The following is a 115,343-nucleotide window of genomic DNA, read 5'->3' as shown; positions in this document are numbered from 1 at the left end:
TGACGTTAATTGAAACCCTAGAAGCATTAACTGAACTGGTTAAGATGGGTAAAGTGCGTTACATCGGCGTATCTAACGAAACACCTTGGGGGGTGATGTCTTTGCTTCGTTTAGCGGAGAAGCATGATTTACCGCGTATCGTTTCAATTCAAAACCCATACAATCTACTCAACCGCAGCTTCGAAGTGGGTTTGTCTGAAATCAGCCATTATGAAGGTGTCCAACTGTTAGCGTATTCACCTCTGGCGTTTGGTTGTTTGAGTGGTAAATACTTACATGGCGCAAAACCAGAAGGTGCACGCTGTACTAAGTGGGAGCGTTTCGCTCGTTACTTCACGCCTCAAGGCGTCAAAGCGACAGAAGCATACGTGAACTTGGCGCGTGAGCATGGCCTAGATCCTGCGAAAATGGCATTGGCGTTCGTCAATCAACGTCCATTTGTCGCTTCCAATATTATCGGTGCGACCAACCTTGATCAACTTAAAGCCAACATTGACAGCATCGATATCAAGCTTAGTGATGAGCTGTTAACAGACATTCAAGCGATCGGTACTACCTACTCTAACCCATGTCCATAAAAGCAAACAGGCTGACCACATAGGTCAGCCTGTTAATAGCAGTTAGAACAAATCTATTTCGATATGCGTTTACAGCGTGTTGAGCTTTTAGGGTTAACTTAAAGCGTAATGTTGGAAGCTCAACACGCTATAGATTACGTCGGTATTCGCGCAGTTAGCACTCGACGAAGATGACGAACTCGACGTTCAACTTTAACCGCTTCAGGCACGCTGGTTTGCGTAACTCGCCCTTCACGATCTAAACCAATATCCCTTAATAAATGAACATTGGTCCATGGAACATCATGAGAACTGCGGCGCACGGTACGTTGCCATTCTCTCTCTTCACGTTTTAAATCCGCTTTAATAAGCAAAGTAGCCAATGTTAAGTAAATTGAGTGACGCATAATTTTTCTCCAATTAAACGATAAATTATCGACTGGGAAAAATAGTACGCAGAGACACAGAGAGATCTGTTGAAACTAAGCCGCTACTTTTCCGCAGCCTAGTAAACATAAATTAGGTTACGGATTAATTTTTATCTTGTGAGCCAGTGGTATCGTTAATATCCGATTTAAAAGCTATCGGAGATTTAGACATACGATCAGCGCAAGCAGTGGTGTTAACAACGTAATGTTTCATCTTGCGCCTCCTAGCTAAAAAAATAATCCGTGTGTGAAGTGATATAACTCAACGAGTTATGGCTAAATTGTAAGCGTTGATGAATATATATCAAACAATTTCTATGCTTTCGATAAAAAACAAATCAATACCCTGAAGATAAGTTGCATATGTTTTTTCATATAACATATTCATCTAGGGAATATATAAAACTTCGAGTTTTATAAATCAGAACGTATACAACGAAAAAGAGCGACCAGCAAGGTCGCTCTTTCAATTCGATTCACTCATTGAATTACATCGCTTGATCGGAAATCAAGTTGTGCTTATTCAGTAGTCGATACATGGTTGCACGCGACACACCAAGTTCTTTCGCCGCATTGGAAACTTGACCTGAGTGCGATTCCAACACGACCAATAACGCATCACGCTCACTCTTTTCGCGAATTGATTTCAAACTGCGTTTTGAATCATTACGTTGCGGCAAATCGAGATGATGCTCTTCAATCATCACGCTGTCAGACATCAACACCGCACGCTTAACTTGGTTCATCAACTCGCGAACATTACCAGGCCAGAAGTAACGAGTCAGAGCTTTCAAAGCGTCCTCTGAGAAACTTTTTGCTTGAGAGTTGTACTCTTTAGAGAACTCTTGCAGATAGAAGCGAGCTAGTAGTGCAATGTCACTCGCGCGCTCTTTCAAGCTTGGTACGTTGATACGAAGTACATTGATGTAATGGTACAACTCTTCGTTGAAATCGCCATCAATCAAGGCTTTTTCTACGTCTGACGAGTTAGCAGCAAGAATACGCACATTCACATTCTTCACACCTTCGCGCGTTTCAATCGTGCCCTCTTGCAAAAACCTTAACAGGTTCATTTGCTGGTCTTTCGAAATGGTCAGAATGTCATTAAACAACACAGTACCGCCATCTGCTTGTTCCAACAGACTTGGGCCCATCTCAGCATCCGCAGCAATACCAAAGACTTCCGCTTGGAAACGTTGCTCATTCAAAGCGCGGCAGTTAATCGACATAAAGGGCTTATGAGAACGGGAAGATACTTTGTGAATTGCACGAGCAACCGCTTCTTTACCAGTACCACTCTCACCAGAGATCAGAATACTCACGTCCGTAGGACCAATTCGCTTAACTTGATCGCGTAAGCGCTTCATCGGGATAGATTCGCCAATCAGCCCCATATCGAGGCTATTGCCAAAACTTGGCCAAACTTTTTTCTCTAGCTTGAGCATACCAAGTTGGTGGCCGATGGTACTCAACAGTTGGGCATCTGGGATTGGGGCAGTAAAAAAGTCGATACAGAAGTTAACGATGAACTGGCAGATGGTGTCTGTGCCGAGCTGAGACTCACGAATAAACGCCAACCAACGCACGTGCTTATGAGAACTCACTAAGTTTGCCAGACCATTCAAGCTAAACTCGTCATGGCTCAGGTCAACGATACCGATACAAGGCCCAATATCTTCCAATAACGTGTTAGCTTTGCGTAAGTCGCCTACTTGGTGACACTTCCAGCCAACTTGTTCCAGTACTGATAACCAAGGCTCATAAGTACCGCCAACTACCACAAGCGATCCCGGGATGGAATCCATCTTAAACTGCCCAGCCATTCTCTAACCCTTATTCTTTTGTTGATAGAAATTTCGCGCCACAAACCCATCTTTGCGAACGGGTAACATTATCGAGACTACGACGCTCGAAGTCTGTCTCAATATTAAGACTATGCAATAGATTGAGATTTGGCGAATACTTATTTGCATATGCCATCAAAATCAAAATGCAACCTATTGAATTTTAGGAAATTAAAGATACAAAAAAACCACCCGAAGGTGGTTTTTTTGTCATTGTTCAGCAAAGAATTACGCTTGTGGGCGCATTGCAGGGAACAAGATCACGTCACGGATGGTGTGCGTGTTAGTTAGCAGCATAACTAGGCGGTCGATACCGATACCTTGACCTGCTGTTGGTGGTAGACCGTGTTCTAGTGCAGTGATGTAGTCTGCATCGTAGAACATCGCTTCGTCATCACCAGATTCTTTTGCTTCAACCTGTGCTTTAAAGCGCGCGTCTTGGTCTTCTGCATCGTTAAGCTCTGAGAAGCCGTTTGCTACTTCACGGCCACCGATGAAGAACTCAAAGCGGTCTGTGAAGAATGGGTTGTCATCGCTACGACGTGCCAGTGGAGAAATATCCGCTGGGTAGCCAGTGATGAACGTAGGCTGCATTAGTTTAGGTTCTGCAGTTTCACCGAAGATCTCTTCAAGAAGCTGACCACAAGTCCAGAAAGGTTCTACTTCAACGTGAACAGATTTCGCGATAGAAACCATTAGTTCGCGGTTTTGTAGATCTTCTTCCGTTAGCGCTTGGATTTGAGCGTGGTCTGGGTTGTAGTGTTTGATTGCTTCAAACATGCTCATGCGAGCGTACTTACCGCCAAACTCAACAGTATCTTCACCGTAAGGCATTGATGTTGAACCTAGAACTTCTAGTGCTACAGAGCTTAGTAGTTCTTCAGTGAAGTCCATTAGATCTTTGTAATCCGCGTACGCCATGTAGAATTCCATCATTGTGAATTCTGGGTTGTGACGTGGAGAAAGACCTTCGTTACGGAAGTTACGGTTGATTTCGAATACGCGATCAAAGCCACCAACAACTAGACGCTTCAGGTATAGCTCAGGCGCAATACGCAGGTACATTGGCATGTCTAGCGCGTTGTGATGCGTAATGAATGGGCGAGCACTTGCACCACCAGGGATCACGTGCATCATTGGCGTTTCAACTTCCATGAACTGTTTAGAGATCATGAAGTTACGAATTGCAGACATAACTTTAGAACGTACAACGAATGCATTACGAGAATCTTCGTTAACGATTAGGTCTACGTAACGCTGACGGTAACGCATTTCTTGGTCAGTCAGACCGTGGAACTTCTCAGGAAGTGGACGAAGTGCTTTTGTTAGCAACTCGTACTCTTCCATGTTCACGTATAGGTCGCCTTTACCAGATTTGTGTAGCGCACCTTTAACACCGATGATGTCGCCGATATCAAGACCTTGGTATTTCTCTTTCAGTTCTTTTTGAACTTCTTTGTCTGCGTAAGCTTGGATACGGCCAGATGTTTCTTGAATTACTAGGAATGGACCACGTTTTGCCATAATACGACCAGCGATCGCTACTACGTGGTTAAGCTCTTCTAGCTCTTCCTTAGTCTTTTCACCGAACTCTTTTTGAAGGTCGCCCGCTAGTGCGTCACGACGGAAGTCGTTTGGGTGGCCGTTTGCTTTGCAGCTCTTTCGGATTTCGTCCAGTTTAGCGCGGCGCTCAGCAATCAGCTTGTTTTCTTCTTGTACAGTTTCGTTTTGAACAGCATCAGTCATTTTCGATGTATCCTGTTTTTGTCGGTGAAAAGCTTTATAGGCCTGATTTCAGGCTAGCTTCAATAAATTTGTCCAGATCGCCATCAAGAACCGCTTGAGTATTACGGTTTTCAACGCCCGTACGGAGGTCTTTAATGCGTGAATCATCCAATACGTAAGAACGGATCTGGCTACCCCAGCCAATGTCAGACTTAGCGTCTTCATTAGCTTGTTTTTCCGCGTTTTGCTTTTGCAATTCAAGCTCAAATAGCTTCGCTCGAAGCTGTTTCATTGCCTGATCTTTGTTCTTATGTTGAGAACGGTCGTTTTGACACTGCACCACAGTATTCGTTGGTACGTGCGTAATACGTACCGCAGATTCAGTGGTGTTGACGTGCTGACCACCCGCACCTGACGCACGGTAAACGTCGATACGCAGATCAGCAGGGTTAATGTCGATAGCAATGTTTTCATCAATCTCTGGGTAGATGAACGCAGACGCAAAAGACGTATGACGACGGCCGCCTGAATCGAATGGCGATTTACGTACTAAACGGTGAACACCAGTTTCTGTACGTAGCCAACCGTAAGCGTAATCACCAGAGATACGAACCGTTGCAGATTTAAGACCCGCAACCTCACCTTCAGATACTTCGATTACTTCCGCCTTGAAGCCTTTCGCTTCTGCCCAGCGTAAGTACATGCGTAACATCATGTTGGTCCAGTCTTGCGCCTCAGTACCACCTGAACCTGCTTGCAAGTCAATGTAGCAATCAGAGCTATCGTGGTCACCAGAGAACATGCGGCGGAATTCTAGCTGCGCAAGCTTCTCTTCCAACTCTGCAAGTTCTGGTTCGATTTCATCAAACGTTTCTTGGTCTTGTTCTTCAACAGCCAGTTCAAGAAGACCATCAACATCTTCTACACCTTGCTCTAGTTGATCAATAGTTTCAACTACGGCTTCAAGTGATGCACGTTCTTTACCTAGTGCTTGTGCACGTTCAGGCTCGTTCCATACATCTGGCTGTTCAAGTTCTGCGTTGACTTCTTCTAGACGCTCTTTCTTCGCGTCATAGTCAAAGATACCCCCTCAGGACATTCGTGCGCTCAGACACGTCCTGAAGACGGTTTTTAATGGGATTGATTTCAAACATGTTTGCTCAACATTTTAGAATAGAATTTAACCGAGAAATTCTACTGAAAAATGTGACGGAGATACAGGAAAATTTCGGCTGAGAAATCAGATTACGATTAGAGAGAGCACGGTCATAAAATTTTACCCCCGCTTAAGGGCAACCGTACTCTATAGAGGGGCTGGAACCTTATTTTTACTAGTCACAACTTTTTAATAAAATGAGCAGTGAAGCGTTTACCTAAACAACATGCAAACGCTGGACAATAGGAAAAACACCTTAAAGAGCCCCATCGATCACGGCATCAAACATTACATTTACACGTGAAAAACTCATTTAACCTTAGTCATTAAAGTGAATGTATGCTTTAAAAATGCTAGCGCCTAGTCTACTTTACATTCAATTACGCAAAATTTTGCTAATAGTGTCGTTTTGTAAAACTAACGGAATCTTTACAAATCGAACCATCTTTAAGGTTAATACCTGCATAATTAACGGTATAAATTCCTGCTGGATACCACTCTGGAATTGTTAGAGTCCAACCTAACTCTTTTATAGGAATATCTGAAAGCTTAAACTCCTGTGGTGTATCAATTGTTAAAACTTCACCTGTTGGGAAGTTTAAGTATTTATACAGTTCATTAGACGTTACTAAGTTTAATGAACTAGCAGAAGTATCAAAATATAGTTTACCCCCATCCTTATTAATCTCATTCGATTGCGATGTGATCTTAACTTCACAGCGTTCTAAACTAACATCATTATCACCAACTAATAAGATTTCAAACTCTAGAATATCACCCCGACTGAATGGTCCCCCCAAATTAATATGAATACCATCATCGTCAAACCAAGAGTTTTTATAAATCCCAGCATCGTCTCGTAGTAGAGTTACACTTTCAACTTCACCTTGATAGCCTCGCAAAATGTAGCCATTAAAAGTTTTTTCTTCAATACCAAACTGATTATTATTGATGTATCTGATAGCAATTTTGTTGTTATCGATATTTATTTTTTCGTGATGCTGAACATTAAAGATATCTGAGTCCCCATCGACAACGGTAATAGTCTTAGGTTGACCAAAATTCTTTCCAGCATAATCTCGGTGGAACGTTACCGTTTGCCCCTCAAGGCCACCTATAGCATCGTAACTTAGAACACTTAATATAAGACTTAAAAAAGCTATGTTATTTTTCATATTCAACTCAAAACAATCAACAAAGTTTTACTATACACACAAAAAATAAGACTTTATTTTTTCATACAAATAAATGAGATCTTTTTTGTAAAATACGAAATTTAAATATAATTTATTAAAAATATGATTAGCTTGGTCGCCTTTAATATTAATTATACTGACTAACCATAAGGCAGAATTGTATCAGCAAAGTAATACCTTCATATCTCCGCAATCTAATTTCGAAAGAGCACGGTCATAAAATTTTACACCCGCTTAAGGGCAACCGTACTCTATATTTAAGAAAAGCTTAGGTATTACTTGGCTTCGATGTGATCAATCATCAGTTGCAATGATTGGTTACCACGAAATTCATTCACATCCAGCTTGTAAGCCAAACGTACAGTTTTGACCGATGCGTCAGGCCAACGGCGTAAATCGACGTTAAATGCAATTCCATCAATCATCACATTGGTCGGATGCCCTTTGTATAAAGGCTCCAACATCAGTTTAAGATGTTTTTCTCCCACCAATTTTTGGTGCAACACCTTAAACTCACCATCAAAGATTGGCTCAGGAAAAGCTTGTCCGAATGGCCCACCAGCGCGCAACTGCTCCGCAATGTGCATAGAAAACTCTTCCGGTTTTAACTCGCCATCAGTAAGAATCACGCCTTTTAGAGCCGCTTCGTCGAGCTCTTTTTTCACCACTTCATCGAATAAACGACTGAAACGCTCAAAATCTTGCTCTTTGATGGTTAAGCCTGCCGCCATCGCGTGACCGCCAAACTTGATGATCAAACCTGGATTTTGCGTATCGATGAAGTCCAACGCATCACGCATGTGTAATCCAGGAATCGAACGACAAGAACCCTTGATCGTCCCTTCACCACCGTCAGCAAAGGCAATGACTGGACGATGGAATTTCTCTTTGATACGCGAAGCGAGAATACCAATCACACCTTGGTGCCAATCGCGTTGGAACAGCGATAAGCCATATGGCAGCTCGCTGTTTTCGCCAAACTGCAAACGTTCACAAAACGCCATCGCTTCTTGCTTCATGCCTTCTTCAATCTCTTTACGAGTCTGATTGAGCCCATCAAGCTCACTGGCCATGCGACGTGCGGCGTGGATGTTGTTACACATCAGTAGCTCAACACCAAAAGACATGTCGTCTAAACGGCCAGCGGCATTAATGCGCGGCCCCAATGCAAAGCCGAAATCCGATGCCACCAAACGTCGCGCATCGCGTTTCGCCACTTCAATCAGTGCCTGAATACCTGGGCGCGCTTTCCCCGCACGAATGCGTTGCAAACCTTGATGCACCAGAATTCGGTTGTTCTCATCAAGCGGCACAACATCAGCGACAGTGCCCAGTGCGACAAGGTCGATCAGCTCCATCAGTTTCGGCTCTTGCATGCCTTGCTGAGCAAACCAGTTGTGTTTGCGCATGTGAACACACAACGCCATCATCAGATAGAACGCCACACCAACGCCAGCCAACGCTTTAGAAGGAAACGCACAACTGTCGAGGTTTGGGTTCACCATCGCATCCACTTCTGGCAGAACTTGTCCTGGCAAATGGTGGTCTGTCACCAATACGGTAATGCCATTCTCTTTGGCGTAGCGCACACCTTCAATCGACGATACGCCATTGTCGACCGTCATGATCATTTCTGCGCCAAGTTCCAATGCTTGATCGACCACCTCTGGGCTCAAACCGTAGCCATCTTCAAAGCGGTTCGGCACCAAGTAATCGACGTTATTGCTGCCAAGCATACGCAATGCCAATACAGAAAGAGCAGAACTCGTTGCGCCATCTGCGTCAAAGTCACCCACCACGATGATGCGTTTTTGCTCTTGAATCGCTTGGAACAACAACTCAACCGCCTGCTCAATGCCGCCAAGCTTTTGGTACGAATGCAATCCACGAGCAGAGGTTTCTAGCTGCGCGATGTCAGTAATACCGCGATTGATGTAAATGCGTTTTAAGATCGGAGGAATGGAATCTGGGAGAAGGGAAAGATCCGGTTCGGGACGTCGTTGAATTTCTATCATGCTTGAAAAGAGCCGACTATTGCGTCGGCTCTGCTCCTTAAAGGATTACAGTTGCTCTAAACGTTTCAGTAGTTCAGCTGGCGGTAAGTAACCACCAACCATCTCACCGTTTGGAAGGAAGATTGCAGGCGTACCTGAAATACCTAACTGACGACCAACGTTGTAGTGCGCTTGAATGGTCTCTTTACATTGCTCAAGATCTTTCGCTGGATTATCGAAAGTGCGGCTCACTTTCGCGTTATGCATCGCCGCTTTTGGATCTTCTGCACACCAAATCGTTGCCATTTGCTCAGCAACAGGCCCTGTCGCACCTTGGCGAGGGTAGGCCATGTAACGCACAGTAATACCTAGATCATTGTAGCCCTGCATTTGGTTATGCAGACGAACACAGTAGCCACAAGTGATGTCAGTAAATACCGTCACCACGTACTTTTCGTTGTCCGCTTTGTATTCGATCATGCTGTCTGCAAACTTGGCAATTTTCTCAGCATTCAAAGGCGCTTGGCGTTCTGCAAGTACGTCTTTGTAACCGCCGTTGTCATCAATCGCGTATAGTGTACCTGCAATAAAGTGATCGCCATTGTTTGACGCAAACAATATGCCGCCGTTGGTTTGAATTTCTAGCAGGCCCGCCACGTCTGAAGGTTGAATATCAATAATAGACAGACCTAGTTTCGAGAACTTTGCTTTTAGCGCCGCTTCATCAAAGTGTTGTTGCGCAGTTGGCGCAGCCTGTTGTGCAGGAGTTTCGGTTTTTGCCTGACTTTCTTCCGCACCACACGCGGTAATAAAGAATGGTAAAGTCAGCAGAGTTAGTCGGCGTAATACGCTCATTAAAGTCACCTTTAAATAAATTCTTTTCATCCAATCAAAGAGGATGAAGCAAGCCATCATTATGCTCTTGGGTGGTGTTGACTGTGGATCTGCTTCAATCGTTCAGTCGCCACGTGAGTATAAATTTGCGTGGTCGATAAGTCACTATGCCCTAGCAGCATCTGTACGACCCTGAGATCTGCGCCATAGTTCAATAAATGCGTTGCAAACGCGTGGCGTAAAACGTGCGGCGACAGCTGGTCGGTATCGATACCAGCAATGACAGCATAGTATTTGATACGATGCCAAAACGTCTGACGAGTCATTTGGCGTGCTCGTTTACTTGGGAATACCACATCGGAAGACGTATCTCCCAATAATGCAGGACGACCTTGCTGGATGAATGTTTCAATCCAATCGATCGCATTCTCCCCCATCGGCACCAAACGCTCCTTGCCACCTTTACCCGTCACACGCACGACGCCCTGACGTAAACTGATGTTTTCCATCGTCAGGCTGACGAGTTCTGTCACACGCAACCCTGTCGCGTACAACAACTCAAGCATGGCTTTATCGCGCAGTTCTACCGGATCATTCGGATCTGGCGCGTCCAAAAGTGCGTCCACTTGCTCTTCGCTGATGTCTTTCGGTAAGCGTTGTGGCAATTTCGGGCTGACCAACAAGGCACTTGGGTCATCGGCACGCACTTTTTCGCGGTGAAGATACTGAAACAAACGGCGAATGGCTGACAGCATACGAGCACGTGACGTCTGCTTGTAATCCAAATCCACCAGATACGTTTGGTATTCTTGAAGTCCAGACAAACTGATGAAATCGAGGCGGTAACGATGATGCTCCATCCAAGTGAGAAGCTTCATTAAGTCATTTCGGTACGAAGCCAGCGTATTCTCTGACAGACCGCGCTCCATCCACATTGTATCTAAGAACTGCTCAACAAGCGCAAAATCTTGTTGATTGACAGGCTGTTGTGCCGTCATTCACGCTTCCTTTTATTGTTCATCTATACCCAGTGAGAGTAAGACAGCGCCAGTGTGAATGCTATAAAAAATTGGCTCAGGTGGGGAATCTCACGATATTCGCTGCATTCCTAGGCAGTTTAAGGTTAAAATCCTCTGCAACAGCAACACAAAAAACGACGAATATAATGAAAATCGGACTCTTTTACGGCTCAACAACCTGCTACACCGAGATGGCAGCAGAGAAAATTCGCAACATTATTGGTGCAGACCTTGTCGATATTCACAATGTGAAAGAGACGCCGCTATCGCTGATGGCTGAATATGATTTATTGCTTCTAGGCATCTCGACTTGGGACTTTGGTGAGATCCAAGAAGATTGGAGCGCTATTTGGCAAGACATCGCGTCTACGCCGTTGAAAGGCAAAGTTGTGGCGCTATTTGGTCTTGGCGACCAAGAAGGCTACGGTGAATGGTACCTTGATGCCATGGGCCTACTGCACGATGAGTTAAAAGCAACCGGCGCCCAGTTTATCGGTTATTGGCCAAACGAAGGCTATGAGTTTGAAGCCTCTAAAGCGCTAACGGAAGATGGCAGCCAATTTGTTGGCTTAGCACTAGATGAAGACTCTCAATACGACTTGAGTGACGAGCGAATTGAAAAGTGGTGTGAACAAGTACTTGTGGAGTTCCACGATACGCTTTAAGCACCGACGCTTACGTTGATGCGAACCTGATACAAAAAAGCCCGATGAATCACTTCATCGGGCTTTTTCATTATTCAATTTCTAGCGTCTTTACGCCGCTTCTTCTCGTAGTTCTGGTTGAACAGATTTAGAGATGAAGAACATGCAGATGATAGCTGCCAGAGTAGGAAGAACCCAACCCATGCCCACTTCAAACAGCGGTAGTACGTTGAACGCAGATACATCCAAACCAGCAACTTTCGCTGCATCAACAAGTGCGAACAATAGTGATACTAGCAGTACCGCACGGTATGCAAAGCGAGGATTTGGCAGTTTGCTACGAACAAAGGTAAGAGCAACCAAAGCAATCGCCACTGGGTAAAGGGCAAACAGTACAGGTACAGAGAGCGAAATCAATTGCGCTAGACCAACGTTAGCAACTAGCGCACATACTGCACCGTTGATTAGAACCCACTGCTTGTATGACAGTGATGTCTTCGAGCTGAAGAAATCAGAACATGCTGAAATCAGACCGATAGCCGTTGTCAGACACGCTAACAATACAATCACAGAAAGAACGATTTGACCGTAAGGGCCAAACAATGCTTGAACGTACTGGCTTAGAATCAGACCACCGTTGTCTGCGCCCGCAGCAACTGTTGCACTGGTAGCGCCTAGGTAGAATAGCGAAATGTAAACAAATGCTAGACCAGCCGCAGCGATACAACCTGCAAAAATCAGGTACTTAGTCGTCGCAGAACGCTCCGTAATACCTTTGCCGCGCAGTGCATCCACCATCAACATACCAAACATCAACGATGCGAAAGTATCCATGGTGTTGTAGCCTTCAAGGAAGCCTTTGGTTAGTGGCTGAGTTAGGTACTCACCGCGTGCACCGATCATATCGCCTTGAGGATCTAGGAATACTGCAACAGCAAGAATGATCAAACCGACAAACAGCGCTGGAGTCAGCACTTTACCGATCAAGTCGATAAGACGGCCTTGGAACCAAGAGAACAGCATTGCAACCGCAAAAAAGATCACAGAGAACGCGGTAAGGTGCGCTTGAGAAGCTTCAACAAAGAATGGCTTCACGGCCATCTCGTAAGCTACTAGACCTGTACGAGGCGCTGCAAACGCAGGACCAATAATGATGAAGATAAGTGCTGCCATCAATACTGCTGCTTTTTTCGGAAGATCTTGAGTCAAGTGATCCCATGATCCACCTGCTACAGCAATAGCAACGATAGTAATAAGAGGTAGACCTACCGCTGTTAGCAAGAAACCGAACATCGCTGGCAATAGGTTTTCACCCGCGAGCTGACCCGCTAGAGGTGGAAAGATGATGTTGCCTGCACCTAAAAAGAACGCAAATAGCATAAAGCCTACTGCGACAATATCTGTTAGTTTTAACGTCTGCTTCACAGATAACCCTTTTCTTTATTTAATGAATGTTGTGTATGCATCGACCACTTTTTTGTATACCCAAAAGTTAATGAGTATCTGTGGTTCAATCTATAAAATTTTCGCCGCATAATGACGAAAGACTCATCATTTGGCAACCTTTAAGAAAAAAACACCATATTAATTTAGTTTTTAAACTTAAAAGCAGTGTATCTAACTAGATCAAAAGAACCGAACAGTTCTTTATCTCGATCAATTAACCATACAATTTAATAACCAACAAAACAACAATCTATACAAATAAGAAACAATAGAGAATTTCACTTAAATATTGAGCAGATAAAAAACAATCATGAAGAGCGGAAAATTTCAAACTAAAGGCTTCAAGTTTAAGCAGTTTTGTATCGAAGGAGGCGAAAGTGGCATGCCAGTGAGTACCGACGGCGTGATGCTAGGCGCGTGGATGGAAAGTCCGAGCCCAGCCCATATTTTGGATATCGGGACAGGAACAGGGTTACTCGCTTTGATGTGCGCTCAACGCTTTCCTGACGCAAAAATTACCGCCGTTGATATCGAAACCACAGCAGTTGAAGCCGCAAGCCACAATTTTTCGCACTCGCCGTGGCACGACCGACTCTCAGTTCAGCATACCGATGTTTTGAGTTTTTCGCCGCCGCAACGCTTTCAACGCATTGTTTGCAACCCACCCTATTTCAACACTGGTGAGCAAGCTAAACAAAGCCAGCGAGCAACCGCTAGGCATACCGACTCCCTACGCCATGATGCGTTGCTTAAGTGTTGTTATCAGTTGCTAGATACAGAAGGAAAAGCCAGCTTTGTGCTGCCAATCACCGAAGGGGAGCTATTTATTGAACTAGCATTAACCCAGGGTTGGTCTCTATCTCGACTGTGCCGCGTGCAACCATCGGAAAAGAAACCCGTGCACCGTTTGCTGTTTGAACTGGCAAAGCAACCTTGCGATACTCAAGAGTCACATTTGATCATTCACTCATCAGACGGTTACAGCAATGATTTTGTCCGCTTAACCCACGAGTTTTATCTTAAGATGTGAAATAACATGTGATCCTTATCACCAATCACTTTATAATGTGCGACCTTTTTATATTCTATGCTGCTTTGGCGAACCATTAACCAAGCTTTGCTTGTGGAGAACTCATTGTGATCAGAACCTTTGCTGAACTTGATCTAGACCAAAACCTACTTGAAGCCATTGAAGAGATGGGCTACGAACGCCCAACTAAAATTCAGGCAGAAGCGATTCCACAAGCGTTGGATGGTCGTGACATTCTAGCGTCAGCGCCAACGGGTACTGGTAAAACGGCAGCCTTCGTTCTGCCAGCATTGCAATACTTGCAAGATTTCCCTCGTCGTAAACCTGGGCCTGCGCGTATTTTGATCCTTACGCCAACTCGCGAACTAGCTATGCAGGTTGCCGACCAAGCTCGTGCTTTGGCAAAGAACACTAAGCTGAACATCTTCACGATCACAGGCGGCGTTCAATACCAAGAACACGCAGACATCCTAGCAACTACGCAAGACATTGTAGTTGCAACACCAGGCCGTCTACGTGAGTACATTGATGCAGAACGTTTTGATTGTCGTGCTATCGAATGGCTGGTTCTCGATGAAGCAGACCGCATGCTGGACATGGGCTTTGCTCCAACAGTTGACCGTCTGTCGAATGAATGTCGCTGGCGTAAGCAAACCCTTCTGTTCTCAGCAACACTAGAAGGTAAAGGCGTAGAAGGCTTCACGGCTGACCTATTGAACGAGCCAGCAGAGATCGACGCAAAATCGCCACTGCGTGAGCGTAAGAAGATTGCTCAATGGTATCACCGTGCTGATAGCGCAGAACACAAACTGGCTCTGCTGAAACATATCATCACAGAGCAAGCTGAGCGCACTATCGTGTTCTTAAAAACTCGTGAACGCTTGGCAGAGCTACGTGCACAACTTGAGAGCGCACAAATCCCGTGTTCGTGGATTCAAGGAGAAATGCCTCAAGATCGTCGTAATAATGCCATTGCACGTTTCCGTGACGGCACTGTGAACGTGCTACTAGCAACTGACGTTGCGGCGCGTGGTATCGACCTTCCTGATGTTTCTCACGTTATCAACTACGACATGCCGCGCACGGCTGACGTATACCTTCACCGTATCGGCCGTACAGCTCGTGCAGGTAAGAAAGGTAACGCAATCTCAATCGTAGAAGCGCACGACCAGCCAATGATGGATCGCGTAGCACGTTACGTGAAAGAAGACATCAAAGAGCGTTTCATTAAAGAGATGCGCCCTAAGCACAAGAAACCTGTGTTTAAGAAGAAAAAGAAAAAAGAAGACAAGAAGAAAACAGCGAAAAAGAAAACCGCTAAGAAGAAGTAATCTTGTTGAGGCTTAATAAGCCCAAATAGAAACAACAAAGGGTTGGCAGTGCCAACCCTTTTTCGTTTGTGTAGCTTTCAATTAATAACGCGTATTGCGCTTCAATCAGTTTTGCTCTTCACGTTTAAATACCAAGTCTGTTGGTGTCGACTCTTCCTCAACGAAGTAGTAGCCAGCGGTATCAAACTTCGTTAAGTCCGCCACGCTCTCAATGCGATTTTCGATGATGTAACGCGCCATCATGCCACGCGCTTTCTTCGCATAAAAACTGATCACCTTGTATTGACCATTCTTACAGTCTTTGAAAATTGGCGTAATCACTTGTGCATCCAAGTTCTTTGGCTTCACCGCTTTAAAATACTCATTCGACGCAAGATTGATCAAAACATTGTCGCCTTGCTCAGCAATCGCTTCATTGAGCTTATCGGTAATCACATTGCCCCAGAACTGGTACAGGTTGCTGCCTTTCTCGTTCGCCAGTTTCGTCCCCATCTCCAGACGGTATGGTTGCATTAAGTCGAGCGGTTTAAGCAGACCGTACAGACCAGATAGCATGCGTAAGTGTTTTTGCGCGTATTCGAAGTCCGCATCTGATAGTGTTTCAGCTTCCAAGCCCGTGTACACATCACCTTTAAACGCAAAAATGGCCTGACGCGAGTTTTCCGTTGTGAACGTTTCGCTCCACTCTTGGAATCGCCCGACGTTCAGATCGGCTATCTTGTCACTCACTTTCATTAAAGAGGCAACATCAGCAGGCGTCAGTTTGCGGCAAACGTCGATCAATTCTTTTGAATATTCAATTAACTCTGGTTGAGTAAATTTTTCTGTCGCTAACGGAGACTCGTAATCGAGGGTCTTCGCTGGAGAAACTACGATAAGCATGACTTTCACTTCCCTAATTTTGTTTTTTATTAGGGTACAAAAAAAGCCATGCATTGTCTGCATGGCTTTACGAATCGTCTTAATAGCTTTTAACGATAGGAGAACACTTAGTCTTTCTTAGTGTTGTCCCAAATACCGTCTTCTAGCTGAGACTTAAGCTCAGGGAAATCGTTCGCATCGAACGTTGGTACTTTACCTTCGCCTAGCTGGCGGTTGTAGTCTTTCGCCAGTTTGATCACGATGCCCGATAGCAACAGAATCGCTACCAAGTTAACAATCGCCATCAGACCCATCGAAACGTCAGCCAACGACCAAACCACAGGAAGAGACGCTAGCGCACCAAACATTACCATGCCCAGAACCACAACGCGGAAGATGCTTAGACCAGCTTTATGGTTGTGCTCCAAGAAGATCAGGTTCGTTTCTGCGTAAGAGTAGTTCGCGATGATTGAAGTAAACGCGAAGAAGAAGATTGCAACTGCAACAAAGATGCCGCCCCAATCACCCACTTGCGAGCTCAATGCACGCTGAGTTAGCTCAATACCAGTAACTTCCGTTGCTTGACCTACATACTCGCCCGACATCAGGATAATCGCTACTGTTGCAGAACAGATAACAATCGTATCCATGAACACGCCTAGCATCTGAACGTAACCTTGAGATGCTGGGTGCGGTGGGTAAGGCGTTGCCGACGCTGCCGCGTTAGGCGCAGAACCCATACCCGCTTCGTTCGAGAATAGACCACGTTTGATACCGTTGATCATTGCTTGTGCAATCGCATAACCAAGACCACCCGCTGCAGCTTCTTGCAGACCGAATGCGCTCTTGAAGATCAGCATCAATACATCTGGTAGTTTCTCTAGGTTTGAGAATACAACGAACAATGCTAGTACTAGGTATAGCAGTGCCATGATAGGAACGATCAGCTCAGCTACTTTCGCGATACGCTTGATACCACCGAAGATAACTACAGCTGAAAGTGCAACAACAGCAATACCAACGTATAGGTCATTCCAACCAAATGCGTTGCTCATTGCGTTTGCAATTGAGTTCGCTTGTACGGCGTTGAATACCAAACCAAAAGCGATGATTAGGAAAACAGAGAACAACACGCCCATCCAACGCATGCCCAAGCCTTTTTCCATGTAGTAAGCAGGACCACCACGGTAGTTGCCATCATCATCTTTGGTTTTGTATAGCTGCGCTAGAGTACTCTCTGCAAACGACGTTGCCATACCAAGCATTGCGATCAGCCACATCCAGAAGATCGCGCCAGGGCCACCCGCAGTCAATGCAACTGCAACACCCGCCATGTTACCAGTACCTACACGTGCAGCAAGACTAGTACAAAGCGCTTGGAAAGAAGAAATACCAGCTTTGTCTGCTTTACGGCTGTTCTTAAGAACAGAGAACATGTGGCCGAAGTGGCGGAATTGGATGAATCCCAATCGAACGGTGAAGTAGATTCCTACACCTACAAGAAGATAAACCAGAATCGAACCCCAAAGGAGGTCGTTCATCAAATTGATTAAGTCTGTCATGTGTACCTCAAAGTGAGTTGCGCCAGTCTGTGCGTCCGAGCCATCCACCAGATTGCCTGCTAAGTGTCAAAGTGTGCTTAGCTTTTTGAGTAATGTTTATGCGCAATCTAGAATCGTAAACGTCGCTTCATGCATCCATTTTACGTACCAGCGTATTTTTTGACGGGCGGATAATGCAACCTAGGAACGCAAAAATCAATATGCAACCATTACAATAACATTGTTATTTTTCACTATAAAGTCACCAAAAAATAACATAAAAAGAGGACTTAACACCCCAAACGCGCAACATTTCAATTACCAACATCCAACATAAATAATTACACCGACATTAATAGAACAGCACTCCATAAAAAACGAACCAAGCTAGTATTCACAAGGTGTTACATAAATTTATCTTTGCCGCCAGAGAGGTAATCGAACACTATTTCATCAAACACATTTTATGCAACTTCAACCTTTGCTTAGTACTCTAATTGAACGCATCAAATTAACATTGAAAATCTCTTCATTTAATCGTTTTCCCTTTCTCGTTTGTACATTTTTTATTCAATAGTTCACGAAGCAAAATGTGATTTTGAGAGAACTTTTGCACGAAACTGTCATGTTACCGACACAAATGCGAAATATATCATGGTTATTCTCACACCTATTGTGGTACTTAAAAAACTCCACAAGGACTGGTTACAACAGTTTAGATAAAGAAGGGTAAAGGTGGCTTATGGAAGGCTTTCAACTAGATGAGATTTTCAATCTGGATACTACCTCAACAACAAGATCTCGCGCTAAACCAGTAAAAAGAAAGTGGCGTGAAATAGAAGAGATGAACGACAGACGTAACTTACTTAAAGAACTACGTGAACTTGATGTTTGCAACGACTACAGCTTAGACGACATCAAACTCTAATTTGAACAAAAGGCACCCTAACGGTGCCTTTTGTTTTTGTATAGAGCAGGGTTACATATTCTGATTCTCTACGTCTAAATGTTTACGTGGACGGAATTCTTACTCAATGAGAATTAGCCGTTCTTTTTATCGAGAATTGGTTATGTTGAATTTCCATTCAATTCTCAAATAATAAGAATTACCACAAATAAACCCGAGCAAGATTTATAGATACTCGGGCTTTGAGTGAGTTAAACAAACTCCATATCGCTTTGACGAACGCGCTCGGCAAGCTGTTTATAGCGATCCGCAATCGTGTCACCAAATACAGGGTCGTCTTCGCTCTCTGTCCATAGACTTTCGACGTGTTGCCAGTCTTCAGTAGTAAAAAGCTCTTCAATTAATGGCAGGATTTTTCTCTCTTCGAGCTCAAGGTGACGCTTTTGCGACTCAATGAAATCTTCTAGCTGAGCAATAAAGATGTCTTGAGGAACAACCGCATCTTGCAAAATCATCTCAATGAGCATCGAAAACTCTTTGGTCTTCTCGGCGAGCTCTTGGTGCTCTTTCTCCAAGTTTTCCATGGTTTGTTGCTTACCGTAATGCTTGAGGAAATGATGGTAGAGAATATCTTCTTTCGGATGATGAATTTTTTCCGAATGGTTTGAGAGGTAATCAACAATCTCGCTTACTAGCGAGTAATTAATGGCGTTTTCTTCTTTTATTTCGTTGAGTTTATGGCGCAATATGGCCAGCAGGCGAACCATGTAGCCGTGTTCGCGTCGAATTCTTTCGATCATCATAGCGTCTCTCCTTAACACCTACTTTCAATAAGTGTACATGAGAAATTCGCCACCAGCTTCGAGCATGCTCAAAAAAACAGCGATCATAGCACCATGATCGCTGTCTCTTCTTTTATACCGTTAACGGTAAATGCCAGTTGATTGGCTCTTTTCCTTGCGAAGCAAGTAATTGGTTTGCTTGGGAGAAATGCTTACAGCCCAAGAACCCTCGATGAGCAGACAATGGCGATGGATGCGGCGCGGCTAATACATGGTGCTTCGAGCGGTCGATGAAACGTCCTTTCTTCTGAGCGTGAGACCCCCATAAAAGGAACACGACCCCATGCTGATGCTGGTTTATCGCTTCAATCACTCGGTCTGTGAATGTTTCCCACCCTGTTTTAGAGTGTGAGTGCGCTTTGCCTTGCTCAACCGTTAAAACCGTATTGAGCAACAATACGCCTTGCTCTGCCCAGCTTTGCAAGAATCCGTGCTGAGGGATCTGGAATCCTTCGATATCTTGAGCCAATTCTTTATACATGTTCACGAGCGACGGTGGCGTTTTGATTCCAGGAAGCACAGAGAAGCACAAACCATGCGCCTGATTTGGACCGTGGTATGGGTCTTGTCCTAAGATCACCACTTTCACATCGTTAAACTCCGTGAAACGAAATGCGTTAAAAACATCTTTTGCTGGCGGGTAAATCGCTTTGCCTGCTGCTCGTTCTGCTTCAACAAAATTCAACGTGTCTACAAAGTAGCTCTGCTTTTTCTCTTCGCCGATCACATCGTGCCAAGTGGGTGACTGATTCATGGAAAGTTCCTGTCCTGAGTTTTGCTTCTATTCTAACGAGCGAAACCCAAACAAACAAAAACTTACCACGAACTTGAGAACAGCAATAAAAGACTAATGCTTCTGCGGCGTTCTAAAATGACCTTGCCCAGTAATATGGCGATTAGGCATCGGCAGACGCAGTACGCGGCGACTGTAAGCATAGGGAGCAAAAGAGAGTGGTCGAGACATAGTGGCATCCTTCTTTCTTAATTCAAATTGACTTAAGCGACTAAGAAAGAAAGGTGCCAACTTTGCGATTACATTATTGGTTGTTAATAGCGGCTAAATGAAACTGGCGCAGTGTGTTGATCTCTTGCTGCCAGATGTCCGGATCAATTGTTTCTAAAATCAGAGGGATACCATCAAAACGAGAGTCTTTCGCAATGTACTCGAAACAATCCCACCCGATCTCTCCTTTACCTAAAGAATGGTGACGATCCACTTTGCTAGCAAACTCTACTTTTGAATCATTTAGATGCATTGCTCGCAAATAGTGCATACCCACAATACGGTCAAATTCAGCAAAAGTGCGTTCGCAATCTTCTTTTGTACGCAAGTCATAACCAGCCGTAAAGGTGTGGCAGGTATCAATACAAACACCAACACGATCTTTATCTTCCACTTGCTCGATGATTTCAGCTAAGTGCTCAAACTTCCAGCCAAGATTTGTGCCCTGTCCAGCAGTATTCTCAATCACCGCTACCACATCCGGTACAGTTTTGTGTGCTAAGTTGATCGACTCAGCAATCGTTGCCAAGCATTCCTGTTCAGAGACTTTCTTTAGGTGACTACCCGGGTGGAAGTTAAGCAAAGTCAGTCCCAACTGATTACAACGCTCCATTTCATCGATGAACGCAGCGCGTGACTTATCCAACTTGTCCGCTTCTGGAGCACCTAAGTTAATCAGGTATGAGTCGTGCGGGAGAATATGTTCTGCGCCGAAACCCAGCATTTTACAGTTCGCTTTAAATGCACTGATGGTTTTTGCTTCTAAAGGCTTCGCCACCCACTGGCGTTGGTTTTTTGTAAATAGTGCGAACGCATTCGCACCAATTTCGCGAGCTCTCAACGGCGCTTGATCGACCCCACCAGCAGCAGAGACATGTGCACCAATGAGTTTATTACCAAACTTGTTTTTCATGTTTGTCATTTAATCACTTTAGACTTTCAGTATCGCTACCCAAATACAGATAGTTGCGTTAATCAGTTTAAATTTTAAGCTCAATTTGTAGTAAATTTACAACAAATTGAGTTATTAAATATTTTTTATATTATCAAATAAATTGTAATTAGTATGTTTTCAAAGGTTTTATTGATTTAACTCAAAAAAATTACCTTAATAAAAATAATGTTTTTGGTTGTTTTTTGACTTAAATCAATATTAAAATAGTGGATATTAGCTATATAATACTCAGCTCAACAAAAATTCGAAAATTAACACCAATAATCACCACGTAAGTGGTCTAGGAGATAGTGATGATCCAAGGTATCCAAATTACTAAAGCAGCAAACGACGAACTACTAAACTCAATCTGGCTACTAGATAGCGAGAAGAATGAAGCACGTTGTGTTGCTGCAGCAACTGGTTACGAAGCAGACCAAGTTATCGCAATCAGCGACCTAGGTGAATACGAAAGCCGCGAAGTAGCTATCGAAACTGCACCTCGCATCGAAGGTGGTCAACACCTAAACGTGAACGTTCTTAAACGTGAAACGCTAGAAGATGCAGTTGCTCACCCAGAAAAATACCCACAGCTAACAATCCGTGTTTCTGGTTACGCAGTACGCTTCAACTCGCTAACGCCAGAACAACAACGTGATGTTATCGCTCGTACATTTACTGAGACTCTATAATAGAGTACGCTCAGGTAAGGTTTAAAAACGGCGCTCAATGAGCGCCGTTTTTTTATGTTCGATTTCTACCCGAGACCAGCCCTATAAAAACAAAAAGGCGGAGACAATGCCCCACCTTTTATCGCATATTCAGTTTTGGTTACTGAACGCGGCGTAAGACTGTTTTTAGTGCATCAAAATCCGCGTCAAGATCTTCAGACAACAACTCCATCGCAGCATGTTTAGCTAGTGGTGCAGGCAATTCGATATCCGTTTGAAGAATATCATCTACAACCTCTTTGAACTTCGCTGGGTGCGCAGTACACAAGAACAGACCCGTTTCACCTTCTTGCAGTTGCTCTTCCAATACGCGGTAAGCAATCGCACCGTGTGGCTCACATAGGTAGCCTAATGCGTACAAGTTTTTTACTGATTGTGCGCTTTGCTCATCAGAAACTGCGCCTTTACCTAGTGTCTCTAGGCCCCACTCTTTCACACGGCATAGCTCTTCGATACGCGGCCAGTTGTTCGGTTGGCTTACGTCCATCGCATTTGAAGTGGTTGCAACCGTTGGTTTTGGCTCCCATTTACCCGTTTCGAGGTAACGAGGCACCGTGTCATTCGCATTGGTAGCAGCAATAAAACGTTTGATAGGTAAACCTAGCGCTTTTGCTAATAGACCTGCTGTTAGGTTACCAAAGTTACCGCTTGGTACAGAAACCACGAGGTTTTCACGCTCTTGCTTGCTCATTTGCGCCGCAGCTTCAAAGTAGTAACAGATTTGTGCCATCAAACGGCTGATGTTGATTGAGTTTGCAGAGTTCAGACCGATCTCTTCACGCAGCTCCGCATCATCAAACGCTTGTTTCACCAATGCTTGACATGCATCGAAATCACCATTGATTGCTACAGTGTGGATGTTTTTACCTAGTGTACAAAACAGCTTCTCTTGCAGCGGGCTGATCTTGCCTTTCGGGTAAAGAATCACAACATTAATGTCTTCCATTCCGTAGAAAGCGTGCGCAACAGCCGCGCCAGTATCGCCTGACGTTGCGGTCAAAATGGTGATCTTGCCGCCATTAGAAACTGCCGCAAGGGATTGCGCCATGAAGCGACCACCGAAATCTTTAAATGCTAGCGTCGGGCCATGGAAAAGTTCTAGCGCGTAAACGCCTTCTTTTACTTGGTTGATTGGTGCTGGGAATTGGAATGCAGCATCAACCATTGCGTTAACTTGCTCTTCCGCCAGTTCATCACCAATCAGTGCTGATAGGATCTTAGTGCTACGAGAAACAAAATCTTCTGCTAGCAACGCATCAACGTCTTCAAATTTTGGTAATTCCGATGGAAAAAATAGGCCTTGATTACGACCTAATCCTTGGCGAACGGCTTGGCCAAAGGAAACTTGTTCATCATTTTCTTTTATATTGTAAAGCTTCATAGCTCACTTCCTGTTACTTTCGAACCCTGCTTATCTAAACGACAAACGTGGACGAATCCTTCTTCGTTTTGTACGTAATTTTGTTCTAGCCAGCGAGCAACTCGCTCAGCGACATCTTTCTGTTTGCAAATACTGAACAGTGTCGGACCACTGCCAGAAATACCAGTTGCTAACGCGCCTGCTGATGCTGCGTACTGACGCGCATTCGCAAAGCCCGGAAGCAGTTTCTCACGATACGGTTCTGCGATCACGTCTTTGATCATTTTTGCAGCAAGCTCTGGTTGACCAGAGTGACAGGCATGAATAAAGCCCGCAAGGTGACGGCCATGAGCAATGATATCTTGTCGACGATATTGAGATGGTAGAATTTCACGCGCTTCAGCCGTCGACACTTTAATGCCCGGATACGCCATCACCCAATACCACTCGTCAAAGCAAGGGACTTCTTGGCTGATGATGCCTAGCTCTTCAAGCATCAACTGGACACCACCAAGGTAACATGGAGCAACATTGTCGTAGTGAATACCACCCGAAATTTTACCTTCCATTTCACCCATTAAAGCCAGCAATTCCGTTTCATTCAAAGGCTGGTCGTGGAATCGGTTTAGCGCGTCCAACGCTGCCACAATAGAACAAGCACTTGAGCCCAAACCAGAACCAATAGGCATGTTTTTCTCTAGCGTCATTTCAAGTGGTTTTAGCTCAATGCCTTTTTTGTCCAGTTCACGAGCAAACACCACCCAACAATCGTAAACGATGTTCTCTTTTGGATCGGTTGGTAACTTCGAAACAAAGTGCCCAGCAGTGTTTAGACTGAACGGCTCAGTCCCTGCTTTTACTTGAACTCGGTCACCTAACAAAGTGCCGTCAACTGGGGACACTGCAGCCCCCAGCACGTCAAAACCTACGCTAACATTACCAATTGAAGCTGGGGCATAAACCACCACGCCCATATCACTTGAACTCATTCTTGTTATACCCCTAGTTTCCAACCTAAAGTACGCATTACATCCGAGAATACGCCTGCTGCCGTCACTTCTGTACCGGCACCGTAACCACGCAGCACTAAAGGAATTGGCTGGTAGTAGCGACTATAAAACGCCAACGCGTTTTCACCGTCTTTAATTTTGAACATTGGATCATTTTCATCGACAGCGGCCATGCTCACAGTGCACTTGCCATCATTAATTTCACCAACATAACGTAGCACTTTGCCTTCTTCTGCCGCTTTCGCTGATAACTCTTTGAAGTACGCGTCCGCTTCTGGCAAACGAGCCATAAATTCATCAACACTGCCTGAATCATCAAAGCCTGGTGGTAGCGCTTGGTCAACGACCACATCTTCAAGCTCTAATGACATACCTGCTTCGCGAGCTAGGATGAGCAGCTTACGCGCAACGTCCATACCAGATAGGTCATCACGAGGATCTGGCTCAGTGAAGCCATTTTCTTTCGCAATATTCGTCGCTTCGCTCAGGCTCATACCCTCGTCAAGTTTACCGAAGATGTAAGACAGTGAACCTGACAAAATGCCACTAAATCGTTCAAGCTCATCGCCTGCTGCAATCAGGTTTTGTAAGTTTTCGATAACCGGTAGGCCTGCCCCTACGGTTGTTTCGTACATCAACTTGCGACGCGAGCTACGAGCGACATCTCGAAGCTGATGGTAGTACGCCATGCTTGCTGTGTTTGCTTTTTTGTTTGGCGTGACCACGTGGAAACCTGCTGCTAGAAAGTCTGCATATTGATTTGCAATGTCTTCACTAGACGTACAATCCACAAGTACAGGGTTGATGATGTGATTGCGCTGAACTAACGCGATTAAACGAGCTAGACTGAATTCTTCTGTTGCCGCAGACATGCGGTCGCGCCAGTGTTCTAGTGGTAAGCCTTCACTATCGAGTAGCAAGCCTTTGCTATTTGCTAAACCACACACTCGAATCACGATACCTTTTTCTGCCAGTTTGGATTGCTGACGTTGGATCTGATCCACCAGCTCACCGCCAACACCACCAACACCAACAACAAACACATCGAGGAAGTATTTGGAGTTAAATAGGTTTTCGTGACACGCTTTGATCGCCTCAGAAATTTTGTCTTCCGGAATCACCGCAGAGATAGCACGCTCTGAAGAACCCTGCGCAATCGCGACGATATTGACGTTCACTTCCGCAAGAGAAGAGAAGAAACGTGAAGCAACACCACGAGATGTACGCATGCCGTCACCAACCAAGGTAACGATAGAAACATCATCGATAAAATCAACCGGTTCCAATAGACCGTCTTTTAGTTCAAGCTCAAACGCATCCGCCAGAACTTGTTGAGCTTTCAGCTTATCATCGGCCTCGATACAGAAGCTGATGCTGTACTCAGACGATGATTGAGTAATCAAAACAATAGATACGCCAGCAGAAGACATCGCACCAAATACTCGGCTCGCCATGCCTACCATCCCCTTCATACCTGGGCCTGATACGTTAACCATGGTTAGGTCGTTAAGCGTTGTAATACCTTTGATCGCAAGATTATCTTCACCAGTATCTTGGCCGATAAGCGTACCCGCGCCTTGAGGGTTAAAGCTGTTTTTGATCAGACATGGAATGTGGAATTGCGCGATAGGAGCAATGGTCTTCGGATGCAGAACGGATGCACCGAAGTAAGAAAGCTCCATTGCTTCTTGATAGCTGAGTGACTTAAGCAGTCGTGCATCTTCAACCAATCGAGGATCGCAGTTGTAAACACCATCCACGTCCGTCCAGATTTCACAACAATCAGCACGTAAACAAGCCGCTAATACTGCCGCTGAATAGTCAGAACCGTTACGACCCAGCGTCACCAATTCGCCTTTTTCATTACCCGCAGTAAAGCCCGGCATGATGTTCACATGATCTTTAGGAAGAGGATTTTGACGGAAGTTCTGTGTCGATACATCAACATCCACCATGGCTTCTAGGTGATCGCCTTTCGCATACAGATATTCAACAGGATCAATGAGGTTCGCTTGTTGCCCTTTAGCTTCCAGTACCGCCTTCATCAATTGAATCGAAACTCGCTCACCTTTACTAATGATGCGAGCATTGACGTTGTTTGGACACATACCAAGTAAGTTAATGCCGTGCACAAACTGACGCAGTTGAGAAAGAGAGGTTTTAACTTGGTTATCGAACGCCGCACCTTCTAGGTTAGGCAATACCGCTTGGATATCAGCAAAAAGCGTTTTAAACGACTCTTCCAACTCATTGATTTGCAGCTCAGCTTCACCATTGCGAAGTGCACCTTCAATGACTGCTACTAACTTATTCGTCGTTTTACCCGGCGCTGAAAGTACAACGGCCACTTCTTCTTGTTGAGCGTTATTGGCAATGATATCTGCCGCTCTTAAAAAGCGATCTGCATCCGCTAGTGATGAACCGCCAAACTTCAATACTCGCATCCCTTCCTCCGATGTATTTTCTTAATTTTTGTCTAAATTCTGTCTAAAAACGCATAAAAAAAGGCCTGTATCTTGTTGGATACAGGCCTTTTTTGTGAATTTCTTTCGCTCAGCAGCCTGCCCCAACATTTGTCGTGTCGGTAATAATAATGGTCGTGGTCATTACTACTAGGCTGTTAGATGGCATAAATAAATATTCAACGTTAATCGTGTTTGCTTATATCTACGTTTACCGAGTTTCCTATTCAGAGTCAACAAAAAATTGTTTATTTTCCAGTCTTCCAGAGGTTTATTCTGCGTAATGTCATTGATATATAAGTGTAATTACTTACGCTTGATTTTAAGAAAAACATCCTTGTTTTCTAACTTCAGGAGTTAATGCCATTAAACGAAGGGTGATTAGGAGCCATAGGTAAGCGGATCTTTCTCATAAAGCGCAAGATCAAACATTTAGACGGTGTTGTTTCTAGTTAACAACAACTTAACTGTGATCAATGTTCCTAGGATCGAATTATTTAGAAAATAGATGTGTTGGCTTTCATATTCTATGCTTTAATAGTGAGAAGCTTTTAGCAGATACTAATAAAAAAGTTAGACACAAGGAGTGGTGGACATGAAAAAATGGCTTTTTCTGTTACTGTTTTCAGTGTCTGGCGTTTCTTTTGCTAACGATCTCCCTCCCCTTCCAGGGAAAACAAGCGCGTCTCCTCACAAACTGTTCATCTCAAGCGAAAGTTACCAAACCGACAGCTTTGATGTATGGAATATTGATGGTGGCTACGCCTATGAACTTTTTGATTCTGTTGACCTTTATGTAGGTGCGCGAGTCAATAACTCTCCGACTCAAAACCAAAGCGGCTTTCTCAGCGGGATCAGCTACCACTTCAATGATCGTGTCACCGTAAAAAGTACCGTAAGATCTTACAAATCTGAGAATAGCAACGGCATTCAAACCGAAGACAGTAGCCTCGCTGCTGAACTTTCTAGCCGCGTGAAAATTACCGATAAGTTAGACATTCACGCGACGTTGGATTACCAAGATTGGCAACAAGGCTTTGAGGTAGGTTTAGGTTTCCGATTCTAAAAATCGAGTGCTTCTTTTGAAATCAACACCCCATTCCAATCGGCATAAACATGATGTTTTGGTTGAACAATTTGGTTCAGCATCGTTAACGTCACGTTGACTTCACCCACACCACGCTTTTCCGTTTTAAACGGACATGTACCCAGCGCTTGCACTCCTATGTCCATTTGCGACATTTGTGCCACATCACGCACCGCTCCGTACACGATGATACCTTCCCAACCATTTTCGATACCGAGTATCGCCAGCTGATCACCAAGCAGCGCTTTTTGGCAGGAACCGTGTCCATCAACAATCAAGACTTTGCCAGTGCCATCCTGTTCTAGAACTTCACGTACTTTAGAATTATCGTGATAGCAACGCACTGTGACAATTTCGCCATGAAAGGCGGTACGTTGACCAAAGTTCTGTAGTGGTAAATTTAGCAACGTCACTTGGTCTTCAAATTGGTCACAAATATCTGGTGTTATGTCTCTCATATTTCCTCCGTGAATTTGCTCGCTCGGGCATAACCCCAACGAGAGATATCCTGTTATACGAGCCTGTCGTTAATTTTTCCTAGCCAATGTTTTTTGCTAGGTACCGCGCACGCAACTAAGTAAAGATCACCATCTATCACATAGTAAATGGCATTTTGTTGAAACGCTTTTGCCAATCGCACAGCCTCTTCTAATGATATATCCGCCGCAAAACTCTCTTCACACCATTCAAAGCTGCGATCACCTACGTTAACGAGCACGTAATTCGCGTGTTTAAGTTGTTTTTCTAACTCTTGATTACTTATGCAGTTCTCTTTCTTTGACCGCAAATTACTGTAGGGGTTCCAAGCAGTTATCACCGCATAACTTGACGTATGCCATTCAGCCTCAAAATGAAAAAAAGATTCTGAATAAGCATTCCATAACGATACATCTATGTTCGTATTACTTTTTTCTATCATAACTCTTAAACGATTAATAACAGTTACATTTCATCAATTGATGTAAATCAACAAACTGAATGGAATTAACATTTGAGCATTGTTAGCATGCTGTTAACAATATAAAATCCGCTCCATATCTTAGGGTGTTTACGTTTCATGCCCTGCAAAGCAAGGAACTGAAAGGTAAACAAGCCCTATAGAATAAACGTCGCCATTGGATACTGGTGAGTTGGCAAAATTCCAAGGAAGGCGGATAGCTGAAAGAAGTGTTTTTTTGATCAACTTGATTTATTATCAAAATCACATTACCTGTATGTTATATTTTTGCCTAGAATTTATTCTATTAGCACAATTTTGTCACAAATTTAGGTACCGCCAATGCAAACCCCGCAGATTCTTATCGTAGAAGATGAGCAAGTAACTCGTAACACTCTTAAGAGTATTTTTGAAGCAGAGGGATACGCTGTTTTTGAAGCCAGTGACGGTGAAGAGATGCACCAAGTGTTGTCTGACAACTCTATCAACTTGGTCATTATGGACATTAATCTTCCAGGCAAGAATGGTCTACTGCTAGCACGTGAACTACGTGAGCAAGCGAACATCGCTCTGATGTTCCTAACAGGCCGCGACAATGAAGTAGACAAGATCCTAGGTCTTGAAATTGGTGCTGATGACTACATCACAAAACCATTCAACCCACGTGAATTGACTATTCGTGCGCGCAACCTGCTAAGCCGCTCAATGAGCACTAACGCAGTTCAAGAAGAAAAGCGCTCAGTAGAAAAATACGAATTCAACGGTTGGGTGCTAGATATTAACAGCCGCTCACTAGTGAGCCCTGCTGGTGATAGCTACAAGCTGCCTCGTTCTGAATTCCGTGCACTTCTGCACTTCTGTGAGAACCCAGGTAAGATCCAAACACGTGCTGATCTTCTTAAAAAGATGACTGGTCGTGAGCTTAAACCACACGACCGTACTGTCGACGTAACGATTCGCCGAATTCGTAAACACTTCGAATCAGTATCTGGTACGCCAGAAATCATCGCGACTATCCACGGTGAAGGCTACCGCTTCTGTGGTGACTTAGAAGACTAATTCAGTCTGCTAGAAATACGAAGGGCTTGCTCATTGGAGCAAGCCCTTTTTCTATGCGGCAAAGAAACTAATAAACCTTGTTTATCTTCACGTGCTTTTCAACAAGCCAACGTTGTTTACCCGCATCATCAAGCAGCAACGCCAAGTCGACGGATTTATCTGTATCGGCTTCAACTTGCCAAGTAAACGTCACTTCCCACTGATTTTCGCTGTGAGTGCGAGTTTCCAAGTCCCCACCATCAATCATCCACTCGGTAGTACCCTGCTTTATAATCAGAGCCTCAGCAGTCAAATTCGCAGGCAGCTGTTTGTCGCCTTCCAGATACAAAGCACCTTGAATACTCAACTCTTGAACGTCTTGCACAGGTTCTTCCTCAATCGCAGGCATTAAGTTCACCCAAAGATTGCTCTTTAGTTCAACATTCACCTGATTCATCGTAATTTGGCTGCCTTGTTGCCAGTTCACTTGAGGAACAGAACTACAACCTACGAGCGATGCAATAAGTAAGGCTACGGGTGCAAGTTTCTTCATGTTATTTCCTTTGATCTAACCAACTTTTGAGTACCTGAATATCGTTTTGGTATTCATTCTTTATCTCTTCGACCCAGTCAGAAATATTTTCCCACCATGCCGGCATATCCGGGGATTGCGCTTTTTGAGCAACGCTTTGGATACGTTTAAGACCAATAGATCCTGCCGCACCTTTGATTTTATGCGCTTCAGAAACAATGCCATCCTGATCTTTTGCGGTCATGTTTGAGTCTAATACCTCAATGTAATCTGGCATCATGTCTTCAAACATCTTGATGCTGTCGTACACGGGTTTAACGCCGACAATATCCACATAAGACTCTAGCATATCCAGATCCAGTAGATGTGTCTCAATCACAGGAGAAGGCGCCGCTTCTTCCTTGACTTCAGGCTTAACAATCACCACGGGTTTATCGACTCGATCAGCAAAGAACTTATCTATCACTGACTGAATAGCATGCACAGCTAATGGTTTACTGATTGCGTCATCCATTCCATTTTCTAAGTACTCTCGACGATCTTTCATCACGTTCGCCGTTAACGCCACCAACGGAGGTAAGTGGTCATAATGCTCACGGTAGTACTTCGCCACATCAAACCCTGTCATGTCTGGCAGTTGAATGTCCAACAGCGCAAGGTCGTATTGATCCGGCACAAAGTTGACTAACGCTTCTTCCCCAGTCATCGCGACCGTCACGGAATGCCCCAAACTTTCTAGCAGCGACTTAGCCACCGTCACGTTAAGTTCAATGTCTTCAACCATAAAGATGTTGAGATGCACATTGTCGCGCTTTGCATCGATTACCGGCTCTTCGAGTTCAACAATAGGAACGTGAATCGACACAGTAAAAGTACTACCAAAGCCTTCTTCACTTGTGACCGTAATGTCCCCATCCATCATATTGATCAGCTGTTTCGAAACCGCTAACCCAATACCTGTACCTACTGCATGCAAGTTGTCTTTGCCCGACTTAACTTGATAATACATAGCAAAAATCTTATCCAGTTCAGCTTCAGGAATACCGATGCCAGTGTCTTCGACTTCCATAATGATAGTCGCGAAGTCTTCTTCGACATCAGCGCTGACTGTCATCACAACGCCACCTTCTTTGGTGAACTTCATCGCGTTGCTGACTAGGTTCCAAATCACCTGACGTAAACGGGTCGCATCCACCTCGATCGCTTTTGGTAGGTCACTCAAACGTTCTAAGTCGAAACGCAGTCCTTTTTGTTCCGCCATGAGCGCCGAAATACTCTCTATCTCGGCGACAAAGTCTTCAAAGTTCAATGGCGCAGGTAACAGCTCAAGCTTGCGACGGTCGAATTTGTCCATATCGATGATGTCATTGAAGATATTCCCCAACGTAATCGCACTCACGTTGATCGTCTGCATGTGCTTACGCTGCTCTTCCGTCAGCGGGCTATCAAGCAACATTCGACTCAAGCCAACAATGCCGTTTAACGGTGTGCGAAGTTCATGGCTAATTGTGGAGATAAACGTCGTTTTATCTCGGCTGGCTTTTTCTAGAGATTCTTCGTGACGCTTACGCTCAGTAATGTCTCGCCCAAAACCAACCAACCCCAAGTGGCGACCGTCTTTGCTATAGAATGGTACTTTGCGCAATTCAAAATAGTGTTTTCGCCCATCAGGGTATTCCAACCATTGCTCGTAAGTGATCGCTTGGTTGTCGCTAAAGACTTTTTGGTCGGTATCTACGATTGGCTGCGCAATTTCTTTACTGTAGACATCCCACGGGCTCAAGCCGACAAGTTGATGCTCTTTCTTGCCCGTTAACTCTTCCATCGCTCGGTTACAACCGGAGAAGACGCCATCAGCATTACGGTAATAAATCAAATCAGGTGACGCATCGATGAATGAACGTAACAAAGCGGTACGCTCTGCTAACTCTAATTGCGTTCGCTCACGCTGGAAAACCTCATTTTCTAAATCCTGCATCGCCTCTTCACGCGCTTCTTCCGCTTTAATCCGCTCTTCAATCTCTAGATTGAGCTTTTCGATGTTCTGCTGTAGTTGGAAGTTCAGTTCTTGGTCGCGTGAACGCATGTCTTTCAATTTAGAAACCAGCTTCGTCAATCGTTGACGAGACTCTTCTAACTGATCTACCACCACAGATAGGAAGTAAACGGCCCAGGGCGTGATTAACAAACCAAAGAAAACGGAACGTACGATGTCGATATCATCGACACGCCCTTTGAGAGCCAAAGTGATACCAACTTGTACGACGACAGCAAGTGCCACCAGCGCTAGGGCTAACAAAATTGAAAAACGGACAATCCCTAGTTTCACCAGTAAGTCTACATAGTACTGGGCGAGATTTTTCATGGGCTTCATTCACTACTCCATGGCACAAGCAAGCTATCAACCCGACATATTGAAAACGGGTAGATGTACAAGGCCTAACGCAATTTAGGTCTGTTTGATTTTGAGGCATTCACCTTGATGAACTGGCGAGAATCATAGGATCACAGACGAGAACACAAGGTATAAGCAGTTTAACGTGTTTAATACGGTGATTTAAACCGCTTGCTATCAACTTAGAGCAAGCGGTCACAAAGCGCTAGAAGGAACTAGGGTGGATGCAGGTGCGATTACGGCCATCGGCTTTGGCCTGGTATAGCGCACTGTCGGCCATAGCGATGCCCATTTCAGGCTCATCACCATGCTGAGGAACGTAAGAAACAAAGCCGATACTCACACTGAGGTGTTCTGAAGCTTCCGAACTACCGTGCTCCATATCAAGCTGTCTAATCTGTTGATGAATGCGTTGAGCGACTTGCTCTGCACCTTCTGTTGTCGTGTTTGGTAAGATAAAACCAAATTCTTCACCACCGTATCGAGCCACACAGTCTGAAGAACGGTTGACCACTTGCTTGAAGACCGCCGCGACACGAATCAACGCCTCGTCGCCTTGTTGGTGTCCGTAACAGTCGTTGTAATCTTTAAAGAAGTCGATGTCGCACAACATAATAGTCAAAGGCAATTTTTCACGAATATGGTGATACCAAAGTACATGAAGACGTTCATCAAATCGGCGTCTATTTGCCACTTGCGTCAAGCTGTCCATAAAGCTCAATTTCTCAAGTTCAAGGTTCGCTTGTTCAAGTTTTTGCTCGGCGAGATAACGCTCTGAAATATCACGCGCCATGATAAGAACGCCATTCGTACCCGATGCCTTGTCTTTAAACGGCGATTTCACCACATCAAACCACGTAATATGGCCATCACTACTCACGACCTTATCGATGTACCTTACCGGTTCCGCTTGTCGTAGAGCGTGTAGGTCGCTCGTTTCCAACCGCGTGTACATTTCAACGGGAATGACATCTTGAAGACGCTTACCAATCAAATCAGAAACTTCCGATATACCTAAAGCGTTTACAAATGGCTTATTGCACGCTTGGTACACCATGTTCTCATTAAAAATACCGATAGAGTCAGGGCTTGCATCTAAGATTGTTTGAAGAATGGTGTCACGCTGAGCCAAGGCGACTTCAGTGTCTTTTCGACGTTCCATTTCATCACGTAAGTTCTGCTGAATCTTATGCCATTCCGTCACATCGTGACTAATAGACAACGTTCCGAGTAGCTCACCACTTGGCGAAACTAATGAGCTTAAATTCACTTCAAGCAAGCAGCTGCGACCTTGCGTGTCCGTCGTCCATTTGCGTTCACTTTTACGGGTAGCGACTCGGCTAGCCGTTGCAGTGATGGCTTCTTCTCGTCGCCCCTCCCAAAACTGGTCAAAGGCACGATTCGTCGTCAATAAGTTACCTTGACAATCTTGCAAGCAGATCAACTCGGACAGCGAATCTAGCGCTGAGCGCGCCATCTCTAACTGCGCCAACTCTTGCTGCTGCTCTTGTAAAGTGACTTGATAAGGTTGCGCGTACATGATCCAAACGCGATGGCCACGTAGCAAACTCTTTCGGCCGGACAATTCAACCTTAATGGATTCGTTTTCAGATAAACGCCAATCAAAGACTTGGTGACGGAAATAGCGACTGGAAAAGCTATCAAGCAACGAAGATAGTTTGTGAAGCTCAAACAAGGCTGGGTACAAAAAGCCTGTACCCAGAGATCGAATGCCAAGCAACTGCATCGCTGCTTGATTCGAAAGTAGGATTTGTCCATGGCTGGCATCTAGCACCAGCACTGGATAAGGCGAATCAGTAATAAGCTGCTTAAGTGCGTTTTGGAAACGAAAGTAGATAAGTGCTATCGCAATCGCACTGACTATCGATAGCAGGACAATATATCCATAACTCTCCTGCCCATTCCAAAGCCAATTAAGTAACTGATCCATTTTTCCACCTATAAAGCAAACTGCTAAAAATATATCAGTTATTTATTGAGCAATCTGCTTTTAATTCCGGCTTAGTGTAGATAAAAGGTTTTCCTATTAAGCTGCCTTGAGCGCCATCTTTATTTAATGCGCGACCAATTTCAGTCATGGCTAACCAACGGTTTTCACACCAAAGCGGGGACAACAACGTTGGACGACGAGCTGCGGAAGAGACACGATGAAACACAACATCAGCGGGCGTCATACGAATCATTTCACTGGCAATCGCAACATATTCTTCCAATCCAGGAGCTTCTAATCTACCAGCTCTCCAAGCTTTCGCCATCGTACTGCCTTCCACAATATGCAGGCCATGTAACTTGATGCCATCAGTGCCCACGGCCAACACTTTTTGCAGCGTTTCAATATTATCGTCGCGGGTTTCTTTCGGTAATCCAACAATCAAATGAGTACAAACTTTGATCCCTAAGGCTCGAGCTCGCTGAGTGATCTCCGCATAACATTCAAAATCATGTCCGCGGTTGATGCGTTTGAGCGTATCGTTATTTGCAGTTTGAAGACCTAGCTCGAGCCAAATTTCATAACCTTGGTTTACATAATTTGACAGCAAATCCAATACCGAGTCAGGCACACAGTCTGGGCGAGTTCCCACACACAAACCCACAATATCAGCAGCTTTGAGCGCTTCTTCATACATATTTTTCAGTACTTGAACTTCTGCATAAGTACTGGTGTAAGCCTGAAAATACGCCAGATATTTCTTCGCTCGATGGATTTCCCCAGCACGATCTTTCAACTGTTCATGAATACTTTTGATTTGTACTTCTTCGTCAGCAAACGAAGCCACATTACAAAATGTACAACCACCTCGGCCAATCGTGCCGTCGCGGTTTGGGCAACTAAAGCCACCATGTAAAGTCAGCTTATGGACTTTTTCGCCGTAACGACGCTGAAGATCTTGGCCTAGTGTATTGACCAACTCATGTAACTGCATAGATTCTCACCAATAGTAAACCGTAATAAATCTCACTACGATTTATGTAACTAAATTACATCCCTGCAAGAAAAAACAAACAATATTACTCAATTCAAACAACGCCCAATCGGTGTGAAATCAATAAACTTGCATAAATACAGACAAAAAAGCGTCATGTTGCGTAAATGTTAAACTAAAAATGCATATTTAAACGAAAAAATTGGGTCACAGAGGCGACTTTTCATTGCAATCCGAAGTAACAAAATTGTAGGATACTTACACAACCCCGCATTTTTTGTGACTTTTATTACAGCACGCACAGCGGGAATTGTCGGTGTTATCCCACTCCCACCTATATAAATCACTAAATAGTGAGAATAAATAAAGGGATATCACCAAGGATTGTTTTTCTCGCAATACTTTTCCTGCGAGATACGGAAAGGAATCAAGACCAGTCAACCTCGACTGGTGGCGATAATAAATATAAAGGACAAGACGCATCATGTGTCACAAGGCAACTTCGGTCTGCCTCGTACCTTTGCGTCGCATTGAACTGGAAGGATGTATCTATGGTAGATAGAGAGCAAAATTCACAGGGTCTATACACTCCGGAATTGGAGCATGACGCTTGTGGTATCGGTTTTGTTGCTCACCTTAAAAACCGTAAATCTCATGAAGTAGTGACTCAAGCATTGGATATGCTGGCTCGCATGGAACACCGTGGCGGTCAAGGTTGTGACCCATGCAGCGGTGACGGTGCGGGTATTTTGTTGCAAAAACCTCATGAATTCCTATTAGAAGAGGCCGTTAAACTAGGCATTAAACTGCCTTCGTTTGAAAAGTATGGCGTTGGTGTCGTTCTTTTCCCGAAAGACGAATACAAACGCGAACAATGCCGTGACATTTTAGAGCGTAATGCCAAACGCTTAGATCTCGAAGTCATCGGCTACCGCGTATTACCAACCGACAACTCCATGATTGGTGCCGACCCTCTAAGCACAGAGCCTCAATTTGAGCACGTGTTTATCTCCGGCGGTCCTGGCATCACACCTGAAGAGCTAGAACGCAAACTTTACGTACTTCGTAATTACACCGTACGCGTTTGCCTAGAAAGCGTTTCGAACATTGGTGACGACTTCTACATTAACTCAATGTCTTACAAGACATTGGTGTACAAAGGTCAGTTAACGACAGAGCAAGTGCCTCAGTACTTCCTCGACCTGCAAAACCCGACCATGGTGACCGCTCTGGCACTGGTACACTCTCGTTTCTCTACCAATACCTTCCCGAAATGGCGTCTTGCACAGCCTTTCCGTTACATCGCTCACAACGGTGAAATCAACACAGTTCGCGGTAACTTGAACTGGATGAAAGCCCGTGAAGCAATCCTAGAATCAGATCTGTTTACTCAGGCTGAAATCGACATGCTTCTTCCTATCTGTCAGGAAGGCAGCTCGGATTCATCAAACTTTGATATGGCACTTGAGCTCCTAGTTCTTTCTGGTCGTAGCCTGCCACATGCCTTAATGATGATGATCCCTGAAGCATGGCAAGAAAATAAAAACATGGATCCTAAGCGTCGCGCGTTTTACCAGTACCACGCAAACATTATGGAGCCGTGGGATGGCCCGGCATCTGTCTGTTTTACCGATGGTGTTCAAGTAGGTGCAACGCTCGACCGCAACGGTCTACGCCCTTCTCGCTACACAGTGACCAAAGATAACTTCCTAGTCATGGCATCAGAATCTGGCGTAGTGGATATTGCACCAGAGAACGTAGAGTTCCGTGGTCGTCTGCAACCAGGTCGTATCTTCGTTGCGGATCTAGAGCAAGGTCGCATCATTTCTGATGAAGAAGTGAAAGACACCATCGCAACGGCACAACCTTACGAGAAGTGGGTAGAAGAAAACCTACTGAGCTTGAAGAAGCTGCCTGATGCGAGCAACCAGTTCAGCCAACCTAAGCCAGAACATCTTCTACACCGTCAACAAGCGTTTGGCGTAAGTACTGAAGAAGTGAACGAAATCATCGTTCCAATGGCAAATGAAGGTAAAGAACCGCTATCTGCAATGGGTGCTGACTGGCCGCTGGCCGTGCTGTCACACCAGTCGCAACATCTTTCAAACTACTTCAAGCAGTTGTTTGCGCAGGTAACCAACCCACCGATCGACCCGATCCGTGAGCGTATGGTTATGTCGCTGAATACTTACTTGGGTAAAGACCAAAACCTTCTGACTGAAACGCCACTTCACTGTCAGAAAGTGGAATTGGAATCGCCAGTTCTGGCTAACTCTGAGCTTGAAAAACTGCGTGCAATCGACAATGAGCACCTGCAAGCCAAAACGCTGGATATCGTATTCCAAGCCAGTGAAGACCAAGGCAAACTTGAGCGCGCGCTAAAACGTATCTGCCAATACGCCGAAGATGCGGTTATCGATGGTTACTCAATCATCCTTCTAACTGACCGTGCAGTGAACTCAAACCACGCAGCGATCCCAGCAATGCTGGCAGTTGGTGCAGTACATCACCATTTGATCCGTAAAGGTCTACGTGCGAAGTGTGACATCGTGGTTGAAACTGGTGACGCGCGTGAAACGCACCACTTTGCAACGCTACTTGGTTACGGTGCGAATGCGGTTAACCCTTACCTAGTGATTGAAACCATCATTGAACTTCAACGTACTAAGAAGTTGGATCCAGAAGCGAATCCTCGCGATCTGTTCAACAACTACCGTAAAGCGATCAATGGCGGTCTTCTCAAGATCTTCTCGAAGATGGGTATCTCAACCCTGCAGTCGTACCATGGCGCGCAAATCTTCGAAGCATTGGGTATCCACAAGTCAGTGGTAGACAAATACTTCACTGGTACGGTTTCTCGCATCCAAGGTTTGACTCTGGATGACATCGCGAAAGAAGTGTTGATTCGCCACCGCATCGGTTACCCACAACGCGAAATCCCAATTCAAATGCTGGATGTGGGCGGTGTTTACCAGTGGAAACAACGTGGTGAGAAACACCTATTCAACCCAGAAACTATCTCTCTACTCCAGCAATCAACTCGCAACAAAGATTACGAGCAGTTCAAGCAGTATGCGAGTGCCGTCGATAAACAAGGCGACAACGCGGTAACGCTACGTAGCCAACTGGAGTTCATCAAGAACCCAGCGGGCTCTATCTCTATCGACGAAGTAGAACCAATCGAAAGCATCGTAAAACGCTTTGCAACAGGCGCAATGTCGTTTGGTTCGATCTCTTATGAAGCGCACTCAACACTGGCTGTTGCGATGAACCGCTTAGGCGCGAAGTCCAACTCAGGTGAAGGTGGTGAAGACCCAATGCGCTTTGAGCGCAAAGAAAATGGTGATTGGGAACGCTCTGCAATCAAACAGGTGGCTTCTGGTCGTTTCGGTGTGACGTCTTACTACCTGACTAACGCTGAAGAACTTCAAATCAAGATGGCTCAAGGTGCGAAACCGGGTGAAGGTGGTCAGCTACCTGGAGACAAAGTGGATGACTGGATCGGTGCCACTCGTCACTCGACTCCAGGCGTCGGTCTGATCTCACCACCGCCACACCACGATATCTACTCAATCGAAGATTTGGCTCAGCTGATCTACGATTTGAAAAACGCCAACCGCGCTGGTCGTGTAAACGTGAAACTGGTATCGGAAGCGGGCGTAGGTACGATCGCTTCTGGTGTAGCGAAAGCGAAAGCGGACGTTGTACTTATCGCAGGTTTCGATGGCGGTACGGGTGCGTCACCAATGTCTTCAATCCGTCATACTGGTCTTCCTTGGGAACTGGGCTTGGCAGAAACCCACCAAACGCTACTGAAGAACGGCCTACGTAACCGTATCGTTGTTCAAGCAGATGGTCAGATGAAGACACCTCGTGACCTTGCAGTCGCAACACTACTAGGTGCAGAAGAATGGGGCGTAGCAACCGCCGCATTGGTGGTTGAAGGCTGTATCATGATGCGTAAGTGTCATAAGAACACCTGTCCTGTTGGTATCGCGACTCAGAACAAAACACTTCGCGAGCGCTTTGATGGTCGCGTAGAAGACGTCGTAACCTTCTTCCAATACATGGCCCAAGGTCTGCGAGAAATCATGGCTGAACTTGGCTTCCGCACTATCGATGAGATGGTAGGGCAAGGCCAAAAACTGAAAGTTCGCCAAGACGTTTCTCATTGGAAATACAAGAACCTGGATCTATCTCCTGTACTTCATGTTGAACAGCCTCGCGAAGCTGATGGCGTATTTAACCAAGCGCAGCAGAACCACAACCTTGAAGCAGTACTAGACCGTAAGCTGATTCAAGCCGCAATTCCAGCTCTAGAAAAAGGTGAAGCAGTAAGTGCTGACTTCCCTATCGTTAACACAGACCGCTCTGTCGGAACCATGCTGTCTAACGAAATTTCGAAAGTGTACAAAGACCAAGGTCTACCTCAACCAATGAATGTCAAATTCAAAGGTTCTGCAGGTCAATCTTTCGGCGCATTCCTCGCTAAGGGCGTGAAGTTCGAAGTGGAAGGTGATGCAAACGACTACTGGGGTAAAGGCTTATCTGGCGGTACTTTAGTGCTCTACCCTGACGCGAAATCCAGTATTGTCGCTGAAGACAACATCGTAGTTGGTAACGTATGTTTCTACGGTGCAACTTCGGGTGAGTCTTTCATTCGCGGTATGGCAGGTGAGCGTTTCTGTGTTCGTAACTCAGGCGCGAAAGTGGTTGTAGAAGGTGTCGGTGACCACGGTTGTGAATACATGACGGGCGGTGCAGCCATCATCCTTGGTTCAACAGGTCGTAACTTTGCTGCAGGTATGAGTGGCGGCGTGGCTTACGTATGGGATAAATCGGATGACTTTGAGTCGAAACTAAACCCAGAGCTGGTTGACCTAGACCCAATCGAGCAAGAAGACAAAGATCTATTACTCGACATGCTAACCAAGCATGTTCAATTCACAGGAAGTGAAGTCGCTCAGTCTTTCCTAGATAACTTTGAAGCAAGCCTAGCCTCTATGGTTAAGGTGATGCCGCGTGACTACAAAGCGGTTCTTCAAAAGCGTAAAGCTGAGGAGGCTCAGTCTCAAGGAAATGAAACTCAAGCGGAGGCAGTGTAATGGGTAAGCCTACTGGATTTTTAGAGCATGGTCGTGAACTACCACAGAAGATCGACCCAGCTGAACGTATCAAGAACAACAAAGAGTTCGTTCTGAACGAGGAGTTTGGTAGCAAAATCAATACTCAGGCTTCTCGTTGTATGGATTGTGGTGTGCCGTTTTGTCATAACGGCTGCCCTATCGGCAACATCATCCCAGAATTTAACGATGCGGTTTATCGTGATAGCTGGGAAGAAGCATGGAACATTCTAAGCTCGACTAATAACTTCCCTGAGTTTACTGGTCGTGTTTGCCCAGCACCATGTGAAAGTGCTTGTGTACTTGGCATCAACCAAGACCCGATCACTATCTGTAATATCGAGAAAACCATCGTGGAAACGGCGTATCGTGAAGGATACGCCAAACCAAAAACTCCGCGTTCTCGCACTGGTAAAACAGTCGCTATTATTGGTTCTGGGCCTGCGGGTCTTGCGGCTGCCGAGCAGCTAAACAGCGCAGGCCATACCGTGACCGTATTCGAGCGTGACGAGAAAGTGGGTGGTCTGCTGCGTTTCGGTATTCCAGATTTCAAACTGAGCATGGAAGTCATTGATCGTAAGATCAATCTAATGGCAGAAGCTGGCGTTGAGTTTAGAGTAAATCAACACGTTGGTGTCGATGTAAACGCGCAACAACTGCGTCAAGAGTACGATGTGGTACTGCTGACTGGTGGCTCAACCGTTCCTCGCGATCTTCCTGTTCCGGGACGCAATCTAAAAGGCGTGTACTTTGCAATGCAGTTCCTCGGACAAAACAATCGCCGAGCAAACAACATGGATCTAAAAGGAGAAGAAATTCACGCAGCAGGAAAACATGTTGTCGTAATCGGGGGTGGTGATACCGGTTCAGACTGTGTGGGTACATCAAACCGTCACGGCGCAGCAAGCATAACTCAAGTTGAAATCATGCCGATTCCACCAGAGAAGCGCCCAGCCAATATGCCTTGGCCTCAATACCCAATGATCCTACGCACTTCGACTTCTCATGAAGAAGGTGTCGATCGTCACTGGAACATCTTGACCAAAGAGTTCATCGGTAACGACAAAGGTGAAGTTACAGGTCTTCGTCTTGCAGATATCGTTTGGGAAGATGCGAAACCAGGCGAGCGCCCAAACTTTAAAGAAGTAGAAGGCAGCGAGCGCGTGATCCCATGTGACATGGCTTTCCTTGCGATGGGCTTCCTGCACCCAGAACCAACTGGCGTGCTTGCTCAACTGGATATCGCACTCGATGATCGCGGCAACGTTGCAACGCAAGGTTTCGCGACGAATCAAGAAGGCGTATTCGCCGCAGGTGATATGCGTACAGGCCAATCTTTGGTGGTTCGTTGTATCAACGAAGGTCGCGAATGTGCTCGTGCTATTGATGAATACCTGATGGGTGGCACTAACCTTGAAGCAAAAGCAAATTCGCTAATGCTTTCAGCATAAAGGGGGCATTCACGCTTCCTTCTTTCAAAGTCATCACTTAGCCATCAGCGATATCGATGGCTAAAGACCAAGAAAGAAAACAATTCCTTCCAATCTTTATCTTTTGACCAGCATTTTATGCTGGTCTTTTTTATTCCTCCCAGCATCAAATGTTACTTTTTTGTAACAATCAATTTTCTATCTCATTGAAATTATTATACTATTTTAGGTAATTAAACGGTAAATCGCATATTCACGTGATTATCCACTAATAACTTGACCTTTTTTACAATAAGCTATAGCTTGTGAAGTTGATGAAAATAAAACACACAAATTTTGTTAAATATTTTTCTAAATTAACTGAATAAATACACACAAAAATATAAAAGTGACGCATAGTTAGTCATCACTATCAACGTAAGCAGTGTTGATGTATCTGTCGGGATGACAGATAAGCAAAGGGAGAATTGCAATGGCTCTTTATGATCCAAGTCTTGAGAAAGACAACTGTGGATTTGGCTTGATCGCACATATGGAAGGCGAGCAAAGCCATAAGCTGGTTCGTACAGCAATTTCTGCACTTGACCGAATGACCCACCGTGGTGGTATTGCCGCCGATGGTAAAACAGGTGATGGTTGTGGTCTTCTTTTACAAAAGCCCGATTCCTATTTACGCCTTATCGCCGAAGAGAATGGTTTCAACCTAGGCAAACAATATGCCGTAGGGATGCTTTTCTTCAGCCAAGATCCGGTTAAAGCTCAATTATCTAAAGACATCGTCAATAAAGAACTCGCTCAAGAAACCTTAACGGTTGCGGGTTGGCGCGAAGTCCCAACAAATTCTGCAGTACTCGGCCCGATTGCGGCCAACTCACTGCCCAATATTCAGCAAGTCTTTATCTCAGCTCCAGCGGGCTGGCGTGAGCGCGACATTGAACGCCGTCTCTATATTGCCCGTCGCCGTATTGAAAAACAGATCACCGAAGATCCTGATTTCTACATCTGTAGCTTATCGACGCAAGTGCTGGTGTACAAAGGTTTGTGCATGCCTGCGGATTTGCCTCGCTTCTACCTTGATCTTGCTGATCTACGCATGGAATCAGCTATCTGTCTGTTCCACCAGCGTTTTTCAACCAACACTCAACCTCGCTGGCCACTGGCGCAGCCGTTCCGTTATCTTGCTCACAACGGTGAGATCAATACCATTGAAGGCAACCGCCAATGGGCCCGAGCGCGTGCTTATAAATTCTCTTCCCCATTGCTGCCCGATTTACAAACCGCAGCTCCGTTTGTAAATGAGACTGGTTCGGATTCTTCAAGTCTGGATAACATGTTGGATCTTTTCTTGGCCGGCGGCATGGATATCTTCCGAGCCATGCGAATGCTTGTTCCACCAGCATGGCAAAATCACCCAGATATGGATCCCGATCTACGAGCCTTCTACGATTTCAACTCCAAACACATGGAGCCTTGGGATGGCCCAGCAGGGATCGTACTTTCCGATGGCCGCTACGCAGCATGTAACCTCGACCGAAACGGTCTGCGCCCAGCTCGCTACGTGATCACAAAAGACAAGTTGATCACGCTGGCTTCTGAAATCGGTATTTGGGATTACGCACCAGACGAAGTTGCGAAAAAAGGTCGTGTTGGCCCTGGTGAGTTGTTAGTTGTCGATACTCGTAAAGGTAAACTGTGGCAATCAAGCGAGATCGATAACGATCTCAAATCTCGTCACCCATACCGCGAATGGATGGAAAACAACGTTCGCAAACTAACGCCATTCTCTCAGTTACCTGAAGATCAAGTGGGTGAGCGAAGCTTCGATGAAGATTTGCTTAAGACCTATCAAAAGCAGTTCGCCATGACCAATGAAGAAGTAGATCAGGTTCTGCGCGTACTTGGCGATATGGGTCAAGAAGCCGTAGGCTCTATGGGCGATGACACGCCAATGGCAGTACTGTCTTCGAAAGAGCGTTTGGTTACCGATTACTTCCGCCAGAAGTTTGCTCAGGTCACCAACCCGCCTATCGATCCACTACGTGAAAAGCATGTTATGTCGTTAGCCACCAGTATAGGTCAGGAGATGAACGTCTTCTGTGAAACCGACGGCCACGCGCATCGAGTGACATTTGATTCTCCAGTGCTACTTTACTCTGACATGCAGCAGTTGCTTGAGCTGGGTGACGATCACTACCGCAATACCATTCTCGACATAAACTACGATCCACAAGAGAAAGATCTCAAACAAGCGATTGATGACTTATGTGATCAAGCTGAACAAGTGGTGCGAGAAGGTACCGTCTTAGTGGTTCTTTCCGACCGCGCATTAGTTAAAGGCAAGTTGCCAATTCCAGCCGCCATGGCTGTCGGCGCCGTGCAAACTCGCTTAGTTACAGCCAACCTTCGCTGTGATGCCAACATCGTCGCGGAAACCGCAACCGCACGTGACCCTCATCAATTTGCCGTATTGCTAGGTTTTGGCGCTACGGCGGTTTATCCGTATCTAGCTTATGAAGCGTTAGGCAAATTGATTGACGATGGTGCCCTAGATAAAGACTACCGTGATGTTATGCAAAACTATCAGTACGGCATCAACAAAGGCTTGTACAAAATCATGTCGAAGATGGGTATTTCGACCATCGCCTCCTACCGTTGCTCACAATTGTTCGAAGCTGTTGGGTTGAGCCGAGAAGTGGTCGACTTGTGCTTTAAAGGCGTAACCACTCGCATCGAAGGCGCAAACTTTGATGATTTCCAACAAGATTTAACCAACTTGTCCCGCAAGGCGTGGGCAAAACGTAAATCGATTGAACATGGTGGATTACTCAAATACGTACATGGCGGTGAGTACCATGCCTACAACCCTGATGTGGTAGGCACACTGCAAAAAGCGGTAAAATCTGGTGAAAGTAACGATTATCAAAGTTTTGCCAAACAAGTAAACGAGCGCCCTGTCGCGATGTTGCGTGACCTAATGGCACTGAAAAAATCTGACTCGCCATTGCCACTTGAACGAATCGAACCTAAAACAGAATTGTTCAAACGTTTTGATTCTGCCGCCATGTCTATCGGAGCGTTGAGCCCAGAAGCACACGAAGCACTTGCAACGGCGATGAACCGTCTTGGTGGTTACTCTAACTCTGGCGAAGGTGGTGAAGATCCTCGTCGTTTTGGCACCGAGCGTAACTCGCGAATCAAGCAGATAGCATCAGGCCGCTTTGGGGTTACGCCTCATTACCTAACCAATGCAGACGTACTGCAAATCAAGGTTGCGCAAGGAGCTAAGCCTGGTGAAGGTGGTCAGCTACCAGGGCACAAAGTCACGGCAGAAATCGCCAAGCTGCGTTACTCGGTGCAAGGGGTGACGTTAATCTCCCCTCCTCCACATCACGATATTTATTCGATTGAGGATTTAGCTCAGCTGATCTTCGACCTAAAACAAGTCAACCCTAATGCCCTGGTTTCGGTGAAACTCGTCTCCGAGCCTGGTGTTGGCACCATAGCCACAGGGGTCGCAAAAGCTTACGCCGACCTCATCACTATCTCAGGTTACGATGGCGGTACGGCCGCAAGTCCACTGACTTCGGTGAAATACGCAGGTAGTCCTTGGGAACTTGGCCTCGCAGAAACCCAACAAGCACTGGTTGCAAATGGCCTTCGCCATAAGATTCGTCTTCAAGTAGATGGCGGGTTAAAAACAGGGCTAGATGTTGTTAAGGCCGCGATTCTTGGTGCGGAAAGCTTCGGATTTGGTACCGCACCAATGGTTGCTATGGGTTGTAAATTCTTACGTATTTGCCACTTGAACAACTGTGCAACGGGTGTAGCAACTCAAGATGAAACCCTTCGTAAAGAGTACTTTAAAGGCTTACCAGAAATGGTAATGAACTATTTTACTGGCCTTGCCGATGAAGTACGTGAGTTACTCGCAGAACTTGGCGTAGAGAAGCTAACAGACTTAATTGGTCGTACTGATTTACTTGAAGCCGTCGAGGGGTTCACAGCGAAGCAAACCAAGTTGGATCTATCAAACATCTTAGAAGCTCCTATTTCAGCCGAAGGTCATCCACTGTTTTGGACGGAGCCAAACAAACCGTTTGATAAAGCCGAACTCAACCAAAAAATCGTTGATGATGCCTTGAATGCTGTCGAAAACAGCCAATCAGCAAGTTTCTTCTACAACGTCATCAACACCGACCGTTCTGTTGGCGCGCGTTTATCTGGTGAGATAGCAAAACGCTATGGCAACCAAGGTTTGGCAGCTTCGCCAATCAAAATCTATCTTGATGGTACGGCTGGCCAGTCGTTTGGTGTTTGGAATGCGGGCGGCGTAGAGCTTTACCTCACTGGTGATGCGAACGACTACGTAGGCAAAGGCATGGCAGGCGGTAAGATCGCGATTAAACCTCACCTAGGCACTGCATTTAAATGTAACGAAGCCACCATTATCGGTAACACATGTTTGTACGGCGCGACAGGAGGCAAACTGTTTGCTGCGGGTAAAGCAGGAGAGCGTTTTGGTGTTCGTAACTCTGGCACCATCGCAGTAATCGAAGGCGCGGGTGATAATGCTTGTGAATACATGACTGGCGGCATTGTGGCTATTCTTGGCGCCACAGGTGTGAACTTCGGCGCTGGTATGACGGGCGGTTTTGCTTACGTGTTGGATGAAAATCAAGACTTCCAAGGTCGTGTAAACAACGAATCGGTGGAAGCCATTTCACTGTCGGATCTATACATCCACCAAGAGCACTTGCGCGGCCTAATTGCGGATCATCTCGAAGAGACTGGCTCTAGCCATGCAGAACATATTTTGGCGAACTTTGACGAATGGATTCCGAAGTTCTACTTGGTGAAACCTCAAGCGGCTGACTTAAACACGCTACTTGGTCACCAAAGCCGCAGCGCTGCTGAACTGCGCGTTCAAGCCCAATAAATCATGGAGGATGTTTGAATCATGAGTCAGAACGTTTACCAATTTATCGATGTTCAACGCGTAGATCCGGCGAAAAAACCAATTAAGATTCGTAAGATTGAGTTTGTTGAAATCTACGAGCCGTTCACGAAACAACAAGCAACAGCGCAGGCCGATCGCTGTTTGGATTGCGGTAACCCATATTGTGAATGGAAGTGCCCCGTCCATAACTACATTCCCCAGTGGCTAAAACTGGCGAATGAAGGCCGAATTTTAGAAGCCGTGGAACTTTCACACCAAACCAACAGCTTGCCTGAAGTGTGTGGCCGTGTGTGTCCGCAAGACCGTTTGTGTGAGGGTTCGTGCACACTAAATGATGATTTTGGTGCTGTCACGATAGGTAACATTGAAAAGTACATCACCGACAAAGCCTTTGAAATGGGCTGGAAACCTGACATGTCCAAAGTGGAGTGGACGGATAAAAAGGTGGCGATCATCGGCGCTGGCCCTGCTGGTTTGGCAGCAGCAGACATCTTAGTTCGCAACGGTGTAAAACCTGTGGTGTTTGACCGTTACCCAGAGATTGGTGGCCTACTTACCTTTGGTATTCCTTCTTTCAAATTGGAAAAAGGGGTCATGGAAAATCGTCGTCGGGTATTTACCGAAATGGGCGTTGAGTTCCGCATGAATGTGGAAGTCGGCCAAGATGTGCAGATGCAAGAACTGCTTGATGAATACGATGCGGTTTTCTTAGGTGTGGGCACATACAAATACATGCGCGCGGGTTTGGAAAATGAAGACGCGCCGGGCGTTTATGACGCCCTACCATTTTTGATTTCCAATACCTATAAGGTTATGGAGCTAGAACATAACCAACCGTTTATCGATATGGCTGGCAAAAAAGTCGTAGTGCTTGGTGGTGGTGATACCGCGATGGACTGCGTGCGAACTTCGATCCGTCAAGGCGCATCTAACGTGATTTGTGCCTACCGTCGTGATGAAGAAAACATGCCTGGCTCCCGTCGAGAAGTGAAAAATGCCAAAGAAGAGGGCGTGAAGTTCATGTTTAACCTTCAGCCTTTAGGTATTGAGGTTGATACGTATGGCAAAGTTTCAGGCGTGAAAGTGGTCAAAACTGCTTTAGGCGAGCCTGATGACGCAGGTCGCCGTCGCCCAGAACCCGTAGAAGGAAGTGAACACGTCCTACCAGCCGATGCTGTCATCATGGCATTTGGTTTCCAACCTCATCAAATGGACTGGCTGACTCCGTTCAATGTTGAACTTGATCAATGGGGGCGAATCAAAGCACCCAACAACCAAGAGTTTCAATATCAAACCAGCAATGAAAAGATCTTCGCTGGGGGAGACGCGGTTCGCGGTTCTGATTTAGTGGTAACCGCCATTGATGAAGGACGAAAAGCAGCAGAAGGTATTCTTGATTACTTAGACGTGTAGCCTCGTCCCAACACTCAAAAAGGATCCAAAGATTGGATCCTTTTTTCTTTTATTACATATAATTAAATTCCTCTGTTAAGGAATAGAACTCATGAAAAAAGCCGCTCTGATGCTCATCACTTTTCTCGGCTTAACCGCATGCAGCCAAGGAGTCACTTCGATGCCAGATAGAACTCAAACCCCATGTGGAAACAAACCTAACTGCGTTTCAACACAAGACCAACGAGAAGAACACCACCTCGAACCTTTTACTCTCACCGAATCCGCCACATTGGATGCAATTGAGCAAGCAGCACTGCAACTATCGGGGGCTAAAACAGCAGAGAAAGATGGCAATTATCTGCGCATTGAATGCACATCTAAAATCATGCGCTTCGTGGATGATCTCGAATTAAAGATCGACGGGAATACTCTGATCGTGCGTTCAGAATCACGCGTAGGGTATTCCGACTTTGGCGTCAATCGAAAACGGGCCGAGCAATTACGAACCGAACTTTCTAAAGCAGAACTCATCAAATAGAAAACTGCTGACAGGGAGTGCTATACTCTCGCCGATTAAATATTTTACCTAAAGAGAGTGCTATGAAAGTTGGTATCATCGGGGCGATGGAACAAGAAGTGACCATCCTGAAAGAAGCTATGACAAACTGCCAAACCGTAAACAAAGCAGGTTGTACGTTTTTCTCTGGTCAAATTAACGATGTAGATGTAGTGCTACTACAATCTGGTATCGGTAAAGTTGCTGCGGCAGTTGGTACAACAATTCTTCTTGATGAATACCAACCAGATGTGGTTATCAACACAGGTTCTGCTGGTGGTTTCGATTCAAGCCTAAATCTAGGTGACGTAGTGATTTCTACAGAAGTGCGCCACCACGACGCAGACGTGACCGCTTTTGGCTATGAAATTGGTCAAATGGCAGGTCAGCCAGCAGCATTCAAAGCGGATGAAAAACTGATGGACCTAGCGGAAAAAGCACTAGAGCAAATGGCAAATACACATGCCGTTCGCGGTTTGATCTGTACGGGCGATGCGTTTGTTTGCACGGCTGAGCGCCAAGCGTTCATTCGTGAAAACTTCCCATCCGTTATTGCGGTTGAAATGGAAGCATCAGCTATTGCTCAGACTTGCCACCAGTTCAACACACCATTTGTTGTTGTACGTGCTATCTCTGACGTTGCTGATAAAGAATCACCAATGAGCTTTGAAGAATTCCTGCCTCTAGCAGCAAAAAGCTCTTCAGAAATGGTATTCAAGATGCTGGAACTGGTTAAGTAATCCAAGTCATTCATGGAAGAAATTTTTCAGCAATTCTATGCTAACGGTGCGCTCCTCGTGATGTGGGGCGCATTACTGTTTCACCTGATCCTCCCTATTCCTCATTCCGCTCACCCTGCGACTTTATGGCGCAAGGTAGCCGAACAATTAGCAGAGAAAGTAAATAACCACCATAGCTATTCACAAAGCATTCTCTCAGGAAGCCTCGCTCTTATTTTGATGACATTGCCGTGTTTGGTGCTCTTAATTGCTCTAAAGCCCTTAGTTTGGCAAGAGCCTCTGTACGAACTTGCCTTGTTACTATTAGCGTTAGATTGGCGAAGTTGCGAAACCCTCACCAAACAACTTGCCCTCGCCTTGTCTCGTGAGGATAAAACGCGCTGTCGCGAGCTACTCAAGCCTTTTGTGAATCGTGATACCGAAACGTTGTCGCTTGTCGGTATAGGTAAAGCCGGATCTGAAACCATCATTATGGGCTTTGGTCGCAATGTAGTGTGTGTACTGTTTTGGTATGCCATCGCAGGTGGGATTGGGGCGCTTATGTACCGCTTAACCATGGAACTAGCACGAGCTTGGTCTCCTAGCCGTCGTCAGTATGCGCCATTTGGGAAACCTGCCATTCAAATCGTTGCCGTTTTAGAATTCATTCCATTAAGATTATTTGCCCTACTGTTGCTTGCTGGTCACAATATGTCCACAGTGCTTAATGGACTCAAACAACAAGTGAAATCTTGGCCATTGCCAGGGCCTGCTTGGTTGCTGTGTACTATCGGCAATAAGTTCCAGCTTTCGTTAGGAGGCCCAGCTCTATACCAAGGCGTCAGAGCAGAACGCACCAAGATTGGTGGACGCATTGTGCCTTCTGCTATTCATCTTGCACAAATCCAAATTTTGCTGGTTTGGCGCATCTTTGCTTGGATTGTGATTCAAAGCTTTATTCTAGGACTGATTTATCAAGGATTATGATGAACAAAATTTGCCTATCCCTCCCCCTTTTCTTCTCCTCTCTTACGATGGCGAACGAACCCGTTGAACGAGTGATCAGTTTAGCGCCTCACGCCACAGAGATTGCTTATGCAGCTGGCTTAGGTGACAAACTGATCGCTGTGAGTGAGATGAGTGATTATCCGAAGGAAGCTGGCGAACTGGAGAAAGTATCCAATTACCAAGGCATAAAGTTGGAACGCATCATTGCCCTTCAGCCCGATCTTGTCATTGCTTGGCCTGCGGGTAACCCCGCCAAAGAGCTCGAAAAGTTAAAACAATTTGGCGTACCTATCTACTACTCAACCACGGGTACTTTAGAAGACATCGCAAATAATATTGAGCAGCTGAGTCAATACAGTGATGATCCATCAAAGGGTCAAAAAGCAGCGCGGGACTTTAGAGAGGAGCTAACTGCTCTCAAAGCGAAATACAACACCACAGAGAAAGTCCGCTATTTTTATCAACTCAGCGAAAAGCCGATCATTACTGTGGCAGGTAAAAACTGGCCGAGCGAAGTATTTAACTTCTGTGGTGGTGAAAATGTATTTGCCAATACAGCAGCACCCTATCCTCAAGTCAGTATCGAGCAAGTGATAACACGTCAACCTGAAGTACTCTTCACCTCTCGTCATACTATGAGTGATGATGGAATGTGGGCTCAATGGAAAAATGAACTGCCAGCTCTGCGCAACAATCATGTTTGGTCACTCAATTCTGATTGGATAAATCGCCCAACACCACGCACACTCAATGCGATCATTGAAGTGTGTGAACACTTTGAAAGCGTTAGACGAAAACGCTAACGTTTTCGTTGGAAATACCGTACAATTTCCGCCCATTTTTGTTCTCACACTTTTTATAGGTACCAAGTAACATGGATTCCATGCTGCTTTATATGATCGATTTATTCGGTACAGCAATCTTCGCTGTGTCTGGTGTTTTACTCGCTGGCCGATTAAAAATGGATCCCTTCGGTGTTATCGTCCTAGGCAGCGTGACTGCCATTGGCGGTGGCACTATTCGTGATATGGCACTTGGTGCGACCCCCGTCTTTTGGATTACCGATACCACTTATCTTTGGGTTATCTTCATCACCTGTTTGTTAACTATGATCTTGGTTCGCAGACCAAAACGGTTAGCTTGGTGGGTTTTACCCGTGTGTGACGCCATCGGTCTGGCCGTATTTGTGGGAATTGGGGTAGAAAAAGCACTCGCCTACAACGCCTCCGGCATGGTTGCCGTGATCATGGGTGTAATCACCGGTTGCGGTGGCGGCATAATCCGAGATGTCTTGGCCCGAGAGGTACCTATGGTGCTAAGAAGCGAAGTCTACGCCACAGCCTGTATCATTGGTGGCATCTTCCACACGATGGCTGTGAGTATGGGTTACGATCATTCCACAGCCCTGCTCGCAGGTGTTATCTCAACACTGGTGATTCGCCTTGGTGCGATTCGTTGGCACCTATCTTTACCTACTTTCGCCATCAACCGCTAAGCAATTCAAGTACAGATTTCAATCTAAAGAGCCGACTTTATCTCGGCTCTTCGCATTTTAATTAACACGATTCGCTTATCCCTCAGCAATTCGTTAAATTATCCGTCTCATTCCTAATTTTCATTAATTGCTATGTTATTAGAAGGCATTGAAACGTTACTTGTACTAAGTAAAGAAAAAACCATGAGCCGCACTGGTAGTCAGCTGTACATCAGCCAATCTGCGGTGAGTAAACGTATCGCCAATTTAGAAAAAAAGTTAGGAAAGAAACTGATCGAGCCAAACGGCAGACACATTAAACTAACCTCGGATGCTCTGGCCCTTATCAATACGATAGAGCCCACATTCAATGAGTTACGAGGACAGATTTACGATCAGCAAGAGCTCGAAGATACGTCATTAATAAAAATGGATTGCTCAGAAACTCTCGTCGCAGGTTATCTGAGTATGATTATGGAAGAGCAACTAGCACGCGATCCTTATCTCAGAATCTCGACCAATCACACTCCGAGAATCGTTGAAAACGTAAAATCAGGGCGAGCGACCCTAGGATTCTGCGCTGGTTACTTACCTTCTCATCACGGTTTGATGAGCGTTCATCTCGCCGATGAGCCTTTCTCTATAATAAGTAAGCACCCGCTAACTCAATTACCAAAAGCGATTTTAACTAACGATTTGAATAACCCAGCCAATACATATCAGCAAGCCATTTTGTCCAAGTACGAGATCCAACCTTTGATGGAAATGGACTCCTACACTGCGGCAGCGCAATTAGCTTTAAAAGGTATGGCACCAGCACTGATACCTAAATCCATCATCAAAACACTCAACATCGCATCAAATTTCTGTTTTGAATTCGAAGAACTAGAGCCTCTAATTCGCCCAATACACATCTGTCTTCGCCACAACACATACCGCAATCAGCGAATTAAAACAGTGTTAGAAGCCATTGCTGATGTTGTTGCCAAAGAAGTTTTGTTGCCATCAGCATAGACATGGTAATCACTAGAGGTCGAATCCACTTTTGACCTTTGGTAACCACCACTTTTGCGCCAAGTTGAGCGCCAATAAAGCCACCGACCGCCATCGTCAAACCAATTTCCCATACAGGTAACCCTGCGATAACGAAAAACAACAATGCGGCGATGTTTGAAGTGAAATTCAAAATCTTAGTTCGTGCTGTTGCATCCACGAGAGAAAAGTGGCCAAGAGCAACAAAGCACACAGTAAAAATCGAGCCCGTACCGGGGCCAAAGAAACCATCGTAGAAACCAACTCCACCACCGATACACAATGCAAACATCGCTTCGGCAAGTTTTGGTTCTCCATCGATTTTTCGAGTACTTGGTGCGAGTAAAAAATAAAGAGAAATCGCAATTAGAAGAATAGGAATCAAACTGGTGAGTACGCTAGCATCAATAAACTGTACAGCCTCGGCACCGATTGCAGCACCAATAAAAGTACAGAGTATCGCGAAACGCATTTCCTTTAGGCTGACAATACCGTTACGCACGAAATACCAGCTAGCCGAGAAGCTGCCAAACGAACTTTGTAACTTGTTGGTTGCTAAAGCTTGAGTAGGGCTCAATCCCGCAGCCAAAAGCGCAGGGAGCGTAATGAGTCCTCCACCACCAGCCATGGCATCAATAAAACCAGCCACAGATGCAACCAAAAACAACGCGGTTAATACTTCTAAAGTAAGCTCCACTTACACTTCCTTGCTCAAAAATACGAAAAGAGCTAAACGGTAGCACTTAACACCTCAAACTAAAAAGGAAAGTCGAGATATGAACCTATTCCATATTTTCATTGATTTAAGTAAGTATTGAGAAGCTCTAACCTAAAGATCTACAGATAAAAGCTAACTTATATTGAAAAAAGATAATTTATAACGTTTATAGTGGCTTATTTTAAAAATGCAACACTGTATAATTATGTCTATACAGAGACATTTCCAATTTGGATAAATTTCCAAGGGTATTGTTAAAGTACGACTATCATACTCTATTACTACATTTATAATAACATCATTAAATCCGCCGCCGTATTTTCGACAATACCAAAAATAGACATAGACGCACCTAACAATAAATCGTCAAATTGGTCATTCCATTCAGTTGCCATATAAGCACTGATAAATTATTTCTTTGCGCTAGCGCAATTTTCATAAAAACCAGACTTAAGAATGCAACTCAAAAAAACAACATATTAATAATATAAAAATAATAATTAGAGTTAAGTCGCAAATATTTTCTTATTAATAAGAAATCGAAAGGCAAACTATAGAAAAAATAGATTTAAAGTTACATTTATATAAAATAAAATAAAATAAAATAAAAACAAACTAGGTATAACTGACATGTCAACCACATATCCAATAGCAGGTCAAAAATTTCCAAAAGATAATAAAACCACAGCGCCTTATCCAGTAAAAAAACCTAGCCAAGGCAATAAAAAGACATTCTTATTTTCAGTGGAATCTTTTGACATTTTAATAAATAACTCAATCAGAGATAAACTAACACTTACTCGCTGGGAGCGAATTAAAGGTCTATTTGAAAACACAGCTAATTACTATGTAACTGGAAGTGATTTTGCTTTTGTAGCTCAACTTTGTCAGAAAGTTACAGGGAAAAACAGTGTATTTTACATAAAAAGCTATGCTGGGGTTCCACATATTGTTGTATCAGGGTCCTCCGCATTACAACTACGACTAACCAATATAGGTAGTAGCCTCCCTAACCCAACTGTCATAAAATTTGCAGTTGGTTCAGAAAGCGTGATGAAATCTATAAAAAGCGGAGGCATAATTACAGTAGTACTTGTAACCGCTTATCATGTCGCCAATTATTTCTTAGGAGATAAGCAAACTCTCTCTAAACTTTATGGGAGTGTTGCTAGCGATATTATAAAAATCGGATTGTCTTCCGCAATAGCTGCGGGGTCGACAAAGCTAGCAACACTTTACCTAGGAAGTGCTGTATTTTTATCAGCAGGACCGATATTGGGAATAATTGTAGTTGGTGTATTAGTGGGGCAAAGCCTAAATTATATAGACCAAGAGTTCTCATTAACAAATAAACTTACTAATGCAATCGATACTCATATGGACAATATAGCTAAAAATGAATACGAAAAGCTATTTCTAAAAATACATAGCTCTGTAGCTTTAGGTCGTTTAAATGGAAGTAACCTCTAATGAAAGAAATGACGAAAAAAGACAGATACACTGCATTTTTTTTAGGCGTATTTTTTTTGTTATTATCAGTAACTTTATTCTATATTGGTATTAGCAAAAGTTATAACTTCGCCAATTTCATAATGGAATCTAGGCCTGAGGTCATATTTAATCAAATTTACATTTTATCTTTTTTTGGAAGTGGTGTTTTCCTCATTTTCTCTTTCATGGGCATATTCTCATTTATAGTTGGCAGAGCAGCAAAAGCTAAAGAAAGAAATTTCATTAATCGACTTTTAATAATTACATCTTTACTAACTATTATTAGTCCATATCCGTCTTTGTTATTAATAGACGTATTTGCTAAAAATCACGGGTTTCAATTTGACAAGTCAGAGTCCAGCTATAACTTACTGCTTGAAACTAGAATCTACAAACTCCATAAAGAATAACCCTAGTTATATTCATACGCTGTATAAACACTACCAATACTAACAAAAACACCCATAATTAAATAAAAAAGCCCGCTCAAATGAGCGGGCAATGAGGTTGTCATATAAGCCCTATTTACCGGGCTTATTGATTTTTATCTATTACGCTTCCAGACTCGCTTTTACTTTAGCGTGTAGCTCCTGAACAGAAGTTACTGACGCTTTTGCATCAGCAGTGTGAGACATACACGTTGCAAACGCAGCGTTTAGCGTTGTTGTGTAGTTCACTTTTTCTGCTAGAGCACCGCGGCGTAGAACTTTCGAATCTTCAATAGCTTGACGACCTGCAGCCGTGTTCACAATGTAGGTGTATTCGTTGTTCTTGATGCGGTCAAGAATGTGTGGACGACCTTCATGTACTTTGTTTACCAGGCGAGGGTTAATACCCGCTTCACCCAAGATTACAGCAGTACCGTGAGTCGCATCCAATTGGTAACCCAATTTTACTAGCTTAGACGCAAGGTCAACAACACGCTGCTTATCACCTTCACGAACAGAAAGTAGCGCACGACCACCTTCAGGGTACACACTGCCACAACCAAGCTCTGCTTTTGCGTAAGCTTCTGCAAACGTTGCACCAACACCCATCACTTCACCTGTTGAGCGCATTTCAGGACCCAATAGAGGGTCAACGCCAGGGAACTTATTGAAAGGTAGAACGACTTCTTTGACTGAGTAGTAAGGAGGAATAATCTCTTTGGTGAAACCTTGTGATTCCAGAGACTGACCTGCCATTACACGTGCCGCGATTTTCGCTAGTGGTGCACCCGTCGCTTTCGATACGAATGGAACGGTACGTGCAGCACGCGGGTTCACTTCGATTAGGTACACTTCGTTGTCTTTTACAGCAAACTGCGTGTTCATCAGACCACGTACACCAAGTTCGAACGCCAGCTTCTCAACTTGCTCACGCATCTTGTCTTGGATTTCTTGGCTTAGTGTGTAAGCAGGAAGTGAACATGCAGAGTCACCAGAGTGAACGCCCGCTTGCTCAATGTGCTCCATGATACCGCCGATAACCACGCGCTCACCGTCACAGATAGCGTCGATATCCACTTCTGTTGCATCATCTAGGAATCGGTCTAGTAGAACTGGAGATTCATTCGATACGCTTACTGCTTCGTTGAAGTAACGACGCAAGTCTTGTTCATCGTAGACGATTTCCATCGCACGACCACCCAAAACGTAAGATGGACGAACAACGAGTGGGAAGCCGATTTCACGAGATTTCTCAACCGCTTGCTCCATCGCCGTCACTGTTGCGTTTTGTGGTTGTAGAAGACCTAAACGCTCAACTGCAGCCTGGAAACGCTCACGGTCTTCTGCGCGGTCAATCGCATCTGGACTTGTACCGATGATTGGCACGCCCGCAGCTTCTAGTGCGCGAGCCAGTTTAAGTGGCGTTTGACCACCGTATTGAACAATCACACCTTTTGGCTTTTCAACGCGGGCGATAGACAACACATCTTCAAGAGTTACTGGTTCGAAGTAAAGACGGTCAGATGTATCGTAGTCTGTCGATACTGTTTCTGGGTTACAGTTCACCATAATGGTTTCGTAGCCATCTTCACGAAGCGCTAGTGATGCATGTACACAACAGTAGTCGAATTCGATACCTTGACCGATACGGTTTGGACCACCGCCCAGTACCATGATCTTGTCTTTATCTGTTGGGTTTGCTTCACACTCTTCATCGTAAGATGAGTACATGTAAGCCGTATCAGAAGAGAACTCAGCCGCACACGTATCCACACGCTTGTAGACAGGGTGGATGTTAAACTGGTCACGTAAACGACGGATTTCGCTTTCAGCCACACCTAACAGTTTAGATAGGCGCGCATCAGAGAAACCTTTACGTTTCATCTGGCGTAGAACTTCTTCTGTTAGACCAGCAAAGCCACCGGCTTTCACTTGCTCTTCTAGTTTAACTAGCTCTTCAATTTGAACTAGGAACCAGCGATCAATGTTCGTCAGGTTAAACACGCCATCCACTGACATGCCCGCACGGAATGCATCTGCGATATACCAGATACGCTCTGCGCCAGCTTCTTTTAGTTCGTGACGAATCTTAGTCAGTGCGTCAGGTGCATCTAGGTCAACCATCTCATCAAAGCCAGTCGCGCCAACTTCTAGGCCACGTAATGCTTTGTGAAGAGATTCTTGTTGGTTACGACCAATCGCCATTACCTCACCAACTGACTTCATCTGAGTCGTCAGGCGATCGTTAGCGCCAGCAAATTTCTCGAAGTTAAAACGAGGAATCTTGGTCACTACGTAGTCGATAGTGGGTTCGAATGATGCCGGAGTTGCACCACCTGTAATGTCGTTTTGCAGCTCGTCTAGAGTAAAGCCAACAGCCAGTTTCGCCGCAATCTTAGCGATTGGGAAACCTGTTGCTTTTGATGCCAGAGCAGAAGAGCGAGATACACGTGGGTTCATCTCGATGATAACCATACGGCCATCTTTCGGGTTGATACCAAACTGTACGTTTGAACCACCTGTCTCAACACCGATTTCACGCAGAACCGCTAGCGATGCATTACGCATTAGCTGGTATTCTTTGTCAGTCAGAGTTTGCGCTGGAGCAACCGTGATTGAGTCACCGGTGTGGATGCCCATTGGGTCGAAGTTTTCGATTGAACATACGATGATACAGTTGTCCGCTTTGTCGCGAACTACTTCCATTTCGTACTCTTTCCAACCGATTAGCGATTCATCGATAAGAAGTTCGTTAGTCGGAGAAAGATCCAGACCACGACGACAGATTTCTTCAAACTCTTCTTTGTTGTACGCGATACCGCCACCCGTACCACCCATGGTGAACGATGGACGGATGATACAAGGGAAGCCAACCATGTCTAAAACTTTGTAAGCTTCTTCCATCGTCTTCGCGGTATCAGCACGAGGACACTCAAGGCCGATAGACTTCATTGCTTTATCGAAGCGAGAACGGTCTTCTGCTTTATCAATCGCGTCAGCCGTTGCGCCAATCATCTCTACGCCGAATTCAGCAAGAACGCCGTGCTTCTCTAGATCTAGCGCACAGTTAAGCGCCGTCTGACCACCCATTGTTGGCAATACTGCATCTGGGCGTTCTTTCTCAATGATCTTGCGAACAACTTCCCACTGAATCGGCTCGATGTATGTTGCATCTGCCATTTCAGGGTCTGTCATGATGGTTGCTGGGTTAGAGTTAACTAGAATAACTCGGTAGCCTTCTTCACGAAGAGCTTTACACGCTTGTGCGCCAGAGTAGTCAAACTCACATGCCTGACCGATAACAATCGGACCAGCACCAAGAATTAGAATACTTTGAATGTCAGTACGTTTTGGCATTATCTACTACTCCGAATTAAGCGCTGTGTTTTTTGATGAGTTCGATAAAGTGGTCAAATAGCGGTGCCGCGTCGTGTGGACCTGGGCTTGCTTCTGGGTGACCTTGGAAACTAAATGCTGGCTTGTCTGTGCGGTGAATACCTTGTAGAGAACCGTCAAATAGTGATACGTGAGTCGCACGTAAGTTTTCCGGTAATGTTGCTTCATCTGCCGCAAAGCCGTGGTTTTGCGAAGTGATCATCACAACGTTACGCTCTAAATCTTTTACTGGGTGGTTCGCACCGTGGTGACCAAACTTCATTTTCACCGTTTGCGCACCCGACGCTAGCGCCAGAATTTGGTGACCTAGACAGATACCAAAAATTGGTAGGCCTTTTTCTAGGAACACTTTGGTCGCTTCAATCGCGTAGGTACATGGTTCTGGGTCACCAGGGCCGTTCGATAGGAACACGCCATCTGGATTCAGAGCCAAAACTTCTTCGGCTGACGTTTCAGCAGGAACAACCGTTAGGCGGCAGCCGCGGTCAACCAACATTCGTAAGATGTTGCGTTTTGCGCCGAAGTCGTAAGCAACAACGTGGTATGGCAACTCGCTGTCGTCTTTCGCTTCTGGAAGTCCACTCTCAAGCGTCCACGAACCTTGTTTCCATTGATACGCTTCTTTTGTTGTAACCTCTTTCGCAAGATCCATACCTTTCAAACCAGGAAATTCTTTTGCTTTCGCTAGCGCCAAAGCTTCGTCTAGATTGTTACCAGCTACGATACAACCGTTTTGAGCACCTTTTTCACGCAGGATACGAGTTAGCTTACGCGTGTCGATGTCTGCGATGCCGACGATGTTTTGCGACTTAAGATAATCAGAAAGGGATTGTTCATTACGGAAGTTAGAAGCGATAAGAGGGAGATCGCGAATCACAAGGCCTTGTGCATGAATGGAAGAGGATTCTTCGTCTTCGGAATTGGTTCCGGTATTGCCAATGTGAGGGTAAGTAAGAGTAACGATTTGCTGAGAATAGGAAGGATCAGTGAGGATTTCTTGATACCCCGTCATCGAGGTATTGAAAACGACTTCACCGACGGAAACGCCATCTGCCCCAATGGACACTCCGCGGAACACTGTCCCATCTTCTAGGACTAACAGTGCTAATTTACTCAAGACAACCTCCAGAATAAAAATGCAAAAAAAATAAATCAAACTGCAATCATGCCTTCCTTTACCTATAAAATCTACATAAATAGGTATTTCAGACAAATTGGCGGTATTCTAAAGATGGACTGCAAACCTGTCAACACACAATGAAAAATAAATTATCTTTTTCTAAAGAGTAATAGCATTTACTAGCAATAAGCCCTAAAAACACAAGTTTCCACCACCTGCAAACTTTGAAGATGGTTCTTTTTTTAGATTTTACAAATTTGAACTTTTTATAGATCACAAATTTTTATGAGATTTTCACGCAAACGTTAATCACAACAAAACAACATCAACTTTTAAGCAGTTAAGGCAAATAAGACAACAAAGCCAGCAAAAATACACACAAACAAGATCAAAAATGACGTCCTACAATACTCATTTTATTTACATAACTTTCTTCAAATACAAAAAAGCCGGCTTACGCCGGCGAATAATTATGTATTTAAAGCTCATTCAAACCAAGCACATCGGTCATGGTATAAAAGCCCGCCGGCTTGGAATGTAGCCACACTGCAGCCTTCACGGCACCATTAGCAAAAGTCATGCGGTCCGTCGCTTTGTGCGTTATTTCGACCCGCTCACCAATATCAGCAAACATTGCTGTGTGCTCGCCGACAATGTCACCTGCACGAATGGTTGCAAAACCGATTTCATCTTTAGTACGCTCACCAGTAATGCCTTCACGCGCATACACCGCAACATCACTTAACTTGTTGCCCATAGCGCCAGCAATCGCCTCACCCATACCAATCGCAGTACCTGACGGAGCATCAACTTTATGGCGGTGATGAGCTTCGACAATCTCGACATCGCAGTAATCACCCATTACTTTTGCAGCTTTCTCAAGCAACTTAAATACTAGGTTCACACCAACAGAGTAGTTAGGAGCCATCACAACAGGTACGTGCTTCGCAACTGCATCAATCAGTGCTCGCTCTTCTTCACTAAAGCCAGTGGTACCAATTACGATAGACTTCCCATGCTGTTTACATAACTCTAAGTTCGCTAACGTACTTACTGGAGCGGTAAAGTCGATAACAACATCAAAATTGTCGACCTCTTTCTCTAGGTCATCGGTCAGGAAAACATCGAACTTTCCTTCACCACAAAGTTCACCGATATCAACACCGACGAGCGAAGATTCTGGACGTTCTGAACCTGCCGTTACGGATGCATCTGGGTTTATGTGCGAGGCTTTGACTAGGTTGCGACCCATACGGCCAGCAGCTCCTGCGATTGCAATACGAACCATTGCGCTTTCTCTCCTTCTCTGGATAACGAGGCTTCTCGTTCTCTTTCGTTTCGCTGAATCTTTTTAAACTAACAACATACTGTGTTAACCACAAGCACGTTCATTGGGCTTAAGCGAACTCTTTTACGACACGTTGTAAGATCGGCACGTTAGCTTCAGGGAAGGTGTAATCCCCTAATTCACCAACTGCGACCCAGCGACCTTCTTGGCCTTCTCTACCATAAGGTTCGTTCTCGAACTGAGAGACGGTAATAAAATCAAATTTTAGTGACTTATCTGGGTAATCGTATTCAAGGTGTTCAAACGGTGCTTGTTCAATCACTCGAATCCCCACTTCCTCTTCAAGCTCACGAACCATCGCTTGTTCAACTGTTTCTCCTAGCTCGACTTTACCGCCCGGAAACTCCCAAAAACCACCTTTGTGTTTATCATCAGGACGTTTAGTAATAAAGATTTGCGACTTATCTTGATTGAAAATGATCGCTGCAACAATGTGAATTCTTTTCATGGATATTTACCTAGGATCTATCGATACAAAAAGAGCCGCCTAAGCGACTCTTTCTTATTAAGTTATCAAGTTAGATTAATTGATCTGACCGTGACACTGCTTGTATTTCTTGCCACTACCACATGGACAAGGTTCGTTTCGACCTACTTTACGCTCATCACGAACAACAGGTTGATTTGAGCCCTCAGACTCTTCACCATCAGCCAACTGATTTTCCGCAGCTGCATGCTGAGCCTGCGCACGACGAGCAGCTTCTTCTGCTTGTGCACGACGTTGCTCTTCCATACGCTCAACCTCTTCTTGCTGTTGAACGCGAACACGAGACAGAACAGTAATAACGTCAGTCTTCAGCGCTTCAAGTAAACCTTCAAACAATTCGAACGATTCACGTTTGTACTCTTGTTTCGGGTTCTTTTGTGCATAGCCACGTAGGTGAATACCTTGACGCAGATGATCCATCGCCGCCAGATGCTCTTTCCAAAGCGTATCGAGTGTTTGAAGCATCACTGATTTTTCGAAGTTACGAAGCACTTGTGCACCCACAACTTCTTCTTTCGCTTTGTATACTTCAACGGCTAGGCTGATAATCTTCTCACGCAGCGCTTCTTCGTACAGTTTGTCGTCTTCCTCAAGCCATTGCTTGATTGGCGCGTCTAGATCGAAATCTGCTTTCAAACGTTCTTGAAGACCTTCCACATCCCACATGTCTTCTAGAGATTGTGGTGGAATGTATTCGTCGATGATCGCTGTGAGCACATCTTCACGGTTTTGTTCAATCATGTCGCTGATATCGTCAACGTTCATGAGCTCATCACGCAGTTCGTAAACCACTTTACGTTGATCGTTCGCCACGTCATCGTATTCAAGAAGCTGTTTACGGATGTCGAAGTTGCGACCTTCCACTTTGCGTTGTGCTTTTTCAATAGAACGAGACAACATCTTAGATTCGATTGCTTCGCCTTCTTCCATACCGCTTTGAATCAAGCTTGCCATACGATCTGAAGTGAAGATACGCAGTAGTGAGTCTTCCATCGATAGGTAGAAACGAGATGAACCCGCATCACCTTGACGACCAGAACGGCCACGTAACTGGTTATCGATACGACGAGATTCATGACGCTCAGTACCGATGATATGCAGACCACCAGCATCTAAAACTTGATCGTGAACTTTTTTCCACTCAGCTTTGATTGCGTCGATTTGCTCTTTCGTTGGATCTTGTAGTGATTCAACTTTTGCTTGCCAGCTGCCACCTAGCACGATATCTGTACCACGACCCGCCATGTTTGTTGCGATAGTTACCGCACCAGGCATACCTGCTTCAGCAACGATTTCCGCTTCTTTCTCATGGAACTTAGCGTTCAAAACGTTGTGTTTGATCTTCGCTTTCTTCAAGGCGTTGGAGAGTAGTTCTGATTTTTCAATCGATACTGTACCAACCAATGTTGGCTGACCTTTCGCAACGCGCTCTTTGATATCTTCAATGATTGCAGCAAACTTCTCAGCTTCGGTACGGTACACCACATCCGGCATATCGTTACGAATCATTGGTTTGTTGGTTGGAATAACAACAGTTTCCAAGCCATAAATAGATTGGAACTCAAACGCTTCAGTATCCGCTGTACCAGTCATACCAGACAGTTTCTCGTATAGACGGAAGTAATTCTGGAATGTGATAGAGGCTAGCGTTTGGTTTTCGTTTTGGATCTTAACGCCTTCTTTCGCTTCGACAGCTTGGTGAAGACCTTCTGACCAACGACGACCTGGCATTGTACGACCAGTGTGTTCATCAACGATCACAACTTCGCCGTCATCGTTAACGATGTAATCCACATTACGCTCAAACAGCACATGTGCACGTAGAGCAGCATTTACGTGGTGAAGCAAGCTGATGTTCGCAGGTGAGTACAATGTATCACCTTCTTCCATCAAACCATTTTTAACCAATAGCTCTTCTACGTATTCTTGACCCGTTTCAGTCAAGTGAACTTGTTTTGATTTTTCATCAACAGTGTAGTGACCATCGCCACGATACTCTTCAGAATCTTCTTTATCTTGCTTCTGTAGGTGCGGGATAAGCAGGTTGATTCGAGTGTAAAGTTCTGAACTGTCTTCTGCCGGACCAGAGATGATCAAAGGAGTACGAGCTTCATCAATAAGGATTGAGTCCACCTCATCGACCACTGCAAAGAAACGTTCGCGCTGAACACGGTCTTCATTGCGGAAAGCCATGTTGTCGCGCAAGTAATCGAAACCAAACTCGTTGTTTGTTCCGTATAGAATATCAGCTTGGTACGCTTCTTTTTTCGCTTGAGGAGGCATGTTCGGTACGTTAACACCAACCGTCATACCTAGGAATTCAAATAGCGGACGGTTTGTCTCCGCATCACGTTTAGCGAGGTAGTCGTTGACCGTAACAACGTGTACGCCTTTACCAGGAAGTGCATTTAGGTAAGCAGGAAGAGTTGCCGTTAGAGTTTTACCTTCACCCGTGCGCATCTCTGCGATTTGGCCTGCATTTAGAACCATACCGCCGATGAGCTGCACGTCGAAGTGACGCATACCGTATACACGTTTAGACGCTTCACGAACAGTAGCAAAAGCTTCTGGAAGTAGCTTATCAAGAGTTTCGCCTTGCTCTAGGCGCTCACGGAACTCAACAGTTTTCGCTTTAAGCTCTTCATCTGAAAGTGCTTCAAATGTTGGTTCGTAGTTATTGATCTCTTTTACAATTTTTCTAAGGCGGCGCAGTGTTCGGTCGTTGCGACTGCCAATTACTTTTGTCAGTAGCTTAGTTATCATTTTTCGTGAATCTCTCTTTAATCAGACCGTTCCCGATCTACTCGTAATGCCTTCAGTCTCTGCCAGTTTGGAACTAAGAATACTGAGATAAATCATTTATCAAAGATATTGAGTTCAAACATTCATATTTCAAGGCTAAGTTTCGAAACAATGTGGCTTAGTGTAAGGATTTTTCATCGATACAACCATAAATAGACGTATTTGTTTGAAGCACTCTGAAATTTTTAGTTAAAGTGGTGATGGATTAACCAATATTATTAGCTGCTACACGACGAAACTTGGCAAAAACAGGACTTTACCACGTTCAATCCATCTCCATTGTAAAACTGAGGCTAAAGACGTTAATGTAAACTATACCTAGTGAGAAAGCTGCTCTAGAATAGTCATATCTCAACAAAATTAGATTTTACCTATGCGTGATCATCGACCAACCTCGACAGAGGATGTAATTGCTGAGTCTCAATTTAAGCAAATTCAAGAACATGCCGGAGATATCTTGCAGCTTAACCAAGCTCTACAAACAATTTTACCAAAAGGGACGGCAGATCATTGCCGAGTTGCAAATATTCGCAATGGCCATCTTCTGATAGACGTATCTAGCGCGGCCATCAAAATGAAGATCGACTACGATCGTCTAATGATCTTAAACAAACTGCGCACACAAGGTTATGCAAAATTGATAAGTGTCGACGTTCGGATCAACCCTTCACTTTATCGTAATCGATACGAGAAAGACGATAGGCCAAAACGCCCGCCACTCACTGAGTCAGCAGCTCAATCACTGATGACCATCGCTGATATGGCCCCACCAAAAATCCAAGAGCGACTAAAAAGGCTCGCAGATATGGCAGAAAAATCTGGCCAATAACCATCAACCATCATCAAGTGCGGTAAAATTTAGATAGAAAAAAACCAGGTCGAAACCTGGTTTTTAATATTCTTTGACTAACTTATGCTAGCACCATGTTTGGCTCTGCAAAAGCGACTGGAGAACCCACTTCTTCTTCGAAAGTGGTCCATTCCCATGCTTCTTGATCCGCCAATACTGCGCGTAGAAGTTGGTTGTTTAAACCGTGACCTGATTTATAAGCACGAAATTCACCAATAATTGGATGACCACACATGTAAAGGTCGCCAATTGCATCTAACACCTTGTGAGTAACAAACTCATTCTCAAAGCGCAGACCTTCTTCGTTCAGAATTCGGTAATCGTCCAATACGATAGCATTGTCGAAACTACCACCCAAAACTAGGTTTTGAGATTGTAGGTACTCGATATCACGCATAAAGCCAAACGTACGTGCACGAGAAATTTCGCGAACGAAACCTTGAGATGAGAAGTCAAACAGCAGGCGCTGCTCGTCTGATTCAATCGCAGGGTGGTTAAAGTCAATTTCGAAGTCCATACGGAAGCCGTTAAATGGGACAAATTCTGCCCACTTATCGCCATCTTCAAAACGAACTGACTTTTTAATGCGGATAAAACGCTTAGGAACGTTTTGCATTTCGATACCAGCTTGCTGAAGCAGGTAAACGAACGGGCTTGCGCTACCATCCATAATTGGGATTTCAGGTGCGTCAACTTCAACAATAATGTTGTCGATGCCCATACCTGCAAGTGCAGCGTTCAAGTGTTCAACCGTTGAAATACGCACACCTTCGTCGTTCACTAATGCAGTACAAAGCATAGTGTCACGAACAGAAGCTGGATCAGCTGGAAAATCCACAGGTGGATTTACATCTGTACGACGGTAAATAATACCTGTGTTTGCAGCAGCCGGGCGCAGAGTAAGCGTGACTTTACGACCAGAGTGGAGACCCACACCAGTAGTTTTCACTATTTCTTTCAGAGTACGTTGTCTGATCATCTGCTTGCCTCTCTAAAATATGCTACAAAACACGGCCGTCTGTAACGTCGACCGTGAATGCTACCATAATTTTGAGCCATGTCAAATTTATGGGTTAAAGATTAATCAGCCTGACGACGTAAAAATGCCGGGATATCTAAGTAACCGCTTTCTTTCTCTTGCTTTGGTGCTGCTGAGCTTTGGCCCGCGGCAGGAGAAGAAGAAACTGTGTTTGTCGGCTGAGGAGTTACCTGTGGCTTCTCTTGCACTTGATTCTGCAAAGTTTGTGCCGGCTTTTCTTCAGCTTGCGTTGCCGCAACTTGTTGTGGCTGAGCTTGAGGAGCCGAAGCTACTTTTGCTTTACCACCAGCGACTAGCGTGATATCTGGCTTTCTTTCATTGCCAATACCTGTCGCAACTACTGTCACACGGATTTCATCTGTCATATCTGGGTCTAGAGAAGTACCGATAACCACGGTCGCATTGTCAGATGCAAATGCCTTCACTGTGTTACCCACTGTCTCAAACTCATCAAGACGCATGTCCAGACCAGCAGTGATGTTAACAAGAACACCGCGAGCACCAGCAAGATCGATATCTTCTAGAAGTGGGCTAGAAATTGCCATCTCAGCCGCTTCTTCAGCTCGGTCTTCACCTTTCGCAATACCACTACCCATCATCGCGTGACCCATTTCAGACATCACTGTACGTACGTCTGCAAAGTCGACGTTGATCATACCAGGGCGAGTGATTAGCTCGGCGATACCTTGAACTGCATTCTTAAGAACGTCATTCGCACTCGCAAATGCTTCAAGCAATGTTACGCCACGACCAAGAACTTTAAGTAGCTTCTCGTTTGGAATCGTAATTAACGAGTCAACGTGCTTAGATAACTCATCGATGCCTTGCTCAGCAAACGCTAAACGCTTTTTGCCTTCAAAGCTGAACGGTTTTGTTACAACCGCTACAGTCAGAATACCTAGCTCTTTCGCCACTTCAGCAATAACAGGTGCTGCACCAGTACCTGTACCACCGCCCATACCAGCTGCGATAAACACCATATCGGCACCAGTTAGGGAATCTTTAATTCTATCTCTGTCTTCGAGAGCTGCCTCACGGCCAACTTGTGGATTCGCACCTGCACCCAGACCTTTAGTGATATCACCACCAATCTGAATGACATTGCCAACGCTTGTCTTACGAAGTGCTTGCGCATCAGTGTTGACGCTGATGAATTCCACACCTTCGATGGATTCACGCACCATGTGTTCAACGGCGTTACCACCGCCGCCACCAACTCCAACGACCTTGATTACTGCATCGTCAGACATTTCCATCATCGGTTCAAACATGTGTTGTCTCCGTTTATCCTGCAACTCAGGTTAAAACTCTTTTTGTATCCAATTACGCAATTTATCGAAAAAGCCAGTAACAGATGAGCGTTTAGGTTCATTGTAATCGCTATCGTCGCTAGACTGCATGTCTCTTGCGTAATGAAGTAATCCAACTGCCGTAGAATGGTACGGCTCTTTTACATAGTCAGTTAGCCCGCTGACTTCGAGCGGTTTGCCGACCCTTACTTGATTGCGGAATACGCGCTCCGCACATTCTACTACTCCGTCAATTTGCGCAGCACCGCCGGTTAGAACTACACCCGCAGCAAGATGGTGCTTAATGCCCTCTTCGCGCAGTTTCGCTTGTACAGAGTCGATAGTTTGGTTAACTAATCCCATAAGCTCAGAGTATCGTGGCTCAATCACTTCAGATAAAGTCTGACGCTGTAGACTACGTGAAGGACGTCCTCCTACGCTTGGGACATTAACCGTGTCATCCTTACTGACCAGTTCACTCAAAGCACAGCCATATTTGACTTTTATTTCTTCAGCATCGCTCACTGGCGTACCAAAAGCAAAAGCAATATCGCTCGTTACAGCATTTCCTGCGTACGAAAATACTTCTGTGTGACGTAACGCACCACCAGTCCAGATAGCCACATCCATCGTGCCGGCGCCAATATCTACCACACAAACTCCGAGCTCTCTTTCATCCTCGGTGATTACCGCATTACTTGCAGCAAGCCCTGAAAACACAAGTTGCTCTACTTTAAGGCCGCAGCGCTCTACTGCCTTAATAATATTGCGTGCCATGTCATTATGACACGAGATAAGATGGACACTGACTTCCATTCTTACCCCTGATAAACCAAGAGGGTTTTTGATCCCTTCTTGATAGTCGATGGTGAATTCTTGAGGAATCACGTGAAGGATTCGCTGTTCATCACCGATTTTAATTGATTTCGCGGTATGGATCGCTCTGTCCATATCTTCTTGAGAAACTTCCTCGTCTGATATGGTGCCCATGCCTTTTTCAATTCGGCTTGCGATATGCTTACCAGACAACGAAATGAAGACTCGGCTGATTTGGCACTCGGCCATTAGCTCAGCTTGATCAATTGCACGTTGTACTGATTTTACAACCGACTCCAAGTCATTCACGCCACCTTTATCCATGCCACGCGAAGGGCTACTACCCGCACCAATAATATTAATTTGGCCATCAGGTAGAATCTCACCCACTAGAGCTGATACGGTTGCAGTGCCTATATCAAGACCAACAATAATGTTGTCATCTGCGGCCTTAGTCATCTGTACTCTCTTCTAACTCTTCTTCAGGAAACCAACCGACTGCGGCTCCTGTATCGTACCTGAGATCGATATAACTGATTCGTTGCGTGTCACTGCCAAGCTTGTTATAGAGCGAAAAAAAACGCTCTATACGCTCAAGAAGAGACTCTTTACCAAGCTCTAATCGAATACCGTTATCTAGGATGATTTGCCAAGCTCGTCGCTCGTTTAACACCAGAGACGATATCGCTAAACCCAATTGTTGAAACTTAGGACTCAGTTCGCGGTAAGTTTGTAACACTTCCGGGCCAGTGTCTTTGGGTCCATACAACTTAACTTTCTCGTCCTTTAACAAAGCAACATCACCATCGAAAACCAAACCGTTTTTATCTAACAGTTCGTTGCCATTCCAAATGGCTTCGGGTTGATGCTCTGTTAAGAAAACTTTTACTGTATCGGGCCACTGCTTGCGAATCGCTGCATGAGCAACCCACGGCAATGCTTCAACACTTTGCTGTAATACATCAATATCCTGAGACATGAATGTACCGATGTGATCTATTCGACTAAATGCAGCCTGAACATCGTCAGCTTTGACGTACTCCAATTTACCTTGAAGCACTATTTTGGAGAGAGGTAACCTTTGGTCATCCCACATCCAACTGATCGCCGAGTACAAAACAGAACTAATTAAGGTCACAACCACAACGAAAAATAGCGCACCCAAGATTTTATCTTGGCGACCACGGTTATTGTCCGTGTTTAGTCGCTCTTCATTAAGTGCAATATTCAACAACGTCTTCGTTTCCTGACTTTTGTCGTGTACTTTTCACCGCATAATATCGTATCGGCAAAAGTATTGACTTTAACCTTGGGATTATACTGAGCTCTTGTAAACTATCAAACACTGATAACAATAAATCACAACGATCTTGACGCAAAATCGAGATCTGAGTCTTATCTGTCCTTTGCGTCATCACTCTGACTTATCCAAGCATCTTGTTTATATTTAACTCAAGATTAGCAAGCTGTTTGGCAACTTTACCAACATCACCAGCACCTTGCGTTAAAATTAGGTCGCCGTCTTGTATAACGTTAGCCAAAACTGATGGTAATTGCTCGATTTCTGGAACAAAAATCGGATCTACTTTACCTCGGCTGCGAATCGTACGGCACAAAGAGCGTCCATCCGCGCCGGCAATCGGTTTTTCACCCGCGGCATACACGTCAAGCATGATCAATACATCAACCTGCTCAAGCACGTTTGCAAAATCATCGTAAAGGTCACGAGTGCGACTGTAACGATGTGGTTGGAAAATCATAACCAATCGCTTATCTTGCCAACCACTGCGTGCTGCATTAATGGTTACGTCAACTTCCGTTGGGTGATGACCGTAATCATCGACTAACATCGCATGACCGTTACCTGTATCAAACTCACCAAGGTGATCAAAACGACGGCCAGTACCTTGAGTGCCCGCCATCGCTTTTAGAATCGCGTCATCTTCAATGTCGTCTTCCGTTGCGACCGCTATTGCTGCTGATGCGTTCAACGCATTGTGACGGCCTGGAATGTTTAGCGTGATATCGAGGTTAGCTCGACCTTTACGTACTACTGTAAATTTACCTTGCTGACCTTCTTGATGATAATTTTCGATACGTACGTCCGCATCGTCAGAAAAGCCGTAGGTGATCACTTGACGGCTAATACGCGGAATCAACTCACGAATCACTGGATCATCGATACAGACAATGGCTTGGCCATAAAACGGCAGGTTGTGAAGAAAATCAATGAAGGTTTGTTTCAACGTTTCGAAGTCACCACCGTAGGTATCCATGTGGTCAGCTTCAATGTTGGTAACGATGCTCACCATAGGCTGCAGGTGCAAGAAAGAGGCGTCGCTCTCATCCGCTTCTGCAATCAGAATACGGCTAGAGCCCAAGCGCGCATTGGTGCCCGCGCTCTTTACTAGACCGCCGTTTACAAACGTTGGATCAAGGCCTGCTTCAGAATAGATTTGTGTGACTAGTGCTGTGGTGGTGGTTTTACCATGTGTACCCGCAACAGCGATACCATGACGGAATCGCATCAGTTCAGCCAGCATTTCTGCTCGGCGAACAATAGGAATACGCAATTCACGAGCCGCCATGACTTCAGGGTTTTCTTCGTTAATCGCTGTGGAAACGACTACCACACTAGCCTTTTCGACATTACTTGCTTGGTGACCAATAAATACGGTTGCCCCTTTTGACACTAAGCGCTCGGTTACTGGGTTTTCAGACAAGTCTGAACCCGTGATTTCATAACCTTCGTTTAGAAGAACTTCAGCAATGCCGCTCATGCCCGCACCACCGATACCGATGAAGTGGATGCATTTCACGCGACGCATTTCTGGTACCATCGCGCGAATCTGAGCTAAGTCTTGTGTATGTTGGATAGTCATTAATTCGATTCTCAATAATTCGTTAACGCTTTTCGGTCAAAGCGACAATGGCTTGTGCGACAACTTTGTCAGCATCTAATTTTGCGGCACTGCGTGCCTTTTGAGCCATTGAAAGTAAAGCTTGGCGATCCAATTGTTGGATCTGTTGAGTCAAAGACTCCACGGTTAAATCAGGTTGTTCAATCATCTTCGCAGCACCGCATTCCACTAAGTGGTCGGCATTCAGTGCCTGTTGACGGTCTTTATGCATGAACGGGATAAAAATCGCGCCTACACCTGCTGCTGAGACTTCAGATACCGTCAATGCGCCAGAACGGCACACTAACAGATCTGCCCACGCATACGCTTGTGCAACATCATCGATAAACTCGGTCACTTCTGCATTAGCAACATTGTTCGCTTGATAAGCAGCTTGCACTTCTTGCGCTGCGCCTTTACCTGCTTGATGACGAATACAGTAGTCTTGTCCCAAGTTTGCCATCACCGCTGGTAATGTTTGATTAAGAATACGCGCCCCTTGGCTGCCGCCCATAACAAGAATACGAATTGGTCCTTCTCTCTCTTGCATACGTTGAGCGGGCTCATCCAACTGCGTTACGTCTTCACGTACTGGGTTACCGACAACCACCGCAGAAGGAAATGCGCCGGGAAACGCTTGAAAGACTTTCTTAGCGATCTTTGATAGCCATTGATTTGTTAAACCTGCAACCGCGTTTTGTTCGTGTAGAACAACCGGGATACCGCTTAACCAAGCCGCGATACCACCCGGACCACTCACATAGCCGCCCATACCTAAAACTGCATCCGGCTGCCAGCGCTTCATGTGCGCTCGTGCTTGCATGATGGCATTAATAATTTGAAAAGGGGCAGTTAAAAGACGTTTAACACCTTGGCCTCGCAGACCTTTTACTTTGATAAAGTCGATCTCAATACCATGCTTTGGCACCAAATCGGCTTCCATTCGATCCGCTGTACCTAACCAACGGATCTCCCAATCTTGTTCTTGAAGCTGCTTTGCCACCGCCAAACCTGGGAATACGTGACCGCCGGTACCACCAGCCATCACCATCAAACGTTTATTCTGTTTCATTCGTCTGTTGTTCTGATTGTTGTTGCGCGCGTTTCAAGCGGCATTCGTGATCGATACGCAGCAATATGGACACTGCAACGGACATAATAATCAGACTGGAACCACCATAACTGATTAGTGGAAGCGTCAAACCTTTGGTTGGAACAATACCAGCGGCTGCGCCCACATTGACCATGGTTTGAAACGCAAACCAAATACCAATCCCAAACGCTAAGTAACCACCAAACATCTCGCCTTCTTCAAAAGCACGTTTGCCGATATACACAGCTTTAAGTACCAAGCTAAAAATCAACATCAGCACTAAAACAACACCGACGAAACCAAGCTCTTCAGCCAATACCGCAAATACAAAGTCGGTGTGCGCTTCTGGTAGGTATTCCAGTTTTTGAATTGAGTTCCCTAACCCTTGACCAAACCATTCTCCGCGACCAAACGCCATCAAAGATTGAGTCAACTGATAGCCGCTACCGAACGGATCTTCCCATGGGTCAAGAAACGAAGTAACACGGCGCATACGGTACGGTTCTACCAAGATCAAACCGACGACAGCGCCAATGCCTGCAATCATCAGGGCCAGAAACTGGGTTAGCTTCGCGCCCGCGATAAATAACATGCCAAACAGAGTAACCAGCATTACAACGACGGTACCCAAGTCCGGCTGACCAAGTAACAAGACGGCGAAGAAAGCAAACACCATGATTGGCTTCATAAAGCCGCCAAAGAAGGTCTGGCGCACTTCATCTTGCTTACGGACTAAATAACCGGACATGAAGATGAACAGCGATAACTTCGCAACTTCGGCAGGCTGTAAGTTGAACAGACCAAGCGGAATCCAACGAGAAGCGCCATTTACTGACTTACCTGCAAGAAGTACAACAATCAGCAAGCCGAATGAGACCCAAAGCAAGTAATGACTTTTCTTAAACCATTGCTCTAAAGGTACTTGAAGTATCACCGCAGAGGTCCCGATCGCCAACACTAAGAAGGTGGCATGACGGAACATGAAGTGGAACGGCTGATCGGTCAATCGTGAGCTGATTGGGAAAGACGCAGAGGTCACCATAATCAAACCAGTCAACATCAAACCCAACGCAATCCACACCAACTGGCGATCAAACAGCGCTTCTGGCGCTGGATGCTTAAGCCAATTACCAATGTTGTGTTTAACGTTACTTAAACCCACGAAACGAGTAACCTTTAGTTATGCATATTTCTGAGCAAGAACAGCAAATGCATCGCCTCTTGCCATAAAATTGTCGAATTGATCAAAGCTAGCACATGCGGGAGACAGCATCACCATATCACCAGATTTTAACTGCGAAGATATTTGTTGAATCACATCTTCCATGGTGTTGAAACGGATTGCTGACTCATGTAGTGGCATAAAATCATCACCGTCTAGACCAAAACAGCACAGTTGTAGGTTAAGCGTTGCAAAGATCGGTTTTAATGGCGTGAAGTCCGCGCCTTTACCGACACCACCAACGAGCAGATAAAGTTTACCGGTCGACTCTAATCCTGATAGCGCAGCCATAGTGCTTGCGATATTAGTTGCTTTAGAGTCATTCACCCATTTTACGCCACGATTATCCGCAACCACCTGGCATCGGTGTGTCAGTCCAGTGTAATTTTTAAGTGCATTCAAAGCGTTGTGGTAATCAACACCTGCAGCTTTGAGCAGAGCCAACACGACGAGAGCGTTCGCTAAGTTATGTTTGCCGACAAGTTTCAATTCATCGCTGGCGATGACGCGCTGACCATGATCAAGTAACCATGTGCGAGAACCATCGACTTCAAGGCCGTAAGCTTGCTCATCGCTGCCAAACGTAACCACGGGCATCTCAACCTCTGGGTAGGTCTCTTGGTCATCACGGTTAACCACGGCTAACTCTGCATGATCAAAAATACGCAACTTAGCAGCGCGATAATCTGCCATACCTTCGTAGCGATCCATATGATCTTCGGAAAGGTTAAGAAATGCCGCCGCTTTGAGTTTCAAACTCGACGTCGTTTCCAACTGAAAACTTGAAAGTTCCAGTACATACAAATCCGCATCTTGCTCAAGCAGCTCCAGTGCAGGCACGCCAATGTTACCGCCGACACCCACCGTCAATCCTGCCGCTTTCGCCATCACACCAGTTAAATCTGTCACCGTGCTCTTGCCGTTTGAACCCGTGATGGCCACCACTGGCTTATTCACAGCCCAAGCAAACAACTCGATGTCCCCCACGACAGGCGTGCCTTTCGCTAGCACCGTTTGTATCTCTGGTGTCGCCAACGCTATACCAGGGTTGGTCACCACCAAGTCAGCTTCTGCAAGCCACTGGGTATTCCAACCACCACGGTGTAGTTCAACCTGTTCAGGCAGACGCTCGGCGCCTGGCGGATTGTCACGCGTATCAATAACTTTAACCGTCAATTGCGGCTGAGTTTTTCGGAGGTGTTTAACGACAGAGAGCCCGGTAATACCGAGCCCTACGACGACAACGTTATGTATGTTTTGCCAACGTTCCATATGTGATCACACTGTATTGCTTGTTCTTGGAAAGTGCGTTTAACGCACTTTCAATGTCGCAAGACCAATCAGAACAAGAACCATAGAAATTATCCAGAATCGCACGATTACACGAGGTTCTGGCCAACCTTTTAATTCGTAGTGATGATGAATTGGTGCCATGCGGAAAATGCGTTGACCGCGCAGCTTGTATGAACCGACTTGGAGGATTACAGACAGTGTTTCCATAACAAACACACCGCCCATGATAACCAGCACCAATTCTTGACGAACCAAAACAGCGATAGTGCCTAGTGCACCACCTAGCGCAAGAGAGCCTACGTCACCCATAAATACTTGTGCTGGATAGGTGTTGAACCATAAGAACCCAAGACCCGCGCCCACAATCGCCGTACATACCACAACAAGCTCAGAGGCGTGTGGTAGATATGGGATGTGCAGATATTCAGAAAAGTTAACGTTACCAGTAGCCCAAGCGATAACGGCAAAGCCTGCAGCAACCAGTACCGTCGGCATGATAGCCAAACCATCTAAGCCATCAGTGAGGTTTACCGCATTACTGGTGCCAACAATAACGAAGTAAGTCAGAATGATGTACATCAGACCAAGCTGTGGCATCACGTCTTTAAAAAATGGCACGACAAGCTGCGTCGCTGCTGTGTCTTTACCATAAGCGTATAGAGCAAATGCCACAACAAATGCGATCAAAGACTGCCAGAAATACTTCCAACGCGCGATCAAACCATCGGTGTTTTTACGCACCACTTTACGATAATCATCGACAAAGCCAACGGCGCCATAACCTAGCAACACCGTCAGTACCGCCCAAACATAAGGGTTGGATAAATCAGTCCACAATAGAATCGTGATCGAAATAGCCGCCAAAATCATGATACCGCCCATAGTAGGAGTACCACGCTTGCTAAAGTGAGACTCAGGGCCTTCGTTACGCACGACCTGACCAATTTGAAGCATTTGCAAACGCTTGATCATGATAGGTCCCATCCAAAGAGAAAGACCTAGGGCAGTAAGTACACTGAGAATTGCTCGAAAAGACAGGTATTCAAACAATCGGAAAAAAGACAGGTATGGCTGTAGCAGCTCGGCAAGCCAAATAATCATTAAAAATACTCCTTCAAAGCAGCAGCGACTTCAAACATACGTGCACCGTTCGCGCCTTTAACCAAAATAGTGTGTTGGTCAGAAACGGTTTGGTCTAGATGCTGCTTGATGTAGTCAATCATCTCTTGATGTGTCTCAAAGTGAATGCCATGGCAAAGCTCGCTAATGATCTTTGCGTCTGCACCATATGTGAGAACATGTTCAAATTTTTGTGGGGCAGCATGTTCCCCGACTTGACGGTGAAGTGCAAGACTTTCCTCACCCAATTCCGCCATATTGCCTAAAATCAACCAGCGCTGACCGTGAAACGCCCCAAGCAAATCAACCGCCGCTTTCATCGCAGGTACGCTTGCATTGTAGCTGTCATCGATCAACTTGATCGTCGAGCTGAGTTGATCTACATCCACTCGGCCTTTTACTTTGTTAAGGTTTAAAAGACCAAACTGAATCTCTTCAACGGTTGCCCCCATGTGTAGCGCAATGATTGAGGCCGCAATGGCATTTGCAACGTTATGTTGACCAATAATACCAAGTGACAGTTCAATTTCTCGCGAATCTGATGAAATATGCAAAGTAAAGCTCGCTTTACCTTCCTCATTCATTGTCACGTTCGATGCGTAAAAGTCCGCTTGCGAATTATTATGCGAGAAAGTGATCACTTTTTTATCTGCAAGAACCGATTGCCACAGCGCGTCACCGTTACTATCGAGATTGACGATGGCAATGCCACCAGCCTGTAACCCTTGATAGATTTCACCTTTGGCTTGCTTTACACCCTCAATAGAACCAAAGCCTTCCAAATGCGCCGCCGCAACATTGTTTACCAGCGCGATATCCGGTTTCACAAGCTGCGTAGTGTAAGCAATTTCACCAATATGGTTTGCGCCTAGCTCAATCACCGCGTAATCGTCATCTTGCTGAGAACGCAGCAAGGTCAGCGGAACACCAATATCATTATTGAAGTTCCCTGCCGTGAACAACACGTTGCCTTTTTGCTGAAGAATGCTGGCAACCATCTCTTTCACCGTGGTCTTTCCACAGCTGCCAGTTATCGAAACGGTAGGCGTTTGGCAAGAATGATGCACCCAAGAAGCTAACTCGCCCAGTGCGATTTTGGTATCCGATACCACGACTTGCGGCGCATTCACATCAAGACGCTTTTCAACCAATAAGGCACCAGCCCCCGCTTCAAATGCTTGCTGACAAAAATTATGAGCATCGAATCGTTCACCGACAAGCGCAACAAACAGCGCACCATTGTCGATCGTTCGCGTGTCAGTGGACACTGCGTCGATAGTCAGATCGTTACCGAATAACGCTCCGCCAGTGATTTCTGCAATTTGAGATAAAGTAACCTTGATCATGAGGACAATCCTAAAAGCTGCATTGCGGATTCGCGGTCGGAATAATGAATCGTTTCGCCATTACGAATTTGGTAGTCTTCGTGGCCCTTACCTGCCAGCAAGATAATGTCTTGAGGCGCAGCGTTTTCTAACGCGTAAGAAAGCGCTTTAAAGCGATCATGCTGGACAATCGCTTCTGCTGGTTTGGATAGGCCAGCAAGCATATCTTTGACGATGAATACAGGGTCTTCACTGCGCGGGTTATCATCGGTCAAGACGACTTTGTCACCCAAACGCTCAGCGATTTCTGCCATCATCGGACGCTTACCCGCATCGCGATCGCCACCACAACCGAAAATAGCCCAAAGCTGTCCGTCACAATGCACGCGCAGTGCTTGTAATGCTTTTTCAAGCGCATCAGGCGTGTGAGCGTAATCGACCACAACTTTGGCGCGATGCTCAGCTTGGAATAGCTCCATTCGGCCTAACACCGGCTGCAATTGAGCAGCCGTCGCTAGCAAATCGCTCTTATCAAAACCAAGGCTCAATAAGGTCGCAAATGCCAGCATTAAGTTGGCTGCGTTGAATTCACCAATCAACGGCGCATGCAGCGTACCTTCGCCAAACTGACCATCAAAACGAATCGTAATACCGGATTCAGCATAAGCCACTTGGCTCGCCCACAGCGCGTGTTCAAACTCAGTTGTAGGAGCAAGAGAAACGGCAATCGCATTGGTCAGTTGTTTCGTCCACGCAGCGCCAACTTCGTCATCAACATTGATGATTGCTTGATCACATTGATGCTGGGTAAACAGCGTTAGTTTGGCGTTGGCGTACTCTTCCATCGTACCGTGATAATCAAGATGGTCTCGGCTCAAGTTGGTAAATACGCCAGCAGCAAAGGAAAGGGATTTAACGCGGCCTTGGATCAAGCCATGAGAAGACACTTCTAACGCCGTATATTGCGCTTGTTGTTCGGCCAAAGAAGCCAGCGTATGCTGGATTTCCACCGCGTTTCCTGTGGTGTTCGCCGCTTCTTTTAAATCATCTAAGAAACCATTACCTGTGGTGCCCATCACTGCTGCTTTTGAGCCAACTAATCCAATCCACTGCGCGATAAGCTGGGTGATGGTAGTTTTACCGTTTGTACCTGTCACACCAATCAACTTCATATCAGGATAGGTGTACAACTGGCCGGCAATTTCAGATAAACATTTATCAAGCGCATCGAGATAAACCACCGGAATATCATCGATGATGTCAATTGTGCCATGCGCTTTCACATCACAAGCCTGGGCAATCACCGCATTGGCGCCTTTTTCAATCGCAGAGGCAATGAACTTACGTCCGTCTACCGCATGGCCGACAAGAGCGACAAAAGTTGTACCTGGTTGAACTTTGCGACTATCAAGTTCTAGTTCTGAAACGAGAACGGACGCCAAACTAGGGCAATCCACCCAAGGGGAAAGCAGCGCGTCCATACTGATGGCTTTAGTCATAATTGTTCTCCGAGCTTTGGCTCAGGTTTTCTTAAAGTGCTTTGCAGCAGGCTACATCGCCTACTGCTGGAATTTGTTTTCATCAGGTGCGACGTTCAGGATTTGCAGTGCACCTTTCATAATTTCAGAAAAGACAGGAGACGCGACCGAACCACCATAGTAATCATCACCTTGCGGCTCATTCACAATCACCACCAACGCAATTCGTGGGTCGCTCACAGGTGCTAGACCTGCGGTATAAGTGATGTATTCATCACTATAGCCACCCGCCGATGCTTTTCGAGACGTACCCGTTTTAGCACCGACTCGATACCCCGGAACGGCTGCACGACGAGCCGAACCGCCTTTTTGAGTTACGGTCTCAAGCATATCAAGCACAAGACGCGCATTTTCCTTGCTTACTACCTGACGTGACATATCACGGTCATTACTCTCGATAATATGAATCGGCTCGTACTTGCCAAGGTTCCCTAACGTTGCATACGCATGTGCAAGCTGAATCGGCGTGATAGACAGACCATAACCAAACGCAATGGTTGCACGTTCAATGGGAGACCAACGCGTTCGAGTTGGGAAGATACCAGTCACTTCGCCAACTAAGTTCAAACCAGAAAGTTCCCCAAAACCCACCGAACTGTACAAGCCAAGCAGCGCCTCAACAGGCATTTGCATCGCAAGTTTGGTCACACCGATATTACTCGATTTTTTCAGAATCATAGACAGACTAGCTTTGCCTACCCACGAAACGTCCCTGACTCGGCTACCGCCCAATCGAAGCACGCCATTACCGGTATCAACGATAGTATCTTTATCCGCCACTCCATTTTCTAAGGCGGCTAAAATAACGAAAGGCTTAATGGTCGAGCCGGGCTCCATTGAGTCCGTGATCACACGGTTACGCATCTTATAACTTTGCCAATCCGTGCGGTTATTTGGGTTGTATGACGGAGCATTAACCATCGCCAAAACGGCACCCGTTTTTACATCCAGCATCACCACGGAGCCAGAAGTTGCACGGTGATCAGCAACCGCCTGTTTGATGGCACGGTAAGCGATAGCCTGCAAACGCTGATCAATGGTCAGCTGCAACGACTTGCCTTCTTGTTTGTCTTGCCAAGCGATGTTTTCAACGACACGGCCATAGCGGTCTTTACGAATGGTCTTTTTACCTTCTTCACCGGTTAGCCATTCATCGTAACTGCGCTCAACCCCCTCTAGGCCATGACCGTCAATGCCTGTCACACCGACAAGGTGCGCACTGACTTCGCCAGCCGGGTAATAACGACGAGACTCCGACTTAAGACCAATACCTGGTAGCTTCAGTTCACGAATGTAGTTTGCCATTGCTGGGCTCACCTGACGCTGCAGGTAAATAAAGCGACGCTTTTCGTTGCGCTTGATTTTGTCAATCAGGCCTTGGCGCTCCACACCTAACACATCTGCTAAGGCATACCAGTTTTGTTTCTGACTTAGCGCATTTTCTTTAAAAATGGTGGCTGGATCCGCCCAAACCGCTTCAACAGGCACACTCACCGCTAAAGGTTCACCATTGCGATCAGAAATAATGCCTCGTGCAGACGGGATAGACTTAACACGAATCGAACGTAGATCGCCCTGCTTAATGAGATTGTCCGGCTCGATGATTTGAATATAGGCCACACGAGCGACAAGAAGCGCAAAGGCGCAGAAAACAAAAAACAGCAATAAATGGAAGCGCCAGCGAATCAAAAATGATGGCTCTACTTCTACTTTCGCTGTTTTCGGTGCGGTTTTGGTGTCGTTTACTGCGGCTTTGGGTTTCGCAGAAGACTTACGCTTATTTCCTTGTTTAGCGTTGGTTTTCTTTCTTATCATTTTAGCGTGATAACCACTTCTTTATCGCCGTCAGGTCGTTTCATTTCAAGATCCTTTTTCGCAAGATCTTGCACTCGACTGTGTTCTGCTAAGGCGGTTTCTTCCAACATCAGGTTGCGCCATTCGCTATCTAATCGCTCGCGCTCAACCAGAGTGTGATCTTTTTCAGTGATCGCTTGACGCGCATGGTGGGTAGCAAATACCACTCCCATTGCTGATGCCATGATCAATAGCAACAATAGTAATGACCAGCGACCAACGGTAATTAAATCCGTGGCGATCAACTTAGCAAGGTTGGGAGTGGGTTTCGTCATAATAATTAAAGCTTTTCAGCAATTCTTAGCACAGAACTGCGCGAACGAGGGTTCATGTCAATTTCTTGTTTGCTCGGTTTTATCGCTTTGCCAACAGTTTTCATGTTTGCGCTGCCAAGCTCTTTGATTTGCGCTTCCGTCAAAGGAATCCCATGTGGAACCTCAGGACCTTTACTTTCTTTGCGGATAAAGCGTTTTACCATGCGGTCTTCCAACGAATGGAAACTGATGACAGATAAACGACCTTCAGGAGCTAAAATACGAGCCGCGCCTTTCAGTGCAGTATCAATTTCTTCTAGCTCACTGTTGATGTAAATACGGAACGCTTGGAAAGCACGCGTCGCTGGGTGCTTTTTCTCTTTAAAACTTTTTGGTGCAGCTTCAGAGATCAGTTTTGCCAACTGACCAGTACGAATCATTGGCTCGTTCTCTTCGTTTTCACGGTATTCCACAATCGCACGAGCAATACGACGAGCGTGTTTGTCTTCACCGAATTCACGAATCACCCAAGTGATATCATCCAGATCCGCTTCCATCAACCATTGAGAAACCGGGATGCCTGACGTTGGGTCCATGCGCATATCTAGCGGGCCATCTTTCATAAAGCTGAAACCACGCTCTGCGTCATCCAGCTGAGGCGAAGACACACCAAGATCCAATAACACACCGTCTACTTTACCAACTAGGTCATACTCTTCTGCGTATTGAGCCATGCCAGAAAACGGGCCATGAATAATGGTAAAACGAGGGTCGTCAATTTTGCCTGCTTCCGCAATCGCTTGAGGGTCACGGTCAATACTGTACAGTCGGCCATTTGGGCCAAGTTTGGATAAAATTGTACGGCTGTGACCGCCTCGGCCAAATGTTCCATCAATGTAGATACCATCTGGTTTGATAGCCAAGCCATCAATGGATTCATTTAATAACACGGAAATATGTTGGAAGGTTTCGGTCATAGCTTTCTCGTTGAATGATCTTGAAGCGATTCTTTAGTGTACTGATTTCCTACATCATCGCCACCACAAGTCTAAAGTTAGACGTGATTTACGCCAAGTTTATTGGTAATGACATAGTTTGCGTCAATTAAATGCAAAAAACCCATCGCTACCGAAGTAGAGATGGGTCTCGAATAGGTGGAGCCGACACATAAGCCGGGTTCTGTTCCGCTTGCGCGGCGGTAGCCATTCGTCTAGGCCAGCAATCACTCACTGGCTCGAGCAACCTACCCGCCTCCTTACGCGAGCAACGCAATGTGGAGGCCTATTTGGTCTTGCTTCAGGTGGAGTTTACCCTGCTACGAACTATTACTAGTCGTCCGGTGCGCTCTTACCGCACCCTTTCACCCTTACCTGTTCCCTTACGGGCCATCGGCGGTCTTCTCTCTGCTGCACTTGTCGTAGGCTTGCGCCCCCCAGGCGTTACCTGGCACCTTGCTCTATGAAGCCCGGACTTTCCTCCCCTTTGTCAGTCTCCCGAAGGACGTCAACGTCAGTTTCCCGAAGGACCTCAACGTCAGTCTCCCGAAGGACATCAACAAAGCAGCGACTACCCAGTCAGCTCCGAGGGCGGATTGTATAGAGTTCTCACTTCAGAGTCTAGTTAGATCACAGATATGATGAAATGAATGCACCGAGTGATGAGTTTTTAGTCAAAACGCAAAAGGTAAACAATAAAAAAGGGTCGATGCTTTCACATCAACCCTTTGCAATATTCAATCTAAACAGCCCTTAATCTAAGTTTTCTAAACCCCATTTGTATAGAGCGTTCTTCTTCAGATTGTGGATTTCTGCCACCAACGCTGCCGCTTTCTTCAAAGGCAGTTCTTTCGTCAGAATACCCAAAGTACGCAAAGCCTCATCGGGCAATGCCTCATCCGATGTTTCACGATGACCATGGATCAAAAGCACCATTTCACCACGTTGCTGGTTATCGTCACTTTTCACCCACTCAATGAGTTCACCCAAAGGCATGCCTTGGATGGTTTCAAATGTTTTAGTGAGTTCTCTTGCTAGAACGACTTCTCGCTCAGGGCCAAGAACGTCTAACATATCTTGTAACGAATCTAAAATTCGGTGTGGTGACTCGTAAAAAATGCATGTGCGCTCTACCGATGCAATCTCTAAGAATTTATCTTTACGACCTTTACTTTTGGGCGGTAGAAAGCCTTCAAAACTAAAGCGATCTGACGGCAATCCCGACGCGCTTAACGCAGTGATAACTGCACACGCACCAGGAAGAGGCACAACTCTTACGCCCGCTTGACGACATTTTGTCACCAGATGGTATCCTGGATCGCTGATTAGTGGTGTACCAGCGTCAGACACTAAGGCGATAGACTGACCTGACAATAGCTTTTCGACCAAAACCTGTGCTTTTTGTTGCTCATTGTGATCATGCAACGCAAAAGTTTTGGTTTGGATATTGAAGTGAGACAGTAATTTACCCGTATGTCGGGTATCCTCTGCTGCGATGATGTCCACGTTCGACAGAACTTCGATAGCACGTTGTGTGATATCCGCTAAATTTCCGATTGGAGTCGGTACGATGTAGAGAGTTGGCCCCTCATTCGGCAACTTATTTTTATCTGTCATTTGTTTACCATCACTTCAACGATTAATATAGAGACAATTTTGTACAAAATTATAGAGAACTCACGGCAATGATTAACCATAAGAGACTCAGTGTACCACGCATACTCACTCCTGTTGCACTAGCAATTACGCTCGCCGCCTGTTCTTCAGGCCCGAGACAGCCTGATGGCGTAGATGTCACACTTGAGCCTACCCAGTCGGTACAGAACTACATGATTCAAGCTGATAGCACGGAAGGCAGCTTACAAAACGACTGGTTGATCATGGCAACCAAAGCCGCAATCCAAGCGAACCAATTGGATCAAGCAGACCTTCTGATAAAACGTCTGGCTCGCCAACAATTGACAGAAGTTCAACAGGCGGAGTGGCAACTGGCGCGTGCGACCATACAGCAAAAGCAAGGCGATTACTCTCAGTTGTTGCAACTTCTCAACTTTAAGCCTTGGTGGAAACTACCAAATGAGCAGTGGAAAGATTACTACTCTCTACGTGCCGACGCTTACCAAAGCCTAAATCAGCCGTTTGAAGCCAACCGCCAACTGGTAGCGTTTAGTCAATACGCGTCATCAGCAGAGCAACGCGAAATCTCAAGCCGAATTTGGATGAACTTTGGCAGTTACTCTGAATATGAACTGACTTCGCTACAAACTGAACCCAGCGAAGACGTGTTAGACGGATGGTTGCAATTAGCAGTTTACGCAAAAACGCTCTCCGGCAATCTGTCTCAGTTAAAAAATACCCTTGAGCGTTGGTTGAACGAGAACCCGTCACACCCAGCGGCAATCTATACACCAGAAGAAATTCAAAACATTCTGTCACTTGATATCGTAAAACCAAATAACACAGCATTGTTGTTACCATTAACAGGTAAGTTTGCGCCTCAGGCACAATTGATCCGCGATGGTTTTGTGTTCGCGATGATGAATGATAGAAACCGCGATCCAAGCGCAACGCTTACCGTCATTGATACGAATGCGTACAGCGCTGATGAAGTGAAACAACGTCTTATCAACGAAAACATCGATTTTGTTGTCGGCCCGCTGCAAAAAGAAAATGTTGAACTATTGCAAACCACAATGGATGGTTCAGCAAACAGTCCAGCCATTCCCGCACTGGCGTTGAATATTCCTGAAGATGTTCAGCCAGGTACCGACATTTGCTACCTAGCGTTGTCACCAGAGCAAGAAGTGGCTCAAGCTGCAAAATACTTGTTTAGCGAAGGCTATAACTTCCCGCTGATCCTAGCGCCAAAAGGCAGCTACGGTGAGCGTGTTGTGCAAGCTTTCAATGAAGAATGGAGCAAGTACAGCTCAAACAAAGTCGCAACAAGCTACTTTGGTGATAAGCGCCAGCTACAAAAAGACATTAACGACGTCTTTGGATTACAAGAGAGCAAACAGCGTATCGCACAGATGCAATCGCTCATGCGCATTAAGTTGGAAACACAGCCACGCAGTCGTCGTGATGTGGACGCAGTTTACATTGTCGCTCGTAGCTCTGAACTAACACTTATCAAACCATTCATTGAGGTCGCAATTAACCCAGATGCGAAGCCACCAAAACTGTTCTCGAACTCTCGTAGCAACAGCGGTGGTGCGACGTACGAAGACTTAACAGGCATTATCTACAGTGACATTCCGCTGTTAGTAAACCCAGACCCAATCGTGACCGCTGAAATGAATGAGCTATGGGCAGATCAATCCAACATGGAAAAACGCTTAAAAGCTCTAGGGATGGATGCCTACAAACTGATCGGTGAATTGCCACAAATGAAAGTGGTACCAGGTTACTCAGTAAGCGGCCAAACTGGTACGTTAAGCATTGACAACAACTGTGTTGTACAACGCGAATTGAGCTGGGCTGAGCGTGGGGCTCTTTAGTAAGCGTCAAATAGGTAATCAGTACGAGACCCTGGCGAAGCAGTATCTGCAGCGTCAGGGTTTGCGTTTTTTAGATCAAAATTATCTGACAAAGTTCGGCGAAATTGATTTAATCTTCCAACAAGGTGAAACTATCGTCTTTGTTGAAGTCAAATATCGTAAGAACGATCATTTTGGCTCAGCGGCAGAAATGGTCACAAACGCTAAAATGCGCAAACTGATCAAAACAGCACAAGTTTGGCTCAGCCAACAACGCACAATGAACACCATAGATTATCGGTTCGATGTCATCGCCATTCATGACAGTGGTCGCGACATCAACTGGATACAAAATGCAATATCTGAAGGATAAGCGATGCTAGACAGCATTAAAGATAGCTTTACAGAAAGTATTCAAATTCAAATCGCAGCCGCAGAAGCTCTGCCTGATGCGATCACGCACGCCGCTCAAGCCATGGTTTCGAGCTTGCTGAATGGCAACAAAATTCTTTGCTGCGGCAACGGTGGCAGCGCCTCAAATGCACAACAGTTTGTTTCTTGTCTTTTAAATCGCTTTGAGACCGAGCGCCCTAGCCTTCCCGCTATGGCGCTGACTGCGGACAACACCACACTAACGGCAGTTGCAAACGACTACCACTATCAAGAGATTTTCTCTAAGCAAGTTCGTGCATTTGGCCAACCAGGCGATATTCTTCTGGCGCTTTCTACCAGTGGCAACAGCAAAAACATCATCAAAGCGATGGAAGCCGCCGTAACTCGCGACATGACCATTATCGCCCTAACAGGTAAAGATGGTGGTGAGATGGCAGGATTGCTGGGCGAAAACGATGTAGAAATTCGTATTCCATCCCATCGCACGGCTCGCATTCACGAAGTGCATATGGTCACTCTTCACTGCTTATGCGATTTGATTGACCAAGTACTTTTCCCTGCTCACGAAGAATAACAGATTTGAGAATCAGCATTATGATACGTAGCCTTATCATTTTATGTACCATCTTAAGCTTGAGCGGATGTGCGGGACTGTTCATTGCTGGAGCTGCCACCACGGCAAATATTGTGACAGATACTCGCACCACGAAGCAGATCTGGCAAGACAACAATATTGAATTTGAAGTCGCAGCGATCGGTAATAAAGAACCGTTTAAAGGGCATGTTCGAGTTGTTGCGAGCTCGTACAATGGTACGGTTGTTTTAATGGGCCAAGCTCCAACTCAAGATTTGATTAATCAAATTGAGCAACGAGCTAGAGCTATTGATGGCGTCAAAACCATTCATAATCAAATTAAGGCTAAAGAGCCATTGAGCGTGACGCAAATCAGCAACGACAGCTGGATCACAACCAAGGTAAAATCGGCTCTATTAACCGACTCGGACCTCAATGGCGTTAAAGTCAAAGTCATTACAGAGGATGGTGACGTATTTTTGTTTGGCTATGTAACCGCTCAGCAAGGTGAACGCGCGACGGAGATTTCGCGGAATATCTCTGGCGTAAAACAGGTGATCAAAGGGTTCCAATACGGAGACGCAGAACCAGTTAAAGTCGATTTACCTAGCGACGGTGTGACAACACAGACACAGACACAAGATGATACTGATCCAGATGTCGAGACGTTTACCATCAGTGACTAAACGATATTGAAAAACTTGAAACCGAAGTATAAAAAAAGCAGCGTTAACGCTGCTTTTTATTTACTTAATCACTCTTAAGCTTGGTCGACCTTTAGGACGAGGAGCTTCTTCCTCTTGGGATTCTGCACCAATCTCCTCAGAAGTTTCTTCCGTCACCGCCTTAAAAGATGGTGACAAATCTTCTTCTTCAATCGTTTCTTCTTCGATGTGCGTGTACGCTTCTTCTGGTTCAAACATTGTTCCAGCACCGTTTTCACGAGCATAAATCGCTTGAACTGCATACACTGGCACGATCACTGAGTGTGGTCGGCCACTAAAACGAGCATGGAAGGTAATCGCATCATTACCCAACTCTAAGTTACCAACGGCACGAGGAGCAATATTCAAGATAATCTGACCATCTTGAACAAACTCAACAGGCACACGCACACCCGGCATAGTTGCATCAACAACCAAGTGGGGAGTTAAGTCATTGTCTACTAGCCAATCGTAAAATGCGCGAAGCATATACGGACGGCGAGCAGTCATTTTTGCAATATCCATAACGTCTCTAAATCGCTTAGCGAACTAGACGCATTTCACGTTCAGCTTCAGTTAAAGAAGCAAGGAATGAATCACGCTCAAATACGCGGTTCATGTATACCTTGATTTCTTTTGAGCCTGGGCCAACTAGGTCAATACCAAGTTGAGGTAGGCGCCACAATAGTGGAGCTAGGTAACAATCGATTAGGCTGAATTCTTCACTCATGAAGTATTCGTATTCAGCAAAAATTGGCGCTAGAGTCAGTAGATCGTTACGAAGTTTCGTACGCGCTTTTTCTGACTCTTCTGCATTACCTTTAACAATTTTTTCAGCTAGTGAGTACCAGTTACGTTCAATACGGTACATCATCAAACGGCTGTTACCACGAGCAACTGGGTAAACCGGCATTAGAGGTGGATGAGGGAAACGCTCGTCCAAGTACTCCATGATGATTTTTGAATCGTAAAGAGCTAGCTCACGGTCAACAAGAGTTGGCACTGATTTATATGGGTTTAGCTCAACAAGCTCAGCAGGAAGATTAGCTTCATCAACAAGCTCAACTTCAACACTTACGCCTTTTTCAGCTAGTACGATGCGAACCTGATGGCTATACAAATCTGATGCACTTGAGAAAAGAGTCATCACAGAACGTTTATTGGCAGCTACAGCCATGGAGCCCTCCAGTACACTTACAAATAAAAATAATGGAGGCTAAGCCTCCATTATCCATCAATTAAAATTGGGAATTAGCACGGTATGATAGCACAATTAATGCACATCACGCCAATACTCTTTCTTAAGCATCACGACAACAATCGTTAGTAGAACTAGGAAGCCCATTACCCACCAACCCAAAGCATGACGCTCAAGTTGAACTGGGTCGCCGGCGTAAACCAAGAAGTTCACCAAGTCACCAACCGCTTTGTCATATTCGCCTTCGCTTAATTCGCCAGTACCGTTTGTCTCAGTACCAACAACCACTTTGACTTCTTCACCATCAACCATCTTAGTGCCGTACACTGGCGTTGGAATACCTTGCAGTTCTTCAAGAACGTGCGGCATACCAACACTTGGGAATACGATGTTGTTCACGCCAAATGGACGAGATGGATCAACATAGAAAGAGCGTAAGTATGTATACAACCAATCCGCACCACGCACTCGGGCTACCAAAGTTAGATCCGGTGGTGGAGCACCAAACCAGTTTGCCGCCTGCTTCGGTGGCATAGCATTAACCATGAGGTCACCGATTTTCGCTTCAGGGTTGAAAATCAGATTTTCCTTCATTAGGTCAGCTGGAATATCTAAGTCTGTTGCTACACGCTCATAACGCTGGTATTGCGTAGAGTGACAAGCAAAACAGTAGTTCATGAACAACTTCGCGCCATTTTGTAGCGAAGCTTTATCCGTTAGGTCCACGTTTGCTTTATCAAGCGGAACGTTGGCCCCTGCTGCCATCGCAAGAGATGGCAACATAGCAAATAGAATTACAATCCACTTCTTCATTTGAATGTCACCCTCTCTGGTAATGGTTTGGTTGCTTCATTTTTGCTGTAGAAGAACAGCAGTACAAAGAACATGAAGTAACACAAGCTAAAGATCTGAGATAGTAGTGTGTACGTCGGTGTTGCAGGCAACGCACCTAAAATGCCCAGAGCGATAAAGGCGATAGTGAACTGAACAATATTCAATAGGTGGATTTTGCTACGGTAACGGTATGAACGTACTTTACAGCGATCCAACCAAGGCAGAACAAACAGTACAGCGATAGACGCACCCATTAGGATTACACCCAATAGCTTGTCTGGAACCGCACGCAAGATTGCGTAAAACGGAGTGAAGTACCATACCGGAGCAATGTGTTCAGGCGTCTTCAATGGGTTTGCAGCTTCAAAGTTAGGCGGCTCAAGGAAGTATCCACCCATTTCTGGGTTAAAGAACAACACATAACAGAAGAAGAACAAGAAGCCAGCGACACCAACCAAATCCTTAACCGTGCCATATGGATGGAAAGGAATAGAGTCAATAATGTCGTATTTCTTCGTGTAGTAATCGTGGAACTTGAACTGCGTTTTGTAATCATCGCCCATTGAACCTTTTGGTAACTTAGTTTCGATACCGTCAGGGTTGTTAGAGCCCACTTCGTGCAGTGCCAATACGTGAAGCACGATAAGTAGAAGTAGTACGATAGGCAGCGCAATTACGTGTAGTGCGAAGAAACGGTTCAACGTTGCACCTGAGATGATGTAGTCACCACGAATCCAAAGCGTTAAGTCATCACCGATAACAGGGATTGCACCAAACAGAGAAATGATTACCTGAGCGCCCCAGTATGACATCTGACCCCATGGTAGTAGGTAACCCATGAATGCTTCAGCCATTAGAACTAGGAAGATCAACATACCGAAGATCCACAGTAGTTCACGAGGCTTTTGGTACGAACCGTAGATCAGACCACGGAACATGTGCAGGTATACAACAACGAAAAACGCTGATGCGCCAGTTGAGTGCATGTAACGCAGAAGCCAACCGTACTCAACGTCACGCATGATGTATTCGATAGATGCAAACGCACCTTCACCAGAAGGAACGTAGTTCATCGTTAGCCAAATACCCGTTAGGATTTGGTTGACAAGAACCAGCATCGCCAGAGAACCAAAAAGATACCAAAAGTTGAAGTTCTTCGGCATTGGGTATTCAGATAAATGCTTTTTATAAGCATTCATTGCTGGAATACGCTTTTCTACCCAGTCTAATAGTGCTTGCATTATGCATCCCCCTCATCAACACCCACAATGAGCTTGGTGTCGCTCAAATACATGTGTTTAGGAACGACAAGGTTCAATGGAGCAGGTACCCCTTGGAATACTCGGCCTGCCATATCGAACTTAGAACCATGACAAGGGCAGAAGAAGCCGGACCTTACGCCCTGCACCTGCTCTGAGAAAGAGTCTGGTAGATAAGTAGGTGAACAACCAAGGTGAGTACAGAAACCAACGGCAACAAAGTACTCTTCTTTAATCGAGCGAAACTCATTCTGAGCGTACTCTGGTTGCTGTTCCATTTCAGATTGTGGATCACGAAGCTTATCACTGATCGTTTTTAAGTTATCCAGAACGCTTTGAGTACGGCGAACAATCCATACAGGTTTCCCCTGCCACTCAACACGTACCAGCTGACCTGGTTCAATTTTACTTATATCCACTTCCACCGGTGCACCCGCCGCTTTGGCTTTAGCACTCGGATTCCATGATTTAATAAAAGGCACGGCGACGGCGACTGCCCCTAATCCACCAACAACTGCCGTTGTAGCGGTTAGAAAACGCCTGCGACCGTTATTTAAAGGCGCGTTGCTCATCCAAACATTCTCCCATTTGCTCCCTTTGGATCGTTATTATTCCGCTTATAAGAGCATGGCTAACAAATAATGAATTTAGTTCTAATTATTGGGGAGAAATGATAAAGAAAACCCTACTTTTTGACAAGATAAAGCTACCTTTTTGTAACATTTGTGAGGCAAATCGCTCGCGTCGTCACAAAAGCGGCAGAATTATAAAAAATTGATGTGATTTGTAACAAGAAAGCGAAATGAAGAACAACAAAATTAAGCCTCACATGCCTTTTATTTTGGTTGTTTTCAGAGAATTACACCGAATAAGTTTTCAATAAGTGACAAAAATCACTAACACGTAAATTTAAACTTTTGTAGCACAGGTAAAGCGTAAATATTGCGATAAAACCTTCGTAAAATGTTGCGTGGATATTAAGGGGAAGTGTTCTGAGATAACCAGAGAGAACGGATGTTTTATCTGACAATAAAAAACAAAAAGCTCGGCATATAGCCGAGCTTTTGGTGCACAGTCCCAGAATAATTCTGGAAAGCATAATTTCCGGTAAAAGGAAATTAACGCTTAGAGAACTGTGGACGACGACGTGCTTTACGTAGACCAACTTTCTTACGTTCAACGCAACGAGCGTCACGAGTAACGTAACCAGCTGCACGTAGAGCAGGACGTAGAGACTCATCGTATTCCATAAGCGCGCGAGTGATACCGTGACGGATAGCACCAGCTTGACCAGAAATACCGCCGCCTTTAACTGTAACGTAAAGGTCTAGCTTCTCAGTTAGTTCAACTAGCTCTAGAGGTTGTTTAACAACCATGCGAGAAGTTGGACGACCGAAGTATTCATCAAGGCTACGCTTGTTTACTACAATGTTGCCGCTGCCTGGTTTAATAAAAACACGTGCAGCTGAGCTTTTGCGACGGCCAGTGCCGTAGTATTGATTCTCTGCCATTTTCGAAATCCCCAATTAGATGTCTAGTACTTGTGGTTGTTGAGCAACATGGTTGTGCTCAGCGCCTGCGTAAACTTTAAGCTTACGGTACATAGCACGGCCTAGAGGACCACGTGGAAGCATGCCTTTAACTGCTAGCTCAAGAACCATCTCAGGTTTACGATCGATCAGCTTTTCAAAAGTGATAGATTTTAGACCACCTGGGAACTCAGAGTGACGGTAGTACACTTTGTCTTTAGCTTTGTTACCAGTTACAGCAACTTTCTCAGCGTTGATAACGATGATGTAGTCACCAGCGTCAACGTGAGGAGTGTATTCAGCTTTATGTTTGCCACGTAGGCGAGATGCAATTTCACTTGCTAGACGGCCAAGAGTTTTACCTTCAGCGTCTACAACGTACCAGTCGCGTTTTACAGTTTCTGGTTTAGCAACGAAAGTTTTCATGCTAATAATAACCCGTTAATTAAAATTTAAACTTTAAAGGAACACCCGTTTGGTGCTCCCACACTGTCTAAGAGCCCAGTCATCACCCCTTCGAGTCGTTGGTACTCTCGACCATCTATTTCGAAATAACTTCGATAATCCGGTCTGCAGTAACGGTGGGTCGCAGGATTATAGAGAAGAGCGAAGAAAAAATCACCTTTTTTTGCGCCAAATCACTAATTTTTTCTTCACTTTTTTAAGAGACAATCAAATTTACGCCAAATGCTCGCGAGCAAGATACTCATGACTCTGCATCTCGGTTAAACGCGATACACAACGCTTGAACTCAAATTCCAGTTGTCCTTCGGTATATAAGGCATCCATCTCGACTTCCGCTGAAATAATCAGTTTTACGTTACGCTCATAAAACTCGTCGACTAAAGCAATAAAACGCCTCGCAGCATCATCAATTTTACGATTCATCTGACGAACATCGGCCAGTAAAACCGTGTGATAAATACGTGAGAGTTCAATGTAATCGTTTTGACTTCGAGCGGTTTGGCACAACTGCTCAAAAGAAGCATGTAACACCCCATCACTGGCTTCAATCACGTTAATCTGTCGATGATTAATGTCGATTTTGTGGGCAACGCTTTTACGCTCAGCCGTAAGCTGCTGATAATAGGTATTTAAATTAATAGAAGCCTGCTCATCCAATGGATAATGGTAGATTTCGGCTTGTTCCAACGTCCTCAGACGATAATCGACACCACTATCCACATTTAGTACATGGCAACGCGCCAAAATCATATCAATAGCAGGAAGGAAACGAGCTCGCTGTAAGCCATTACGATATAAATTTTGTGGTTCGATGTTTGACGTCGCCACCAGCACCATCTGACGCTTAAACATTTCTTGCAACAATGTGGCAAGAATCATGGCATCAGTTATGTCAGACACAAAGAACTCGTCAAAACAAACAATATCTGCTTCTTGTTTAAATAAGTCGGCAACTTTGGAGAGAGGATTTTCTACCTCCCCCAAACGCTTTAACTCGTCATGTACCCGATACATAAAGCGGTGAAAGTGCACGCGCATTTTTCTGTCAGTAGGTAAAGCATCAAAAAAGGCGTCCATTAAATAGGTTTTACCTCGACCTACCCCACCCCAAAAGTACAAACCTTTTGGGGGTTGAGGCATCTCGACCTTCTTACCCATGAGCTTTTGCCATTTAGAAAGTTGAGGGATCGGCGCAGACTGAAACTCAACAATATCATGGTAGAGTTTGTCTAAAGCGACAACGGCTTGCTGCTGGGCTTCATCGCGCTGGAATCCATGTTCTGCTATATCTTTTTGATATCGTTTTAGTGGTGTCATCAGATTAAGTCGTGTTAGAGGTACAGAGAAAATGGTCACCTCGGGGTCAACTTTGAGAATAGAGAGAAGTAGTTATCAGTCCCCGAAGACATACTGCTATTTTTCTTTATCGGCTGTGAAAGCCATAGTAACATGGACAAGCACCGCGTGTAACTAAGTAGTAAAAGACTTGTTAAAACAACTATAAGGAGCAGTTATGCCTTGGATTTATGCCATTGTGGGTTTGCTGGTCGGTACAATCGTAGGCGTAGTCATTAGTAGACTAACCACCCCTGAATACAAGAAACAAAAGTCTGTGCAAAAAGAACTTGAAGCGGCTAAGTTTGAACTAGAGCAACAACGTCAAGAGCTCGTAGATCATTTTGCACAAACCGCAGAAATGTTGGATACCCTGGGTAAGGATTACACTAAACTCTACCAACATATGGCGAAGACCTCTTCAGAACTTCTGCCTAACTTACCAGAACAAGATAACCCGTTTGATAAGAAAACGGCGATGTCTTCAGAGCAAATCAAAGAAGACCAACCAGAGGTCAACGAACAACCAAAAGACTACGCCAACGGCGCGACCGGTCTTTTGAAAGATCAAGAAAAAGAGATCATCAACGCTCCCGACGTGGTGACGGCTAAAGCCTCTTAACCAGCTCTTTTCCTTTCTTTTGGGTCGATATAAATCGTAATTTGTATCGACCCTTTTTGAACTTTTCTGCAGCAATCCCTCTCTAACTTGCATGTGAACTGCCGTCACCCTTTGAATATCCAAACTAGACCTTATATTAAAAATATCAATCAAGATAAGTTGATGTTCATAAACCTATGCAGGCAATTCGTTTCAGTCTGTTGCGGCCTTTGACTAATGGCATGCGCTATCGGTTGGGCTAAACGTACCCTGTCATGGATGACCAAACGCTTATTCTTATTGGTGTAAAGTGCGGATATTTCTTTTTGGCAGACATGTTTCAAGAGGAGTTACTGGATGAAAAAGCCATTGCTTGCGCTAACCGTTCTATCTTTAAGTTTGAGTTCTATTATCACGCCGATAACGGCCACGGCAGCACTGCCTCTAAGTGTTGATGGCCAGCAATTACCAAGCCTAGCCCCGATGCTAGAAAAAGTGACCCCAGCAGTCGTGAGCATTGCGGTTGAGGGTAAACAAGTTCAAACCAGTCGTATTCCGGAACAATTTCAGTTCTTCTTCGGCCCTGACTTCCCGATGGAGCAAACTCGAGAGCGTCCATTCCGCGGATTGGGCTCTGGCGTCATTATTGATGCCCAAAAAGGGCACATCGTCACTAACTATCATGTGATAAAAGGCGCGGATGAAATTCGAGTGCGCCTCTATGACGGCCGCGAGTACGATGCAGAACTCGTTGGCGGTGATGAGATGGCAGACGTCGCATTGCTGAAATTAGAAAAAGCGAAAAATCTAACTCAGATTAAGATTGCCGACTCTGACAAGTTACGCGTCGGCGACTTTACTGTTGCTATCGGCAACCCATTTGGCCTCGGCCAAACCGTCACCTCGGGTATCGTTTCTGCACTGGGTCGTAGTGGTTTAAACGTGGAGAACTTCGAAAACTTCATCCAAACCGATGCCGCAATCAATAGTGGTAACTCTGGCGGTGCACTGGTAAACCTTAACGGTGAGCTGATCGGTATTAACACCGCCATTTTGGGACCAAATGGCGGCAACGTCGGGATTGGTTTTGCGATCCCATCGAACATGATGAGAAACCTCACTGAGCAGATTTTAGAATTTGGTGAAGTAAAACGTGGCATGTTGGGCGTTCAAGGTGGTGAAGTGACCTCTGAGCTGGCAGAAGCACTGGGTTACGAGTCAAGTAAAGGGGCATTCATCAGCCAAGTCGTGCCCGATAGCGCAGCGGACAAAGCGGGTCTAAAAGCCGGTGATGTGGTTGTATCAGTTAACGGTAAGTCAATCGACACTTTCTCTGAGTTGCGCGCCAAAGTCGCCACATTAGGAGCGGGTAAGAAGATCACGCTAGGCGTTATTCGTGATGGTAAGAGCAAGTCGTTTGACGTGACTCTTGGCGAGTCCACCAACATGAAAGCCAAAGCAGAAACGTTGCATGAAGGCCTAAAAGGAGCAGAGTTAAGTAACACTACACCGAGTGATGCCATCCAAGGGGTAAAAGTCTCCAGTGTTGCAGAGAATTCACCTGCCGCGCAATACCAGCTAAAGCAGGGTGACATCATTATTGGCGTCAATCGTCAACGAGTGAAAAACCTTGCGGAGCTTCGCTCTATTGTTGATAAACACAAAGGTGTGCTTGCACTAAATATTCAACGAGGGGAACGCACTATCTACTTGGTGATTCGATAGTCTCTAGCCTCTAAAATCAGGGCAAACCCAGACGATTGAACCATCACTCTTGGTGATGAAGCTCGAAGAGTTAATCTTACTATCAATCTGATTATTAAAAGGGCAGTGCGATCACGCACTGCCCTTTTGTTATTTTTAAATGTAATGCTATTCTTCACCTTTCTATGCCATTTTGGCGCTCATGCATGGAGAGGATATGCTTAGCTTTTTATTACGTTCTGTCTTTTTAGGCTTAGCAACCGCTGCCGTTGTACTGCTCGCAGTTCCATCATTGCGCAATAACGTTATTCCTGTCGCGCTCGACCAACAACCGAAAAATATCGCATCTCTTGAGTTGTCGTTTAACCAAGCCGTAAGAAGAGCGGCGCCAGCGGTTGTGAATATCTACAGCCGAAAATACGTTGAAAACGATCGCAGTAAACTCTCGACACAAGGGCTGGGTTCTGGGGTTATCGTCAGCGAAAAAGGTTATATCATTACCAACTATCACGTGGTAGCTCAAGCAGACCAAGTCGTTGTTGCATTGCAAGATGGTCGAGCTGCTGCCGCTCAACTTGTTGGCACCGACAAACGCACGGACATTGCCGTTTTACGAGTTGAAGGTTCTAACCTACCTGTCATCCCATTGAATTCCGAATACAAACCTCAGGTTGGTGATGTCGTTTTAGCGATTGGTAACCCATACAACTTAGGGCAAACCACGACCTTCGGCATTATTTCCGCGACAGGTCGCTCTTCTATTAGCGATGGTCGTCAAGCCTTCATCCAAACTGATGCGGCAATCAATGAAGGTAACTCGGGCGGCGCATTGGTGAATACTCAAGGTGAATTGGTAGGCATCAACACCGCATCTTTCCAGCAGGCAACCGATCTTGAAACCTACGGTATCTCATTCGCAATCCCTGCCCCACTCGCCAGCAAAATTATGCAGAAAATCATCGCTGATGGTCGTGTGATTCGCGGCTACATCGGTATTGATGGGCAAGACATCAATGCAGTGACGGCCCGTTTACTAGGAAACGAGCACATTGGCGGTATCGTTGTTTTAGGTATCGACCCAAATGGTCCAGCAAGTGCCGCAGGCTTTGAAAAACAAGACATCATTATCAGTATCGATGGCAATAAAGTTCAGGGCCGTCAAAGCGTGATGGATATCGTCACGGATTTACGCCCAGGCACTTCTGTCGACGTTGGTATCATTCGTAAAGGCAAGGAAATGACTCTAAAAGTCACCATCGCCGAAGACAAACAAGAAGCATAAAAAAATCCCAGCCAATGGCTGGGATTTTTGTTTCTATTCGTTTTATTCGCTTTCGATCGATTCTTCAGTGCTGCTCGACTCACCAAGCTCAACGTCAATTCGCGTCACTCTCTGTAAGCCTCTTGGCAGCAGACTACCTCGGCGACCACGCTCACCACGGAAGTTCTCAAGATCAGCAGGTTTCAAACCTAGCTTGCGCTTACCAGCGTACAAGGTTAAAGAAGCACCTTGCGGCAACGCGATTAAGTGGGACAACACTTCTTCACGCTCTTTCGCTTTAGCTGCTGGGATGTTGATAATCTTGTTACCTTTACCTTTCGCTAATTGCGGCAAGTCTTTAATTGGGAACAACAACATACGCCCTTGGTTGGTAATCGCGAGAATCTCATCTGAATCCAGATCGCCGACTTCTTTTGGCGTCATCACTTCAGAATTTGCAGGCAACGTAACCAACGCTTTACCGCTACGGTTCTTCGATAGCAAATCAGCGCCTTTACACACAAAGCCGTAACCAGCATCGGAGCCCACCAGCCATAGCTGATCTTCTTCGCTCATGATCACCTGACGAATACTGCTACCCGCCGTGATGTTCAAGCGACCAGTAATCGGCTCTCCTTGACTACGTGCTGATGGCAACGAGTGCGACTCAAGCGAGTAACTTCGACCATCGCTGCCAAGGAAGACCGCCGGCTGACTGCTCTTACCGCGCGCATGCGCCAAGTATTTATCGCCTGATTTGTAGTTCAAGCTTTCCGCATCGACATCGTGTCCTTTCGCATGACGAACCCAACCTTTTTCAGACAGTACAACGGTAATTGGTTCACTTGGTACTAGGTCACGCTCAGTCAGTGCTTTTGCTTCAGCACGTTCAACTAAAGGAGAACGACGGTCATCGCCGTATTTCTCTGCGTCGGCTTTAATTTCTTTCTTAAGCAGTGTGTTCAGACGACGCTCAGAACCAAGCAGCTGCTCTAGCTTCTCACGCTCTTTCTCGAGTTCGTCTTGTTCACCACGGATCTTCATCTCTTCTAGCTTCGCTAGATGACGAAGTTTGGTATCCAGAATCGCATCGGCTTGAATATCGGTAATACCAAAGCGTTCCATCAACACCGCTTTTGGATCGTCTTCGGTACGAATGATCTCAATCACTTCATCTAGGTTGAGGTAAGCAACTAACAAACCTTCTAAGATGTGTAGACGAGCCATCACCTTATCTAAACGGTATTGTAAACGACGACGCACGGTACTGCGGCGGAACTCAATCCACTCAGATAGGATCTGTACGAGACCTTTCACTTGAGGACGGTTATCCAAGCCAATCATGTTCAAGTTAACACGGTAGCTACGCTCTAGATCAGTAGATGCAAACAAGTGGTTCATCAGCAAATCGCAATCAACGCGATTCGAACGTGGCACGATTACGATGCGAGTTGGGTTCTCATGATCCGATTCGTCACGAAGATCTTCTACCATTGGTAGCTTCTTCGCACGCATTTGGTTTGCGATCTGCTCAAGCAGCTTCGAGCCAGACACTTGATGTGGAATCGACGTGATGACGATGTCTGACCCTTCTTTATGCCATACTGCACGCATCTTGATGCTGCCACGGCCGTTGCGATAGATCTTTTCAATTTCCGCTTGAGGCGAAATAATCTCCGCTTCTGTCGGATAATCTGGACCTTTCACAAACTGCATAACTTCAGGCAATTCTGCTTTCGGATTGTCGATCAGATGGATAGTTGCGTCAGCCACTTCACGAACGTTGTGAGGTGGGATATCTGTCGCCATACCAACCGCGATACCCGTTACGCCATTCAACAAGATATGAGGTAGACGTGCTGGCAACATTTGAGGCTCTTTCATCGTGCCATCAAAGTTTGGTTGCCATTCCACAGTGCCCTGACCTAACTCACCAAGCAATACTTCTGCAAACTTCGACAGTTTCGCTTCGGTATAACGCATTGCCGCGAAAGATTTCGGGTCATCCGGAGCACCCCAGTTTCCCTGACCATCAACCAGTGGGTAACGGTAAGAGAATGGTTGCGCCATTAATACCATCGCTTCGTAACATGCAGAGTCACCATGCGGGTGGTATTTACCTAACACGTCACCAACGGTACGTGCAGACTTTTTGTATTTTGCTGATGCCGAAAGACCAAGCTCCGACATCGCGTAAATGATGCGTCGTTGAACCGGTTTTAAACCATCGCCAATGTATGGCAATGCACGGTCCATGATTACGTACATCGAGTAGTTCAGATAAGCGTCTTCAGTGAACTTGCGCATTGGCAACTGTTCAACGCCATCGTAGGTAATTTCTGTAGACATCCGTTAAACCTCTGCCAAATCGCCGTTGTTTTGTAGCCAAGAACGACGGTCATCTGCGCGTTTTTTACCTAGCAGCATGTCCATCATTTCCATAGTGGCTTCAGAGTCGTCGATCGTAAGTTGAACCAAACGACGCGTGTTCGGATCCATTGTGGTCTCGCGTAGCTGAATTGGGTTCATCTCACCCAGACCTTTGAATCGTTGTACGTTGATTTTGGCTTTCTTCTTCGACAAACGTTCTAGAATGCCATCTTTTTCATCGTCATCGAGGGCGTAGAAGACTTCTTTACCACAGTCGATTCGATACAGAGGCGGCATTGCTACATAGATATGACCCGCTTCAACGAGCGCGCGGAAGTGACGAGTAAACAAAGCACACAATAGCGTTGCGATGTGAAGACCGTCCGAGTCCGCATCGGCAAGGATACAAATTTTACCGTAGCGTAGGCTGTCAAGGTTGTCGCTGTCTGGGTCGATACCCAACGCAACCGAGATGTCATGCACTTCTTGAGACGCCAGAACTTGATCGGCAGAGACTTCCCATGTGTTTAGGATCTTACCACGCAGTGGCATTACCGCTTGGAATTCACGATCTCGGGCTTGCTTCGCGCTGCCACCCGCCGAGTCACCCTCCACGAAGAAGATTTCGGTGCGATTTAAGTCTTGTACGGAACAGTCTGTTAGCTTACCTGGCAAGGCAGGACCCGATGCGACTTTTTTACGTACGACTTTCTTGCTTGCGCGCATACGACGGTGCGCGTTAGCAATACACACTTCCGCTAGTTGCTCTGCAAGTTGAGGCTTTTCGTTTAGCCACAGACTGAATGCATCTTTTACCACACCAGAGACAAACGCAGCGGTTTGACGAGAAGAGAGACGCTCTTTAGTCTGACCAGCAAACTGTGGATCTTGGATCTTAACCGACAACACGTACGAACAACGGTCGAAAACATCATCGCCCGTTAGCTTCACACCACGTGGTAGCAAGTTGCGGAATTCACAGAACTCACGCATCGCATCCAACAAACCTTGGCGAAGACCATTTACGTGTGTACCACCCTGAGCTGTTGGGATAAGGTTCACGTAACTTTCGGTGATCATCTCGCCGCCTTCTGGCTGCCAGATTACTGCCCAGTTTGCTGCTTCTGTATCTGCAGAAAACTCCCCTGTAAACGGTTCTTCTGGTAGTACTGGGTAACCTTTTACGCCTTCGGCTAGATAGTCTTTCAAACCATCTTCGTAGTACCACTGGTAGTCTTTGTTGTTTACTTTATCGGTAAACGTAATTTCTAGACCTGGGCAAAGTACCGCTTTCGCTCGTAGGTTGTTCACCAAACGAGTTACAGAGAAGTTAGCTGAATCGAAATACTTCGCATCCGGCCAAAAGTGTACGCTAGTACCGCGATTGCGGCGACCACATGTGCCCGTTACAGTAAGGTCTGATACTTTGTCACCGTGCTCAAAAGCAATTTCGTACACTTGACCATCACGACGTACCGTCACTTCAACTCGCTTAGACAGCGCGTTTACTACTGAGATACCTACACCGTGCAAACCACCTGAAAACTGGTAGTTTTTGTTGGAGAATTTACCACCCGCATGGAGCTTACATAAGATCAGCTCAACACCAGATACTTTCTCTTCAGGGTGGATATCAACTGGCATGCCTCGACCATCATCGATCACTTCTAGTGATTGGTCAGCATGTAGGATGACTTGTACTTTTGAGGCATGTCCGGCTAGCGCTTCATCGACACTGTTATCGATAACTTCTTGGCCCAAGTGGTTTGGGCGCGCTGTATCCGTATACATCCCTGGTCGGCGACGTACTGGCTCAAGGCCATTCAGTACTTCAATGGCACCAGCATTATATTGTTCAGTCATAATACGGAATTGTTCTCAAAGTTTACTTGTTACCCAAGTCTTACCTATCGGTAAGCACATACTCAGGAAACGAAAAAGCTACCCTGTCAGCATCGTTAAGTGTTTATAAATCTGATGCATAACAACGTAGCCAGGGTCGATGACCCTTAAGATCTTTAGGCAAAACATAGTCGGAAAGCATACCGCCTATGTCAAGAAACAGTTGGATATATCAATAAAAACTATGAGCCTATTCCAATCGTCTCATTAGTATTACAGTTCAAGGAATTCGATAATCTTAGCAGGATAACGCTCAAAGCCTACAAAACTGTGATCACCGCCTTGTTCTACCGTTTGCTTAGCTTTTGCAAACTTATCTACCGCTTGGCGATAGTCTAAAACCTCGTCTTCGGTTTGCTGTAACAACCAGAAAGAGTTAGGCGACGCGATGCTTTGTACATCAAGAGCTTTTAACTCGTCAATATGACAAGCTTCAAGTGTATAGGTTTCATGCGTGTATGGGTTGGTTTGCTCCCCCAAATAATCAACAAGCAACTCATAAGGTTTAACTGCAGGGTTCACGACAACCGCTTTAAAACCGTACTTCGCGTTTAACCACGTCGACATGTAACCACCAAGCGAGCTACCCACTAAGCCAATGTTGTAGTCGTCTTTGTATTGCTCAACAATATCCAACAACAATTGAGCGGCTTGTTCAGGAAAGCAAGGCAATTGTGGAACGATGACTTTGATGTCCGGACGATGCTGCGCGCAATATTCTCTCATTAAATTGGCTTTCATTGAGAGCGGTGAGCTGTTGAAACCGTGGATGTACAATAGAAGTGAAGGTTTACTCATAGAAGTCTCGCATGAAAAAGCGAGCCCGAACTTAGAGCTCGGGCATCATTAATATCCGTTGGAAGAGAAATCTGGCTGGAATTGGCCTTCTGGTAAACGGTCGACATGGGTTGTGATGTCGCCGTTGGTGTGCAGTTCTAGCTCACGCCAACCTGGGGATGTGGTATCAAGCGCGAAATCATCGGAATTCGGCTTAAACTGGACACACGTTGATGGTGTTGCCATCACTCGAATACCTTTGTGTATTACGTTCATGTCTTGATGAACATGCCCACACAAAATGCCTTTTACATTGTCGAATCGATCCACAACTTGCCAAAACGCTTCTGCGTCTTTCAACGTATGCTGATCAAGCCAAGCGCTCCCCACCAGCAAAGGATGGTGATGCAATAAAACCAGTGTATGACGCTCAGGAAATTCCGTTAATTTCTCTTCCAAAAGAGTCAACTGCTGATCGCTTAAACGCCCATGAGGCACGCCTACTACTTGAGAATCAAGCAAAATCAATTGCCACTTTTCACCCAGCAACACATGTTCTGCCGCTTGAATTTGTGGTGAAGGTAACACACTGCCCATATTGGGTTTGTAATCGTGATTTCCCGGCAGCCAATAACAATCCTTTTGCAGCGGCGCAATGCCATCAGCAAATCGTTGATAAGACTCGGCGCTATGATCCTGTGAAATATCGCCAGTCGCTAAAATGTAATCAAACCCCACTTTGCGGCGCAAAACTTCGTTAACCACAGCAGAAAAGCTGTCGGCTGTTTTTACGCTCAGCAAACTTCCCTCGTCTGCAGCGAACAGATGAGTATCCGTGATTTGTAAAAGTTTGATGCTGTCATTCGATGATTGCAAAATGAAAACCTGATTCGTTCACTCTATAGTTTCTTGTTATTTTCCTTGAATGACGTGACGATCAATTGAAGGCAAGCGGCGTTCTACTAATGCCACTTCGTAAACAAAACGTCAGCCATTCACCAAGGAACGTATTAAGTTGATGCTTTTCATCTCTCTGCATCAACTGGTCATTGGGATAATCATATTTAGCTTTAATGCGTGAGAACTCTCCGCTTGAGCATACTTCAGCCACTCTCGCATCGTGATAAAGCCTGACAGACATCGTCGGCAAAGGAAACACTGGCGTTTCATCACTCTGACATATCTCAACAACTGTGGTGTATTTTGTGATTTCATTCACGGTCAGTTGGTAAACCATGTTCGCCGCTTGATAGCAACGTACATCCCCAACCTCAGCAGAGACAGGTAGTAAGGCATTTAACTTAGCGTAATTGGTCTCATAGGTTCTCATCAGACCCGCTAAATCAACATGATATCGCTGTTTTTCAGCCACCTGCGCCATTACTTACTCTCCACTATTTGGGGGTATCCCCATTGTGACCTCAACTCTTGATGGTTTAATTGCAACCATTGCAACGCAATAATAGAAGCACCATTCTCAAATATTCCGTCTTTCACCCTTTGGTACGCTTGTTCACGACTTAGCACATGAACTCGAATGTCTTCATCTTCATAGTCTAAACCATGAATGCCGTGCGCTTTAGAAGCATCAACTTCACCAACAAACACATCCAGTTTTTCAGAGCATCCACCGGAAGAAGGATAATAAGACGTGACTGATGCCACTCGCCCTACGGTAATGCCTGCTTCTTCTTCGGCTTCACGGCGAATCACCTCTTCTGCGGATTCATCGCGATCGATCATACCGGCGACAATTTCTAGCTGCCAAGGGTGTTCATGTTCCAATGCACCAATGCGGATCTGCTCAATGATAACCACTTGATCCGTTTTAGGATCGTAGGGCAGCATTGCTGCGGCATGGCCACGCTCGAACATTTCTCGTTCGACCACGTCGCTCCAACCACCAGCGAATAGCTTATGCTTAAAACGGTACTTCACCATTTTAAAGAAGCCTTCAAACACAGATTCTTTCGAGATGATTTCTACGTCTTGTGAAGTAAACTCATCTTGTCGTTTGTCACACTGTTGCATTCAACACCTCTCTGAGTGAATCTTGTAGTTTACTCATTGTTAATCACTTGCTCAAAGGACTTGGCTCAACTTTTTGTACAATAGTTATAATTTATTTTAAGTCTGAGTCAAAAATTTATTGCACAGATGGATAATTACGTGTAAAAAAGTGCAAACTTTAGAGTAAATATCGTTCAAATTGAGTTAAACTACTGAGAATTAACCAATCTATTGACCGCGGGAATAGAAAATGAAAAAATTGCTTCCACTATTTATCAGTGCAGCGCTAGGTGGCATAAGTTCTTCTGCATGGGCAGATTCTTTAGCTGAAATCTACGACTTAGCAAAGCAAAATGATCCACAATTGCTCAGTGTAGCAGCACAGCGTGACCGAGCTTTTGAAGCAATCACCTCTAGCCGTAGTGCTCTATTACCACAAATCAACCTAACTGCGGGTTACAACCTAACTCGTGGCGACACCGACTACGACGATAGCGCTTTAGGCAAATCATCAAACGATCAAGACGCCTTAACCGCTGGTGTTAGCTTTTCTCAAACACTTTATAACCGTGCATCTTGGATTTCTCTAGACACAGCAGAGAAAAGCGCTCGTCAAGCAGACGCAACTTACGCAGCAACCCAACAAGGTTTGATCCTTCGTGTCTCTCAAGCGTACTTCGAAGTATTGCGCGCTCAAGACAACCTAGTCTTCGTTCGTGCAGAAAAAGCAGCCGTTGGTCGCCAACTAGAACAAACAAAACAACGCTTTGAAGTTGGTTTGTCGGCAATTACTGACGTTCACGACGCACAAGCTCAGTACGATGCAGTACTAGCGGATGAAGTGTTGGCAGAAAATGACCTGATCAACAGCTACGAATCGCTACGTGAAATCACAGGTCAAGAACACAAAAACTTAAACGTTCTTGATACTAACCGTTTCTCTGCGACTCGCACTAGCAGCCCAGCTGAAACATTGATCGAAGAAGCGAAAACGAAGAACCTTAGCCTATTGTCAGCTCGTATTTCTCAAGACATCGCGCGCGACAACATCTCACTAGCTAGCTCTGGTCACCTACCAACACTGTCTCTAGACGGTGGTTACAACTACGGTGATACTTCAAACAGTGCTCGTGATAACACGACGGATAACTTCAATATTGGCGTTAACCTAGCAGTGCCACTTTACACTGGCGGCAACGTGACATCACAAACCAAACAAGCTGAGTTTGCGTACGTTGCAGCAAGCGAAGATCTTGAAGCTCAGTACCGTAGCGTAGTGAAAGATGTTCGTGCGCAAAACAACAACATCAACGCTTCTATTGGTGCGTTAAAAGCGTATGAGCAATCGGTAGTTTCAGCGAGATCTGCGCTAGAAGCGACAGAAGCTGGTTTTGATGTAGGTACTCGTACTATCGTTGATGTTCTAGACGCAACTCGTCGTCTATACGATGCGAACAAAAACCTTTCAGACGCTCGTTACAACTACATCCTGAGTGTTCTTCAGCTTCGCCAAGCGGTTGGTACACTAAGCGAACAAGACATCTTGGATGTGGATGCAGGTTTGAAACCAGCGAAATAACGTTCAGTTATACAACGAAATTAAAACGCCAGTTGATTCTTCAACTGGCGTTTTTTGTTGTCTATCATTCGATGCAAAGTACCTAACATTGTACGCATAGCGATTATCTCGCAAATGCATTGCTATACCAGAACGTAGGACAGCAAGCATAGAAAAACAAAAAGGCCGCTTTGCAGCGACCTTCCAGATAGTGTTGTTCAAAGCAGTAAGGCTTAGCCTTTGCCGCCTTTAATTGCATTGATGATTTCGCTGGTTGAGCAACCATCTTCAAAGTTCAAAACACGAACTTCACCACCTGCTGCAATCACTTCTTTACCACCGGCAATCTCTTCTGGTTTGTAGTCACCGCCTTTAACTAACATGCTTGGCAGCACTTCAGAGATCAGACGCTGTGGCGTATCTTCACTAAACGGTACAACCCAGTCAACTGCACCTAAACCTGCCAATACTGCCATACGGCGATCGGTTGGGTTTACTGGACGACCAGGGCCTTTTAAACGCTTTACAGACTCATCAGTATTTACTGCGACAATTAAGCGATCACCTAGCTCAGCAGCATGGTTAAGGTAAGACACATGACCAGCGTGAAGAATATCAAAACAGCCATTAGTCATAACGACTTTCTCGCCACGAGCACGTGCTTTTTTCACCGCTTCAATCAGTGCTTTTTCTGAGATGACACCAAAGTCGGTATCTTGACTGCCATGAACCGCTTCTGCCAATTCAATTTCAGACAGCGTCGACGTACCCAGTTTACCCACGACAACGCCAGCAGCTGCATTAGCAAGTGCACACGCTTCTTCAAAGGATTTACCTGCCGCAACCGATGCTGCAAGTACAGAAATCACCGTGTCACCAGCACCTGTTACGTCGTAGACTTCTTTCGCTTGCGTTGGTAGATGGAATGGCTCTTGGCCACGACGAATCAACGTCATACCGTGCTCACTACGTGTTACCAATAGCGCTTCAAAATCAAACTCTTCAACAAGTGCCAGAGCTTTCTCTACCAGCTCTTGATCCGATTTTACTTTACCGACCACATCTTCAAACTCTTTCATGTTTGGTGTCAGTAGAGTTGCACCGCGGTAACGTTCAAAGTCCGCACCTTTAGGATCAATGAAAACAGGAATATTCGCTGCTCGCGCTTTCTGAATGTACGCTTGAACGTGCTCTAGAGAGCCTTTTGCGTAGTCAGACATGATCACCGCTTTCACGTTTGGTAGCGCTGCATCCATTCGAGACAGAACCGGGGTCGCATCGGTATTCTCAAACTTATCTTCGAAGTCAAGACGGATAAGTTGCTGGCCACGGCTCATAACGCGTAATTTAGTGATGGTTGGATAATCAGGCAGCGCAACAAAATCACACTTCACGTTCAATGCGCTGAGTGTTTCCGTTAGCACTTTTGCTGGCTCATCTTCACCAGTCAGACCAACAATGTGAGCATGACCACCTAGTGACGCGATGTTCATCGCAACGTTCGCAGCACCACCCGGACGCTCTTCATTGTTTTCTACTTTTACAACAGGTACTGGTGCTTCTGGCGAGATACGTCCAGTTGGGCCATACCAGTAACGGTCTAGCATGACATCACCGATGATGAGCACACCAGCGCTGTTGTAATCAGGTAGAATTGGTTTCATTATTGGTCTCCAAAAATTAAATCGTGGTGAGTTTAGCACAGCCTTTTTCTAGGCTGAACCTTGAGCACTACTTCTACTTAGGCGAACCACTGGTTCCATGCTTGCTTCACCCATTCTCTTTCTGCAACAAACTTATCTTCAACCACATCTGCATCCAAATTAAGCAGGTTTCTGTGGTGTATTTCGTTACGCATCGTCGTGTACGCGCGTATCAGTTGCATCGCTTGGTCTTCCTCCATGACACCTTGAGCAATTAGCGTTTCATATATTCGGACATTGTCACACCAACGCGTAAGCTTAGGTTTCTCGTGACTATAGTTAAGCACCAAATATTGAGCCAGAAATTCGATATCGGTAATACCACCGACGTCTTGCTTGATCATGAAGCGACCAGATTTCTTACCGCCTAAATGATCGCGCATTTTTTCGCGCATCTCGACGACTTCTTTTTTCAACGTTTGCTCATCACGCGGTTTACACAACACATCATGACGAGTGTTATGGAAAGCAATCGCCAATGGTTCATCACCATAAATCATGCGAGCGCGCACTAAAGCTTGATGCTCCCAAGTCCACGCATCTTGATGTTGATAATCATCAAACGCATCGGTTGGACTCACCAACAGGCCGGACGCACCAGAAGGACGTAAGCGAGTGTCCACTTCGTATAGAATGCCTGATGCGGTGCGGGTTGAGAAAATATGGATGATGCGCTGTGCTAAACGAAGGTAGAACTGGCGGCCGTCAATTTCCTTCTTCCCATCGGTGTATACATTAACTGGGCAGTCGTGCATAAAGACGATATCTAAGTCTGAGTTGTAACCCAACTCCCATCCACCGACCTTACCATAACCGATCACGGCAAAGCCTTTGCCTTCACGGTCTTTCACGTGTGTTGGCTCGCCGTATTTTTCAGACACTTGAAGCCACGCTTGGCTGACCACCGCTTCAACAATGGCTTCTGCTAGATAAGTTAAGTGGTCACTTACTTTCATGACTGGCAGCACGCCAGCGATATCCGCCGCCGCGATACGCAAAATACAAATTTGCTTAAACTGACGCAGCGCTTCCATTTGCTGCTCCATATCATCTTCGGGAATACGGGCAAGGAAATCGCGCAATTCAGTGCGATAGCTATCGAGTGGAATTGGGTTGTACAGCTGTTGAGGATCTATCAACTCATCCAGAAGGATTGGATAACGAGACAACTGTTCGGAAATCATCGGACTTGCGGTACACAAGCGCACTAACTGCACCAATGCGGCAGGGTGTTCATCCAACAATTCTAAGTACGTCGTGCGCGTGCAAATATTGTGCAGTAAGTGCAGCACTCGCGGTAAACCAAACTGTGCATCAGGGTGGGCAAACACCGCGTCAAACACTTTTGGCATCAAGCGGTTTAAGACTTCTCGCCCACGGGGGCCGAGCGTTTTCTTGGCCAAGTCGGCTTTAAAGTTGATGATAGCTTTAGAGAATATGGCGGGCTCTTCAACTTGAATGTCCTGCTCTAAAATCAGCTCTAGCACATCTTGTTTATTGGCCATATCCCATAATTCATGGAAATGACGAGCAATCGTGCTGCCCTCATCTTCTTCGTCGTCACCAATCAAGGTTTCAAATACTTGATGCACTTTGTTCATGTGCTGCTGAGTTTGTTCGATGAGCAGCTCCCACGACTCTAGCTGCATCGCAGTTGCCAGTTTTAAACGCTCAATGTCGCAATCGGGCAGCGTTTGAGTCTGCTTGTCTGCCATTGCTTGCAGTAGATTTTCTAGCTGGCGTAAATATTTATATGCCGCTTCCAGATTGCTGACTTCTTGCGGGGTTAACAATGCAAGCTCTTCAATACCATTTAAGGTTTCGAGCAAGCCACGATTGCGCAAAGATGGCTCTCGTCCGCCACGAATCAGTTGGAAAACTTGCGCGATAAACTCAATTTCTCGAATACCACCAGCGCCCAGCTTGATGTTGTTGGTTAAACCGCGACGTCGCACTTCACTGCTGATCATTGATTTCATGCGGCGCAATGACTGAATCGCACTAAAGTCGATGTAACGACGGAACACAAACGGACGCAACATTTTGCGTAGCTCTTGATATTGCGGATACATTTCGCATCCCATCACGCGCGCTTTGATCATCGCGTAACGTTCCCAGTCCCGTCCTTGCTCTTGGTAGTAATCTTCCAACGCGGCATAGCTCATTACCAACGGGCCGCTTTCTCCAAACGGACGTAACCGCATGTCGACGCGATAACAAAAACCATCAAACGTCTGTTGATCGAGAGCTTTGATGATCCGTTGACCAAGACGAGTAAAGAACTGCGCATTGGCGATACTGCGGCGGGCACCTTGGGTTTCGCCGTTTTCAGGGTAAGTAAAAATTAGGTCGATATCGGAAGAGAAATTCAGTTCGCCGCCGCCTAGCTTACCCATCCCAATGATCAACATCGGTTGAGCTTCACCCTCTGCATTTGTTGGCGTTCCCCATTCTGCGCAGCAAATTTTGTATTGCCATTGGTATGTCTCAAAGATCATCGCCTCTGCCAATTGGGACAAATGACGTAATGACTCTTCAAGTGTCCAAGCATGTAAGAAGTCTTTCCACGCGATGTAGACCATTTCTCGATTTCGGAACTGACGCAGAACGCGATGACCAGACATTTCATCTGGGCATTCTGCCAATAAGGCGGCCAGACGGGTGCGATAAGCTTGGTGTCGGCTAAGCTCACTTAACATCGTTGGTAACTGCTGCGCGAGAGCCTCGTCACGGTGAATGGTTTCCGTAATAAATTGGCTCAACGCCGAGACGTAATGAAACTGCTCTAGGACCTCATTTGGCCATGATTGAAGGAAACCCGCTTCTTGGGCATTTTGAACGGCAGATTCGGCGACAGAGACCAGTGACGAAGGCAGCTGCATGTTTCTTCCTTGTGTGAAAAGCACGGTGATTCATTCTTTATACCAGACTTAAAGCAAATAAAAACGCCCACAAAAGGTTTGTGGGCGTTTTATCAAATCCAATTCGCTTTATACGCTAAATGACTTAATCTTCTTATCTAGCTCTTCGGCGTTACTTTGCATCATTTCAGAGGTTTCCAGTAACTCTGTGACCACCACGACCGATGCTTCAACCAGCTCACGAACGTTCGTCAAGTTCTGGCTCATTTCTTCCGCTACACTGCTTTGTTGTCCTGAAGCGGTGGCTATTTGGAAGTTCATGTCGTTGATTTGTGTTACTTGAGCAACGATGCCATCAAGCTCACTACCCGCGTTAGAAACCAGTTCCACGCCTTCAGCAGCTTCGACAACACTTTTCTCCATCAAATCAACCGCAGAAGTCGCGCTGGCCTGTAGCTGAGTGATCATTTCTTGAATTTCCACCGTCGCTTGTTGCGTGCGCTGCGCAAGGTTACGAACTTCGTCCGCCACCACAGCAAAACCACGCCCTGCTTCACCAGCACGCGCCGCTTCAATCGCCGCATTCAAAGCAAGCAAGTTGGTTTGCTCAGAAATGCCTTGAATCGTACCCACTACGCTACCAATCGACTCAACACGCTCTTCAACTTGGTTTACGGCTTGTGCAGAAGAAGCAATATCTGAAGATAGCTCGCTCATCTTCGCCACTGTACTTTGCAAGAACTGTTGACCCGTTACGGCTTGCGTAGAAGCTTGTTCCGTCAAAGAAGAAGCCGTTTGAGCATGATCAGCCACCGTTTGTACGGTCGATGACATCTCACTCATGGCCGTCGCCAGTTGGTCAATCTCGTTGAACTCTTCCTGCGCCGACTCTTTAGTTTCTGACATACTCAATGTCATCACTTCCGTCAGTGTCGCTAGCTCGTCTGAGGCGTTGATTTGCATTTGAATCACGTCATGCAGTTGGCGACGCGTTTTCTCTAGCTCTCGTGCCACATCTCCGTATTCATCTTTACAGTCCATACCAAACGGTACCGACAAGTTTTTGCTCGCCATTAATTTGATGGCTTCATTGAGATACTGAGTTTGGCGCAGCATTACGCGTGCGGCGGCCAATAGTAAAGCCACAAAAACGACGATAAGTAGCGCGGTCTGCCACACTACTTGAGTCAAATACGCTTCATAATGTTGTTGAGCAACTTGCGCATTTTGAGTGGCTGCTAAAAGTGAATCGTAAAATGTGTTTGCGTCCCAAAGTTGTTTTGCCACGATCAGAACGGTACTGAATACCATCAACATGACCATTTTTGGTACAAGTCGAATATCGGATATGACCCTTTCCCATGGCTTGAATGCCAGCTTTTCCATTGTCAGTTCTCCACTGAGTCTTATATAGTTTTTACATCTCTTATAGTTATGTTTGCGCTTGGGTTCTATCACGCGATTTATTTCGAGCTTCGTATGAAAAATAATGATATCAAAGACAGCACTCGACCGATGGGCCTGTTGTCACTAATCTTGTCCTTTATGGCGTTATTTGTGATCTCTGGCCTGTTGTTTTTTCCAATCGATAACGAAACCCGTCAAGTTCTTATCGGTCTGGATTTTATAATCTGTAGTATTTTTCTATTGCAGCTCACCATTGATTTGATCCGCTCCACAGATCGACGTTCATTTATTAAGCTTCATTGGATAGATTTTGTGGCCAGCATCCCAATGATCGAGCCATTACGCTTTGCTCGCATCTTTCATATTTTGCGCGTGGTGTTGGTGCTGCGCTCTTCAAAGTTCATTCTGCATCAGCTCAAAGAAAACCGCCGAGAAACGACCGTCGCTTCTATATTGCTGTTGATGGTGATCCTCATAACGCTCGGTTCCACCGCCATGCTGTTTATCGAAGCCAAAAACCCAGCTGCGAACATCCGTACTGGAGCTGATGCTTTGTGGTGGGTCTTCGTGACCATATCCACTGTGGGTTATGGCGATCATTATCCAGTGACCTCTGGAGGAAAGTTTTTAGCCGTCATCATCATCGTTTGTGGAGTGGGGATCTTCGGTATGATCTCTGGTGTGATTACGTCGATTTTAACCGCTCCGACTAAACAGCAAGATCACCGTTCTAAGAACAAAGAGCGGATGTTAGAACAGCTATTAGAACAGCAAGAACAAATCCTTGAGCGACTAACTCTTATCGAAGAGGAAATGCAGCAACGCAAAATTCAGACAAAAAAATAGGACCTATCGGTCCTATTTCTCTTTAAATTAATGAAGATAACGCTGCTTTACGCTCGCTTGTCTTATTTTTCACGCCAGTATGGCTGAGTCTCTACGCTGATTGCTCTTGTTTGATCCATTGCATGAAGAATCGAACGCTCTTGGCGGTGCAGCCAACGCTCTAGCTGTTCTTTCTCTTCATTTTCCAGCATATCGACCAAAGGCAATAGATGGTTCAGCATCAACAGATCATCAATGCCATGCACTAAGTCAGCCCAAGGAAGGCGGAAGCTATTACGCTCGTCGAAGTTGTACAAGCTCGCAAAACCAATTCCAGTGTAAAGGTTACGCAGCAGACGGTAACGCTGATCCACATACTCTTGCGCAGACAAATCACGCTCTGCAGGGAAAGCTTCCATCAGCTCTGCCCAAGTGCGATCCAATTGCGTCACAGAAAACGGCATGATGTTGCTTGCCATCTTCTCGCGCGCTTTCTCATCCAAGAATGGCTGCCAGCCACGCGCTAAGATCCAGCGGCTAAGATCCAGCAGTAATCCTGTGTAACGCGCCGAACTCAACAATGTCAGCATCTCTTCACGACTTGGCAACTCTTCCAACTGTTGGGTCAACTCGGAGACAAGGAACTTACGCGCGTCAAGTTTGCGCAATACGTTACCTTTATCATCAAGCAACTCTTCAAGGTGAGCATGTTCATCAAGCCAAACGAGCTCTTCTTCTAACCACTTCAATTCTTGACGCAAGATAGCGCTCGCACGACGAGGCACTACGCCACCAAAAATGGTCAATGTTTGGCGAATAAAACGAATGGCGTTACTGATTTCACGCAGCGCTTCCACACTGTCGCGCTCTGAGTAAATTTGTTCGTGGTAATGCCAATGCGATAAAGCATGTTCAAGTGAATTGATTAAGCAGTATTCAACGGTGTCTGTTTTGTTACTGTCCACTAAAGAAAGCGGCTTCACTTCGTCGCCAGTGTAACCAGTCGCTAAACGGTAGCCTTTTGCGGCTTTGCTCAAGTTACCCAGACGCATCCCACCTTGTTCGCAGAAACTGCGCGCCAAGGTAAATAGTGCATCGGTCTGGCCAGATTTGAGTTCAAGTTCGACTTCACAAATCGGTTCTTGTCTCTCTTCTCCGTCTTCCCCTTGCGCAACAACCATGCCTTGGTCAAACGCGACCTCTACTTGGCTGCCATCTGGCATACCAATCAGCCACTGCTCACGCGTGAAGTTGGTCGAAAAAAGCGGAACTAACTCGGATTGTAGAGTCGCGACATCTTTGCCTGACGGCCAGATATCGGAAGGATGAAGCGAAAGATCCGGTTCATTATTTGTGTGCTCAGCATTGTATTCTGGTCTTTGATGTAAGCCTGCGACAACGCGTCCTGCGGTTTTTACGGTTTGGACGAAAACGTCATCAAAACGGCGAATTCTTAAACCAATGTCGTGCTGTCTTAGCCAATTGTCGGCTGTATCAAAATAGGTGTTACCCAAGTCACGACAACTATGCTGAAGTACTTTTGTTTCAGAAATTTTTGCTCGTAAAGTTTCTGAAAATTCAGGAGAAACAAAAAACTTCAGTTCTATCTCGGTTTCCATAGCTATACCTTTCAAAGCAGATAGAAACAGGATATTGCCTAATTTCTCGCACGGCAAGAAAGAAATATCACCCGAATGATGATCTAAAACAGTTTTAATGAGCCATTTAATGCGTTAA

91 protein-coding genes, 1 other RNA gene and 1 other annotated feature (1 of these 93 cut by a window edge) are annotated in these 115,343 nt (G+C 45.5%); of the genes, 29 read left to right on the top strand and 63 right to left on the bottom strand.

The window, feature by feature from the left end; all coding sequences use genetic code 11:
- Positions 1-578, top strand: partial view of an NADP(H)-dependent aldo-keto reductase gene (locus BIW15_RS13040; protein WP_069488685.1) — the 3' portion only. It extends 457 nt beyond the left edge of the window; the window shows 578 of its 1,035 coding nt (coding positions 458-1,035); its start codon lies beyond the left edge, outside the window; its stop codon occupies positions 576-578.
- Between the two features lie 134 nt (positions 579-712).
- Here the strand turns inward: BIW15_RS13040 and BIW15_RS13035 are convergent, their stop codons facing one another.
- The 8 genes from BIW15_RS13035 to xerD all read right to left on the bottom strand — a co-directional run bounded on the left by BIW15_RS13035 (position 713) and on the right by xerD (position 10,732).
- On the bottom strand, positions 713-964 hold the full coding sequence (locus BIW15_RS13035) for a hypothetical protein (RefSeq protein ID WP_005459410.1): 252 nt from the start codon (positions 962-964) through the stop codon (positions 713-715).
- Positions 965-1,473: 509 nt separating this feature from the next.
- A complete protein-coding gene (vpsR, locus tag BIW15_RS13030) occupies positions 1,474-2,808 on the bottom strand; it encodes a cyclic-di-GMP-binding transcriptional regulator VpsR (protein WP_005459408.1) in 1,335 nt (444 codons plus the stop codon).
- A 249-nt stretch (positions 2,809-3,057) separates the two neighbouring features.
- Complete coding sequence (gene lysS, locus BIW15_RS13025; protein WP_005459407.1) at positions 3,058-4,575, bottom strand: lysine--tRNA ligase; 1,518 nt, start codon at positions 4,573-4,575, stop codon at positions 3,058-3,060.
- A 34-nt stretch (positions 4,576-4,609) separates the two neighbouring features.
- Positions 4,610-5,708 (bottom strand): peptide chain release factor 2 gene (prfB, locus tag BIW15_RS13020; protein ID WP_097371395.1). Its coding sequence is split into 2 segments (ribosomal slippage): positions 4,610-5,632 and positions 5,634-5,708, totalling 1,098 coding nucleotides; the frame shifts between segments, so codons are not numbered across the junction.
- A 397-nt stretch (positions 5,709-6,105) separates the two neighbouring features.
- Positions 6,106-6,885, bottom strand: coding sequence for a hypothetical protein (locus BIW15_RS13015; RefSeq protein ID WP_021487234.1), 780 nt, complete (start codon positions 6,883-6,885; stop codon positions 6,106-6,108).
- Positions 6,886-7,181: 296 nt separating this feature from the next.
- Positions 7,182-8,921 (bottom strand): single-stranded-DNA-specific exonuclease RecJ, encoded by a 1,740-nt coding sequence (recJ, locus tag BIW15_RS13010; protein WP_005459404.1) that lies wholly within the window; start codon positions 8,919-8,921, stop codon positions 7,182-7,184.
- Between the two features lie 45 nt (positions 8,922-8,966).
- Entirely contained in the window at positions 8,967-9,755 is a 789-nt protein-coding gene (dsbC, locus tag BIW15_RS13005) for a bifunctional protein-disulfide isomerase/oxidoreductase DsbC (protein ID WP_005497149.1), read from the bottom strand.
- A gap of 59 nt (positions 9,756-9,814) precedes the next feature.
- Positions 9,815-10,732 carry a site-specific tyrosine recombinase XerD gene (gene xerD, locus BIW15_RS13000; RefSeq protein WP_077281140.1) on the bottom strand — a complete coding sequence of 306 codons (918 nt, stop codon included), beginning with the start codon at positions 10,730-10,732 and terminating at the stop codon, positions 9,815-9,817.
- 167 nt (positions 10,733-10,899) lie between these two features.
- Between xerD and fldB the strand changes: the two genes are divergently transcribed.
- Positions 10,900-11,418, top strand: coding sequence for a flavodoxin FldB (gene fldB, locus BIW15_RS12995; protein ID WP_005479739.1), 519 nt, complete (start codon positions 10,900-10,902; stop codon positions 11,416-11,418).
- 90 nt (positions 11,419-11,508) lie between these two features.
- On the opposite strand, the gene brnQ is transcribed toward fldB, so the two are convergent.
- Positions 11,509-12,822, bottom strand: coding sequence for a branched-chain amino acid transport system II carrier protein (gene brnQ / locus BIW15_RS12990; protein WP_005459396.1), 1,314 nt, complete (start codon positions 12,820-12,822; stop codon positions 11,509-11,511).
- A 331-nt stretch (positions 12,823-13,153) separates the two neighbouring features.
- On the opposite strand from brnQ, the gene BIW15_RS12985 reads away from it, so the two are divergent.
- Complete coding sequence (locus tag BIW15_RS12985; RefSeq protein ID WP_029807551.1) at positions 13,154-13,873, top strand: tRNA1(Val) (adenine(37)-N6)-methyltransferase; 720 nt, start codon at positions 13,154-13,156, stop codon at positions 13,871-13,873.
- 107 nt (positions 13,874-13,980) lie between these two features.
- The gene (srmB, locus tag BIW15_RS12980) at positions 13,981-15,204 is read left to right on the top strand and encodes an ATP-dependent RNA helicase SrmB (RefSeq protein WP_005479730.1); all 1,224 of its coding nucleotides are present in this window, start codon (positions 13,981-13,983) and stop codon (positions 15,202-15,204) included.
- Between the two features lie 105 nt (positions 15,205-15,309).
- On the opposite strand, the gene yaaA is transcribed toward srmB, so the two are convergent.
- Positions 15,310-16,086, bottom strand: a complete 777-nt coding sequence (gene yaaA, locus BIW15_RS12975; protein WP_025505368.1) for a peroxide stress protein YaaA — start codon at positions 16,084-16,086, stop codon at positions 15,310-15,312.
- Positions 16,087-16,193: 107 nt separating this feature from the next.
- Positions 16,194-17,627 carry a sodium:alanine symporter family protein gene (locus tag BIW15_RS12970; protein WP_005459389.1) on the bottom strand — a complete coding sequence of 478 codons (1,434 nt, stop codon included), beginning with the start codon at positions 17,625-17,627 and terminating at the stop codon, positions 16,194-16,196.
- 721 nt (positions 17,628-18,348) lie between these two features.
- Between BIW15_RS12970 and BIW15_RS12965 the strand changes: the two genes are divergently transcribed.
- Positions 18,349-18,534, top strand: coding sequence for a DUF3545 family protein (locus BIW15_RS12965; RefSeq protein ID WP_005459060.1), 186 nt, complete (start codon positions 18,349-18,351; stop codon positions 18,532-18,534).
- Between the two features lie 230 nt (positions 18,535-18,764).
- Here BIW15_RS12965 and BIW15_RS12960 read toward each other — a convergent pair whose 3' ends face one another.
- The 3 genes from BIW15_RS12960 to nfo all read right to left on the bottom strand — a co-directional run bounded on the left by BIW15_RS12960 (position 18,765) and on the right by nfo (position 21,280).
- Positions 18,765-19,316: a hemerythrin domain-containing protein gene (locus tag BIW15_RS12960; RefSeq protein WP_005459058.1), complete on the bottom strand. Its 552-nt coding sequence runs from the start codon at positions 19,314-19,316 to the stop codon at positions 18,765-18,767.
- Between the two features lie 112 nt (positions 19,317-19,428).
- Positions 19,429-20,109, bottom strand: a complete 681-nt coding sequence (gene ung, locus BIW15_RS12955) for a uracil-DNA glycosylase (protein WP_005465920.1) — start codon at positions 20,107-20,109, stop codon at positions 19,429-19,431.
- A 283-nt stretch (positions 20,110-20,392) separates the two neighbouring features.
- Positions 20,393-21,280: a deoxyribonuclease IV gene (gene nfo, locus BIW15_RS12945; protein ID WP_031828137.1), complete on the bottom strand. Its 888-nt coding sequence runs from the start codon at positions 21,278-21,280 to the stop codon at positions 20,393-20,395.
- 326 nt (positions 21,281-21,606) lie between these two features.
- On the opposite strand from nfo, the gene grcA reads away from it, so the two are divergent.
- Positions 21,607-21,984: an autonomous glycyl radical cofactor GrcA gene (grcA, locus tag BIW15_RS12940; protein ID WP_005459053.1), complete on the top strand. Its 378-nt coding sequence runs from the start codon at positions 21,607-21,609 to the stop codon at positions 21,982-21,984.
- Between the two features lie 139 nt (positions 21,985-22,123).
- On the opposite strand, the gene thrC is transcribed toward grcA, so the two are convergent.
- From thrC to thrA, 3 genes are read right to left on the bottom strand one after another with little or no spacing between them, the layout of a single operon-like run.
- Entirely contained in the window at positions 22,124-23,404 is a 1,281-nt protein-coding gene (thrC, locus tag BIW15_RS12935) for a threonine synthase (RefSeq protein ID WP_020904213.1), read from the bottom strand.
- Positions 23,401-24,357 carry a homoserine kinase gene (gene thrB / locus BIW15_RS12930; RefSeq protein ID WP_005479586.1) on the bottom strand — a complete coding sequence of 319 codons (957 nt, stop codon included), beginning with the start codon at positions 24,355-24,357 and terminating at the stop codon, positions 23,401-23,403. Before thrB ends, thrC begins: the two co-directional genes overlap by 4 nt.
- Before the next feature lie 20 nt (positions 24,358-24,377).
- Positions 24,378-26,837 (bottom strand): bifunctional aspartate kinase/homoserine dehydrogenase I, encoded by a 2,460-nt coding sequence (gene thrA, locus BIW15_RS12925; RefSeq protein WP_023584946.1) that lies wholly within the window; start codon positions 26,835-26,837, stop codon positions 24,378-24,380.
- A 54-nt stretch (positions 26,838-26,891) separates the two neighbouring features.
- Positions 26,892-27,011: a sequence feature (Thr leader region), on the bottom strand.
- Between the two features lie 439 nt (positions 27,012-27,450).
- Between thrA and BIW15_RS12915 the strand changes: the two genes are divergently transcribed.
- Positions 27,451-27,921 carry a hypothetical protein gene (locus BIW15_RS12915; RefSeq protein WP_005486998.1) on the top strand — a complete coding sequence of 157 codons (471 nt, stop codon included), beginning with the start codon at positions 27,451-27,453 and terminating at the stop codon, positions 27,919-27,921.
- On the opposite strand, the gene BIW15_RS12910 is transcribed toward BIW15_RS12915, so the two are convergent.
- Together BIW15_RS12910 and BIW15_RS12905 are read right to left on the bottom strand one after the other, a co-directional pair.
- Positions 27,918-28,400 (bottom strand): putative 4-hydroxy-4-methyl-2-oxoglutarate aldolase, encoded by a 483-nt coding sequence (locus BIW15_RS12910; protein ID WP_005460676.1) that lies wholly within the window; start codon positions 28,398-28,400, stop codon positions 27,918-27,920. The genes BIW15_RS12915 and BIW15_RS12910 overlap by 4 nt on opposite strands.
- Positions 28,401-28,453: 53 nt before the next feature.
- Positions 28,454-28,861, bottom strand: a complete 408-nt coding sequence (locus BIW15_RS12905; protein WP_020904216.1) for a DUF3293 domain-containing protein — start codon at positions 28,859-28,861, stop codon at positions 28,454-28,456.
- A gap of 360 nt (positions 28,862-29,221) precedes the next feature.
- Between BIW15_RS12905 and arcA the strand changes: the two genes are divergently transcribed.
- Positions 29,222-29,938 (top strand): two-component system response regulator ArcA, encoded by a 717-nt coding sequence (gene arcA, locus BIW15_RS12895; RefSeq protein WP_005479585.1) that lies wholly within the window; start codon positions 29,222-29,224, stop codon positions 29,936-29,938.
- A 67-nt stretch (positions 29,939-30,005) separates the two neighbouring features.
- On the opposite strand, the gene BIW15_RS12890 is transcribed toward arcA, so the two are convergent.
- The 4 genes from BIW15_RS12890 to BIW15_RS12875 form a co-directional block, all read right to left on the bottom strand.
- Positions 30,006-30,470, bottom strand: coding sequence for a hypothetical protein (locus tag BIW15_RS12890; RefSeq protein ID WP_015296247.1), 465 nt, complete (start codon positions 30,468-30,470; stop codon positions 30,006-30,008).
- A gap of 1 nt (position 30,471) precedes the next feature.
- Positions 30,472-32,823 (bottom strand): aerobic respiration two-component sensor histidine kinase ArcB, encoded by a 2,352-nt coding sequence (gene arcB, locus BIW15_RS12885; RefSeq protein WP_077281139.1) that lies wholly within the window; start codon positions 32,821-32,823, stop codon positions 30,472-30,474.
- A 226-nt stretch (positions 32,824-33,049) separates the two neighbouring features.
- Positions 33,050-34,795, bottom strand: a complete 1,746-nt coding sequence (locus BIW15_RS12880; RefSeq protein ID WP_005455892.1) for a diguanylate cyclase — start codon at positions 34,793-34,795, stop codon at positions 33,050-33,052.
- Positions 34,796-34,829: 34 nt separating this feature from the next.
- Complete coding sequence (locus tag BIW15_RS12875; protein ID WP_077281138.1) at positions 34,830-35,789, bottom strand: TIGR01212 family radical SAM protein; 960 nt, start codon at positions 35,787-35,789, stop codon at positions 34,830-34,832.
- Positions 35,790-36,340: 551 nt separating this feature from the next.
- Here BIW15_RS12875 and gltB (BIW15_RS12870) point away from each other — a divergent pair.
- From gltB (BIW15_RS12870) to BIW15_RS12825, 10 genes are all read left to right on the top strand, one after another.
- A complete protein-coding gene (gene gltB / locus BIW15_RS12870) occupies positions 36,341-40,894 on the top strand; it encodes a glutamate synthase large subunit (protein ID WP_029795638.1) in 4,554 nt (1,517 codons plus the stop codon).
- On the top strand, positions 40,894-42,363 hold the full coding sequence (locus BIW15_RS12865; protein WP_025540235.1) for a glutamate synthase subunit beta: 1,470 nt from the start codon (positions 40,894-40,896) through the stop codon (positions 42,361-42,363). Before gltB (BIW15_RS12870) ends, BIW15_RS12865 begins: the two co-directional genes overlap by 1 nt.
- 451 nt (positions 42,364-42,814) lie before the next feature.
- Positions 42,815-47,278 carry a glutamate synthase large subunit gene (gltB, locus tag BIW15_RS12860; protein WP_077281137.1) on the top strand — a complete coding sequence of 1,488 codons (4,464 nt, stop codon included), beginning with the start codon at positions 42,815-42,817 and terminating at the stop codon, positions 47,276-47,278.
- Positions 47,279-47,299: 21 nt separating this feature from the next.
- Positions 47,300-48,712 (top strand): FAD-dependent oxidoreductase, encoded by a 1,413-nt coding sequence (locus BIW15_RS12855; RefSeq protein ID WP_077281136.1) that lies wholly within the window; start codon positions 47,300-47,302, stop codon positions 48,710-48,712.
- Positions 48,713-48,803: 91 nt separating this feature from the next.
- Positions 48,804-49,232 (top strand): DUF1499 domain-containing protein, encoded by a 429-nt coding sequence (locus BIW15_RS12850; protein ID WP_005480841.1) that lies wholly within the window; start codon positions 48,804-48,806, stop codon positions 49,230-49,232.
- A 62-nt stretch (positions 49,233-49,294) separates the two neighbouring features.
- On the top strand, positions 49,295-49,990 hold the full coding sequence (gene mtnN / locus BIW15_RS12845) for a 5'-methylthioadenosine/S-adenosylhomocysteine nucleosidase (protein ID WP_005461186.1): 696 nt from the start codon (positions 49,295-49,297) through the stop codon (positions 49,988-49,990).
- Between the two features lie 12 nt (positions 49,991-50,002).
- The gene (locus tag BIW15_RS12840) at positions 50,003-50,956 is read left to right on the top strand and encodes a cobalamin biosynthesis family protein (protein WP_077281135.1); all 954 of its coding nucleotides are present in this window, start codon (positions 50,003-50,005) and stop codon (positions 50,954-50,956) included.
- Entirely contained in the window at positions 50,956-51,780 is an 825-nt protein-coding gene (btuF, locus tag BIW15_RS12835) for a vitamin B12 ABC transporter substrate-binding protein BtuF (RefSeq protein ID WP_025793556.1), read from the top strand. The genes BIW15_RS12840 and btuF overlap by 1 nt, the downstream gene beginning before the upstream one ends.
- Positions 51,781-51,851: 71 nt before the next feature.
- Positions 51,852-52,472: a TRIC cation channel family protein gene (locus tag BIW15_RS12830; protein WP_005461192.1), complete on the top strand. Its 621-nt coding sequence runs from the start codon at positions 51,852-51,854 to the stop codon at positions 52,470-52,472.
- A gap of 132 nt (positions 52,473-52,604) precedes the next feature.
- A complete protein-coding gene (locus BIW15_RS12825) occupies positions 52,605-53,465 on the top strand; it encodes a LysR family transcriptional regulator (RefSeq protein WP_011105668.1) in 861 nt (286 codons plus the stop codon).
- On the opposite strand, the gene BIW15_RS12820 is transcribed toward BIW15_RS12825, so the two are convergent.
- Positions 53,401-54,180, bottom strand: coding sequence for a TSUP family transporter (locus tag BIW15_RS12820; protein WP_077281133.1), 780 nt, complete (start codon positions 54,178-54,180; stop codon positions 53,401-53,403). The genes BIW15_RS12825 and BIW15_RS12820 overlap by 65 nt on opposite strands.
- A gap of 651 nt (positions 54,181-54,831) precedes the next feature.
- Here BIW15_RS12820 and BIW15_RS12815 point away from each other — a divergent pair.
- Positions 54,832-55,671 carry a hypothetical protein gene (locus tag BIW15_RS12815; RefSeq protein WP_077281132.1) on the top strand — a complete coding sequence of 280 codons (840 nt, stop codon included), beginning with the start codon at positions 54,832-54,834 and terminating at the stop codon, positions 55,669-55,671.
- Between the two features lie 572 nt (positions 55,672-56,243).
- Here the strand turns inward: BIW15_RS12815 and carB are convergent.
- The 5 genes from carB to secA all read right to left on the bottom strand — a co-directional run bounded on the left by carB (position 56,244) and on the right by secA (position 65,234).
- Positions 56,244-59,477 (bottom strand): carbamoyl-phosphate synthase large subunit, encoded by a 3,234-nt coding sequence (carB, locus tag BIW15_RS12805; RefSeq protein WP_025539978.1) that lies wholly within the window; start codon positions 59,475-59,477, stop codon positions 56,244-56,246.
- Positions 59,478-59,493: 16 nt separating this feature from the next.
- Complete coding sequence (gene carA, locus BIW15_RS12800) at positions 59,494-60,633, bottom strand: glutamine-hydrolyzing carbamoyl-phosphate synthase small subunit (protein WP_011105665.1); 1,140 nt, start codon at positions 60,631-60,633, stop codon at positions 59,494-59,496.
- A gap of 481 nt (positions 60,634-61,114) precedes the next feature.
- Complete coding sequence (gene dapB, locus BIW15_RS12795; RefSeq protein WP_015296233.1) at positions 61,115-61,924, bottom strand: 4-hydroxy-tetrahydrodipicolinate reductase; 810 nt, start codon at positions 61,922-61,924, stop codon at positions 61,115-61,117.
- A gap of 109 nt (positions 61,925-62,033) precedes the next feature.
- The gene (gene mutT / locus BIW15_RS12790; protein WP_005461225.1) at positions 62,034-62,432 is read right to left on the bottom strand and encodes an 8-oxo-dGTP diphosphatase MutT; all 399 of its coding nucleotides are present in this window, start codon (positions 62,430-62,432) and stop codon (positions 62,034-62,036) included.
- Positions 62,433-62,507: 75 nt separating this feature from the next.
- A complete protein-coding gene (gene secA / locus BIW15_RS12785; protein ID WP_005461206.1) occupies positions 62,508-65,234 on the bottom strand; it encodes a preprotein translocase subunit SecA in 2,727 nt (908 codons plus the stop codon).
- A 412-nt stretch (positions 65,235-65,646) separates the two neighbouring features.
- Between secA and BIW15_RS12780 the strand changes: the two genes are divergently transcribed.
- On the top strand, positions 65,647-66,102 hold the full coding sequence (locus tag BIW15_RS12780; RefSeq protein ID WP_077281131.1) for a DUF721 domain-containing protein: 456 nt from the start codon (positions 65,647-65,649) through the stop codon (positions 66,100-66,102).
- 82 nt (positions 66,103-66,184) lie between these two features.
- Here BIW15_RS12780 and lpxC read toward each other — a convergent pair whose 3' ends face one another.
- The 16 genes from lpxC to rsmI all read right to left on the bottom strand — a co-directional run bounded on the left by lpxC (position 66,185) and on the right by rsmI (position 84,477).
- Complete coding sequence (gene lpxC / locus BIW15_RS12775; RefSeq protein ID WP_023584959.1) at positions 66,185-67,102, bottom strand: UDP-3-O-acyl-N-acetylglucosamine deacetylase; 918 nt, start codon at positions 67,100-67,102, stop codon at positions 66,185-66,187.
- 101 nt (positions 67,103-67,203) lie between these two features.
- Complete coding sequence (gene ftsZ, locus BIW15_RS12770) at positions 67,204-68,433, bottom strand: cell division protein FtsZ (protein ID WP_005497096.1); 1,230 nt, start codon at positions 68,431-68,433, stop codon at positions 67,204-67,206.
- A gap of 30 nt (positions 68,434-68,463) precedes the next feature.
- Positions 68,464-69,726: a cell division protein FtsA gene (gene ftsA, locus BIW15_RS12765; RefSeq protein ID WP_005458184.1), complete on the bottom strand. Its 1,263-nt coding sequence runs from the start codon at positions 69,724-69,726 to the stop codon at positions 68,464-68,466.
- Entirely contained in the window at positions 69,719-70,501 is a 783-nt protein-coding gene (locus BIW15_RS12760) for a cell division protein FtsQ/DivIB (protein WP_005489880.1), read from the bottom strand. Before BIW15_RS12760 ends, ftsA begins: the two co-directional genes overlap by 8 nt.
- A gap of 190 nt (positions 70,502-70,691) precedes the next feature.
- Complete coding sequence (gene murC / locus BIW15_RS12755) at positions 70,692-72,149, bottom strand: UDP-N-acetylmuramate--L-alanine ligase (RefSeq protein ID WP_005497094.1); 1,458 nt, start codon at positions 72,147-72,149, stop codon at positions 70,692-70,694.
- Between the two features lie 22 nt (positions 72,150-72,171).
- A complete protein-coding gene (murG, locus tag BIW15_RS12750; protein WP_077281130.1) occupies positions 72,172-73,239 on the bottom strand; it encodes an undecaprenyldiphospho-muramoylpentapeptide beta-N-acetylglucosaminyltransferase in 1,068 nt (355 codons plus the stop codon).
- Positions 73,226-74,422 carry a cell division protein FtsW gene (gene ftsW, locus BIW15_RS12745; RefSeq protein ID WP_005458190.1) on the bottom strand — a complete coding sequence of 399 codons (1,197 nt, stop codon included), beginning with the start codon at positions 74,420-74,422 and terminating at the stop codon, positions 73,226-73,228. Before ftsW ends, murG begins: the two co-directional genes overlap by 14 nt.
- Before the next feature lie 18 nt (positions 74,423-74,440).
- Positions 74,441-75,754 (bottom strand): UDP-N-acetylmuramoyl-L-alanine--D-glutamate ligase, encoded by a 1,314-nt coding sequence (gene murD / locus BIW15_RS12740; RefSeq protein WP_005458170.1) that lies wholly within the window; start codon positions 75,752-75,754, stop codon positions 74,441-74,443.
- Between the two features lie 39 nt (positions 75,755-75,793).
- Positions 75,794-76,876 (bottom strand): phospho-N-acetylmuramoyl-pentapeptide-transferase, encoded by a 1,083-nt coding sequence (gene mraY, locus BIW15_RS12735; protein ID WP_005458164.1) that lies wholly within the window; start codon positions 76,874-76,876, stop codon positions 75,794-75,796.
- Positions 76,876-78,240, bottom strand: coding sequence for a UDP-N-acetylmuramoyl-tripeptide--D-alanyl-D-alanine ligase (gene murF / locus BIW15_RS12730; RefSeq protein WP_077281129.1), 1,365 nt, complete (start codon positions 78,238-78,240; stop codon positions 76,876-76,878). Before murF ends, mraY begins: the two co-directional genes overlap by 1 nt.
- Positions 78,237-79,718: a UDP-N-acetylmuramoyl-L-alanyl-D-glutamate--2,6-diaminopimelate ligase gene (murE, locus tag BIW15_RS12725; RefSeq protein WP_077281128.1), complete on the bottom strand. Its 1,482-nt coding sequence runs from the start codon at positions 79,716-79,718 to the stop codon at positions 78,237-78,239. Before murE ends, murF begins: the two co-directional genes overlap by 4 nt.
- Positions 79,719-79,778: 60 nt before the next feature.
- Positions 79,779-81,572, bottom strand: coding sequence for a penicillin-binding transpeptidase domain-containing protein (locus tag BIW15_RS12720; RefSeq protein WP_020904234.1), 1,794 nt, complete (start codon positions 81,570-81,572; stop codon positions 79,779-79,781).
- The gene (gene ftsL, locus BIW15_RS12715; protein WP_005458197.1) at positions 81,569-81,886 is read right to left on the bottom strand and encodes a cell division protein FtsL; all 318 of its coding nucleotides are present in this window, start codon (positions 81,884-81,886) and stop codon (positions 81,569-81,571) included. The genes BIW15_RS12720 and ftsL overlap by 4 nt, the downstream gene beginning before the upstream one ends.
- Before the next feature lie 5 nt (positions 81,887-81,891).
- Positions 81,892-82,842, bottom strand: coding sequence for a 16S rRNA (cytosine(1402)-N(4))-methyltransferase RsmH (gene rsmH / locus BIW15_RS12710; protein ID WP_020904235.1), 951 nt, complete (start codon positions 82,840-82,842; stop codon positions 81,892-81,894).
- A 175-nt stretch (positions 82,843-83,017) separates the two neighbouring features.
- Positions 83,018-83,447, bottom strand: an RNA gene (gene rnpB, locus BIW15_RS12700) — RNase P RNA component class A.
- A 166-nt stretch (positions 83,448-83,613) separates the two neighbouring features.
- Complete coding sequence (gene rsmI / locus BIW15_RS12695) at positions 83,614-84,477, bottom strand: 16S rRNA (cytidine(1402)-2'-O)-methyltransferase (protein ID WP_005497083.1); 864 nt, start codon at positions 84,475-84,477, stop codon at positions 83,614-83,616.
- 68 nt (positions 84,478-84,545) lie between these two features.
- On the opposite strand from rsmI, the gene BIW15_RS12690 reads away from it, so the two are divergent.
- The 4 genes from BIW15_RS12690 to BIW15_RS12675 are packed head-to-tail and all read left to right on the top strand — an operon-like array spanning position 84,546 to position 87,989.
- On the top strand, positions 84,546-86,357 hold the full coding sequence (locus BIW15_RS12690) for a penicillin-binding protein activator (protein WP_005497074.1): 1,812 nt from the start codon (positions 84,546-84,548) through the stop codon (positions 86,355-86,357).
- Positions 86,344-86,709, top strand: a complete 366-nt coding sequence (locus BIW15_RS12685; RefSeq protein ID WP_020904236.1) for a YraN family protein — start codon at positions 86,344-86,346, stop codon at positions 86,707-86,709. Before BIW15_RS12690 ends, BIW15_RS12685 begins: the two co-directional genes overlap by 14 nt.
- A gap of 3 nt (positions 86,710-86,712) precedes the next feature.
- Positions 86,713-87,303 (top strand): phosphoheptose isomerase, encoded by a 591-nt coding sequence (locus tag BIW15_RS12680; protein WP_005458175.1) that lies wholly within the window; start codon positions 86,713-86,715, stop codon positions 87,301-87,303.
- A 20-nt stretch (positions 87,304-87,323) separates the two neighbouring features.
- A complete protein-coding gene (locus tag BIW15_RS12675; protein ID WP_031776560.1) occupies positions 87,324-87,989 on the top strand; it encodes a BON domain-containing protein in 666 nt (221 codons plus the stop codon).
- 60 nt (positions 87,990-88,049) lie between these two features.
- Here the strand turns inward: BIW15_RS12675 and sspB are convergent, their stop codons facing one another.
- The 8 genes from sspB to zapE all read right to left on the bottom strand — a co-directional run bounded on the left by sspB (position 88,050) and on the right by zapE (position 94,609).
- Entirely contained in the window at positions 88,050-88,532 is a 483-nt protein-coding gene (gene sspB, locus BIW15_RS12670; RefSeq protein ID WP_005458208.1) for a ClpXP protease specificity-enhancing factor, read from the bottom strand.
- 16 nt (positions 88,533-88,548) lie between these two features.
- Positions 88,549-89,184 carry a stringent starvation protein SspA gene (sspA, locus tag BIW15_RS12665; protein WP_005458199.1) on the bottom strand — a complete coding sequence of 212 codons (636 nt, stop codon included), beginning with the start codon at positions 89,182-89,184 and terminating at the stop codon, positions 88,549-88,551.
- A 96-nt stretch (positions 89,185-89,280) separates the two neighbouring features.
- Positions 89,281-90,018, bottom strand: a complete 738-nt coding sequence (locus tag BIW15_RS12660) for a cytochrome c1 (RefSeq protein WP_005479715.1) — start codon at positions 90,016-90,018, stop codon at positions 89,281-89,283.
- Positions 90,015-91,280 carry a cytochrome bc complex cytochrome b subunit gene (locus BIW15_RS12655; RefSeq protein ID WP_005479717.1) on the bottom strand — a complete coding sequence of 422 codons (1,266 nt, stop codon included), beginning with the start codon at positions 91,278-91,280 and terminating at the stop codon, positions 90,015-90,017. The genes BIW15_RS12660 and BIW15_RS12655 overlap by 4 nt, the downstream gene beginning before the upstream one ends.
- The gene (gene petA / locus BIW15_RS12650; RefSeq protein WP_005479718.1) at positions 91,280-91,870 is read right to left on the bottom strand and encodes a ubiquinol-cytochrome c reductase iron-sulfur subunit; all 591 of its coding nucleotides are present in this window, start codon (positions 91,868-91,870) and stop codon (positions 91,280-91,282) included. The genes BIW15_RS12655 and petA overlap by 1 nt, the downstream gene beginning before the upstream one ends.
- A 546-nt stretch (positions 91,871-92,416) precedes the next feature.
- Entirely contained in the window at positions 92,417-92,809 is a 393-nt protein-coding gene (gene rpsI / locus BIW15_RS12645) for a 30S ribosomal protein S9 (protein WP_005458217.1), read from the bottom strand.
- A 15-nt stretch (positions 92,810-92,824) separates the two neighbouring features.
- Entirely contained in the window at positions 92,825-93,253 is a 429-nt protein-coding gene (gene rplM, locus BIW15_RS12640) for a 50S ribosomal protein L13 (RefSeq protein ID WP_005396465.1), read from the bottom strand.
- Positions 93,254-93,505: 252 nt separating this feature from the next.
- Complete coding sequence (gene zapE / locus BIW15_RS12630) at positions 93,506-94,609, bottom strand: cell division protein ZapE (RefSeq protein ID WP_025516324.1); 1,104 nt, start codon at positions 94,607-94,609, stop codon at positions 93,506-93,508.
- A 196-nt stretch (positions 94,610-94,805) separates the two neighbouring features.
- Here zapE and zapG point away from each other — a divergent pair, with 196 nt between their 5' ends.
- The 3 genes from zapG to degS all read left to right on the top strand — a co-directional run bounded on the left by zapG (position 94,806) and on the right by degS (position 98,214).
- Positions 94,806-95,249: a Z-ring associated protein ZapG gene (zapG, locus tag BIW15_RS12625; protein ID WP_005457173.1), complete on the top strand. Its 444-nt coding sequence runs from the start codon at positions 94,806-94,808 to the stop codon at positions 95,247-95,249.
- Between the two features lie 336 nt (positions 95,250-95,585).
- Positions 95,586-96,953: a Do family serine endopeptidase gene (locus tag BIW15_RS12620; protein ID WP_005457169.1), complete on the top strand. Its 1,368-nt coding sequence runs from the start codon at positions 95,586-95,588 to the stop codon at positions 96,951-96,953.
- A 196-nt stretch (positions 96,954-97,149) separates the two neighbouring features.
- Complete coding sequence (degS, locus tag BIW15_RS12615; RefSeq protein WP_005490480.1) at positions 97,150-98,214, top strand: outer membrane-stress sensor serine endopeptidase DegS; 1,065 nt, start codon at positions 97,150-97,152, stop codon at positions 98,212-98,214.
- A gap of 42 nt (positions 98,215-98,256) precedes the next feature.
- Here degS and parC read toward each other — a convergent pair whose 3' ends face one another.
- The 6 genes from parC to nudF form a co-directional block, all read right to left on the bottom strand.
- Complete coding sequence (gene parC / locus BIW15_RS12610) at positions 98,257-100,542, bottom strand: DNA topoisomerase IV subunit A (RefSeq protein WP_024700365.1); 2,286 nt, start codon at positions 100,540-100,542, stop codon at positions 98,257-98,259.
- A gap of 3 nt (positions 100,543-100,545) precedes the next feature.
- Complete coding sequence (gene parE, locus BIW15_RS12605; protein ID WP_005457157.1) at positions 100,546-102,426, bottom strand: DNA topoisomerase IV subunit B; 1,881 nt, start codon at positions 102,424-102,426, stop codon at positions 100,546-100,548.
- Positions 102,427-102,678: 252 nt separating this feature from the next.
- Complete coding sequence (yqiA, locus tag BIW15_RS12600) at positions 102,679-103,263, bottom strand: esterase YqiA (protein WP_015296221.1); 585 nt, start codon at positions 103,261-103,263, stop codon at positions 102,679-102,681.
- A 48-nt stretch (positions 103,264-103,311) separates the two neighbouring features.
- The gene (gene cpdA / locus BIW15_RS12595) at positions 103,312-104,118 is read right to left on the bottom strand and encodes a 3',5'-cyclic-AMP phosphodiesterase (protein WP_017449192.1); all 807 of its coding nucleotides are present in this window, start codon (positions 104,116-104,118) and stop codon (positions 103,312-103,314) included.
- 61 nt (positions 104,119-104,179) lie between these two features.
- Complete coding sequence (locus BIW15_RS12590; protein WP_005482022.1) at positions 104,180-104,623, bottom strand: DUF1249 family protein; 444 nt, start codon at positions 104,621-104,623, stop codon at positions 104,180-104,182.
- Positions 104,623-105,273: an ADP-ribose diphosphatase gene (gene nudF, locus BIW15_RS12585; RefSeq protein WP_077281126.1), complete on the bottom strand. Its 651-nt coding sequence runs from the start codon at positions 105,271-105,273 to the stop codon at positions 104,623-104,625. Before nudF ends, BIW15_RS12590 begins: the two co-directional genes overlap by 1 nt.
- 229 nt (positions 105,274-105,502) lie before the next feature.
- Between nudF and vpoC the strand changes: the two genes are divergently transcribed.
- A complete protein-coding gene (vpoC, locus tag BIW15_RS12580; protein ID WP_023584966.1) occupies positions 105,503-106,831 on the top strand; it encodes an efflux RND transporter outer membrane protein VpoC in 1,329 nt (442 codons plus the stop codon).
- Positions 106,832-107,043: 212 nt separating this feature from the next.
- Here vpoC and hldE read toward each other — a convergent pair whose 3' ends face one another.
- The 3 genes from hldE to BIW15_RS12565 all read right to left on the bottom strand — a co-directional run bounded on the left by hldE (position 107,044) and on the right by BIW15_RS12565 (position 112,760).
- The gene (hldE, locus tag BIW15_RS12575) at positions 107,044-108,474 is read right to left on the bottom strand and encodes a bifunctional D-glycero-beta-D-manno-heptose-7-phosphate kinase/D-glycero-beta-D-manno-heptose 1-phosphate adenylyltransferase HldE (protein ID WP_005497052.1); all 1,431 of its coding nucleotides are present in this window, start codon (positions 108,472-108,474) and stop codon (positions 107,044-107,046) included.
- A 77-nt stretch (positions 108,475-108,551) separates the two neighbouring features.
- Entirely contained in the window at positions 108,552-111,395 is a 2,844-nt protein-coding gene (glnE, locus tag BIW15_RS12570) for a bifunctional [glutamate--ammonia ligase]-adenylyl-L-tyrosine phosphorylase/[glutamate--ammonia-ligase] adenylyltransferase (RefSeq protein ID WP_077281125.1), read from the bottom strand.
- Positions 111,396-111,503: 108 nt separating this feature from the next.
- Positions 111,504-112,760 (bottom strand): methyl-accepting chemotaxis protein, encoded by a 1,257-nt coding sequence (locus BIW15_RS12565; protein ID WP_005455439.1) that lies wholly within the window; start codon positions 112,758-112,760, stop codon positions 111,504-111,506.
- A 48-nt stretch (positions 112,761-112,808) separates the two neighbouring features.
- Here BIW15_RS12565 and BIW15_RS12560 point away from each other — a divergent pair, with 48 nt between their 5' ends.
- Positions 112,809-113,627 (top strand): potassium channel family protein, encoded by an 819-nt coding sequence (locus BIW15_RS12560; RefSeq protein ID WP_005455438.1) that lies wholly within the window; start codon positions 112,809-112,811, stop codon positions 113,625-113,627.
- Between the two features lie 62 nt (positions 113,628-113,689).
- On the opposite strand, the gene BIW15_RS12555 is transcribed toward BIW15_RS12560, so the two are convergent.
- Positions 113,690-115,225: an inorganic triphosphatase gene (locus BIW15_RS12555; protein WP_020840070.1), complete on the bottom strand. Its 1,536-nt coding sequence runs from the start codon at positions 115,223-115,225 to the stop codon at positions 113,690-113,692.
- Positions 115,226-115,343 lie beyond the last annotated feature (118 nt).

Origin of the sequence: Vibrio sp. SALL6 (assembly GCF_002002385.1) — a bacterium.
Lineage (GTDB): Bacteria > Pseudomonadota > Gammaproteobacteria > Enterobacterales > Vibrionaceae > Vibrio > Vibrio parahaemolyticus.
Note: the sequence above shows the minus strand (reverse complement) of the source record. Positions and strands in the feature narration are given on the sequence as shown.

Excerpts from the sequence above, each read along its gene's own strand:
- BIW15_RS13035 (WP_005459410.1), bottom strand. The coding sequence starts at position 964 with ATGCGTCACTCAATTTACTTAACATTGGCTACTTTGCTTATTAAAGCG.
- vpsR (WP_005459408.1), bottom strand. The coding sequence starts at position 2,808 with ATGGCTGGGCAGTTTAAGATGGATTCCATCCCGGGATCGCTTGTGGTA.
- lysS (WP_005459407.1), bottom strand. The coding sequence starts at position 4,575 with ATGACTGATGCTGTTCAAAACGAAACTGTACAAGAAGAAAACAAGCTG.
- BIW15_RS13015 (WP_021487234.1), bottom strand. The coding sequence starts at position 6,885 with ATGAAAAATAACATAGCTTTTTTAAGTCTTATATTAAGTGTTCTAAGT.
- recJ (WP_005459404.1), bottom strand. The coding sequence starts at position 8,921 with ATGATAGAAATTCAACGACGTCCCGAACCGGATCTTTCCCTTCTCCCA.
- dsbC (WP_005497149.1), bottom strand. The coding sequence starts at position 9,755 with ATGAGCGTATTACGCCGACTAACTCTGCTGACTTTACCATTCTTTATT.
- xerD (WP_077281140.1), bottom strand. The coding sequence starts at position 10,732 with ATGACGGCACAACAGCCTGTCAATCAACAAGATTTTGCGCTTGTTGAG.
- fldB (WP_005479739.1), top strand. The coding sequence starts at position 10,900 with ATGAAAATCGGACTCTTTTACGGCTCAACAACCTGCTACACCGAGATG.
- BIW15_RS12985 (WP_029807551.1), top strand. The coding sequence starts at position 13,154 with ATGAAGAGCGGAAAATTTCAAACTAAAGGCTTCAAGTTTAAGCAGTTT.
- yaaA (WP_025505368.1), bottom strand. The coding sequence starts at position 16,086 with ATGCTTATCGTAGTTTCTCCAGCGAAGACCCTCGATTACGAGTCTCCG.
- BIW15_RS12970 (WP_005459389.1), bottom strand. The coding sequence starts at position 17,627 with ATGACAGACTTAATCAATTTGATGAACGACCTCCTTTGGGGTTCGATT.
- BIW15_RS12965 (WP_005459060.1), top strand. The coding sequence starts at position 18,349 with ATGGAAGGCTTTCAACTAGATGAGATTTTCAATCTGGATACTACCTCA.
- BIW15_RS12960 (WP_005459058.1), bottom strand. The coding sequence starts at position 19,316 with ATGATGATCGAAAGAATTCGACGCGAACACGGCTACATGGTTCGCCTG.
- ung (WP_005465920.1), bottom strand. The coding sequence starts at position 20,109 with ATGAATCAGTCACCCACTTGGCACGATGTGATCGGCGAAGAGAAAAAG.
- nfo (WP_031828137.1), bottom strand. The coding sequence starts at position 21,280 with ATGACAAACATGAAAAACAAGTTTGGTAATAAACTCATTGGTGCACAT.
- grcA (WP_005459053.1), top strand. The coding sequence starts at position 21,607 with ATGATCCAAGGTATCCAAATTACTAAAGCAGCAAACGACGAACTACTA.
- thrC (WP_020904213.1), bottom strand. The coding sequence starts at position 23,404 with ATGAAGCTTTACAATATAAAAGAAAATGATGAACAAGTTTCCTTTGGC.
- thrB (WP_005479586.1), bottom strand. The coding sequence starts at position 24,357 with ATGGGCGTGGTGGTTTATGCCCCAGCTTCAATTGGTAATGTTAGCGTA.
- thrA (WP_023584946.1), bottom strand. The coding sequence starts at position 26,837 with ATGCGAGTATTGAAGTTTGGCGGTTCATCACTAGCGGATGCAGATCGC.
- BIW15_RS12915 (WP_005486998.1), top strand. The coding sequence starts at position 27,451 with ATGAAAAAATGGCTTTTTCTGTTACTGTTTTCAGTGTCTGGCGTTTCT.
- BIW15_RS12910 (WP_005460676.1), bottom strand. The coding sequence starts at position 28,400 with ATGAGAGACATAACACCAGATATTTGTGACCAATTTGAAGACCAAGTG.
- BIW15_RS12905 (WP_020904216.1), bottom strand. The coding sequence starts at position 28,861 with ATGATAGAAAAAAGTAATACGAACATAGATGTATCGTTATGGAATGCT.
- arcA (WP_005479585.1), top strand. The coding sequence starts at position 29,222 with ATGCAAACCCCGCAGATTCTTATCGTAGAAGATGAGCAAGTAACTCGT.
- BIW15_RS12890 (WP_015296247.1), bottom strand. The coding sequence starts at position 30,470 with ATGAAGAAACTTGCACCCGTAGCCTTACTTATTGCATCGCTCGTAGGT.
- arcB (WP_077281139.1), bottom strand. The coding sequence starts at position 32,823 with ATGAAGCCCATGAAAAATCTCGCCCAGTACTATGTAGACTTACTGGTG.
- BIW15_RS12880 (WP_005455892.1), bottom strand. The coding sequence starts at position 34,795 with ATGGATCAGTTACTTAATTGGCTTTGGAATGGGCAGGAGAGTTATGGA.
- BIW15_RS12875 (WP_077281138.1), bottom strand. The coding sequence starts at position 35,789 with ATGCAGTTACATGAGTTGGTCAATACACTAGGCCAAGATCTTCAGCGT.
- gltB (WP_029795638.1), top strand. The coding sequence starts at position 36,341 with ATGGTAGATAGAGAGCAAAATTCACAGGGTCTATACACTCCGGAATTG.
- BIW15_RS12865 (WP_025540235.1), top strand. The coding sequence starts at position 40,894 with ATGGGTAAGCCTACTGGATTTTTAGAGCATGGTCGTGAACTACCACAG.
- gltB (WP_077281137.1), top strand. The coding sequence starts at position 42,815 with ATGGCTCTTTATGATCCAAGTCTTGAGAAAGACAACTGTGGATTTGGC.
- BIW15_RS12855 (WP_077281136.1), top strand. The coding sequence starts at position 47,300 with ATGAGTCAGAACGTTTACCAATTTATCGATGTTCAACGCGTAGATCCG.
- BIW15_RS12850 (WP_005480841.1), top strand. The coding sequence starts at position 48,804 with ATGAAAAAAGCCGCTCTGATGCTCATCACTTTTCTCGGCTTAACCGCA.
- mtnN (WP_005461186.1), top strand. The coding sequence starts at position 49,295 with ATGAAAGTTGGTATCATCGGGGCGATGGAACAAGAAGTGACCATCCTG.
- BIW15_RS12840 (WP_077281135.1), top strand. The coding sequence starts at position 50,003 with ATGGAAGAAATTTTTCAGCAATTCTATGCTAACGGTGCGCTCCTCGTG.
- btuF (WP_025793556.1), top strand. The coding sequence starts at position 50,956 with ATGAACAAAATTTGCCTATCCCTCCCCCTTTTCTTCTCCTCTCTTACG.
- BIW15_RS12830 (WP_005461192.1), top strand. The coding sequence starts at position 51,852 with ATGGATTCCATGCTGCTTTATATGATCGATTTATTCGGTACAGCAATC.
- BIW15_RS12825 (WP_011105668.1), top strand. The coding sequence starts at position 52,605 with ATGTTATTAGAAGGCATTGAAACGTTACTTGTACTAAGTAAAGAAAAA.
- BIW15_RS12815 (WP_077281132.1), top strand. The coding sequence starts at position 54,832 with ATGTCAACCACATATCCAATAGCAGGTCAAAAATTTCCAAAAGATAAT.
- carB (WP_025539978.1), bottom strand. The coding sequence starts at position 59,477 with ATGCCAAAACGTACTGACATTCAAAGTATTCTAATTCTTGGTGCTGGT.
- dapB (WP_015296233.1), bottom strand. The coding sequence starts at position 61,924 with ATGGTTCGTATTGCAATCGCAGGAGCTGCTGGCCGTATGGGTCGCAAC.
- mutT (WP_005461225.1), bottom strand. The coding sequence starts at position 62,432 with ATGAAAAGAATTCACATTGTTGCAGCGATCATTTTCAATCAAGATAAG.
- secA (WP_005461206.1), bottom strand. The coding sequence starts at position 65,234 with ATGATAACTAAGCTACTGACAAAAGTAATTGGCAGTCGCAACGACCGA.
- BIW15_RS12780 (WP_077281131.1), top strand. The coding sequence starts at position 65,647 with ATGCGTGATCATCGACCAACCTCGACAGAGGATGTAATTGCTGAGTCT.
- lpxC (WP_023584959.1), bottom strand. The coding sequence starts at position 67,102 with ATGATCAGACAACGTACTCTGAAAGAAATAGTGAAAACTACTGGTGTG.
- ftsZ (WP_005497096.1), bottom strand. The coding sequence starts at position 68,433 with ATGTTTGAACCGATGATGGAAATGTCTGACGATGCAGTAATCAAGGTC.
- ftsA (WP_005458184.1), bottom strand. The coding sequence starts at position 69,726 with ATGACTAAGGCCGCAGATGACAACATTATTGTTGGTCTTGATATAGGC.
- murC (WP_005497094.1), bottom strand. The coding sequence starts at position 72,149 with ATGACTATCCAACATACACAAGACTTAGCTCAGATTCGCGCGATGGTA.
- murG (WP_077281130.1), bottom strand. The coding sequence starts at position 73,239 with ATGAAACAGAATAAACGTTTGATGGTGATGGCTGGTGGTACCGGCGGT.
- murD (WP_005458170.1), bottom strand. The coding sequence starts at position 75,754 with ATGGAACGTTGGCAAAACATACATAACGTTGTCGTCGTAGGGCTCGGT.
- mraY (WP_005458164.1), bottom strand. The coding sequence starts at position 76,876 with ATGATTATTTGGCTTGCCGAGCTGCTACAGCCATACCTGTCTTTTTTC.
- murF (WP_077281129.1), bottom strand. The coding sequence starts at position 78,240 with ATGATCAAGGTTACTTTATCTCAAATTGCAGAAATCACTGGCGGAGCG.
- murE (WP_077281128.1), bottom strand. The coding sequence starts at position 79,718 with ATGACTAAAGCCATCAGTATGGACGCGCTGCTTTCCCCTTGGGTGGAT.
- BIW15_RS12720 (WP_020904234.1), bottom strand. The coding sequence starts at position 81,572 with ATGATAAGAAAGAAAACCAACGCTAAACAAGGAAATAAGCGTAAGTCT.
- ftsL (WP_005458197.1), bottom strand. The coding sequence starts at position 81,886 with ATGACGAAACCCACTCCCAACCTTGCTAAGTTGATCGCCACGGATTTA.
- rsmH (WP_020904235.1), bottom strand. The coding sequence starts at position 82,842 with ATGACCGAAACCTTCCAACATATTTCCGTGTTATTAAATGAATCCATT.
- rsmI (WP_005497083.1), bottom strand. The coding sequence starts at position 84,477 with ATGACAGATAAAAATAAGTTGCCGAATGAGGGGCCAACTCTCTACATC.
- BIW15_RS12690 (WP_005497074.1), top strand. The coding sequence starts at position 84,546 with ATGATTAACCATAAGAGACTCAGTGTACCACGCATACTCACTCCTGTT.
- BIW15_RS12680 (WP_005458175.1), top strand. The coding sequence starts at position 86,713 with ATGCTAGACAGCATTAAAGATAGCTTTACAGAAAGTATTCAAATTCAA.
- BIW15_RS12675 (WP_031776560.1), top strand. The coding sequence starts at position 87,324 with ATGATACGTAGCCTTATCATTTTATGTACCATCTTAAGCTTGAGCGGA.
- sspB (WP_005458208.1), bottom strand. The coding sequence starts at position 88,532 with ATGGATATTGCAAAAATGACTGCTCGCCGTCCGTATATGCTTCGCGCA.
- sspA (WP_005458199.1), bottom strand. The coding sequence starts at position 89,184 with ATGGCTGTAGCTGCCAATAAACGTTCTGTGATGACTCTTTTCTCAAGT.
- BIW15_RS12660 (WP_005479715.1), bottom strand. The coding sequence starts at position 90,018 with ATGAAGAAGTGGATTGTAATTCTATTTGCTATGTTGCCATCTCTTGCG.
- BIW15_RS12655 (WP_005479717.1), bottom strand. The coding sequence starts at position 91,280 with ATGCAAGCACTATTAGACTGGGTAGAAAAGCGTATTCCAGCAATGAAT.
- petA (WP_005479718.1), bottom strand. The coding sequence starts at position 91,870 with ATGAGCAACGCGCCTTTAAATAACGGTCGCAGGCGTTTTCTAACCGCT.
- rpsI (WP_005458217.1), bottom strand. The coding sequence starts at position 92,809 with ATGGCAGAGAATCAATACTACGGCACTGGCCGTCGCAAAAGCTCAGCT.
- rplM (WP_005396465.1), bottom strand. The coding sequence starts at position 93,253 with ATGAAAACTTTCGTTGCTAAACCAGAAACTGTAAAACGCGACTGGTAC.
- zapE (WP_025516324.1), bottom strand. The coding sequence starts at position 94,609 with ATGACACCACTAAAACGATATCAAAAAGATATAGCAGAACATGGATTC.
- zapG (WP_005457173.1), top strand. The coding sequence starts at position 94,806 with ATGCCTTGGATTTATGCCATTGTGGGTTTGCTGGTCGGTACAATCGTA.
- BIW15_RS12620 (WP_005457169.1), top strand. The coding sequence starts at position 95,586 with ATGAAAAAGCCATTGCTTGCGCTAACCGTTCTATCTTTAAGTTTGAGT.
- degS (WP_005490480.1), top strand. The coding sequence starts at position 97,150 with ATGCTTAGCTTTTTATTACGTTCTGTCTTTTTAGGCTTAGCAACCGCT.
- parC (WP_024700365.1), bottom strand. The coding sequence starts at position 100,542 with ATGTCTACAGAAATTACCTACGATGGCGTTGAACAGTTGCCAATGCGC.
- parE (WP_005457157.1), bottom strand. The coding sequence starts at position 102,426 with ATGACTGAACAATATAATGCTGGTGCCATTGAAGTACTGAATGGCCTT.
- yqiA (WP_015296221.1), bottom strand. The coding sequence starts at position 103,263 with ATGAGTAAACCTTCACTTCTATTGTACATCCACGGTTTCAACAGCTCA.
- BIW15_RS12590 (WP_005482022.1), bottom strand. The coding sequence starts at position 104,623 with ATGGCGCAGGTGGCTGAAAAACAGCGATATCATGTTGATTTAGCGGGT.
- nudF (WP_077281126.1), bottom strand. The coding sequence starts at position 105,273 with ATGCAACAGTGTGACAAACGACAAGATGAGTTTACTTCACAAGACGTA.
- vpoC (WP_023584966.1), top strand. The coding sequence starts at position 105,503 with ATGAAAAAATTGCTTCCACTATTTATCAGTGCAGCGCTAGGTGGCATA.
- hldE (WP_005497052.1), bottom strand. The coding sequence starts at position 108,474 with ATGAAACCAATTCTACCTGATTACAACAGCGCTGGTGTGCTCATCATC.
- glnE (WP_077281125.1), bottom strand. The coding sequence starts at position 111,395 with ATGCAGCTGCCTTCGTCACTGGTCTCTGTCGCCGAATCTGCCGTTCAA.
- BIW15_RS12565 (WP_005455439.1), bottom strand. The coding sequence starts at position 112,760 with ATGGAAAAGCTGGCATTCAAGCCATGGGAAAGGGTCATATCCGATATT.
- BIW15_RS12560 (WP_005455438.1), top strand. The coding sequence starts at position 112,809 with ATGTTTGCGCTTGGGTTCTATCACGCGATTTATTTCGAGCTTCGTATG.
- BIW15_RS12555 (WP_020840070.1), bottom strand. The coding sequence starts at position 115,225 with ATGGAAACCGAGATAGAACTGAAGTTTTTTGTTTCTCCTGAATTTTCA.